This is a genomic window from Ruegeria lacuscaerulensis, assembly GCF_013034745.1.
Lineage (GTDB): Bacteria > Pseudomonadota > Alphaproteobacteria > Rhodobacterales > Rhodobacteraceae > Ruegeria > Ruegeria lacuscaerulensis_B.
The window spans coordinates 279,382-389,207 of sequence record NZ_WQGP01000004.1; the positions used below are offsets into that span (position 1 = coordinate 279,382).

General features: G+C 58.5%; 122 protein-coding genes and 1 pseudogene (2 of these 123 only partly in view). 71 read left to right on the top strand and 52 right to left on the bottom strand.

Annotated features, from left to right (window positions below; all coding sequences use genetic code 11):
* Window positions 1–880, bottom strand: partial view of an aspartate carbamoyltransferase catalytic subunit gene (locus GOV79_RS09930; protein ID WP_170772661.1) — the 5' portion only. Its footprint begins 56 nt before the window's first position; only the first 880 of its 936 coding nucleotides appear in the window; its start codon is at window positions 878–880; the stop codon falls past the left edge of the window.
* A gap of 509 nt (window positions 881–1,389) precedes the next feature.
* Here GOV79_RS09930 and GOV79_RS09935 point away from each other — a divergent pair.
* The 7 genes from GOV79_RS09935 (at window position 1,390) to GOV79_RS09965 (ending at window position 9,200) form a co-directional block, all read left to right on the top strand.
* Complete coding sequence (locus tag GOV79_RS09935; protein WP_170789666.1) at window positions 1,390–1,698, top strand: hypothetical protein; 309 nt, start codon at window positions 1,390–1,392, stop codon at window positions 1,696–1,698.
* A 10-nt stretch (window positions 1,699–1,708) separates the two neighbouring features.
* The gene (locus tag GOV79_RS09940; protein WP_170789667.1) at window positions 1,709–2,470 is read left to right on the top strand and encodes a uracil-DNA glycosylase; all 762 of its coding nucleotides are present in this window, start codon (window positions 1,709–1,711) and stop codon (window positions 2,468–2,470) included.
* Window positions 2,470–3,069 (top strand): metallophosphoesterase family protein, encoded by a 600-nt coding sequence (locus GOV79_RS09945; protein ID WP_170789815.1) that lies wholly within the window; start codon window positions 2,470–2,472, stop codon window positions 3,067–3,069. Before GOV79_RS09940 ends, GOV79_RS09945 begins: the two co-directional genes overlap by 1 nt.
* Entirely contained in the window at window positions 3,066–3,686 is a 621-nt protein-coding gene (locus GOV79_RS09950) for a LysE family translocator (protein ID WP_170789668.1), read from the top strand. Before GOV79_RS09945 ends, GOV79_RS09950 begins: the two co-directional genes overlap by 4 nt.
* Before the next feature lie 6 nt (window positions 3,687–3,692).
* Window positions 3,693–4,235: a molybdenum cofactor biosynthesis protein B gene (gene moaB / locus GOV79_RS09955; RefSeq protein WP_170772654.1), complete on the top strand. Its 543-nt coding sequence runs from the start codon at window positions 3,693–3,695 to the stop codon at window positions 4,233–4,235.
* Window positions 4,236–4,341: 106 nt separating this feature from the next.
* Window positions 4,342–5,796 carry an efflux RND transporter periplasmic adaptor subunit gene (locus tag GOV79_RS09960; protein ID WP_170789669.1) on the top strand — a complete coding sequence of 485 codons (1,455 nt, stop codon included), beginning with the start codon at window positions 4,342–4,344 and terminating at the stop codon, window positions 5,794–5,796.
* Window positions 5,797–5,801: 5 nt separating this feature from the next.
* On the top strand, window positions 5,802–9,200 hold the full coding sequence (locus GOV79_RS09965; protein WP_170789670.1) for an efflux RND transporter permease subunit: 3,399 nt from the start codon (window positions 5,802–5,804) through the stop codon (window positions 9,198–9,200).
* Here GOV79_RS09965 and GOV79_RS09970 read toward each other — a convergent pair.
* Window positions 9,197–9,616 (bottom strand): NUDIX hydrolase, encoded by a 420-nt coding sequence (locus tag GOV79_RS09970; protein ID WP_170789671.1) that lies wholly within the window; start codon window positions 9,614–9,616, stop codon window positions 9,197–9,199. The two genes, GOV79_RS09965 and GOV79_RS09970, sit on opposite strands and share 4 nt — an antisense overlap.
* A gap of 6 nt (window positions 9,617–9,622) precedes the next feature.
* Complete coding sequence (locus GOV79_RS09975; RefSeq protein ID WP_170789672.1) at window positions 9,623–10,423, bottom strand: protein-disulfide reductase DsbD domain-containing protein; 801 nt, start codon at window positions 10,421–10,423, stop codon at window positions 9,623–9,625.
* A 157-nt stretch (window positions 10,424–10,580) separates the two neighbouring features.
* Here GOV79_RS09975 and GOV79_RS09980 point away from each other — a divergent pair, with 157 nt between their 5' ends.
* A complete protein-coding gene (locus tag GOV79_RS09980; RefSeq protein WP_170772643.1) occupies window positions 10,581–11,135 on the top strand; it encodes a YqgE/AlgH family protein in 555 nt (184 codons plus the stop codon).
* Here the strand turns inward: GOV79_RS09980 and GOV79_RS09985 are convergent, their stop codons facing one another.
* Window positions 11,136–12,086: an L-threonylcarbamoyladenylate synthase gene (locus GOV79_RS09985; RefSeq protein ID WP_170789673.1), complete on the bottom strand. Its 951-nt coding sequence runs from the start codon at window positions 12,084–12,086 to the stop codon at window positions 11,136–11,138. It abuts the gene before it with no gap.
* Between the two features lie 136 nt (window positions 12,087–12,222).
* Between GOV79_RS09985 and GOV79_RS09990 the strand changes: the two genes are divergently transcribed.
* The 7 genes from GOV79_RS09990 to GOV79_RS10020 all read left to right on the top strand — a co-directional run bounded on the left by GOV79_RS09990 (window position 12,223) and on the right by GOV79_RS10020 (window position 18,732).
* Window positions 12,223–13,926 (top strand): acyl-CoA dehydrogenase family protein, encoded by a 1,704-nt coding sequence (locus GOV79_RS09990; protein WP_170789674.1) that lies wholly within the window; start codon window positions 12,223–12,225, stop codon window positions 13,924–13,926.
* Window positions 13,926–14,972, top strand: coding sequence for an MBL fold metallo-hydrolase (locus GOV79_RS09995; RefSeq protein WP_170789675.1), 1,047 nt, complete (start codon window positions 13,926–13,928; stop codon window positions 14,970–14,972). The genes GOV79_RS09990 and GOV79_RS09995 overlap by 1 nt, the downstream gene beginning before the upstream one ends.
* 4 nt (window positions 14,973–14,976) lie before the next feature.
* Entirely contained in the window at window positions 14,977–15,426 is a 450-nt protein-coding gene (locus GOV79_RS10000; protein WP_170789676.1) for a DUF6173 family protein, read from the top strand.
* A gap of 65 nt (window positions 15,427–15,491) precedes the next feature.
* The gene (locus tag GOV79_RS10005; RefSeq protein WP_170789677.1) at window positions 15,492–17,330 is read left to right on the top strand and encodes a glycerophosphodiester phosphodiesterase; all 1,839 of its coding nucleotides are present in this window, start codon (window positions 15,492–15,494) and stop codon (window positions 17,328–17,330) included.
* Complete coding sequence (locus GOV79_RS10010; protein WP_170789678.1) at window positions 17,317–17,877, top strand: hypothetical protein; 561 nt, start codon at window positions 17,317–17,319, stop codon at window positions 17,875–17,877. Before GOV79_RS10005 ends, GOV79_RS10010 begins: the two co-directional genes overlap by 14 nt.
* A 66-nt stretch (window positions 17,878–17,943) precedes the next feature.
* Entirely contained in the window at window positions 17,944–18,078 is a 135-nt protein-coding gene (locus GOV79_RS10015) for an aa3-type cytochrome c oxidase subunit IV (RefSeq protein WP_170772630.1), read from the top strand.
* Window positions 18,079–18,099: 21 nt separating this feature from the next.
* Window positions 18,100–18,732 carry a hypothetical protein gene (locus GOV79_RS10020; RefSeq protein WP_170772628.1) on the top strand — a complete coding sequence of 211 codons (633 nt, stop codon included), beginning with the start codon at window positions 18,100–18,102 and terminating at the stop codon, window positions 18,730–18,732.
* On the opposite strand, the gene GOV79_RS10025 is transcribed toward GOV79_RS10020, so the two are convergent.
* Both GOV79_RS10025 and GOV79_RS10030 read right to left on the bottom strand, forming a co-directional pair.
* On the bottom strand, window positions 18,721–19,053 hold the full coding sequence (locus GOV79_RS10025; RefSeq protein ID WP_170772626.1) for an AzlD domain-containing protein: 333 nt from the start codon (window positions 19,051–19,053) through the stop codon (window positions 18,721–18,723). The genes GOV79_RS10020 and GOV79_RS10025 overlap by 12 nt on opposite strands.
* Window positions 19,050–19,760 (bottom strand): AzlC family ABC transporter permease, encoded by a 711-nt coding sequence (locus GOV79_RS10030; RefSeq protein WP_170772624.1) that lies wholly within the window; start codon window positions 19,758–19,760, stop codon window positions 19,050–19,052. The genes GOV79_RS10025 and GOV79_RS10030 overlap by 4 nt, the downstream gene beginning before the upstream one ends.
* A 49-nt stretch (window positions 19,761–19,809) precedes the next feature.
* On the opposite strand from GOV79_RS10030, the gene GOV79_RS10035 reads away from it, so the two are divergent.
* From GOV79_RS10035 to GOV79_RS10055, 5 genes are read left to right on the top strand one after another with little or no spacing between them, the layout of a single operon-like run.
* On the top strand, window positions 19,810–20,697 hold the full coding sequence (locus tag GOV79_RS10035; protein WP_170789816.1) for a formate dehydrogenase accessory sulfurtransferase FdhD: 888 nt from the start codon (window positions 19,810–19,812) through the stop codon (window positions 20,695–20,697).
* Window positions 20,698–20,700: 3 nt separating this feature from the next.
* Window positions 20,701–21,252 (top strand): YcxB family protein, encoded by a 552-nt coding sequence (locus tag GOV79_RS10040; protein ID WP_170789679.1) that lies wholly within the window; start codon window positions 20,701–20,703, stop codon window positions 21,250–21,252.
* A complete protein-coding gene (mobA, locus tag GOV79_RS10045) occupies window positions 21,249–21,893 on the top strand; it encodes a molybdenum cofactor guanylyltransferase MobA (protein WP_170772619.1) in 645 nt (214 codons plus the stop codon). The genes GOV79_RS10040 and mobA overlap by 4 nt, the downstream gene beginning before the upstream one ends.
* Complete coding sequence (gene mobB, locus GOV79_RS10050; protein WP_170789680.1) at window positions 21,890–22,381, top strand: molybdopterin-guanine dinucleotide biosynthesis protein B; 492 nt, start codon at window positions 21,890–21,892, stop codon at window positions 22,379–22,381. Before mobA ends, mobB begins: the two co-directional genes overlap by 4 nt.
* On the top strand, window positions 22,378–23,643 hold the full coding sequence (locus GOV79_RS10055) for a molybdopterin-binding protein (RefSeq protein WP_170789681.1): 1,266 nt from the start codon (window positions 22,378–22,380) through the stop codon (window positions 23,641–23,643). The genes mobB and GOV79_RS10055 overlap by 4 nt, the downstream gene beginning before the upstream one ends.
* Here GOV79_RS10055 and GOV79_RS10060 read toward each other — a convergent pair.
* From GOV79_RS10060 to GOV79_RS10070, 3 genes are all read right to left on the bottom strand, one after another.
* A complete protein-coding gene (locus GOV79_RS10060; protein ID WP_170772613.1) occupies window positions 23,640–24,632 on the bottom strand; it encodes a hypothetical protein in 993 nt (330 codons plus the stop codon). The genes GOV79_RS10055 and GOV79_RS10060 overlap by 4 nt on opposite strands.
* Before the next feature lie 15 nt (window positions 24,633–24,647).
* Complete coding sequence (gene greA, locus GOV79_RS10065; protein WP_170772611.1) at window positions 24,648–25,118, bottom strand: transcription elongation factor GreA; 471 nt, start codon at window positions 25,116–25,118, stop codon at window positions 24,648–24,650.
* 139 nt (window positions 25,119–25,257) lie between these two features.
* On the bottom strand, window positions 25,258–25,638 hold the full coding sequence (locus GOV79_RS10070; RefSeq protein ID WP_170789682.1) for a VOC family protein: 381 nt from the start codon (window positions 25,636–25,638) through the stop codon (window positions 25,258–25,260).
* An 86-nt stretch (window positions 25,639–25,724) separates the two neighbouring features.
* Between GOV79_RS10070 and soxR the strand changes: the two genes are divergently transcribed.
* The 4 genes from soxR to GOV79_RS10090 all read left to right on the top strand — a co-directional run bounded on the left by soxR (window position 25,725) and on the right by GOV79_RS10090 (window position 30,590).
* Window positions 25,725–26,192: a redox-sensitive transcriptional activator SoxR gene (soxR, locus tag GOV79_RS10075; protein ID WP_170789683.1), complete on the top strand. Its 468-nt coding sequence runs from the start codon at window positions 25,725–25,727 to the stop codon at window positions 26,190–26,192.
* Between the two features lie 124 nt (window positions 26,193–26,316).
* On the top strand, window positions 26,317–27,963 hold the full coding sequence (locus GOV79_RS10080) for an electron transfer flavoprotein-ubiquinone oxidoreductase (RefSeq protein WP_170789684.1): 1,647 nt from the start codon (window positions 26,317–26,319) through the stop codon (window positions 27,961–27,963).
* A 103-nt stretch (window positions 27,964–28,066) separates the two neighbouring features.
* Entirely contained in the window at window positions 28,067–29,779 is a 1,713-nt protein-coding gene (locus tag GOV79_RS10085) for a tetratricopeptide repeat protein (RefSeq protein ID WP_170789685.1), read from the top strand.
* On the top strand, window positions 29,769–30,590 hold the full coding sequence (locus GOV79_RS10090) for a 4-(cytidine 5'-diphospho)-2-C-methyl-D-erythritol kinase (protein ID WP_170789686.1): 822 nt from the start codon (window positions 29,769–29,771) through the stop codon (window positions 30,588–30,590). Before GOV79_RS10085 ends, GOV79_RS10090 begins: the two co-directional genes overlap by 11 nt.
* On the opposite strand, the gene GOV79_RS10095 is transcribed toward GOV79_RS10090, so the two are convergent.
* Window positions 30,583–31,581 (bottom strand): polyprenyl synthetase family protein, encoded by a 999-nt coding sequence (locus GOV79_RS10095; protein ID WP_170784952.1) that lies wholly within the window; start codon window positions 31,579–31,581, stop codon window positions 30,583–30,585. The genes GOV79_RS10090 and GOV79_RS10095 overlap by 8 nt on opposite strands.
* Window positions 31,582–31,637: 56 nt before the next feature.
* On the opposite strand from GOV79_RS10095, the gene GOV79_RS10100 reads away from it, so the two are divergent.
* From GOV79_RS10100 to GOV79_RS10110, 3 genes are all read left to right on the top strand, one after another.
* Window positions 31,638–31,853, top strand: a complete 216-nt coding sequence (locus GOV79_RS10100; protein WP_170353555.1) for a putative signal transducing protein — start codon at window positions 31,638–31,640, stop codon at window positions 31,851–31,853.
* Window positions 31,850–32,620, top strand: a complete 771-nt coding sequence (locus GOV79_RS10105; RefSeq protein WP_170784950.1) for a tRNA1(Val) (adenine(37)-N6)-methyltransferase — start codon at window positions 31,850–31,852, stop codon at window positions 32,618–32,620. The genes GOV79_RS10100 and GOV79_RS10105 overlap by 4 nt, the downstream gene beginning before the upstream one ends.
* 124 nt (window positions 32,621–32,744) lie before the next feature.
* Window positions 32,745–32,909, top strand: coding sequence for a YdcH family protein (locus GOV79_RS10110; RefSeq protein WP_170772595.1), 165 nt, complete (start codon window positions 32,745–32,747; stop codon window positions 32,907–32,909).
* Here GOV79_RS10110 and yddG read toward each other — a convergent pair.
* The 4 genes from yddG to GOV79_RS10130 all read right to left on the bottom strand — a co-directional run bounded on the left by yddG (window position 32,906) and on the right by GOV79_RS10130 (window position 36,701).
* Window positions 32,906–33,772: an aromatic amino acid exporter YddG gene (gene yddG / locus GOV79_RS10115; RefSeq protein WP_170789687.1), complete on the bottom strand. Its 867-nt coding sequence runs from the start codon at window positions 33,770–33,772 to the stop codon at window positions 32,906–32,908. The genes GOV79_RS10110 and yddG overlap by 4 nt on opposite strands.
* Window positions 33,769–34,716, bottom strand: coding sequence for a transcriptional regulator GcvA (locus GOV79_RS10120; RefSeq protein WP_170789688.1), 948 nt, complete (start codon window positions 34,714–34,716; stop codon window positions 33,769–33,771). The genes yddG and GOV79_RS10120 overlap by 4 nt, the downstream gene beginning before the upstream one ends.
* A 385-nt stretch (window positions 34,717–35,101) precedes the next feature.
* Window positions 35,102–36,181 carry a tyrosine-type recombinase/integrase gene (locus GOV79_RS10125; protein WP_170789689.1) on the bottom strand — a complete coding sequence of 360 codons (1,080 nt, stop codon included), beginning with the start codon at window positions 36,179–36,181 and terminating at the stop codon, window positions 35,102–35,104.
* The gene (locus tag GOV79_RS10130) at window positions 36,174–36,701 is read right to left on the bottom strand and encodes a hypothetical protein (protein ID WP_170789690.1); all 528 of its coding nucleotides are present in this window, start codon (window positions 36,699–36,701) and stop codon (window positions 36,174–36,176) included. Before GOV79_RS10130 ends, GOV79_RS10125 begins: the two co-directional genes overlap by 8 nt.
* A 113-nt stretch (window positions 36,702–36,814) precedes the next feature.
* Between GOV79_RS10130 and GOV79_RS10135 the strand changes: the two genes are divergently transcribed.
* The 5 genes from GOV79_RS10135 (at window position 36,815) to GOV79_RS10155 (ending at window position 40,975) form a co-directional block, all read left to right on the top strand.
* Complete coding sequence (locus GOV79_RS10135; RefSeq protein WP_170789691.1) at window positions 36,815–37,048, top strand: hypothetical protein; 234 nt, start codon at window positions 36,815–36,817, stop codon at window positions 37,046–37,048.
* A complete protein-coding gene (locus GOV79_RS10140; RefSeq protein WP_214648127.1) occupies window positions 37,045–37,542 on the top strand; it encodes a DnaJ domain-containing protein in 498 nt (165 codons plus the stop codon). Before GOV79_RS10135 ends, GOV79_RS10140 begins: the two co-directional genes overlap by 4 nt.
* The gene (locus GOV79_RS10145; protein WP_170789692.1) at window positions 37,539–37,739 is read left to right on the top strand and encodes a hypothetical protein; all 201 of its coding nucleotides are present in this window, start codon (window positions 37,539–37,541) and stop codon (window positions 37,737–37,739) included. Before GOV79_RS10140 ends, GOV79_RS10145 begins: the two co-directional genes overlap by 4 nt.
* Window positions 37,740–38,121: 382 nt before the next feature.
* The gene (locus GOV79_RS10150; protein ID WP_170789693.1) at window positions 38,122–40,509 is read left to right on the top strand and encodes a DUF5906 domain-containing protein; all 2,388 of its coding nucleotides are present in this window, start codon (window positions 38,122–38,124) and stop codon (window positions 40,507–40,509) included.
* 289 nt (window positions 40,510–40,798) lie between these two features.
* Complete coding sequence (locus GOV79_RS10155) at window positions 40,799–40,975, top strand: hypothetical protein (protein WP_170789694.1); 177 nt, start codon at window positions 40,799–40,801, stop codon at window positions 40,973–40,975.
* A gap of 36 nt (window positions 40,976–41,011) precedes the next feature.
* On the opposite strand, the gene GOV79_RS10160 is transcribed toward GOV79_RS10155, so the two are convergent.
* Complete coding sequence (locus tag GOV79_RS10160; protein WP_170789695.1) at window positions 41,012–41,755, bottom strand: HNH endonuclease signature motif containing protein; 744 nt, start codon at window positions 41,753–41,755, stop codon at window positions 41,012–41,014.
* Window positions 41,756–41,957: 202 nt separating this feature from the next.
* A complete protein-coding gene (locus GOV79_RS10165; protein WP_170789696.1) occupies window positions 41,958–43,031 on the bottom strand; it encodes a hypothetical protein in 1,074 nt (357 codons plus the stop codon).
* Between the two features lie 121 nt (window positions 43,032–43,152).
* Here GOV79_RS10165 and GOV79_RS10170 point away from each other — a divergent pair, with 121 nt between their 5' ends.
* From GOV79_RS10170 to GOV79_RS10180, 3 genes are all read left to right on the top strand, one after another.
* Window positions 43,153–43,560, top strand: coding sequence for a hypothetical protein (locus GOV79_RS10170; RefSeq protein ID WP_170789697.1), 408 nt, complete (start codon window positions 43,153–43,155; stop codon window positions 43,558–43,560).
* A complete protein-coding gene (locus GOV79_RS10175; RefSeq protein WP_170789698.1) occupies window positions 43,557–45,233 on the top strand; it encodes a terminase large subunit domain-containing protein in 1,677 nt (558 codons plus the stop codon). The genes GOV79_RS10170 and GOV79_RS10175 overlap by 4 nt, the downstream gene beginning before the upstream one ends.
* Before the next feature lie 322 nt (window positions 45,234–45,555).
* Window positions 45,556–45,726: a hypothetical protein gene (locus tag GOV79_RS10180; RefSeq protein ID WP_170789699.1), complete on the top strand. Its 171-nt coding sequence runs from the start codon at window positions 45,556–45,558 to the stop codon at window positions 45,724–45,726.
* Window positions 45,727–45,730: 4 nt separating this feature from the next.
* Here the strand turns inward: GOV79_RS10180 and GOV79_RS10185 are convergent, their stop codons facing one another.
* Window positions 45,731–46,093, bottom strand: coding sequence for a hypothetical protein (locus GOV79_RS10185; RefSeq protein ID WP_170789700.1), 363 nt, complete (start codon window positions 46,091–46,093; stop codon window positions 45,731–45,733).
* A gap of 364 nt (window positions 46,094–46,457) precedes the next feature.
* On the opposite strand from GOV79_RS10185, the gene GOV79_RS10190 reads away from it, so the two are divergent.
* The 8 genes from GOV79_RS10190 (at window position 46,458) to GOV79_RS10225 (ending at window position 51,420) form a co-directional block, all read left to right on the top strand.
* Window positions 46,458–47,255, top strand: a complete 798-nt coding sequence (locus GOV79_RS10190; protein ID WP_170789701.1) for a hypothetical protein — start codon at window positions 46,458–46,460, stop codon at window positions 47,253–47,255.
* Window positions 47,252–47,641 carry a hypothetical protein gene (locus tag GOV79_RS10195; RefSeq protein ID WP_170789702.1) on the top strand — a complete coding sequence of 130 codons (390 nt, stop codon included), beginning with the start codon at window positions 47,252–47,254 and terminating at the stop codon, window positions 47,639–47,641. The genes GOV79_RS10190 and GOV79_RS10195 overlap by 4 nt, the downstream gene beginning before the upstream one ends.
* Window positions 47,638–48,270 (top strand): hypothetical protein, encoded by a 633-nt coding sequence (locus GOV79_RS10200; RefSeq protein ID WP_170789703.1) that lies wholly within the window; start codon window positions 47,638–47,640, stop codon window positions 48,268–48,270. Before GOV79_RS10195 ends, GOV79_RS10200 begins: the two co-directional genes overlap by 4 nt.
* Window positions 48,263–48,919: a hypothetical protein gene (locus tag GOV79_RS10205; protein WP_170789704.1), complete on the top strand. Its 657-nt coding sequence runs from the start codon at window positions 48,263–48,265 to the stop codon at window positions 48,917–48,919. Before GOV79_RS10200 ends, GOV79_RS10205 begins: the two co-directional genes overlap by 8 nt.
* A gap of 838 nt (window positions 48,920–49,757) precedes the next feature.
* Window positions 49,758–50,252: a helix-turn-helix domain-containing protein gene (locus GOV79_RS10210; RefSeq protein WP_170789705.1), complete on the top strand. Its 495-nt coding sequence runs from the start codon at window positions 49,758–49,760 to the stop codon at window positions 50,250–50,252.
* Window positions 50,253–50,287: 35 nt separating this feature from the next.
* On the top strand, window positions 50,288–50,479 hold the full coding sequence (locus GOV79_RS10215) for a hypothetical protein (protein ID WP_170789706.1): 192 nt from the start codon (window positions 50,288–50,290) through the stop codon (window positions 50,477–50,479).
* A gap of 116 nt (window positions 50,480–50,595) precedes the next feature.
* Window positions 50,596–50,949, top strand: a complete 354-nt coding sequence (locus GOV79_RS10220) for a hypothetical protein (protein WP_170789707.1) — start codon at window positions 50,596–50,598, stop codon at window positions 50,947–50,949.
* A gap of 216 nt (window positions 50,950–51,165) precedes the next feature.
* Window positions 51,166–51,420, top strand: a complete 255-nt coding sequence (locus tag GOV79_RS10225) for a hypothetical protein (protein WP_170789708.1) — start codon at window positions 51,166–51,168, stop codon at window positions 51,418–51,420.
* 132 nt (window positions 51,421–51,552) lie between these two features.
* Here GOV79_RS10225 and phbB read toward each other — a convergent pair whose 3' ends face one another.
* The 7 genes from phbB to GOV79_RS10260 form a co-directional block, all read right to left on the bottom strand.
* Window positions 51,553–52,275, bottom strand: a complete 723-nt coding sequence (gene phbB / locus GOV79_RS10230; protein WP_170789709.1) for an acetoacetyl-CoA reductase — start codon at window positions 52,273–52,275, stop codon at window positions 51,553–51,555.
* 185 nt (window positions 52,276–52,460) lie between these two features.
* Complete coding sequence (locus GOV79_RS10235; RefSeq protein WP_170772589.1) at window positions 52,461–53,636, bottom strand: acetyl-CoA C-acetyltransferase; 1,176 nt, start codon at window positions 53,634–53,636, stop codon at window positions 52,461–52,463.
* Window positions 53,637–53,819: 183 nt separating this feature from the next.
* A complete protein-coding gene (locus tag GOV79_RS10240) occupies window positions 53,820–54,653 on the bottom strand; it encodes an EAL domain-containing protein (protein ID WP_170789710.1) in 834 nt (277 codons plus the stop codon).
* Between the two features lie 87 nt (window positions 54,654–54,740).
* Window positions 54,741–54,929 carry a hypothetical protein gene (locus GOV79_RS10245; protein ID WP_170784944.1) on the bottom strand — a complete coding sequence of 63 codons (189 nt, stop codon included), beginning with the start codon at window positions 54,927–54,929 and terminating at the stop codon, window positions 54,741–54,743.
* Between the two features lie 91 nt (window positions 54,930–55,020).
* The gene (locus tag GOV79_RS10250) at window positions 55,021–55,992 is read right to left on the bottom strand and encodes a sterol desaturase family protein (RefSeq protein WP_170789711.1); all 972 of its coding nucleotides are present in this window, start codon (window positions 55,990–55,992) and stop codon (window positions 55,021–55,023) included.
* Entirely contained in the window at window positions 55,989–56,375 is a 387-nt protein-coding gene (locus tag GOV79_RS10255) for a hypothetical protein (RefSeq protein ID WP_170789712.1), read from the bottom strand. The genes GOV79_RS10250 and GOV79_RS10255 overlap by 4 nt, the downstream gene beginning before the upstream one ends.
* A gap of 132 nt (window positions 56,376–56,507) precedes the next feature.
* Window positions 56,508–57,074: a TlpA disulfide reductase family protein gene (locus GOV79_RS10260; RefSeq protein ID WP_170789713.1), complete on the bottom strand. Its 567-nt coding sequence runs from the start codon at window positions 57,072–57,074 to the stop codon at window positions 56,508–56,510.
* A gap of 21 nt (window positions 57,075–57,095) precedes the next feature.
* On the opposite strand from GOV79_RS10260, the gene argH reads away from it, so the two are divergent.
* From argH to GOV79_RS10285, 5 genes are all read left to right on the top strand, one after another.
* On the top strand, window positions 57,096–58,484 hold the full coding sequence (gene argH / locus GOV79_RS10265; RefSeq protein ID WP_170789714.1) for an argininosuccinate lyase: 1,389 nt from the start codon (window positions 57,096–57,098) through the stop codon (window positions 58,482–58,484).
* Entirely contained in the window at window positions 58,484–58,666 is a 183-nt protein-coding gene (locus tag GOV79_RS10270) for an argininosuccinate lyase (protein ID WP_170772579.1), read from the top strand. The genes argH and GOV79_RS10270 overlap by 1 nt, the downstream gene beginning before the upstream one ends.
* 76 nt (window positions 58,667–58,742) lie before the next feature.
* Window positions 58,743–58,892: a hypothetical protein gene (locus GOV79_RS10275; RefSeq protein ID WP_170772577.1), complete on the top strand. Its 150-nt coding sequence runs from the start codon at window positions 58,743–58,745 to the stop codon at window positions 58,890–58,892.
* A 65-nt stretch (window positions 58,893–58,957) separates the two neighbouring features.
* The gene (gene lysA, locus GOV79_RS10280) at window positions 58,958–60,223 is read left to right on the top strand and encodes a diaminopimelate decarboxylase (protein ID WP_170789715.1); all 1,266 of its coding nucleotides are present in this window, start codon (window positions 58,958–58,960) and stop codon (window positions 60,221–60,223) included.
* Between the two features lie 40 nt (window positions 60,224–60,263).
* Window positions 60,264–62,801, top strand: a complete 2,538-nt coding sequence (locus GOV79_RS10285; protein ID WP_170789716.1) for a TIGR02302 family protein — start codon at window positions 60,264–60,266, stop codon at window positions 62,799–62,801.
* 16 nt (window positions 62,802–62,817) lie between these two features.
* Here the strand turns inward: GOV79_RS10285 and GOV79_RS10290 are convergent, their stop codons facing one another.
* Window positions 62,818–63,759 (bottom strand): zinc-ribbon domain-containing protein, encoded by a 942-nt coding sequence (locus GOV79_RS10290; protein ID WP_170789717.1) that lies wholly within the window; start codon window positions 63,757–63,759, stop codon window positions 62,818–62,820.
* 183 nt (window positions 63,760–63,942) lie between these two features.
* On the opposite strand from GOV79_RS10290, the gene GOV79_RS10295 reads away from it, so the two are divergent.
* The 5 genes from GOV79_RS10295 to GOV79_RS10315 all read left to right on the top strand — a co-directional run bounded on the left by GOV79_RS10295 (window position 63,943) and on the right by GOV79_RS10315 (window position 67,972).
* On the top strand, window positions 63,943–64,620 hold the full coding sequence (locus tag GOV79_RS10295) for a cell division ATP-binding protein FtsE (RefSeq protein ID WP_170789818.1): 678 nt from the start codon (window positions 63,943–63,945) through the stop codon (window positions 64,618–64,620).
* A gap of 20 nt (window positions 64,621–64,640) precedes the next feature.
* Window positions 64,641–65,516 (top strand): cell division protein FtsX, encoded by an 876-nt coding sequence (locus GOV79_RS10300; protein ID WP_174819436.1) that lies wholly within the window; start codon window positions 64,641–64,643, stop codon window positions 65,514–65,516.
* The gene (locus GOV79_RS10305; protein WP_170789718.1) at window positions 65,513–66,253 is read left to right on the top strand and encodes a lysophospholipid acyltransferase family protein; all 741 of its coding nucleotides are present in this window, start codon (window positions 65,513–65,515) and stop codon (window positions 66,251–66,253) included. Before GOV79_RS10300 ends, GOV79_RS10305 begins: the two co-directional genes overlap by 4 nt.
* Window positions 66,240–66,845 (top strand): pyridoxamine 5'-phosphate oxidase family protein, encoded by a 606-nt coding sequence (locus tag GOV79_RS10310; protein ID WP_170785476.1) that lies wholly within the window; start codon window positions 66,240–66,242, stop codon window positions 66,843–66,845. Before GOV79_RS10305 ends, GOV79_RS10310 begins: the two co-directional genes overlap by 14 nt.
* Window positions 66,846–66,928: 83 nt before the next feature.
* A complete protein-coding gene (locus tag GOV79_RS10315; protein WP_170789719.1) occupies window positions 66,929–67,972 on the top strand; it encodes a sterol desaturase family protein in 1,044 nt (347 codons plus the stop codon).
* Between the two features lie 56 nt (window positions 67,973–68,028).
* Here the strand turns inward: GOV79_RS10315 and lpdA are convergent, their stop codons facing one another.
* The 12 genes from lpdA to mdh all read right to left on the bottom strand — a co-directional run bounded on the left by lpdA (window position 68,029) and on the right by mdh (window position 80,530).
* On the bottom strand, window positions 68,029–69,417 hold the full coding sequence (gene lpdA / locus GOV79_RS10320; protein WP_170772563.1) for a dihydrolipoyl dehydrogenase: 1,389 nt from the start codon (window positions 69,415–69,417) through the stop codon (window positions 68,029–68,031).
* A 79-nt stretch (window positions 69,418–69,496) separates the two neighbouring features.
* Complete coding sequence (locus tag GOV79_RS10325; RefSeq protein ID WP_170789720.1) at window positions 69,497–69,886, bottom strand: MAPEG family protein; 390 nt, start codon at window positions 69,884–69,886, stop codon at window positions 69,497–69,499.
* Between the two features lie 65 nt (window positions 69,887–69,951).
* Complete coding sequence (locus tag GOV79_RS10330) at window positions 69,952–70,344, bottom strand: MAPEG family protein (protein WP_170772559.1); 393 nt, start codon at window positions 70,342–70,344, stop codon at window positions 69,952–69,954.
* Between the two features lie 127 nt (window positions 70,345–70,471).
* The gene (locus GOV79_RS10335; protein ID WP_170789721.1) at window positions 70,472–70,741 is read right to left on the bottom strand and encodes a hypothetical protein; all 270 of its coding nucleotides are present in this window, start codon (window positions 70,739–70,741) and stop codon (window positions 70,472–70,474) included.
* 2 nt (window positions 70,742–70,743) lie between these two features.
* The gene (gene odhB, locus GOV79_RS10340; RefSeq protein ID WP_170789722.1) at window positions 70,744–72,252 is read right to left on the bottom strand and encodes a 2-oxoglutarate dehydrogenase complex dihydrolipoyllysine-residue succinyltransferase; all 1,509 of its coding nucleotides are present in this window, start codon (window positions 72,250–72,252) and stop codon (window positions 70,744–70,746) included.
* Between the two features lie 2 nt (window positions 72,253–72,254).
* Entirely contained in the window at window positions 72,255–75,212 is a 2,958-nt protein-coding gene (locus GOV79_RS10345) for a 2-oxoglutarate dehydrogenase E1 component (protein WP_170789723.1), read from the bottom strand.
* A complete protein-coding gene (locus GOV79_RS10350; RefSeq protein WP_170789724.1) occupies window positions 75,209–75,751 on the bottom strand; it encodes a DUF805 domain-containing protein in 543 nt (180 codons plus the stop codon). Before GOV79_RS10350 ends, GOV79_RS10345 begins: the two co-directional genes overlap by 4 nt.
* On the bottom strand, window positions 75,748–76,278 hold the full coding sequence (locus tag GOV79_RS22650; protein ID WP_170772549.1) for a DUF805 domain-containing protein: 531 nt from the start codon (window positions 76,276–76,278) through the stop codon (window positions 75,748–75,750). Before GOV79_RS22650 ends, GOV79_RS10350 begins: the two co-directional genes overlap by 4 nt.
* Window positions 76,279–76,399: 121 nt before the next feature.
* On the bottom strand, window positions 76,400–77,281 hold the full coding sequence (gene sucD, locus GOV79_RS10360; protein WP_170378979.1) for a succinate--CoA ligase subunit alpha: 882 nt from the start codon (window positions 77,279–77,281) through the stop codon (window positions 76,400–76,402).
* A gap of 78 nt (window positions 77,282–77,359) precedes the next feature.
* Entirely contained in the window at window positions 77,360–78,028 is a 669-nt protein-coding gene (locus tag GOV79_RS10365) for a class I SAM-dependent methyltransferase (protein ID WP_170789725.1), read from the bottom strand.
* A gap of 30 nt (window positions 78,029–78,058) precedes the next feature.
* A complete protein-coding gene (gene sucC, locus GOV79_RS10370; RefSeq protein ID WP_170789726.1) occupies window positions 78,059–79,252 on the bottom strand; it encodes an ADP-forming succinate--CoA ligase subunit beta in 1,194 nt (397 codons plus the stop codon).
* A gap of 315 nt (window positions 79,253–79,567) precedes the next feature.
* Complete coding sequence (gene mdh, locus GOV79_RS10375) at window positions 79,568–80,530, bottom strand: malate dehydrogenase (protein ID WP_170772546.1); 963 nt, start codon at window positions 80,528–80,530, stop codon at window positions 79,568–79,570.
* 158 nt (window positions 80,531–80,688) lie between these two features.
* On the opposite strand from mdh, the gene GOV79_RS10380 reads away from it, so the two are divergent.
* A complete protein-coding gene (locus tag GOV79_RS10380; protein WP_170772545.1) occupies window positions 80,689–81,444 on the top strand; it encodes a sulfite exporter TauE/SafE family protein in 756 nt (251 codons plus the stop codon).
* Here GOV79_RS10380 and GOV79_RS10385 read toward each other — a convergent pair.
* Window positions 81,441–81,740: a hypothetical protein gene (locus GOV79_RS10385; protein ID WP_170789727.1), complete on the bottom strand. Its 300-nt coding sequence runs from the start codon at window positions 81,738–81,740 to the stop codon at window positions 81,441–81,443. The two genes, GOV79_RS10380 and GOV79_RS10385, sit on opposite strands and share 4 nt — an antisense overlap.
* Window positions 81,741–81,911: 171 nt before the next feature.
* On the opposite strand from GOV79_RS10385, the gene GOV79_RS10390 reads away from it, so the two are divergent.
* From GOV79_RS10390 to sdhA, 8 genes are all read left to right on the top strand, one after another.
* On the top strand, window positions 81,912–82,769 hold the full coding sequence (locus GOV79_RS10390; protein ID WP_170789728.1) for an HpcH/HpaI aldolase/citrate lyase family protein: 858 nt from the start codon (window positions 81,912–81,914) through the stop codon (window positions 82,767–82,769).
* A 6-nt stretch (window positions 82,770–82,775) separates the two neighbouring features.
* Window positions 82,776–83,330, top strand: coding sequence for an NnrU family protein (locus tag GOV79_RS10395; RefSeq protein WP_170789729.1), 555 nt, complete (start codon window positions 82,776–82,778; stop codon window positions 83,328–83,330).
* Between the two features lie 10 nt (window positions 83,331–83,340).
* On the top strand, window positions 83,341–83,547 hold the full coding sequence (locus tag GOV79_RS10400; RefSeq protein ID WP_170751789.1) for a DUF1737 domain-containing protein: 207 nt from the start codon (window positions 83,341–83,343) through the stop codon (window positions 83,545–83,547).
* Entirely contained in the window at window positions 83,547–84,575 is a 1,029-nt protein-coding gene (locus tag GOV79_RS10405; protein WP_170789730.1) for a MaoC family dehydratase, read from the top strand. The genes GOV79_RS10400 and GOV79_RS10405 overlap by 1 nt, the downstream gene beginning before the upstream one ends.
* Window positions 84,576–84,630: 55 nt before the next feature.
* Window positions 84,631–85,290, top strand: a complete 660-nt coding sequence (locus GOV79_RS10410) for a DUF1194 domain-containing protein (protein WP_170789731.1) — start codon at window positions 84,631–84,633, stop codon at window positions 85,288–85,290.
* Between the two features lie 187 nt (window positions 85,291–85,477).
* A complete protein-coding gene (sdhC, locus tag GOV79_RS10415; RefSeq protein WP_170772535.1) occupies window positions 85,478–85,864 on the top strand; it encodes a succinate dehydrogenase, cytochrome b556 subunit in 387 nt (128 codons plus the stop codon).
* A 12-nt stretch (window positions 85,865–85,876) separates the two neighbouring features.
* Window positions 85,877–86,248 carry a succinate dehydrogenase, hydrophobic membrane anchor protein gene (gene sdhD / locus GOV79_RS10420; protein WP_170772533.1) on the top strand — a complete coding sequence of 124 codons (372 nt, stop codon included), beginning with the start codon at window positions 85,877–85,879 and terminating at the stop codon, window positions 86,246–86,248.
* A gap of 18 nt (window positions 86,249–86,266) precedes the next feature.
* Complete coding sequence (gene sdhA, locus GOV79_RS10425; RefSeq protein ID WP_170772531.1) at window positions 86,267–88,072, top strand: succinate dehydrogenase flavoprotein subunit; 1,806 nt, start codon at window positions 86,267–86,269, stop codon at window positions 88,070–88,072.
* A 62-nt stretch (window positions 88,073–88,134) separates the two neighbouring features.
* Here the strand turns inward: sdhA and GOV79_RS10430 are convergent, their stop codons facing one another.
* The gene (locus tag GOV79_RS10430) at window positions 88,135–88,950 is read right to left on the bottom strand and encodes a glycosyltransferase (protein WP_170789732.1); all 816 of its coding nucleotides are present in this window, start codon (window positions 88,948–88,950) and stop codon (window positions 88,135–88,137) included.
* A 412-nt stretch (window positions 88,951–89,362) separates the two neighbouring features.
* Between GOV79_RS10430 and GOV79_RS10435 the strand changes: the two genes are divergently transcribed.
* Both GOV79_RS10435 and GOV79_RS10440 read left to right on the top strand, forming a co-directional pair.
* Entirely contained in the window at window positions 89,363–90,142 is a 780-nt protein-coding gene (locus GOV79_RS10435; RefSeq protein WP_170772528.1) for a succinate dehydrogenase iron-sulfur subunit, read from the top strand.
* Window positions 90,143–90,274: 132 nt separating this feature from the next.
* Window positions 90,275–90,421: a hypothetical protein gene (locus tag GOV79_RS10440; RefSeq protein WP_170789733.1), complete on the top strand. Its 147-nt coding sequence runs from the start codon at window positions 90,275–90,277 to the stop codon at window positions 90,419–90,421.
* A gap of 240 nt (window positions 90,422–90,661) precedes the next feature.
* Here the strand turns inward: GOV79_RS10440 and deoD are convergent, their stop codons facing one another.
* The 3 genes and pseudogenes from deoD to GOV79_RS10455 form a co-directional block, all read right to left on the bottom strand.
* Window positions 90,662–91,372, bottom strand: coding sequence for a purine-nucleoside phosphorylase (deoD, locus tag GOV79_RS10445; protein WP_170789734.1), 711 nt, complete (start codon window positions 91,370–91,372; stop codon window positions 90,662–90,664).
* A 16-nt stretch (window positions 91,373–91,388) separates the two neighbouring features.
* Window positions 91,389–91,706 (bottom strand): H-NS histone family protein, encoded by a 318-nt coding sequence (locus tag GOV79_RS10450; protein WP_170784883.1) that lies wholly within the window; start codon window positions 91,704–91,706, stop codon window positions 91,389–91,391.
* 127 nt (window positions 91,707–91,833) lie between these two features.
* Window positions 91,834–93,801, bottom strand: a pseudogene (locus tag GOV79_RS10455) (methylmalonyl-CoA mutase family protein); the annotation flags it as partial.
* A gap of 141 nt (window positions 93,802–93,942) precedes the next feature.
* Between GOV79_RS10455 and GOV79_RS10460 the strand changes: the two are divergent.
* The 7 genes from GOV79_RS10460 (at window position 93,943) to GOV79_RS10490 (ending at window position 100,854) form a co-directional block, all read left to right on the top strand.
* A complete protein-coding gene (locus tag GOV79_RS10460) occupies window positions 93,943–95,331 on the top strand; it encodes a 1-acyl-sn-glycerol-3-phosphate acyltransferase (RefSeq protein WP_170789736.1) in 1,389 nt (462 codons plus the stop codon).
* Window positions 95,332–95,443: 112 nt separating this feature from the next.
* Entirely contained in the window at window positions 95,444–96,730 is a 1,287-nt protein-coding gene (ccrA, locus tag GOV79_RS10465; RefSeq protein ID WP_170772516.1) for a crotonyl-CoA carboxylase/reductase, read from the top strand.
* Window positions 96,731–96,937: 207 nt separating this feature from the next.
* On the top strand, window positions 96,938–97,156 hold the full coding sequence (locus GOV79_RS10470; protein ID WP_170784701.1) for a hypothetical protein: 219 nt from the start codon (window positions 96,938–96,940) through the stop codon (window positions 97,154–97,156).
* A complete protein-coding gene (locus tag GOV79_RS10475) occupies window positions 97,095–97,814 on the top strand; it encodes a helix-turn-helix transcriptional regulator (protein ID WP_170789737.1) in 720 nt (239 codons plus the stop codon). The genes GOV79_RS10470 and GOV79_RS10475 overlap by 62 nt, the downstream gene beginning before the upstream one ends.
* Before the next feature lie 83 nt (window positions 97,815–97,897).
* Window positions 97,898–98,536 carry an acyl-homoserine-lactone synthase gene (locus GOV79_RS10480; protein WP_170789738.1) on the top strand — a complete coding sequence of 213 codons (639 nt, stop codon included), beginning with the start codon at window positions 97,898–97,900 and terminating at the stop codon, window positions 98,534–98,536.
* A 60-nt stretch (window positions 98,537–98,596) separates the two neighbouring features.
* Window positions 98,597–100,129: an ATP-dependent DNA helicase gene (locus tag GOV79_RS10485; protein WP_170789739.1), complete on the top strand. Its 1,533-nt coding sequence runs from the start codon at window positions 98,597–98,599 to the stop codon at window positions 100,127–100,129.
* Window positions 100,126–100,854, top strand: a complete 729-nt coding sequence (locus GOV79_RS10490; RefSeq protein ID WP_170789740.1) for an SDR family oxidoreductase — start codon at window positions 100,126–100,128, stop codon at window positions 100,852–100,854. The genes GOV79_RS10485 and GOV79_RS10490 overlap by 4 nt, the downstream gene beginning before the upstream one ends.
* Before the next feature lies 1 nt (window position 100,855).
* Here GOV79_RS10490 and GOV79_RS10495 read toward each other — a convergent pair whose 3' ends face one another.
* The 10 genes from GOV79_RS10495 to GOV79_RS10540 form a co-directional block, all read right to left on the bottom strand.
* Window positions 100,856–101,623, bottom strand: coding sequence for a TIGR02186 family protein (locus GOV79_RS10495; RefSeq protein WP_170789741.1), 768 nt, complete (start codon window positions 101,621–101,623; stop codon window positions 100,856–100,858).
* A 2-nt stretch (window positions 101,624–101,625) separates the two neighbouring features.
* Window positions 101,626–102,546, bottom strand: coding sequence for a sulfite exporter TauE/SafE family protein (locus GOV79_RS10500; protein WP_170772506.1), 921 nt, complete (start codon window positions 102,544–102,546; stop codon window positions 101,626–101,628).
* A gap of 249 nt (window positions 102,547–102,795) precedes the next feature.
* Window positions 102,796–103,764, bottom strand: coding sequence for an ABC transporter permease (locus GOV79_RS10505; protein ID WP_170789742.1), 969 nt, complete (start codon window positions 103,762–103,764; stop codon window positions 102,796–102,798).
* Window positions 103,764–104,858 carry an ABC transporter permease gene (locus GOV79_RS10510; protein ID WP_170789743.1) on the bottom strand — a complete coding sequence of 365 codons (1,095 nt, stop codon included), beginning with the start codon at window positions 104,856–104,858 and terminating at the stop codon, window positions 103,764–103,766. Before GOV79_RS10510 ends, GOV79_RS10505 begins: the two co-directional genes overlap by 1 nt.
* A 3-nt stretch (window positions 104,859–104,861) precedes the next feature.
* Entirely contained in the window at window positions 104,862–106,391 is a 1,530-nt protein-coding gene (locus tag GOV79_RS10515) for an ABC transporter ATP-binding protein (protein ID WP_170789744.1), read from the bottom strand.
* An 87-nt stretch (window positions 106,392–106,478) separates the two neighbouring features.
* A complete protein-coding gene (locus GOV79_RS10520) occupies window positions 106,479–107,477 on the bottom strand; it encodes a BMP family lipoprotein (protein ID WP_170772498.1) in 999 nt (332 codons plus the stop codon).
* Window positions 107,478–107,635: 158 nt separating this feature from the next.
* Window positions 107,636–108,049 (bottom strand): GNAT family N-acetyltransferase, encoded by a 414-nt coding sequence (locus GOV79_RS10525; RefSeq protein WP_170789745.1) that lies wholly within the window; start codon window positions 108,047–108,049, stop codon window positions 107,636–107,638.
* Entirely contained in the window at window positions 108,046–108,633 is a 588-nt protein-coding gene (tsaB, locus tag GOV79_RS10530) for a tRNA (adenosine(37)-N6)-threonylcarbamoyltransferase complex dimerization subunit type 1 TsaB (protein ID WP_170789746.1), read from the bottom strand. The genes GOV79_RS10525 and tsaB overlap by 4 nt, the downstream gene beginning before the upstream one ends.
* The gene (locus GOV79_RS10535) at window positions 108,623–109,186 is read right to left on the bottom strand and encodes a NifU family protein (RefSeq protein WP_170772492.1); all 564 of its coding nucleotides are present in this window, start codon (window positions 109,184–109,186) and stop codon (window positions 108,623–108,625) included. Before GOV79_RS10535 ends, tsaB begins: the two co-directional genes overlap by 11 nt.
* 69 nt (window positions 109,187–109,255) lie before the next feature.
* A protein-coding gene (locus GOV79_RS10540; RefSeq protein WP_170789747.1) for a 2-hydroxychromene-2-carboxylate isomerase crosses the window boundary here: on the bottom strand, window positions 109,256–109,826 show its 3' portion. It continues 23 nt past the right edge of the window; the window shows 571 of its 594 coding nt (coding positions 24–594); its start codon lies off the right edge, out of view; its stop codon occupies window positions 109,256–109,258.

Genomic DNA, 109,826 nt, shown 5'->3' on the forward strand with positions numbered 1-109,826 from the left:
CGACGCCCATTTCGACCTGTTCCTGAATGACCGAGCGGTTGATATCATCGGCCAGCGTGCCGTCGATTTCCACGCCGCGATTCATCGGGCCGGGATGCATGACGATGGCGTCGGGTTTGGCCAGCGCCAGTTTTGCCGAATCCAGCCCGTAGCGGTGGTAATATTCGCGCTCCGAGGGGATAAAGCCGCCATCCATCCGCTCTTTCTGAAGGCGCAGCATCATCACGACGTCGACGTCCCTCAGACCTTCGTTCATGTCGTCGTAAATCTCGGCCCCGAACTCGGCAAAGGTCGAAGGCACCAACGTCGGCGGGCCGATCAGGCGGATACGGTTTTCCATCTTGCCCAGCAGGATCAGGTTCGACCGTGCCACACGCGAATGCGCGACGTCCCCGCAAATCGCGATGTTCAGACGGTGCAAACGACCCTTGGCGCGGCGGATGGTCAATGCGTCCAGCAGCGCCTGCGTCGGGTGTTCGTGCTTGCCGTCACCTGCATTCAGCACAGCGCAGTTCACCTTTTGCGCCAGCAGGTCCACAGCACCGGAATGCGGATGCCGCACCACCAGCAGATCGGGGTGCATCGCGTTCAGGGTCATAGCCGTGTCGATCAGAGTCTCGCCCTTTTTGATTGAGCTGGCCTGCATCGCCATGTTCATCACATCCGCGCCCAGCCGCTTGCCCGCCAGTTCGAAACTGGCCTGCGTTCGAGTCGAGTTTTCAAAGAACATGTTGATCTGCGTCAGCCCTGACAGCACGTCGGAATGCTTGGTCGACTGTCGGTTCATGTCGACATAGGTCTCGGCCAGATCAAGGATGGCGGTGATATCGGATTGTGACAGATGCTCGATGCCAAGAAGGTGACGATGGGCGAAACGCATGGGCGGGCTCCTGTCTGACAATCGAGCCGCTTATAGAAACCTGCGGGGGCTAAGGCAACCTATGGTTCCGACCCCTCGGGCAGTTTCTCGCACCCGCCTTCGGGCAAGCAACGCTCGCCGGGTCTGCACCATTTGGCATTGCCGCAATCAACGGCCTTGACCGGGACGCAGCCTTGATTGGCTGAGCATTTGAATCCTTGCCGACATTGCGAGCCGGTTTCTTCGCATAGGAACCAGCCCGGACGGGTGCAGCCGCCGCCCGGCAAGCAACTTGTACCGCTGGCGCAGGTGCTGCCGTCGTCACATCTGGCTTGTGGGCGGGGCAGGTTAAACTCCAGCTGGATCGCTTCGCATTCACCGCGCCCGTTGCACGAGGTGCCACTGGGACAATCCAGGCTTGTTCGGCACTTGTTCTCGCCTTTTGGGGCGCAGCGGCGACTGCCGATGCAACGCTCGAACGGACCGCAGGAAAACCCGCCGCCGCAATAGGTGCCGCCGGGTGGGATGCAATGTCCGTCAAAACCGCAGCGTTGCCCGACCGGACAGCAGTTGCGCCCGCACCGCAATTGCCCCGCGCGGCATTGGTTGACGCGGTCCTGAACCCGGTTGCGTTGCGACAGGCCGTTGCGGTTATGGATGCCTGGGGTTTGAATGCCGAGGCGGTCATTTATCTGCGCAAAGCTTGGGCTGCTGAAGGGGATCAGCAACACGGCAACCAGAAAGAATCGCAAAAGGGTCAACATGAATGCGACAATGGTCGGCGCGGCAGGGCGGGCGATCAAGTGCTATTCGCTTTCCCTCGGTCAAAAGCTGGTTAGATTGAGGGGCATGGAATCGGCTTTGGACTATTACACCGCGCGGGCGCTGCTGGATTGGCAGATCGAACTGGGCGCAACGGATGCAATTGGCGACGCGCCGGTTGACCGATATGCGCTGCCCGGTACCGCACCCAAAGCCAAAAAGCCGGAGGTGCAGGCCGCGCCTGCAAAGCCCAAACAGGTCGATCCTGTGGCGGTTGCCAAGGCCGCGGCCACAGCGGCGGGGTCGCTGGATCAGTTGCGCGCGGCGATGGACGGGTTTGATCATTGCGAGTTGAAGCGCGGCGCGCGACAGTTGGTTTTTGCTGATGGCACGCCGGGTGCGCCGGTGATGATCATCGGTGAGGCTCCGGGCCGGGACGAGGATCGTGAGGGCAAACCTTTCGTAGGCCGCGCGGGTCAGTTGTTGGACCGTATGCTGGCGGCGATTGATCTGGATCGGCGGGAAAACGTCTACATCACCAACGTGCTGCCATGGCGGCCGCCGCAGAACCGCGACCCCAAGCCCGAAGAGATCGGGATGATGAAGCCGTTTCTGGAACGTCACGTGGCACTGGCCAAGCCCGACGTGCTGGTGGTCATGGGCAATATAAGTTGTCAGGCAGTGCTGGGCAAACGAGGTATCACCCGGCTGCGCGGGCAATGGGCTCAGGCGCTGGATCTGCCGGTGATCCCCATGTTCCACCCTGCCTATCTGCTGCGCCAGCCGCAGGCCAAACGACAGGCCTGGGCCGATCTGCTGGAACTGAAAGCTCGGCTGGAGGGTAAGTGATGCGCATTCTGGCCTTTTCTGACTTGCATATGGCACGTCACCGCGCCTCCGAACTGGTTGCTGCGAGTACCGAGGCCGATCTGGTGATCGGCGCCGGGGACTATTGCAACATGCGGCAGGGTCTGGGTGAGGCGATGGACATGTTGTCCGGCATCACCGCTCCGCTGGTTCTTGTGCCCGGCAACGCCGAAAGCGCCGAGGAACTGACCGCTGCCGCGCCGCATGGCGTTCATGTCCTGCACGGGACAAGTATGACTGTGGACGGGTTGCGCCTGTTCGGTCTGGGCTATGGCGTGCCGCCGACGCCGTTCGGAGATTGGTCCTGTGACCTGTCCGAGGGCGAGGCCACTGAGTTGCTGGACCGGTGCGAAGGGGCGGAAGTTCTGATCACGCATTCGCCTCCCAAAGGCTATGGCGATGTGACCTCGACCGGTGATGCGGTTGGGTCGACCGCGGTGCGAGATGCGATCGAACGGTTGCAACCGCAGATGTCGCTACATGGGCACATCCACGACAGCTGGGGCTATCGCGGCACGCTAGGGCAGACACAGATCGCCAATCTTGGGCCGCGCGTGAATTGGTTCGAGGTTGAGATATGATCGAAACAGTCACTCTATTGGCTTTCATCCCGGCGGCAATGGCGCTGAACTTTACGCCCGGCGCGGACATGATGTTCTGTTTCGGGCAGGGTTTGAAATCTGGAGCAAAACCCGCGCTGGTCGCTAGTGCCGGAGTTTCGACGGGGCTGATGGTGCATGTGTTGTTGGCCGGGCTTGGGCTTGGGGCTGCGGTTTCTGCTCTGCCATGGTTGTTCGACGTGATCCGCTGGATGGGTGTGGCCTATCTGCTGTATCTGGCCTGGGGTGCGATCCGACATGGGGCTGTGTCTGCGGATGCGCCTGCTAAACCGGCGCGCTATGCGTTTCGGGACGGGATGGTGGTGAATCTGACCAATCCCAAAGTGATCCTGTTCGTGCTGGCCTTTATCCCGCAATTTGTGAACCCGGCCATCGGACCGATCCTGCCGCAATTCCTCATCCTGGGCGTGATCATCGCGCTGGGTGGGTTCGTGGTGAACGGACTGGTGGGGATTTTTGCTGGAGGCGCTGGGCGAGTGCTGATTTCGAACCCGCACGCCTCACGTATCATTGGTTGGGTGACGGGCGGGATTTTCACTGCTCTGGCGATCCGCCTTGCTATTCTGGAAAGGGCCTGACGCAAGATGTCACGCATTGATGAAACCATGGATTTCATTCCCGTTCGGATTGCGGTCCTGACCGTCTCGGACACCCGTTCACTGGATGAGGACCGTTCGGGCCAAACCTTGGTGGACCGGATCGAAAAGGCGGGCCATTCGGTGGCGGATCGCAAAATCATCCGCGATGAGCGCGCCCAGATCGCAGATCAGCTGCGCACTTGGATTGCCGACCCCGAGATCGACGTTGTGATCTCGACCGGCGGCACCGGGCTGACGGGGCGTGACGTGACGGTCGAGGCGCATCGGGACGTCTACGAAAAAGAGATTGAGGCCTTTGGCACCGTCTTCACGATTGTCTCGATGGAGAAGATCGGCACCTCGGCCGTTCAGTCCCGCGCAACGGGCGGCGTGGCAGGTGGCACCTATCTGTTTGCGCTGCCCGGCAGCCCCGGTGCTTGCAAGGACGCCTGGGATGCGATTCTGGAAAAGCAGTTCGATTATCGCCACCGTCCCTGCAATTTTGTAGAAATAATGCCCAGATTGGACGAACATCTGCGACGGAAGTAGACTGCTCGCACGTTCAACATTTTATAACCGCTTTGTGGCTTGGCATTTTTGACCGCCCGGCTACCTTTTGTAGGTGGCGGCTTGATGCAACCGGGGTAAGTGCAACATGCGATTTCTGAGGCAGAGCCTTGTCGGTGTGTTTCTGGCGTCCGTGACGCTGGCGCTGCTGTTTGTTGCGGCCCAGATGATCGCGGGGGCCGTGCAAGAAGTGCTGACCCGCGAAGATCGCCCGCCGAAGGCTCGTGAACGCATCTTTGCCGTATCCGTACGCCCGGCCGAGTTTGTAACCGTCACCCCTAATCTGGAAGCGTTCGGTGAGGTTCAAAGCCGTCGCCGGTTGGAACTGCGCGCGGCGCTGGGTGGGCGGGTCGTTGCCCTGTCTGAGGATTTCGAGGATGGCGGTGCGGTAACCGCAGGCGAAGTGCTGGTCGAGTTGGACCCGGCAAATGCGCAATCGGCCCTTGATCGCGCCAAATCGGATTTGCTGGATGCCCAGTTCGAAGAACGTGACGCCGAGCGTTCGCTTCTGTTGGCGCAGGATGAGTTGAAATCGTCAGAAACGCAGGTTGAATTGCGAAACCGCGCGATGAAACGGCAGCAGGACCTTCTGGCTCGGGGTGTTGGTTCTGTCGCGGCGGCGGATGATGCGGAACTTGCAGCAGCCGCGGCCGAGCAAGCAGTTCTGGCCAGGCGTATCGCATTGGCGCAGGCGGAATCGCGGGTGGATCAGGCGACGACACTGCTGTCTCGCGCCCGTATCGCGCTTGAAGCCGCCGAACGTGATCTGGGCGATATGACCATCCACGCCCGGTTTGGTGGAACGCTGACGGATGTCACGCTGGTCGAAGGGCGTTTGGTTGCGGCCAACGAAAAGCTGGCCGAACTTGTGGACCCCAACGCGCTGGAGGTCGCTTTTCGCGTCTCGACTGCGCAGTTCGTGCGTCTTTTGGATGCAAATGGCGATCTGATCTCGGCCCCGGTCACGGTCTCGCTTGAGGTCACGGGCGCGGATCTAACTGCACAGGGACAGATCAGCCGTGACAGTGGGTCTGCCGGGGAAGGGCAGACCGGGCGTCTGATCTATGCGCGGCTTGACGGGGCCTCGGGCTTCAAGCCGGGGGATTTCGTGACCGTCACTGTGCAGGAACAGCCGCTGGACAATGTGGTGCGCCTGCCTTCGTCTGCTTTGGATGCGGTGGGGACGGTTCTGGTACTGGGCCCCGATGACCGGCTTGAGGCGCTGCCTGTGCAACTGGTTCGCCGTCAGGGGGACGAGGTTCTGCTGCGCGGCGAAGGTTTGGAAGGGCGAGAGGTTGTCATTGGCCGCACGCCGTTGCTGGGCGCGGGGGTACGTGTGCGCCCGTTGCGGGTTGAGGCCAGTGCCGGGGCGGATGCGGGCTTGGTCGAACTGTCTGACGAACAGCGGGCGCAGCTTGTGGCGCAGGTCGAAGCCAGCGACCGGATGCCCAAGGACATGAAAGAGCGCATGCTGACTCAACTGGGTGAGCCTAAAGTCCCCGCCTCGCTGGTGCAGCGAATTGAAAACCGGGCCGGAGGATAGGCGCGATGATGCGCGAAATCCCCGGTGCGGCCAGCGGAATACTTAGCTATTTCACCCGCCATAGGACCGTCGCCAACCTACTGTTGCTGGTCATGGTGGTTCTGGGCATTGCGGCTGCCCCAAACATGCGGGCGCAGTTCTTTCCAGATGTGATCCTGGAACGGGTCGACGTGAATGTCGCGTGGGAAAGCGCGGGCCCCGAAGACGTGGATAACGGGATTGTTCAGGTGCTGGAGCCGGCTCTGTTGGCGGTTGAGGGCGTGGCCAGCACAGATGCGACGTCGCGCGAGGGCAATGCCCGCATTCGGCTGGAGTTCGAGCCTAACTGGGATATGTCGCGCGCGGTCGAAGAAGTCAGAACTGCCGTTGATGGCGTGACCAACCTGCCCGAAGATGCGGACGAACCGACTATTCGGCGCGGGGCTTGGCGCGATCGGGTGACCGATCTGGTTGTGACAGGGCCGGTCGCGCCGGATCAGTTGGCAAAGTTCACCGATGAATTGATCAACCGCCTGTTTGCCGTGGGCGTCACGCGGACCACGATCCGGGGCCTTGCTGCGCCGCGTATCGTGGTCGAGGTGCCCACCGCGCAACTGATCGCCAATGACATCACCCTGTCCGAGATTGCACAAGCTGTCGCTGCCGAGGTCACAGCAAACCCCGCAGGTGATGTGACCGGGGCCAATGCGCGCATCCGCACAGGTACCGAAAAACGGAGCCCCGAGCAGATTGAGGGCATCCCTCTGCGTAATTTCGACGATGGCTCGAAGCTGTTGATCGGCGATGTGGCGCAGATCCGGGTCGAGGGCGTGAACCGCGATCGTAGCTATTTCGTCGGCGAAAACCCGGCCATGTCGGTGCGGGTTGACCGCTCGAACCTGGGGGATGCAATTGAAATTCAGCACACGGTCGAAGACGTGGTCGCCGAAATGCAGGCCAGTCTGCCCGAAGGTGTCACGGTCGAGCTGATCCGAACCCGTGCGCAGGCCATCACCGACCGTCTGGATATTTTGATCGACAACGGGCTGGTTGGGTTGGGACTGGTCGTGTGCCTGCTGTTTCTATTCCTCAACGCGCGGATCGCCTTTTGGGTGGCGGCAGGCATTCCGGTGGCGATGTCTGCGGCGATTGCCTTCATGTATATCGGCGGGTTGTCGATCAACATGGTCTCGCTGTTTGGTCTGATCATCACGCTCGGTATTGTCGTGGATGACGCCATCGTGGTGGGCGAACACGCCGATTTCCGTGCCCGACGACTAGGCGAGCCGCCCATGGTCGCCGCCGAACGCGCCGCACGCCGGATGGCCATGCCGGTCTTTGCCGCGACGTTGACGACGGTGATTGCCTTTTTCGGCCTGACCGCGATTGGAGGTCGGTTTGGCGAGTTGATCCGCGATATCCCCTTCACGGTGATTGCGGTGCTGATCGCCTCGTTGATCGAATGCTTCTTAATCCTGCCGAACCACATGGCCCATGCTATCGCGCATTCGGCCAAGGAGCATTGGTACGATCTGCCCAACCGCGTGGTCAATCGCGGGTTCCGCTGGGTGCGGGATCATGTCTTCCGCAAGGTGATCGCCTGGGCCGTCGCCGGACGGTATGTGGTGGTGGCTGCCATGGTGATGGTGTTGGCCAGCCAGGTGGCTCTGTTCATCAAGGGCGACGTGAACTGGCGGTTCTTTAACGCGCCCGAACGTGGCTCGGTCACCGGTAATTTCATCATGGTCGAGGGTGCGACCCGCACGGACACGCTGGCGATGATGCGGCAGTTGCAGATCGCGGTCGAAGAGATGGGGCAGATCTACGAAGAGCGCCACGGCCGCAACCCCATCGAATACGTTTTGGCCGAGGTCGGCGGCACCGCCGGGTTCGGACTGGCTGCGGCGGACGGCAAGGATTCAGATCTGTTGGGCGGGATTTCGATCGAACTGATCGATGCCGACCTGCGCCCCTATTCCGGCTTTGAGTTCATCGGAGAACTTCAGGACTACGTCCCGCGCCATCCGAAGGTCGAATTGCTCAGCTTTAGGGGATGGCGGTCAGGACCGGGCGGCGATGCAATCGACGTGCAGTTTTCCGGAGCGGATGTGAACACGCTCAAGGCGGCGTCCGAGGACTTGCAACTTGAACTGTCGAAATACCCCGAAGTGTCCGCGCTGGAAGACAATCTGGCCTATGACAAGGAAGAATACATCCTCGATCTGACGGCACAGGGGCAGGCGTTGGGTTTCCGCATCGAAACACTGGGCCGTGTTCTGCGTGACCGTCTAAACGGGATCGAGGCCGCGACCTTCCCCGATGGCCCTCGCAGCGCTGAGATCAGGGTTGAACTGCCAGAGGGCGAGTTGACCGCAGATTTTCTTGAACGCACGCTGATGCGTACGCCGGATGGGGTTTACGTGCCGCTGGCCGATATCGTCTCGGTCCAGCGCAAGTCTGGCTTTTCCACCGTGCGGCGTGAGAATGGATTGCGGGTGATCTCGGTCAACGGAGATATATCGGAAGACGATCCGGCCCAAGCAGCCGAGATTGCGCGCGCCATGCAAGAAGAGATCCTGCCCAATATCGCCGCTGAACGGCAGGTGGAATGGACCATGGCTGGCCTCAGCGAACAAGAAGATGAATTCCTGACCGAGGCGCGCACCGGTCTGATCCTGTGCCTGACCGGTATCTATCTGGTTCTGGCCTGGGTCTTTGCCAGTTGGACGCGCCCACTGGTGGTCATGGCGATCATTCCGTTCGGTCTAGTTGGCACCATTTGGGGGCATTACATCTGGGATGTCCCGCTGAGCATGTTCACGGTTGTCGGTCTGTTGGGAATGACCGGAATCATCATCAACGACTCGATTGTTCTGGTTACGACCATTGATGCCTATCAGCAGGACAGGGGGCTTGTGCCCTCGATCATCGAAGGCACCGCCGACCGGTTGCGACCGGTAATGCTGACGACGCTGACCACGGTTCTGGGTTTGACACCCTTGCTGTATGAGGGCTCGCAACAGGCGCAGTTCCTGAAGCCGACTGTCATCACACTGGTCTATGGGCTGGCCTTCGGGATGCTGTTGGTGCTGCTGTTGGTTCCGGCGCTGCTGGCGATTCTGAACGACCTTTCGCGCCCGATGACCGCCATGCGCCGCGCCCTGCGTGCCCCGGATCGGGTCGTACAGGCGATGCTGACGGCAACGGGGTTTGTGTTGCTGGTCTGGTTCGGGCTGACCATGGTCTGGCCCGTGGCCACTGGGGCACCGATATCGATGTTGACTGGTCTTTACGGGGCCGAAGATGGAATCGCGGCGTTGAATATGGGGCTTGGGGCCTTTGTCGCAGGGGCTGCTATGATTTTAGTGATAAGTATTGCGCTGTCCGGCCTGCTCTATGCGCGGCTCAAGGGGCGCATGGCCTAGCCTCGGCGCAGGGCGGTTGCCAGAAGGTCGGGGACGCGGTCGCTCATCGGCAGGTCGCCGCGTTGGATCTGATCCAGCGGAAACCACCGCGCATCCCGCGCATCATCACCTGCGGCAGGCTGACCCGAGATATATTCACAGGCCACACCGACCAGCAGATAATGGTTTAGAACCGCACCTTGGGCATCCCGGCGCAGCAGGTCCAGATTGTCCAGATAGTGCAACGGGCGCGCGTTGACCGAGGTTTCCTCCAGCAATTCCCGCCGGGCGGCCTCCAGAACGGTTTCGCCCCATTCGACATGACCCCCGGGAAACCCCCACAGCCCGGCATCAGGCTGTTTGCCACGCTGGACCAGCAGAACCTGCCCGGCATGCACGACAACGGCCAGCGCACCGATTTTGGGGGTTTGGGTCATGCGGGGTCAGCCTGCGCTGCACCCCTGAATGTCGACGGCATGGTTTTCGCCCAGAACGGTGATCCGAATTGCAGACCGGTTCAGAGCAAAAGCAGCCCCATAGGCGCTGACGACTTCAGAGGTCGCAACCAGCGTATCGCCCTGACGCGAAGTGTAGGGCTGCGAAGCCCAGAGCGTTGGGTCGCCGGGCTCGATAACCGCGATCTCCTGCCCTCCGGCCGAGGGCATGGTCACGCGTGCTTCGATCTTGACGCCGTTCGAAGTGGGCGTCAGGCTGCAATGCGCACCGGACACCCGTGCCTCTTTCGCCGAATAAGGGCGCTGAGCCAGCGCTGCGGCGATAGTGGGGTTGCGCCCGGCATCAGCGTTCAGCGTATGGTCAAAGCCCAGCCGTTCGGGAATGCAGACATCCTTGCATATGCCCAAGTCCATTGTGCCTTTCAGATGCACGGGCTTTGCCGGGTTGGTAGGCGTGATCTCGACCGGCAGGACAAGTTGGTCCTCGTAGCCGATAGATTGAAGGCCGTTCTGGTCAAAGATATCCGGTGCGGGCCACGTGATCGACACATCCCCGACATTGTCCGAACTGGTCCAGTCGAACTGAGGCGGGATACCCGCATCACCTGGCGCGCGCCAATAGGTTTTCCATCCGTCCTGCAACGTCACTCGCACGGCGCCCAGATAGGTGCCCTTGGCGGTGCGTCCACCATCCAGAATGTCCAGTTCAGCCACAGGGCCATTGACCTCGGCCGTGGCCGCACCGGCCGCACCAAGGATGAGGGTCAAAGCGACCGCTGAAAATGTCATATGCGCGTTCATAATATATAAATGCGCGGTTGCAGCGCAGATTCCAAGTCACGTTCCGGTCACCTGAATGAAATCTGCGGAAAACTGCTGTGATCCCTTGCCAATGCCCGTCCGCAGGGGCCATTGTTGAAGGTGACTCAGCAAGAGATGTCGTTTTATGGACCTAACCGGAAAACTGTTGATTGCTATGCCTGGCATGGGCGATCCGCGTTTCGATCATTCGGTGGTGTTTATGTGCAGCCATGGCGATGACGGGGCGATGGGCCTGATTATCAACAAACCGGCAGACCTGCGGATCAAGACCCTGCTGAGCCAGCTCAATATCCCCTGCCGTATTCCGATTGTCGGCGAACGTCTGGTGCATTTCGGGGGTCCGGTTGAGATGTCGCGTGGCTTTGTCCTGCACAGTGCGGATTATGACGCCAATCTGCATTCGATGAAGATCTCGGATGATTTCAGTATGACGGCGACGCTGGATGTGCTCGAAGATCTGGCCTCGGGGCGTGGGCCGCTGAATTCGACCCTGGCGTTGGGTTATTCCGGCTGGGGTCCGGGTCAGCTTGAGGATGAGATCGCTATGAATGGCTGGCTGACCACGGATGCGACCTCGAAACTGGTGTTCGACGTGCCCGATGATGACAAATGGGAGGCCGCGCTGGCGACCCTTGGTGTTGATCCGCTGACGCTGTCGGCCAGCGCCGGGCGCGCCTGATCAGCTATCTCGCGGCGCGGCGGCGCGGCGCAGGCGGTCATTGATGGCTACACCCAGCCCGACAGAGGGGATCGGCGACACCGCAATCGGGCGTCCGGTATCGTTCAGCTTGTGCAGGGCGGCAAACAGGTTGGCGGCGGCCTCGGTCAGATTGCCAGTGGGCGACAGATTCAGATCGCAATCCAACGCGCCGAAACCCAGCAAAACCTCATCCCCCTGCGCCTGATCAGCCTCAAGGCGAACCGGGGAATCCGGCGCGTAATGCGATTGCAGCTGACCCGGCGCCGTCAAGATGCCACCGGGTTGATGGTGGTGAAGCTCAGTGCCCAAGACATGTTCTATCTGGTCCAGGGCCACGCCGCCAGGGCGCAGCAGGGTTGGCTCACCTGCAAGCCCGACAATTGTGGACTCCAGGCCTACGCCACAGGGACCATCATTCAAAATGGCCGCGATGCGCCCGTCGAGACCGGCGCGTACGTGGTCGGCGGTGGTTGGGCTGATCTGGCCCGAAGGGTTGGCAGATGGGGCGGCCACGGGGCCGTCAAACGCCGTCAAAATGGCGCGCGCTGTAGGATGGGCCGGAACCCGCACCGCCAACGTATCCAACCCGGCCGTGACCAGCGACGACACGCCATGATCTGCGCGCAGGGGCAGCACCAGCGTAAGCGGGCCGGGCCAGAAGGCATGCGCAAGTGCTTCGGCCTGATCCGACCACTGCACGAAGCGCTGTGCCGCCTCAACCGAGGCGACATGCGCGATCAGAGGATTGAAACTGGGCCGTCCCTTGGCCGCGTAGATGTTTGCGACCGCCTCACCGTTGCGAGCATCGCCACCCAACCCATAGACAGTCTCGGTCGGGAAGGCGACCAGCAGACCCTGCCGCAGCAGGTCCGCCGCCTGCGCAATTCCGGTCGGGTCGGCGGACAGTTCGAGGGTTCCGTTGGGGATCATGAGGGGTGACGCCGCGTTTCGATTGCTTGTATCATGGGGACAGGTACCTAATCGTCTAAATCCAGATGAATAACGGCGGGTGCCGGGTTTTCCAACCCTGCCGTTTGAGACCCATTGAAAGCCCCGAGGTGAAGCCATGCCCTATCGCGCTCCCGTTTCCGACTATGAGTTCCTGTTCCGCCACGGCGTCGCGTTCGATCAGATCGCGGCGACGGACCGGTTTTCGGAAGCCAGCGAAGATGTGGTGAGCGCAATTCTGACCGAAGCGGGCAAGATGTGCGAAGAGGTTATGGCCCCGCTACAACGCCCCGGCGATCTGGAGCCCGCGCGCTTGGAAAACGGCGTTCTGCGCACCTCGCCGGGCTATGGCGACGGTTGGAAAGCAATTGCCGAAGGCGGCTGGATCGGGATGAGCGCTGACCCGGAATATGGTGGTATGGGCCTGCCGATGACCCTGACCACGGCTGTTAACGAGATGATGTCGGCCGCCTGTCTGTCGCTGCAACTTGCCCCTTTGATGACCCAGGGCCAAATCGAGGCGTTGGAACATCACGCCAGCGACAGCTTGAAAGAACTGTATCTGCCCAAGATGATCGCAGGTGAATGGTCGGGCACAATGAACCTGACCGAACCGCAGGCCGGTTCAGATGTGGGTGCTCTGACCTCCAAAGCCGAGCCCAACGGTGATGGCACCTATGCGGTTTCGGGCCAAAAGATTTATATCTCGTGGGGCGATAACGATTTTGCCGAAAACATTTGCCATCTGGTGCTGGCGCGTCTGCCCGACGGTGTGCCCGGAACCAAAGGGATTTCGCTGTTCCTGGTGCCCAAGTACCTGCCGGATGAGAATGGGAACCCCGGCGTGGCTAATGACCTGAAAGTGGTTTCTTTGGAGCATAAAATGGGTCTGCACGGCTCGCCGACCTGTGTAATGCAGTATGACGGGGCCACCGGTTGGCTGGTGGGCAAGGAACATGGCGGTATGGCCGCGATGTTCACCATGATGAACAACGCTCGTCTGGGCGTCGGCGGGCAGGGCGTGGGTGCGGCCGAAGGGGCCTATCAGCACGCACTGGCCTATGCGCAGGAACGTAAGCAGGGCAAGACCCCCTCGGGCACCATCATCGACCATGCGGATGTGCGCCGGATGCTGATGGGTATGCGTGCCGATGTTTTTGCGGCGCGTGCAATCATGCTGGCCAACGCTGCGGCCATCGACATGGCCACAGCCACCGGGGATGCTGATTGGGTGGCGCGCGCAGCGCTGCTGACGCCAATCAGCAAGGTCTTTGGCACTGAAACCGGAATGCGGGTTTCGGAAACAGGGGTTCAGGTGCATGGCGGCATGGGCTTTATCGAGGAAACCGGCGCGGCGCAGTTCTATCGCGATGTGCGCGTGACCGCGATTTACGAAGGCACGAACGGCATTCAAGCGATGGACCTTGTCGCGCGCAAGATGATGGATGGCGGCGAGGCGGCGGGTCGCCTGCTGGACGAGATCGAAGATCACGCCGAAAAGGCCCGCGCAACCATGCCCGAACTTGCGGGCCCGGTTTGGGAAGCGACCGAAAGCTTGCGTGAAACCACCGAATGGCTGGTTTCGCAGAGCGATATGAACACCCGTTTTGCCGGTGCGGTACCCTATCTTCATGCGTTTGCGCGCGTGTTGGGCGGACATTTTCACCTCAAGGCGGCGCTGGCTGCGGCCGATGGACCTCGGTTCAAGCTGGCGCGTTATTATATCAACGCGCTGCTGCCTGAATGTGCCGGTTTGTTGGCGCAGGCGCAGAATGGCGCTGACGACATCTACGCAATGGACGTAGATGAACTGGTGGCCTGATGGATGGAGATACCGCGCTGACGATCCGCTATCCTTGGCCCGAGCCTCCGGCACCAGGTGAAGCGATCGAGATTGCCGAAGGCGTGTTGTGGATGCGTCTGCCTCTGCCTATGGCGCTGGATCACGTCAATGTCTATGCGCTGGATGACGGCGATGGGTGGACGGTGATTGACACGGGGCTGTCCTCGAAGAAGACCCGGCGCATCTGGACCGACCTGATGGTCGGTCCGCTGGCTGGCAAACCCGTCAAACGGGTGGTTGTCACACATCACCATCCTGATCACGTGGGCAACGCCGGGTGGTTTCAGTCCGAACACGGGGCCGAACTGGTCACGACCCGCACCGCCTGGCTGTTTTCCCGAATGCTGCAACTGGACGTCCAGGAAACTTGGCCGAACGAGACGCTGGATTATTACCGCAGCGCCGGCATGGATTCGGATTTCCTGGCCAAACGAATGACCGAACGGCCCTTTAACTTCTGCGACACGGTCTATCCGATGCCACTGGGCTTTACCCGGATCAAGCAGGGCAGCGTGATCCGCATGGGTGGGCGCGACTGGGACGTGCATATCGGCAATGGCCACGCGCCCGAACATGCCACCTTCTGGAGCCGCGACGACAATCTGGTGATCACCGGCGATCAGATCCTCAGCTCGATCAGCCCCAATCTGGGGGTCTACGTCACCGAGCCGCTGGCAGACCCGGTGGCCGAATGGCTGGACGCGTGCGAGCGTTTGCAGGGCCTCGCGCAGCCCGATCATCTGGCGCTGGGCGGGCACAAACTGCCCTTTACCGGGCTGCCGCTGCGGATGAAGCAATTGATCAACAATCATCACAGCGCGCTGGAACGTCTGACCGATTTTCTGAACACGCCGAAAACCGCCGCCGAGTGCTTTCCGCCCCTGTTCAAACGAGAGATCGGCAACGGCGAATATGGGCTGGCGCTGGTCGAGTCAGTTGCACATCTGAACCATCTCTATCACATTGGAGCGGTGACCCGGACGCGGCGCGCAGACGGGGCGTGGGAGTTTCAGCGCAAAGGGTAAAACCATGGACAAGATCGATACCTCGGCCGAGGCGGCAGAATCCGCAGCCCTTCCCCGATGCTACGAGTTCCATGCCAATCCTGACGCTCAATCCGGGGCACAGGAGTTGCCCAACACGCTGCAGAAACCGGTCGAGACCAAAAGCCCCGCGCAATGGGCTTACGAGCGGTTGATCCTCTATATCCAGAATTTCGAAAAGACGCTGGATGCCGACCACGAAGTTGCCATGGGCTTTACCGGTGGCGACGCTGGCGTGATGCGGATCGAAGGGATGGGCTATTTCGACCCGGATATGATCACGTTTTATGGATCGGATGCGACGGGCGCGCGGACGCAACTGGTGCAACACGTCAGTCAGTTGAACGTGATGCTGCGCGCCCTACCCAAATCGGTCGAGGATAAACCGGCCAACCGGATCGGGTTCAGGCTGGCGGCTGATCTGGAAGATAGCTGATTACCTGACTTGCAATTCACGTTTGCGCAGCCTTGAATGAGTGCACCATTCAGGAGGGGCGCGGCATGACGACTTTCGTTGACGTTACAAATGCCTACAGGGGGGCATGGGCGCGATGGCACGTTTTTGTGCCGGTATACATCGCCGTACGGCTGCTGCTGGTGGCCCTGATTGCGCCCGGCGTGGCGATTGCGGTGAACTTGGCGGTCTCGCTGTCCGATCAGACCGCCCTGACCGATCAGGATATCGCGGCTTTCATCCTGTCTCCGGTCGGCTTCGTGGTCGCGATCGCAGTTCTCAGCATCTTTCTGCTGGCTGAAGTGTTGGTGTTTTCCGTCATGGCCGGATCACTGCGGATGGGGGAAAGCGACGCGTGGCGGGCGGGCAGTTCCGCGATCCGTTTGATCCTGTCGCGCTTGCCTGCGCTCTTTAGTTTTGCCGCGCGGTTTATTTTGCGGGTTTTGCTGTTGATTCTGCCTTTCGCGGCCGTCTCGGCCCTGATCGCGTGGTGGACGCTGACGGAGTATGACATCAACTACTACCTGACCTTTCAGCCTCCGTCCTTCTGGATTGCGGTAGGGCTGATCGGGGCAGTTATGTTGGCGATGGCATGGGTGTTGATCCGCCGGCTGTCGGCCTGGGCGCTGGGTCTGCATCTGGTCCTGTTCGAAGGGGTTGCTCCGGCTAGCGCCTTTAACATCAGCGCCAACCGGATGGAGGGTAAACGCGGGCGGTTGAAAATTGAGCTGGCGATTTGGCTTGTCCTGCGCCTTGTCATTGCCGGTTTGATCGCAACTGTTGCAGGGCTTCTGTTCGATCTGGTTCCGTTGCAAGGAGCGGCGCATCTGCGGCTGGCACTGATCTATAGCCTGATCGTTGCGGGTCTGTGGTCGCTGGCCGGGCTGATCCTGGCGGCAACTGCACTGGGCGCTCTGGCCGTGTTGCTGGATGGGTTTTTCGAGATCAAGACCTCGGAACCGCCGCACCCAGAGCCGGGCAACCTGCGTGTGCCGCTTTTGGGCGCCGTCGGTGCGGCCGCTGTAGCGGTGCTGATCGGGCTATGGCTGGGGCAAGGCCTGCTTGAGAACATTCAGGCCCCAGACCGGGCCGAGGTTATTGGACACCGGGGCGCGGCGGCGTTGCGGCCCGAAAACACCATGGCTGCTGTTGAAAAAGCGATCGAGGATGGCGCGGATTGGGTCGAGATCGACGTGCAAGAATCGGCGGATGGTGTTGTAATTGTGGCCCATGACAGTGATTTCATGAAACTGGCCGGTGTGCCCACCAAGGTTTGGGATGCCACGATGGAAGACGTGGCCAAGATCGACATCGGCAGTTGGTTCGATCCTGAATACGCCGATGAACGCACCCCGACCCTGCGACAGGTTCTGGAGGCAGCCAAAGGCAGATCCAAGGTTATTATTGAGTTGAAATATTACGGCCACGACGTCGATCTGGAAAACCGCGTCACCGCGCTGGTGGAAGAGTTCGACATGCAAGACGACATCGCCACCATGTCGCTGAAATACCCCGCCGTGCAAAAGATGAAAAAGCTGCGCCCAGATTGGCGCGCTGGTGTTCTGGCGGCGACTGCCGTCGGCGATCTGTCCGGGTTGGAGGGTGAATTTGTCGCCGTTAACGCAGCGATGGCAACGCCGGGATTGGTTCGTAGCGTTCAGGCGGCAGGCAAGGATATCTATGTCTGGACTGTAAACGATCCACTGCAAATGTCTGCCATGGCCTCAATGGGTGTGGACGGGTTAATCACCGACCGCCCCGCCATGGCAAATGAGGTCCTGCGCGTTCGTGCCGAGATGGGTCCGGCTGAGCGCCTTTTGCTGTGGTTCGCCACCACCTTCGGAATGTCTGTTGATACCGAGACGATGCGCGATGAAAGCCCTTAAGTCAGCCATCCTTGTGATATTGATGGCGGAACCTGCGGCAGCACAGGACATCCTGCGCAATCTGGAAATGCCCGCCCACCGCGCGTTGATTGCAGCCGCGGCCGGTTCCCCTCTGACGCCATTTGAAACCGACGGCTGTTCTGGCGGTTTGTCATCAAGCTGGCGCTTCGTGGCCGAAACCTTTCCCAAGTTCCGCGCGCTTTATCAGACGCATCCGCCGTGGGAATATTGCTGCGTGACCCATGACCGCGCATATCACAATGCAGGAGCCGGGCTTTTTGCCGAGGACAGCTATACCGCGCGCTTGTCCGCCGATGATACGCTGCGCGCCTGCGTCAAGCAGCATGGCGCGGATCACGCGGAAGAATACGCTGTCCTCTACGATATGACACCCGACCAGATTCGCACTGCCCATTCAGTCACGGCCGAGGCGATGTATGCAGCGGTCCGGTTTGGGGGTGCGCCCTGCTCGGGGCTGCCCTGGCGTTGGGGGTTTGGGTATCCGGGATGTTCGGTGTTTCCGTCTCTTGCACCTGCGCGCGAATGACGTGGTGACAGCCCTTGGATTTTCGATTATCCAACATTTCAAATACGCGAATTGGGAATCTTTCAGATGGCTGAACACAAGCACGGCGAAATGGACATCAAAGTTCAGGAAAAAACCTTTGACGGCTTTATCAAGGCCACCACCTGGTGCGTGGTTGCGATTGCCTTCCTGTGCCTCTTCTTGGCGGTTTTCGCCTCTTAAATTCAAGAATCGGGGTCGGTTGTGATCAGGATTTTAATGGCCTGCCTGCTGGCAGTGACAGTGGCCGGCTGCACCGGATCGCAACGCCCGCAAGCCGAGCAGGCCGAGATCGTGTCGCGATCTTATCGTGATCCCGGGCCGTCGACCCTGACCCTTTATACGATGATCAGCACCCGGACGGGTTCGGGTGCCCACACGTCGCTGATGATCAGTGGCAGTGAAAGGGTGATCTTTGACCCTGCGGGATCATTCCGGGCGGATGTGGTGCCGATCAAGGACGACGTCCTGTACGGCATCACCCCCAACGTGGAACGCGCTTATCGCAGCAGCCATGCGCGTGAAACGCATTATGCGCGCATCCAAACCGTCGAAGTGACCCCCCAACAGGCCGAGATTGCCCTGCAGCTTGCCAAGCAGTCAGGGCCGGTTGCAGGTGCGTTTTGCGCCAATTCGACGGCTCAGTTGCTGCAGCAGGTGCCGGGGTTCGAGCAGATCGAAACCACCTTTTATCCCGTCAAGCTGTCGGACCAATTTGCCCAGCTACCGGGTGTTCAAACCGCCGAGTACCGGGAAAACGATGACGCCGATCTGCAAACCGGTCTCGCCTTCAACAATGCGCGTTTGAACCAGTTGGAGGCTAGCTCAGCCCAATAGGTAGAGCAGTCCGTAAAGCGTTGCGGCCCCGCTGAAGATGGCTGCGATCACGTTCTTGGTGACAATCCCGACGGCCAGCGTGACCGCAGCGGCGGTCATTCTTGGGACATCTGGCTGCCCTTCGGTCGCGGTGGGCCAGACCACCAAGGGCGCGATCAGGGCCGGTACTATAGCCACCGCCGTGTAACGCAGGTGCCGCAGCAGCCATGCGGGCATCGGGCGGTCGCCAACGATGCCGATAAAAGTAAAGCGCAGGGCAAAGCTGCCCACGGCCAACCCGAGGATGATGATCCAGATGGTGGTCGTGTCGATGTGGGTCATGATTTCCTACGCTCCAGAAACAGCTCGGCCTGCGCACCTGCGATCATGCCCGCCGTGCCAGCAATCAACAGACCCAGATTAAAGGGCACAGCCACGGTCAATAGCGCGACCACGATGGCAACCAGAGCGGCGATTACATGCGCTAGCGTGCGCATCATCGGGCCGATCATGGCCAGAAAGGTGATCGGTAGCGCAAAGTCCAGCGCCCAGCTTTCGGGAATTTGCGTGCCCAGAACCGCCCCCAGATAGGTCGCCAACAACCACAACGGGGTCAGCGGCGTTGCGGTGCCAAAGAAATAGACCATGCGTTGCGGGATGGTCATGTCCGGCTCTTTTTCGAACCGCATGATCGAGCAGGCATAGGTCTGGTCCACTGTCAGATAAGCCGCACAGGCCCGCTGCCACAGCGGTGCCGCCCCCAGATACGGCGTCAGCGAGGCGGAATACATCGCAACCCGCAAGTTCACCGCCAAAGCCGAGGCCAGCACGATCGCAGTGGGTGTATTGTCCTGCAAAAGCTGCAAGGCGGTGAACTGGGCGGCCCCGGCAAAGACGGTGGCGGAAAAAGCCAGCGTTTGTACGACGTTCAGCCCGGCTTCGGTCGAAAAGACGCCGAACAGGGTACCAAAGGGGATCGCAACAAAGATGAACGGCGTCCCGTCGCGAAAACCCTTCCAGAAGTATGACTTGGATGTGGTGTCTGCCATGGCTAAATCCTATGGTGTTATCCGCAGCAGTAGCGGTCTTGGGAAAGGGTTGCAATTGGCCACCGAACAGAACCTGTCAGACTATCTCATTGCCCCTGATCCGGGCGCTGCCCGCCTGACCCGCGCGGTCGAGGGCGTGGACCAGAATGGTGAGGTCAGCCACATCTCGGTGGTCGAGGAACGCCCGCTGACCATTTTCCTCAACTCGCAGGAAATCGTGACGGCGATGACAATTGGTGATTATCCCGAATATCTGGCACTGGGCTTCCTGCGCAATCAGGGGATGCTGCTGGCCGATGATGACATCACCCGCGTTGACTATGACGACGATCTGGAAACCGTGGTCGTGCGGACCGCGCGTGAGACATCCTATGAGGACAAGCTCAAGAAAAAGACCCGCACCAGTGGCTGCGCAGTGGGCACGGTCTTTGGCGATATGATGGAGGGGCTCGAGGGTGTGCGCCTGCCACAGGTTCAGGTTCGGACCTCGTGGCTGTATGATTTGGCCGCCAAGATCAACCGCACGCCGTCATTGTACCTTGAAGCCGGGGCGATTCACGGCACGGTGCTGTGCCACGAAAGTCGCCCTATGGTCTATATGGAAGACGTGGGTCGTCACAACGCTGTCGACAAAATCGCGGGCTGGATGCTGTCCGAGGGCGCGGTGGCCGAGGACAAGATCCTCTATACGACGGGCCGTCTGACCTCCGAGATGGTGATCAAAACGGCGATGATGGGCATTCCGGTGCTGGCGTCCCGGTCCGGGTTTACGGCGTGGGGCGTCGAGATCGCACGCGAGGTCGGCCTGACCCTGATCGGTCGAATGCGCGGCCAGCGGTTCGTGTGCCTTTCCGGCGAGGACCGCCTGCTGCGCGACATCGACCCGGCCAGCGTGGCGGTTGAGGATAAGAAAAACAGGCGGAAGAGTGCGGAGTAGACATTGACTTACAAATATCACTTGTCAGAACAAATTGACGACAAGATCCTCGTTAGAGCCATGGGTAAGTGCAGGCAAAGTAACACCGGAAAAGGCGCTTACTGGGGCTACGTGGCATTGGATTCAATAAGAGGAATTTTGGCTGTTGTTGGCGGAATTGTTGTCGCTTTCATAGCGTTTCGTGCGCTTGGCGCTCTCCCTCTGACACAAGGTCTTTTTGCACTTGTATCCGGAGGGATAATTGGAGCTGGCGTGCTTTTTTTTGCGGAACGTTTTTCCAGAAGGCTGAAAGTCAGGCAGATGATGGCATCGCCAATTTACAACGGCGGAACTGACTTTACATTCACACCAGACGGTTTGGATATGCGGTCGCCCTATGTAACTTGGAATGTTTCTTGGCGTGCTGTTGAGAAAGTTATCGAAGATAAGGCTGGGTTCTTCTTTTACGCTGGTGCTTTCGTCTATGTGCTGCCCAAGAAACTTCTGAGCACAGGGGACGCTCAGAACTTCCTTGGAACGGTTGAAAACTGGCGTTCTGCGGAGAGGGCAGCTTGACCCGCCCCCTCGGCATCATCCTCGCAGGCGGTCTGGCCACCAGGATGGGCGGCGGTGACAAGGGCCTGTTGCAAATCGGCGGACAAAGCCTGCTTGGTCATGTGATCGACCGCTTGTCCCCGCAGGTGGACAGTCTGGCGCTGAACGCCAATGGCGATCCCGCGCGGTTTTCCGACCTGAACCTGCCGGTGATCGCGGACACGGTCGAAGGGTTCGCGGGCCCTCTGGCCGGTGTTCTGGCTGGGCTGGACTGGGCCGCCGAAGAAGGGGCCGATTGCATCGTCACCGCCGCTGCCGACACGCCATTTTTTCCGCGCGATCTGGTGGCCAGACTGGTAGACGCCGCCGAAGGGCAGACCCGTCCGCTTGTGCTGGCCACCACGCCGCGCGCGGGAGATGAGGCGCTGAAATCCGGCGGTGGCAAACGTGTCAACCGGCACCCGACCTTTGGCCTCTGGCCCGTTGCGCTGCGCGAAGATCTGCGGGCGGCGTTGCAGGATGGGCTGCGCAAGGTGGTGATCTGGACCGACCAGCATGACGGGCGCGAGGCGCTGTTCCCCGCCGACCCGTTCGATCCGTTCTTCAACGTCAACACGCCCGACGATCTTGCGCGGGCCGAACAACTGTTGGAGCAGGCATGAGGGTTTACGGCGTCACCGGCTGGAAAAACGCTGGCAAAACCGGGTTGATGGAGCGTTTGGTTGCCGAGATCACCGGGCGGGGGTTCTCGGTCTCGACCCTTAAACATGCGCATCACAGCGTCGATGTGGATCAGCCCGGTACTGACAGCTATCGCCATCGTACCGCGGGCGCGTCCGAGGTGCTGCTGGCCTCGGGTCAGCGTATCGCGATCATGCAAGAACTGCGCGGCGCGTCTGAGCCTTCGATGGATGAACTGCTGGCGCGCCTCGCTCCGGTCGATCTGGTATTGATCGAGGGGTTCAAACGCGCGGGCCACCCCAAGGTTGAGGCCTTCCGGGCCGAGGCCGGGAACGCCCTGATGGCCCCTGAAAACCCGACGATCCGCGCCGTGGCCAGTGATATGCCGCTAGAGGTCGACCAACCGGTTTTTGACCTGAACGATACCGCCGCGATTGCCAATTTCATCCTCAACGAGGTGGGTCTATGACCAAACCCGACATCGCACCTCCGCCCTTGCGCAACGATTGTTTTGCTTTGCCAGCTGGGGTGAACTGGACCCCGGTGGATGAGGCTTTGGCCTTGTTGCGTGACCGTTTGACGGTGGTTGCCGGGGTGGAAACCGTGCCTTTGATGCGTGCAGCGGGGCGTATTCTGGCAGGCGACGTTATGTCCAAACGTGCGAACCCGCCGCAACCCAATACAGCCGTGGATGGTTATGGATTTGCAGGACCCGCCACAGAGGGGCCTCAGGTTCTGCCCTTGCAGGACGGGCGCGCGGCGGCCGGTATTCCTTACGAAGGGGCGCTTGCAGCAGGCCATGCCTTGCGTGTGCTAACCGGGGCGGCTTTGCCCGAGGGCGTGGATACTGTAATTTTGGAAGAGGACGTGACCGTTCAGGACGGCCATATCGCCTTTCATGGGCCGTTGAAGCGTGGCGCGAACACTCGCAAAGCGGGCGAGGATGTGTCGCAAGGCGATTTGGTTTTGCCGGAAGGGCGGCGTCTGACCCCAGCGGATTTGGCGCTTTTGTCGGCCACGGGGATGGCCGAGCTTACAGTCCGCAAACCGCTGCGCGTGGCAGTTCTGTCTACCGGGGATGAGTTGGTCGAACCCGGCGATTCAGCCGGGCCCGGTCAGATATACGACGCCAACCGTCCGATGTTGTTGTCCTTGTTGGAGGGGATGGGGTTTGGTGCAGTCGATATGGGCCGGGTTCCCGACGACCGCGAGGCGCTGCGGGCCCGTCTGAACCAAGCTGCTGAACAGGCGGAAGTGATCCTGACAAGTGGTGGCGCTTCGGCCGGAGATGAGGATCACGTCTCGGCCCTCTTGCGGCAGGCAGGGGCGATGCAGGAATGGCGGATTGCACTGAAACCGGGTCGGCCTCTGGCGCTTGGGATGTGGGACGGAACGCCTGTGTTCGGCCTGCCGGGAAACCCGGTGGCCGCGTTGGTTTGCACGTTGATCTTTGCACGTCCTGCCTTGGGTCTGTTGGCAGGCGAGGGTTGGCTGGAGCCGCAAGGATTCGACGTGCCCGCCGCCTTCGAGAAACGTAAGAAACCGGGCCGCCGCGAGTACCTGCGCGCCCGTGCGCGCGATGGACGGGTCGAGGTCTTTGCATCCGAAGGATCAGGCCGGATCAGCGGGCTGAGTTGGGCAGAGGGTCTGGTCGAAATCGAGGATGGCGCGCGCCATATCCAACCGGGCGACCCCGTCCGTTTCATCCCGTATGGCAGTTTTGGCCTTTAATCGAAGGTCCCGGCAACCCGTCCCAGCAGCATGAACGCCCGCGCGGTGCGTGTATCGCCCAAGGCGGTCAGATCAGCATCACTGGCTTCGGGTTCAAACTCGATAATCATATGGTCGAACCGGCGCAGGAAATGGTGGGCAGCGTCCCGGAAAATCGGGTCTTGCTTCATCCGGGCCGAGGTCAGCGCCAGAGAGGAGCGGTCCCGGATGCCGCCCAAAGCCGCCACGGATCGGCCCCGCGCGCCTTGCGCAAATTGCCGCCAAATCTCGGGGCGCGCCATGTCGGGGCGCAGGTCATCCATGTAGATGCCTTCCTGGCTAAGCAAGGTCAGAACATCCTGAGACGCCTGTACCAGTTGCGCCGCCTTGCGATCCTTCAGCGCCAGCCGCAGGGCGTTGAACCCTTCGGTATCTTCCTGGGTTTCCGGGAAATTCAGTGCGCGAATAAACACATCATTGCTGAGCGGGGGCGCGATATCTTCGGCCTGCGTACCCAGTTCTAGCGTGGTCTGATCCCCGTTTGCGTTGGGCGATTTCCCTCGCACCGGCTCAGTACGTTGGGTCGAGAATGTGGCCAACGCGGTTTCGGTCTTCTTCGCGGTCTCGGCAATCTGGTCCAGCTTTTGCGTGACCGCAGGCTCATACCCGCTGGAGCTGCGCTGTTGCTGGGCGATGAACGTATTGCGCAACGCATCGATCGAGGTTTGCAGCCGCGTGCTTTCCTCGCGCATGATACGGCTGGCCCGCATCGCAGTCGCTGCAACCCAGATCATCGCAACGGGCATGAACACCGCCAGCAATGTCACCACAAAGCCGCCACCTTCGACCTTGTCGGGCAGCACCAGAAACACGACCGAAACGATCAGCCAGATCACGCTGAGCGCGATGGCCGCGATCTCGATCTCGGTCAGGGCAGGCAAGGCGGGCTTGTCATAGATACCTAGCGAAGTTGGCTGCTCGGCTTCCTGCTCTGTCGTGGGGTCGGACATGCGTGCGCTCCGGGGTCAGGCGTATTCGATAGTCAAGATCTCATACGAGCGCACGCCGCCGGGGGTGCGCACTTCGACGCTGTCGCCTTCATCCTTGCCGATCAGCGCGCGGGCGATAGGGGATTTGATGTTCAGCAGACCCGCTTCGATATTGGCCTCATACTCGCCCACGATCTGCCAGGTCTTTTCTTCGTCGGTATCTTCATCAACCAACGTGACCTTGGCGCCGAATTTCACAGCACCGGACAGCTTTGCCGGGTCGATCACGTCGGCCAGCGACAGGATGCCTTCAAGCTCTTTGATCCGGCCTTCGATAAAGCCCTGTTTTTCGCGGGCCGAGTGGTATTCGGCGTTTTCTTTCAGATCGCCCAACTCTCGGGCCGAGGCGATGGCCTCGATGATCGCAGGGCGCTCGACGGATTTGAGGTTTTTGAGCTCGGCTGCGAGCGCGGCATTGCCCGCAGGCGTCATTGGAATTTTTTCCATATTCTTGTCGTCCACGCGTAAAGTGATTAGCCCCGCCGCACGAAATAGGCGCCGGGGCGAATGAATGGGTCGTCAATTACCTGACCCAAATGGCGTGGAAAATGCAAGGGGGCTAAATCGCCCCGATGCGGATTACAGCCTAGGCGTAGCTGATCACCTCGAATTCGATGCCATTGTCATCGTCGAAATAGAATCGTTTGCCCGGTTCGTAATCCGCGTGGGATTTTGGCGTGAATCCGGCCTTGACGACTTTGGCCTCGGTTTCGTCGATATCTTCGACCAGAACACCCACATGGTTCAGCCCGCCCACGATGTCATAGCTGCTTTCGGGCGACGGTTTCGGATCGCTGGGCGCATAAAGCGCCAGATAGGTGTGCGCGCTGCCAACATGGACGGTGTATCCTCCGGCAATGGCCGGACCCTCCCACCGGGTTTTCCAGCCAAAGACGTCGTGCATCCACTTGGCCGAAGCCTGCGGGTCGCGGACGGTAAAGTTGGTGTGTTCAAGCGTCGCCATCATGGGATCTCCTTTGCGAATTGAGGCTTGTCCCGACTCACCGTAATTTCTAAACCTAACTTTAGGTCAAGAGATTTATAGAGGTTGAAATGGCGGTATCCGAAGGACTGGCAATTGGAGCTTTGGCCCGGCGCACAGGATTAGCGGTGTCGGCCATTCGCTACTATGAGGCGCAGGGGCTGATCACACCGTGGCGCAATGCGGGCGGGCAAAGGCGCTATCAGCGTGCCGATATCCGGCGGTTAAGTTTTGTTATGATCGCCCAGCAATTCGGTCTGTCCCTGCCGGAAATTCGTCAGGTGCTGTCGGGCCTGCCCGGAAACCGCACTCCCACGCCGCAGGATTGGAAAGAGATCAGCGTCGGGCTGCGCGCGCACCTGGATCAGCGAATCGACACGTTGACCCGGCTGCGGGACAATCTGGATGGCTGCATCGGCTGTGGCTGTCTGAGCTTGCCCAAATGCGCGCTCTACAATCCCGATGACCGGGCAAAATCCAAAGGAAGCGGCCCCAGATACCTCATGGGGGACACTCCTGAGGGCCGAAGTGTCGAATAGCGGCATTGTTACGCCGTGTTTCGATTGACCTATGTCTTTCTCAGCATGTAATCAGCCGTGAAACAAAATTGCGCCAGCCAAGCTGAAACAGCGCCAATTCGGAAAGTTAGCTAAGGAGCCCACGATGGCCGATATTGAACGCGAAGCGATGGAATATGATGTGGTGATCGTGGGCGCAGGTCCTGCGGGCCTGTCGGCGGCCATCCGTCTGAAACAACTGGATGCCGATCTGAACGTCGTGGTGCTTGAGAAAGGCTCGGAAGTGGGCGCGCACATCCTGTCGGGCGCGGTGCTGGACCCGTGCGGCCTGGATGCCTTGATCCCGGACTGGAAAGAAAAGGGCGCGCCGCTGAACGTGCCGGTGCATGAAGACAATTTCTATATGCTGGGTGAAGCCGGTCAGATACGTATCCCAAACTTCCCCATGCCGCCGCTGATGAACAACCACGGTAACTACATCGTCTCGATGGGCAATGTCTGTCGCTGGATGGCCGAACAGGCCGAAGAGCTAGGCGTGGAAATCTTCCCTGGCATGGCCTGCTCGGAGCTGGTCTATGGTGAGAATGGCGTAGTCAAAGGCGTGGTCGCCGGTGTCTTCGGTCTGGAAGCGGATGGTTCCTATGGCCCCAACACCGAACCGGGGATGGAACTGTACGGCAAATACGTCTTCCTGTCGGAAGGCGTCCGTGGCTCGCTGTCCAAGGAAGTGATCGCCAAATACGACCTGCAAGCTGGGAAAGAGCCGCAGAAATACGGCGTCGGCATGAAAGAGATCTGGGAGATCGACCCGGCCAAGCACAAGGAAGGCACCGTGACCCACACCATGGGCTGGCCCTTGGGCAGCAATGCGGGTGGCGGATCGTTCATTTATCACCTGGAAAACAATCAGGTCTATGTCGGTTTCGTGGTGCACTTGAACTACAAAAACCCGCACCTGTATCCCTACATGGAGTTCCAGCGCTTCAAGCATCACCCGATGGTGGCCGAACTGCTGAAAGGCGGCAAGCGCGTGGCCTACGGTGCCCGTGCGATCACCGAGGGCGGCTATCAGTCGATGCCTAAGCTGGTGGCACCGGGCGTGGCGCTGCTGGGCTGTTCGGCGGGCATGGTCAACGTGCCGCGCATCAAGGGCAACCACAACGCGATGCTGTCGGGCAAGGCCGCAGCCGAGGCCGCCTTTGACGCCATCAAAGCCGACCGCTCGGGTGACGAACTGACCGCTTATGAGACTGACGTACGCGACGGCGCTATCGGTGCAGACCTGAAGAAGGTGCGCAACGTCAAACCGATCTGGTCGAAATGGGGCCTGACCGCATCGCTGATGCTGGGTGGTCTGGACATGTGGACCAATACGCTGGGCTTTTCGCTGTTCGGCACCGTGGGCCATGGCAAGAACGACGCCGAGGCGACTGAGGACGCCAGCAAACACAATCCCATCGACTATCCCAAACCCGATGGTGTGCTGTCTTTCGACCGTCTGACTAACGTCTCCTTCGCGGCCACCAACCACGAAGAAAGCCAACCCTGCCACCTGAAGCTGGCAGACCCGGCGATCCCAGTCAGCGTCAACCTGCCCAAGTTCGATGAACCGGCACAGCGCTACTGCCCGGCGGGTGTCTACGAAATGGTCGAAGACGAGAACGGCCCGCGATTCGTCATCAACTTCCAGAACTGTGTTCACTGCAAGACCTGCGATATCAAGGATCCCAGCCAGAACATCACCTGGACCACGCCGCAGGGCGGTGACGGGCCGAATTATCCCAACATGTAAGCAAAAAACAGGCAATGGCGGCGTCGTGAAGGCGTGGCCATTGCCTCTTTCCGGCCGAAGCCCTAGCTTGTGTGGCAGTCAACAATAGCAAGGCAGGATTTCGGTGGCATCCCGTTTACGTCGCGCAGCACTGGCTGTGCTGTTTACTTCTACCTTTGCCATTCCGTCACTCGCAGACACGGGGTCCGGGGCGTATCTTGCCGGGCGTCAGGCAATTTTCCAAAGCGATTACGCGGCGGCCGAGCAGTATTATTCCGAAGCGCTGCAGGCTGATCCCGAAAACAATCAACTTCTTGAAAGCGTGGTCGTGGCCCGCTTGTCGCTGGGCGAGATCAAGCGTGCCCTGCCTGTCGCTGAGGCGATAGAGGAGCGTGGCATGCCAAGCCAGGCGGCGCGCATGGTGATCGCTGCCAATATGGTCGCAGATGGCGCGTTGGACGAATTCCTGGAGCGCGACTCGGAAACGCAGGGTGTTGGGCCGCTGGTCGATGGTCTGATGATGGGTTGGGCCCATATGGGTCAGGGCGCGATGACCAACGCGATGGAACAGTTCGACCGGGTCTCGACCCAGGAAGGCCTGCGCGAATTCGCGATGTACCACAAGGCACTGGCGCTGGCTTCAGTCGGGGACTTCGAAGGGGCCGAGGCGATCTTTTCGGCGGATAACGATGCGGTAGCGCGGTTCACCCGCCGTGCCGCGTTGGCCCGAACCGAAGTATTGTCGCAATTGGACCGCAACGAAGATGCGTTGCTTTTCCTCAGCACAGTGTTTGCCGCCGGAAGCGATCCGTCCATCGAAGGGTATGAGGCGCGATTGGCCGCGGGCGAGACCTTGCCATTTACCCATGTCCGTACCCCGCAGGATGGCATGGCCGAGGTGTTCTTTTCCGTCGGTGCCGCGCTTAGCAGCGAAGCCGCCCAAACCTATGTACTGCTATATGCGCAGGTCGCCGCGTTCCTGCGCACAGACCATGTCGACGCGATCTTGCTGACGGCTGAACTGCTGGATGCGTTGGAGCAATATGATCTGGCGGTTCAAGCTTATCGCCGGGTTCCTGCTGACAGCAGCGACTACCATGCCGCCGAACTGGGTCGGGCCGAGGTTCTAAGCCGGGCAGGCAAAACCGATGCCGCGGCCGAAGTGTTGCAATCCCTCGCCGCGCAAAGCCCGGATTTGCCCAGCGTGCATGTGGCATTGGCTGATTTGCAGCGGCGGCAAGAGGATTACGCTGAGGCCGTTCAGACATATGACAAGGCCATCGAACTGATCGAGGAAGGTGCGGGCAGCAATTGGTTCCTGCACTACGCCCGAGGCATCTCGCATGAGCGTCTCAAGCAATGGGATCAGGCCGAGGCCGACTTCCGCCGCGCGTTGGAACTGAACCCGGACCAGCCGCAGGTGCTGAACTATCTGGGCTATTCGCTGGTCGAGCGGCAGGAAAAGCTGGATGAGGCGCTGGACATGATCGAACGCGCCGTGGCAGCCCGCCCGGACAGTGGCTATATCGTTGACAGCCTGGGCTGGGTTCTGTTCCGTCTAGGCCGCTATGACGAAGCCGTGGGCCATATGGAACGCGCGGTCGAGCTGATGCCGGTTGATCCGGTGGTCAACGACCATTTGGGCGATGTTTACTGGGCTGTTGGCCGCGCGCGCGAGGCTGAGTTCCAGTGGAAACGCGCCCTGTCCTTCATCGACCCCGAAGACACCGATGGCGAGGCTGACCCGGATCGCATACGCCGCAAGCTGGAAATCGGGCTGGACGCGGTTCTTGTCGAAGAAGGGGCCGAGCCGCTGAAGGTCGCCAATGAAGGCTGAGGCATTTGCCCCTGCCAAGATCAACCTGACCCTGCATGTGACTGGCCGCCGAGCGGATGGTTATCACCTGCTGGATTCGCTGGTGGTCTTTGCCGATGTGGGCGACAGGCTGCAGTTCACCCCGGGCAACGATTTGTCGATTGCTGTGACGGGTGAACACGCCGATGGCGTTCCCACGGACAACCGCAATCTGGTCTGGAAGGCCGCACAGGCAGCGGGCTGGACCGGGCATATCGACCTGAACAAGGTGCTGCCGCATGGAGGCGGCATTGGGGGCGGGTCCTCGGACGCGGCGGCGACGCTTCGGATGGCGGCAAAGCAGGGCAGGACAGTCTCGCCCGACGTGGCCTTGTCGCTGGGGGCCGATATCCCGGTCTGCGTCGCGGCTCAGGCCATGCGGATGCGGGGCATTGGGGACGATCTGACACCCGCTTCGATGCCTTCTCTGCCAGCCCTGTTGGTTAACCCTTGCGTCGAAGTCCCCACCGGGCGCGTGTTCGCGGCATTGGAAAGCCGCGACAACCTGCCGATGCCCGCAGAGATCCCCGAATTTGAGACTGTCGAGCTCTGCGCCGATTGGTTGCGGGATCAACGCAACGACCTTGAACCGCCAACAACGGGCTTGGCTCCCGAAGTCGCCCGCGTTTTGGATGAACTTGATGGCACCAAAGCGGCCCTTATGGCCCGCATGTCAGGGTCGGGTTCGACCTGTTTTGCGCTTTACCCCACGATGAAAGACGCGCATTTCGCCGCTTATGAGATTGGCGCAGCCCATCCAAATTGGTGGTGCCGCGCGACTCAGCTTAATTGAGGCGCGAAACCACGTAGTCGGCCAAATCACGCAACAGCGTGCGGATCTCGTGGTCGGGCAGGGCGTCCAGCGATTCTTTGGCCTTGTTCGCCCAGCCAAAGGCATCCGCTCGCGTCGCTTCAAGCGTACTGTACTTGGCCATTAGGCCAAGGGCATGGTCCAGATCGCCCTCTTCCTGACGACCGCGCCCAATGGTGCGCTCCCAGAAGGCGTGTTCGTCGGGCGTGGCCTGTGCCACAGCTTTGATCACTGGCAGGGTCAGCTTACGCTCGCGGAAATCATCGCCCACATTCTTACCTGTGGCTGCGCTGTCGCCTTGGTAATCCAGCAGATCATCCGCAATCTGGAACGCAATCCCCAGCGCGTCGCCATAGTCATAAAGCGCCTTGACCTGTTCCTCGGTTGCGCCGGAAATTACGCCACCCACCTCGGTCGCGGCCGAGAACAGCGCCGCCGTCTTGCCGCGCACAACCTGTAAGTAAATCGCCTCGGTCGTGCCCAGATCGGTCGCAGCGGTCATTTGCAGCACTTCGCCTTCGGCAATCGTGGCCGAGGCATTGGCCAGAATATCCAGGACCCGCAGCGATCCTGTCTCAACCATCAACTGAAAGCTGCGAGAGAACAGGTAGTCGCCGACCAGAACGCTGGATTTGTTGTCCCACAGCAGGTTCGCTGTAGGCCGCCCGCGCCGCTGGGCACTTTCGTCGACCACATCATCATGCAGCAGGGTTGCGGTGTGAATAAACTCGACCGTCGCGGCCAGACGAACGTGGTGATCTCCGGCATAACCAAACAGCCGCGCCGCCGCCAAGGTCAGCATCGGGCGCAGGCGTTTGCCGCCTGCTTCGACCAGATGCGCGGTGACTTCGGGAATGCGCGGCGCGTGTTCTGACGCCATGCGCGTGCGGATCAACTCGTTGACCGCGCCCATTTCGCCCGTCAGGATTTCCGCCAAACGCTCATGCGGTTTTGTGACCGTGTCGATATTCATCACACCCTTGATACAAGGCTCGACATCGCGGCCGCCTTGCCCTTACATCCATCCCCATGAAAGAACTTTTGCGCAGCACTGATCCGACGATTCTGGCCTTTGCATCCGCTCTTCTTGAGGGCGAGGATATAGACTGCTTTCAGATGGACGTAAATATGAGCATCCTCGAAGGTGGCATCGGAATCTTCCCCCGCCGCTTGATGGTGCGCGCCGATGACCTGACCCGCGCCGAACGTGTCATGCACGACAATGATATCCCTTTGGGTCGATGACACTGTTTGCTGACGCCGACCTGACCCGAAATGACTTTTTGGGAGGACGTGTGCGCCTGCGGCAACCCCGTAAGGGGTATCGCGCAGGCGTGGACCCTGTTTTATTGGCCGCATCTGTACCCTCAATGCCCGGCCAGACGGTTCTGGAATTGGGGTGTGGTGCTGGGGCCGCCGTTTTATGTCTGCTGGCGCGGGTGCCAGACCTGCAGGCTGTGGGGGTCGAATTGCAGCCTGCTTATGCTGATCTGGCGCGTCGGAATGCCGCTGAGAACGGCACCACGCTTGAGGTTTTTGAGGCTGATCTGACCGCTTTGCCGTCCGATCTCAAACAGCGCCAGTTCGATCACGTTATTGCGAACCCGCCCTATTATCGGGCCGGAGCGCACAGCCCTGCGGCGGATGAAGGCCGTAGCGCCGCATTGGGTGAAAACACGCCGTTGAACCTTTGGATCGAGACTGCGGCCAAACGCCTTGCCCCCCGGGGGTATCTGCACATGATTCAGAAAGCGGACCGGTTACCAGATATGCTGGCCGCCTGCGAGGGGTGCTTGGGGTCTGTCGAAGTATTGCCATTATCCGCCCGTGTTGGTCGACGTGCTGAACTGGTTATTCTGAGGGCTAGAAAGGGCGGAAAAGCCGCGTTTCAACTGCATGCCCCGCTGGTTCTCCATTCAGGTGAGCGCCATGAGGTAGACGGTGACAGTTACACTCCGCCAGTTTCGGCCGTATTGCGCGAAGGGGCTGGCTTGCCCGGATTTTCCAGCTGACAGGCATTAACCAGCCGATTTTGTCGGATTTGTTATATTTTCTATGCACCCGCAGCGTGACAGGGTGGAAACGATGTGCTCAACTTCTTACGTGAAACTCAGACATCAACAGAGGAGTACCGCCATGAGCGTGAGCGCACACCTGACCGAACTGAAGAAAAAGCACGAAAACCTCGGTCTTGAAGTTGAACAAGCACAACGCTCGCCTGGTATCGACGACCTTCACATTGCTCAGCTCAAAAAACAGAAACTAAAGCTCAAGGAAGAGATTGAGCGATTGTCGAGTTAATGGCGCATACTGGCCCGGGCGGCGATTGTAGCGCCGCCAGTGATTAAAACGGCCGCGATCGCCAGACCCCAGCTTGGGGCGGCGATCCCGGCGACCACCAGAACAAGCGTAGACAGAAGCGGGGCCGCGTAAGATGACGTGCCCAGAATTTGAATGTCTCCCTGCTTGACCCCGATATCCCAGACATAAAACGCCAAGCCAACGGGCCCCAGCCCAAGAGCTATGACCGATCCCCAGCTCAGAATGGTTTCTGGCCAGACTGTCTCTTCAATGGCGATGTGCAAAAGGCCCGAGGCAACGGCCGTGGCCACACAGAACACAGCGACCGAACTGGTTGGCGTGTCGCCCAGACGACGCGACAGCACGGAATAGCCCGACCATGTCAGCGCGCACAGCAGTGCCAGTGCATAGCCAGGCAAATGTTCGGCCTGGAAACCGCTGCTACCCCCACCCGCGATGATCACGGCGGCCCCGGCGAAACCCAGACAGGCTCCGATCAAATGGCCGATCCGCAGATGTTCTCCGGGCAAGAGCCCCGAGAGCAGAACAATCAGCAGAGGCCACAGATAGGCGATCAGCCCGGCCTCTGCGGCAGGGGTCATTCGCAAAGCCGAGAAATACAGCGCATGATAGCCAAAAAGACCGATTGTCCCGAACAGATAGGTGGTCCAGGGGATTTCTCGAAGCTGACTCAACCCGCCTGTGGCCCATGTCCAAACCAATCCCAGCGTCCCCCCGATGGAAAAGCATAGGGCGTTCAGCAGCAAAGGCGGCGTGGGCGCGGACCCAACCGTAAAGAGGGCCAGTAGGGCCCAAAGCAGGACGGCGACAAAACCGATTCCTGTTGCGTGCGTTCTTGTCACGGTGCGGGTACCTCTTCCACAGGAATGATTTCGAACTCATCCGATAAGTGCGCAGTCTTTTCAATCTCGGACATGAACCAATCGCGGAATGCCGCAATCTGAGGTCTGCTTTCGGCCCCTTTCAGACACAGGAACCGGAATCGTCCCATGGTCTCGATTGCGACCTTGAAGGGGGCGACCAAACGGCCTTCCGCCAGGTCCTTGATAATCATAGCCCTTCGACCGAGCACGACGCCCACTCCGGCAACTGCCGCGTCAATCGCATGATCCGCGTTGGAAAAATGCGCGCCGTGCTGTGGGTTGAAGTCTACCCCGACGGCCCGAAACCAGGTGGGCCAGTCAGACGGGGGCCGCAGAAACGCAATCGAGTCGTCAAAGATCAATGGCGCCTCCCGCAGGCTTTCAGGCGTTGGGAATTGTTCGGCCAAATCCGGGGTCATCACCGGGGTCAGCCATTCCTTGCGGACGGGCACGGAATACAGGCCCTCATCCCCGCCATAGCCAAAGCGGATCGCCACATCCACATCGTCCCGTTCGAGGTCCATGTTACGTAATGTGGCCGAGAACTTCAGGTCGATCTCAGGATGCGCTCGGGCAAAGTCATATAGTCGGGGAGCTAGCCATTTGGCCGTCAACGCCGGGCCCGCCGTAACGGTCAGACTGGTATCATTCCCTTGCCGCCGGGCGGCCTGCCACGCGGCTTGCAATGTGGCGAACCCGTCTGCCGCGCCAGGGGCTAAGGCGCGCCCAGCCTCTGTCAATTCCACCGCCCGATTGAGGCGACGAAACAGGGGGCGTCCCAGATGTTCCTCCAACGACTTAATCTGAAAGGACAAGGCCGCGGGCGTGACATGCAGTTCCTCAGCAGCCTTGGCAAAGGACATGTGACGGGCGGCGGCATCAAAGGCGCGCAAGGCGGTCAGCGGCGGAAGGTAGTCGCTCATAGGGCAAGAAATTCTTAATTGAGATCAGAAAAAAGCTCGTTTGTCGCTCTAGAAAATAAGCCTCATATTGATCTCAAGTCAAACAAAGCTGAACTGAAAGGATACTTGTCATGATCGAGGCTACCTCCAGCCCCTCTGTCGCCCGCGCCTTTCGGCGTGCCCATTTCGAACGGTCCCGCGCGATCGGTGACTTGGTGAAGTGGCTATTTGGTTCCCGCTGAGCGCAGCGCGCGCGTTCTTACGGGATAATACGCGGCTCCAGTATTGCTTTGCGGTACTGGGGCTGCTTCTTATTTGGTAACAATACTGTTGTATTCGCTAAGTATTGCTCCTTACGGTAAAGGCTCCTAAAAACTACGCCTTTCCCCGCCGTTTCCCCGCCGTTTTACAGCAAGCCATCCATAGCGTTCATCGCTTGAGCGCGATCATCGTCGTCCGGTTTCTGGTAACTCATCGTTTGTTCCGGCGATGCGTGGCCCATAATACCTTGAAGCACTCGAATGTCCGTCCCGTTGCGCAGCATCATCGTGGCAAAAAAGTTGCGCATCCCGTGCGCCGGACTGAATGCTTGTGGCAACCCCAAGTTCCGCTTAACCCGGCGACCCGCATCTGACGCCGCACCCATTGACCGTGGACCACCGGTCTTACCGGGGAACACGAAGTCACTGCCCCCCGCCTTAAGTTTCGCCCTGCGCAGCACGTGGAGAGCGTCAGAGACAAGCGGAACGGTTCTTTCGCTTGTACGCGTCTTGGGCGGTCCTAACACCCACTCTCCGGCCTTGTCCCGCGTTAGGTTCCGGCGCACGTGCAGTTGCTTGCCGTCAAGGTCAACATTGTCCCAAAGCAGTCCACCTGCCTCGCCGCGTCTAAGTCCGGTCAACGCGCATAGCCGATACAGCAACCCGTGTTCGGTGAGGTCAAGTGCGTCCAGAAACCGTCTAACATCCTCAAGTGGCGGCACCACTCGTTCTCCGTGGCGTGGCGTCTTGGGCAACCGGGCAGCGGAACACGGATTGTAGACTATCTTGCGGGACTTCACCGCGTCATTCAGCGCACTGCTCAAGATTGCCTTGAAGTTGACCAGTGAACTTGCCCCCACTCCGCGGTCACGCATTGCCGACAACCAGAATTCGATTTCATCGACCGACAGTTTCGCCAATGGCACCGAGCCTATGTGTGCGTTCACGTCGTCAATCACTGACCTATAACCCGCAGCCGTGCTCGGTCGAATAAGGTTCATGCGTTCCCGGTAGTCGACCCAGGAGCTAAGATATGCGGCCAGTGACCCCTTGCCGAAGGTTCCGCCGACCAATTCTCGCTTGGCAGCTTCTGCCTTGGCTTCGGCGTAAGTTTTGAATGTGGCTGAGGGCGCGTGAACACGTTCGCCGTTGGGCAAGGTGCGTTCTGATTTCACCCGCCAACGCGGTTCGCCTTTCTTGGTCTTTGTGCGCTCAATGCTAGCCATCTCGGTTCCTCCTGTACTGTGCGCCAGACTTACAGCTTGGGCCGCACCAAGCAGCCGACGACCGCTTGGGGACGATGTGGCGGTGGCAATACCCGCAACGGATGATGCTCTTGCCTTCGATGATTGTGTGAACCCCAGATACAGCGACTGCGGTTAGTGGGTCGCGTGCATTGGGGAAGAAGTTATGCTTGGCCGTGAATTCCCAGACCAGATGTGGACCGAGTATTTCAGCCACTTTCCCCATTCTGGCCGCATTTGGCACCGGATAGAGGGCGCTCTCGTTGCCCTCACCGGTTACATAGGCCAGCTTTAACAGCTTACACGCCTCTACAACGCTCTCCAGCGGCCCGAGGTCCGTGGCTCCGGTCAATTCGGCCAGTGCTGCGGCCAACGCACCCATCTGCGCTTCGGTTCGCGGCACGTACTCCGCAATCAGGTAATGCACAGCCCTGAACCGCAGTTCGTTGTCCTGTGCGTCCGCTATCTCACGGAGCAAGGCTTGTTGTCGCTTGTCGATCATCTGTATTCCTGTCTGTACGCTAACTCTTATCTTTTTTAGTATAGGACTTTACCGGGGAAGTAAAGTTATAGTATAGGGAGCTATACCGTTATAGACCTATATTGGAGTATAGTATGAATATGGAGGTGAAAACTCCGGCGGTAGACCCGAACCGGGAATACACGCCCAAGGAAGCGGCTGCGGCCTTGAATTTAAATGTGAGCTTTGTGCTGTTTCTGATGCGCCAGCGCCACTTGGAGTTCGTCGAATACGGTCCGCGCACCAAGCGCATCCGTGGGCAGGTAATCATTGATTATCGGGACCGAAACACCAAGCACGTGGTCGGTGGCGAGGGTGACGCTGCATGACCGTCACTATTCACTTCAAGATGCGACCAGCCAAGAGGCGGAAACCAACAAGGACTGAATGGGTCACCGTTGAGGCCGAACAATCCAAGCCGCCACACAACAATCGACTGCGGTTTTCACACCCCGCAATCGACCGGAAGCAATTCAACATTCACGACTTCCAGATGCAGCCTGGTGCTAACGGTAAATGGCTACGCGACCACAGAGGCTATTCTTATGAATATGCGGCACTCGGTGACGAAGGCAAAGCCGCGTTGCTGCAACATCTGAGGCAAGAACGCTTGGGTGGCACTGCCCCCAAGGCTGCTCCTGTGAAGTCCGATTGCTGGGGCATCCTCGGTGTTGAGCCGAACGCAACCCACGCTGAAGCCAAGGCCGCTTATCGCCGGTTGGTGAAGCTGACCCACCCAGACGCTGGTGGAACGGCTGGCCTGTTGTCCGTTGTTCGCGGTGCGTGGGCGGAAGCCGAGGCGAAATTGAAGGTGGTGGCATGAAACCAATGACCCTGCGCGACGAAGAACTGATCGGTGCGATCAAACACGCTGCCGCCAATGGCTATGGCGTCAAAGTTGAAACCAAAGCCGAACTGCGCACCGCCGAAGCCATCGTGAACGCCTTAAACGCCGATGTGCGGCTGTTGATCTACAACCCGGCCACCGAAGCCTATGACAACGCCGAACCCAAAACCTAGCCCGAGCCAATAAATCGCGATAAGGTTGTGGCGTTCGAAAATAAATTGACCCCCGCATCTTGGCAGACCGAGGGTCAATACAACAAGGAACAGAACTAACGGAAAATGTCCCAAGCTTGCCAGAAATATACCCCTGATAAGCGTCTGTTTAAAGGCGAATATTTGGCGTGTGTTTTATGCACGAACGCAGCTGATTACAGAGCTACAGGATTAAAGAAAAGAACCCACGACCGGATGAGGGGTCGTGGGCCAATGTTTTCCGTAATTCTGTGGCGGTGTAAAGCCGACCACAACGGTACCAAACACGGCTTTACAACCCTGAGTTTAGCTGCGAGGACCCAGCGAGTAAAGCCCCCAACCGAAATCTTTAAGGGGGTTTACAATGAATCTGACAACTCAACGCGAACGCGCAGTAGAAGAAGCACGAGACAACGACAAACAGTCCAACAACTGCTTCTGCCCAGCCCATAATGACCGCAACAACCCAAACCTTGTAATTCGTCCCGGCAGCGAACCGAACACTGTTCATGTTTTGTGTACGGCTGGGTGTAAAAGGGCCGACATTCAAGCGGCGATGATTGCCGAAGGATCTGCTGTTGAAACGGACTTTACCGAAGCAGCCCATAAGAACCACGAGTTCATCCGTTCAAACCCTGTGCCTCAGTTCAAGGGTGTGGGCTACCCGAAAGAAGCCTCTGAACCCGGAACCAAGATTTATGAGTATATCAACCAAGATGACCGGCTTGTGGCTCTGGTGCTGAGGCGCGACCCAGAAGGCGAACCAAAGTGGATCAGGCCGTTTTACTATGGCCACAACGTCAACACCAAAGGCCATCGCTGGTATATGGGCTGGGCTCCGGATTTAAACAAAAACACAACCAAGCCCGTTTACGGAATTCACCGTCTGGGCAAGAACGACACCCCAATGATCCACGAAGGCGAGGGGTGTGTTGACGCCGCAAACGACCCCAACCACGCTTGGCACAACAAACTAAAAGAGTTCACACACCTATCGCTGATGGGCGGCGCGAACGCGGTGCACCAAGCGGACCTCAGCTGGGCGCGGGGCAAAGAAGTCTGGATCAGCGCCGACAACGACGAACCCGGCAAAGAATTTGCGCTGACTTTAGTAAGAGCGTTGATGCAGGTTGGGGTGCGTTCGGTGTACGTTTCTAAGCCCTCGGAACTTAACTTGCCCAACAAATGGGACATTGCTGATCCGGTTGGCAACGTGACTGCCGACAGTTTCCTCGCGTCTTTCTACCTTAGTGACTGGCCGTGGAAAGTGGATTTTAGACCAGACCAACACGGCAACCTAAAACCCCACTACACCTATCGGGATGACTTCGCCCGCAAGTTCGCTTTCCTGAACAGCACTGACCAACTGGTGGAAATTCGTCTTGCTACAGAAACCCATGCGTTCAAATCTGAGCAATTCCCGCTGCGCTACCCGCAACCCGGCACAGAAAAGAATGCCTTCAAGCTGACAGCAGGTAGCCCCCACGTTGAGAGAATAACGGCGCTGGGCGTTCACCCAGGAAAGCCGCACGGCGAAATATTCGGCCACAACAACGCGCGATATTTGAATGTGTATTGGCCTTCTAAAGTCAAAGCCAAACGTGGTGACGTAAGGCCGTTCTTGAGGTTCATTCGCTATCTGATCCCAGACCGCAGAGAACAGAAACTGGTGATGCGCTGGCTGGCAATGGTCGCTGGCAACCAAACAGCGGACCGTGGCTTCCTGTATGCAATGATGCTGATTTCGGAAACACCCGGCGTGGGCAAATCAACACTGTCTGAAATGCTCATTCACATGGTGGGTTCGCACAACGTCGCTGAACCATCGTCCAAAGGCGTACAGTCCGACTATACCGGGTTTGCCCTAAACAAACGCCTGATCGTGCTGGAAGAAGCCAAAGAAGTCTCGGGTTTCAAGATGTACGAAATACTGAAACGGTTCATAACCAACCCAACCGTTTCTATCCGCGAAATGTACAAACCCGAATTCACCACCCAAAACCACGCCTATTGGTTGCTCAATTCCAACCATATGTCGGCGCTGAATATCGCCGGGCAAGACCGCAGGTTCTTTACCCCCAAAACACAGGAAGTCAAAAAAGACCCGGCGGATCACGAACAGATGTTTGAGGACCTTCGCTCGTGGTTCTTCGGCGGAGGCGACGAAGCCCTGATGTGGTGGGCGCAGTGGTACGCTGAACGCTTGCTTAAACGACTAGGAACCAAAGAAGGCGTGAAACGGGGAATAACTCGTGAAGCCCCGGCCACCAAACGCAGAGCAGAAATCCAAGCTCGGGGGCAGGATGAAGTTGAAGAACAGTTCGGTGCAATCGCGCAAACCATCCCCGAAACCGTAATCCTAACCCGGCAAGACGTATCAAACTGGATCACCGAACGCAGGCGTGACCTTGGTATTATCACCTCTAAACTCTCAGCCAAGAACCAAGCCTATGATCTGTTGCGTCGCCACGGGTATGAAAGCTTGATGCCTGCGGGAAAAGTGTTTCCGGTTAGACCCGGCGAAAACCAGAGCCCACGCAACGTATCTCCGTACGCGAAACCCGGAACGGTCGTCGGGAAATTAGAAGGCGACGTGTACCGGGAACGGGCAGAATTCCTTAATCATTCGTTGGCCTCGGCGTTCGGCAAAAAGCTGTATTCTGGGGGTCCATTGGTGGTGGCTGACAACGTAGGTAATAACGAAAATACGCCAGAGCTACGTGACGGTGAAACCGGAGCTACGGATGAATAATTCCGAGCTACGTCGGGGGACGAGCTACGGTCCGAACTACGGTCCGAGCTACGGTAAAGACCGTGTAAAAACAATACCAAATCCACGTTTCGTAGCTCGTAGCTCTTCTCTTTTATAACTTCTAGGGGGAAAGGTTAAAAGTAGTAAAAGAGAGGGCCGGAGGAAGGCGGAGGGGCCGGAGCGTACCGGGGAGAAAACTTTCCAGCTTTTTCCGAGCTACGGAGCTACGCTGGTTTTTAGCCGATACTTTGACCTTGCCGGACTGCAGGAACAAACCTAGAACATCTGTATGAAACGCTGGCCAATGACCATTCCTTATGACCTGAGGTGTAAGCTTAAATCTGCGCGCGAGATGCGGTGTACGCGCGGCCCACAGGATGATTGGTTGGTGGTAAAGGAGTGGCTTGAGGCTCATGGCATTGAACCGCCAGACTATGTGTTGCCGCAGGAACCAGAACGGATTTGAGTGTTGAATGACTGAATGGTCAGACTGGGGTGATGGTCATTCAGCGTTGCGCGGGTCAACGTAATACCAGATTCCCGTGGTTGCTTCCCAGTAGCAATCATCCACACCCTTGCGTTTTCCAGTCCAGGCTACGTCCTCGGGAACGGTGTAATATCGTTTGAGAACTTCCTCGGTCGATGGGACCCTTTTGTTCACAAAGTAACTTAAGTGTTGCTTTGATCTGTACGTTCCGGTGGGCCCATCATTCTGTTCTGGCACACGCTGTTCTGGTACACGTGCAAATGCCTCTATTGGGGAATCCGGCGACAGTATTGACGGCTTTGGTTTTCGTGCGGACTTTTTCGTGGCTTTCTTCTCAACCTTGGGTATTTCGCTGACCCACTTATTCGCTTTGGTAAGGTCGGTGACTTTCTTGAGCGGTGCGCGACGAACCTCGTTGTTGTACCTCCGAGTGACCAACTCTAGGTTTGTCGGCCTGTTATCATCAGGCTTGTTGTTGATGTGATGAACGTCCAAATCTCTTGGTGGCCACTTACCAAGGGCCACCGCGACGATGAACCGGTGCACAAGAATTCGTTTGTCGCTGTCTGGAAAGCACTGGTAGCTAATCCCGTCTCGGTTGATGGCGCGGTTGTCTCGTTGGCCTGCTACCTGACCTGTCGGGAAATCAAAGTCCGTACGAGCAATCAGTTCCTCCAAGTCTGGGTAAGGATTTTCACCGGGAAGATGCGTCCTGTAATCCGACTTTAGTAGTTCGATTACGAAATCAATGTCCTGCATCTAACCAAGTACCCCTCAAAAATTCCGACAAACACCGGATGGTCTCACCATGATATTAACATGGTTGCTCTTTGCACAGGTTAAAAGAAGCGCTAGTGCCGGGCGGGCAACACGAGGGCGGGGGGGTATGTGTAAAATAAACGTGGCGGGGGCGGTAAGCGCGCGGGGGGCTTGGTTTAACTTTAAAATTATTCTGCTTTGCTCACAGGAACCCTGCCAACGTCGCCAGAAGCGGTCCAAACACCCCTACGTGATCTGAGGCAGTCGACATGAAGCTCGTGTACTTGTCTTTGAACGACGGTGTCCCGTGGGCACTTTCCATTTCGTCAATCGAAGTCCGGATAGCTTCAATCGTTGTTGCGTCAGCGTCCAAATCGGAGAGCCGTTCGCGGAGATCATTGTAGATTTGGGTCTGTATGTTCTGGTGATACACGTTGACCGAGTTGTCTGTGGAGTCGATGTTGACCCGTGAGTTGGGCCCGTGAAAATTGTTCACTATCGAGTTCAGACTCTGTGCAGGTGCATCTTTCCTATGAACTTTCGCCTGAAAATGTGCGTCAATCCCCATTGCCGCCGCTTGGTACCCTGGATCGTCCACGACGAACTGTTCTTCCAAACCGGATGGAAGGCGACGAAGAAACAGGTCGCCGGGTTCAATGGGCAAGGAGTCATCGAAGGTGACAAGAGTTCCGTTGGTGACACGGCCCTTGATACTTGTTTTTGTCACCTCGCCATCACTTTTCACCAATGTGAGATCATCTGTCATAAGTTCTTTCATAGAACGGCTTCCTTCTACTGTGAGTGCAAAGCAGGTGTCCGGCACCCACCTAATCAGTCCGGATTTAACTGCATAGTTGAGAAGATCGTGAACACGTTCACCATCTCTAGCGCCAACAATTGTTGCCAATCGCTCGTAATCGGGAATTTCAATTGGTGCCAAGAAGTCATCTTCCACCTGATCAAGCATCCACCGGACCAAGTTTGAAAGCTGTTCGTCGACAGGAGGAAGTCGTGCGTTGATAAGGTTGTCGAGGTGCTCCGTCATTATCAGCGGCCAAGCTTCATACCGCTGCAACTGGTGAATTGCGTGACTTAGGCGCGCTTGTCCCATGGATCCAGCATCTTCCAGGCGACCCGGAAGTAATACAGCGGCGGTGCCCGAGATTTCAAACTGGCCGCACTTGTCACAGTCATATAGTCGGCTGTCTCTTCCGCCTGAACGACCTCGATCGGCAGCACGTTGACAAACCGGGCAACGCTCTCTTTGGGTGTTCATCAGAAGCCTCCAGTTCTAAGTCTTTGGTATAAATAGCCACTGCTTTTTGATTATACCAGATGCGAAAAGGCTTATATTTTCTAGGGATTTATCGGGAGCATATCCGCGCTATAGTTTCTACATGACCGACAAAGTCGTGCCTATTTCGGATGGCAAACCGAAAGCAGAAAATCTTTCAGCCTGTCCCCCTGATTTGACGGGTAGATGGGCTGAGGCGTTTCAGGAACTTGCCGACGTTGTTGCCGTGCAAACTGGAATGCTGCCAGCCGATGTGGAGATGATTGCGACGGTGGTTCGCGCCCAAAGACGCGCTGCCTTGCACGAAGCTTTGGCAATCGAGGCTCTAAAGAACAAAAACTACGCAGAATTTGCAGCCCAGTCTAAGCTGGCGAACTCTGCTGCAAGTTCTGTAAGGTCTGGTTTAACCCAATTGAAAGCCCACCCAGCTGTTCGGGCTGGTCGTATGTCTAAAGCCCAGAACGGCAAGACCGCCTTGGCGAAGGATGAACGGTGGGGAGACCTCTTGTGACGGAGCAGCAACCCACCATCGACCCGGCGGATTTACCCGCCACAGCAACGCTGGATTGGGCCGAAAGACTGCAGCGCAAAGAGATGCCGATCACGCTTGAGCGTTTGCCACTGGATACAGACCGCGCCAAGAAGTTCTCGGCCATTGTGAATATGTTGCGGGTGCCGAACCTACCGGGCCAACCGCATTTTGGCGACCTGCCAACTTCTGATTGGTTGCGGAACTTCGGGATGGCTGTTTTCGGCGATGACGTGATCCGTGAGGCATTCGCCTGTACCCCGAAGAAGTGCTGCAAATCTTCTGGCGGTGCTTTGCTGTTTCTGGCCGCATTGATTATGAATGAAATCCCGCAGAATTCATTCACCATATTGTCGCCGACCATTCAGATCAGCCAGTTGACCTTCGGAATCATTTCCGGTGCGATTAGGGCCGACCCTGCGCTTGAGCAGACGTTTATCATCCGCGAGACGACCAAAGAAATTGAAGACCGCCGCAACGGCAGCAAATTGAACGTCCGTGCTTTTGACACCGGAGCGGTTACGGGCATCCGCGGACATATTTTGGTGGACGAGTTGCACGAGATTGGTAAGTCTCCGCAGTCTGACAAGTTGAGAGCGCAAATGCGGGGTGCGTTGGCGACCGATAAATCCGCAAAGATCATCTATATTTCCACCGTTTCCGACGATATGCCGCGCGGATTATTCAAGCAGCTTTATGAATACGGGATGGCGGTGCGGGACGGTGAGATTGTAGACCCCGCGTTTTTGTACTGTGGTTTCCAGCCTTGGCCTGACATGCCGGACCCGATGCGCGATGAAAGCGTGTGGCCGTGCCTGATCCCGGTGTACCCGAACGTTGGCGACGAGGAGTTTTACCGGGGTACCGTGCGGGAAGCACTTGAAGCCGGACCAGCGGCGATTGCTATTGCTCGCAGTCAGTTTTGGAACCAGCAGCCCACGAACGCATTGCGCGACAAAGGTTGGTACGTGGCCCAGCATTGGGAAGCGATTGCCCCCGAACCGTTGCCGCTGGATAGGCTGATTGACGAGGCTACTCACATTGCGATTGGCATTGATATTGGTGGGGCCAGCGACTTTTCGTCTTTGGCCTGCATCGGTGTGATGCCGGACAAGATTTGGGCTTGCTGGCAACAGGCTTGGTTGTTTGAATCTGCTTACAATCTTTACCCGAAAGAGAAGTCCGCTTTTGACGTGTTCCTGCGCGCCGGTGATCTGAGGCTGGTGGACCCAGGAGCCGATATTTACGAGATGCTGGACTTGTGCGACCGGGTGCGTGACGGGGGTAAGCTGTTCGGCATCGGGGCAGACCCGGCAGGGACTTCGGCGTTTGTGGAAGAGGCCGACACGCGCGGTTACACGATTGAGGGTTCGTTGCCGGATTTGATCGGAGTTAGACAAAGTGCGATCGGATTGAACGACCCAATTCGGCGTTTAGAGCGCATGGCATTGGAAGACCGTTTGCGCGCCGACAGTGGACCTTGTTTTGGCTACGCGATGAACAACGTTACCACCCGTGAGGCCGGTGCTGCGCTGGTTTTGGAACGTGTTGAAGCTCCTAAGAAAATCGACCCGGTTGCGGCCTTATTGTGTGCGGCTGGCGTTTTGATTTTGCGCCGGGATCAGGTCGTCGATGTCGGGTCAATGATAGGGTAGCTGTAAAATGCCTAAACACCCTTCCTCCGGCGCTCTCCGCCGCCCTCTGAAGGCGCAAGACCGAACCCGGTTGCGTATGGCTGGGGAAAGGTTGCGGTCAGCCACTTCTAAGATTGAACCGCAATGTAGAGCAGAAGCATATGACGGTGTGCGGCAGGAGTGGTATTTGTCTGACCGGTGGAAGGCTGTGCGGACTGAAATCCTGGGGTCTGGTAACGGGTGTTGTGCGCTTTGTGGTTTCCGACCGAAGCATTGGAACCTGTTGCACCTTGACCACCTTGTTGGTCACCGGGACGACATTGCGCAGGATGCTGCTTTCTGTATGCAGATGACGATCAAGCCGACTTGGCAGGAACGCTTTTATGAAGGTCCGTTTCTGCCGTTGTGCGAGATTTGCCACAACGCGAAGACGGGCAAGGAAGCTGCGGGCAAACTGCTCGATTGGATGCAGGCCAATTGGGACGTGCTTAAGACGCTTAGACCGACTGTTTAGGGATTTATTCAATCCCTAAAACCGGGCGCGGCGGCAATTCCCACCCGTAAGTGTCCAGTAAGGCGTTGCCAGCAAAATTGGCTATGAACACGGCCCACATCGCAAAGCTGAATTCTTCGCGCATCGCTTTCAGCAGCAGGGCGCGGTCGCCGGTTTTGTACCAATCCGCCGGAACGGTTTCAAAGGTGTGTTCCTGCCAATCGGTGATTTCAAAGGTGAAATCCAGCGGCACGTTAAAGGCGTCCAGCTTCTGAATGTCATGGGCCAGTTCAGTGTCGGCTAGGAACGCGATCACAACGTCTTTCAGGAAGTCGCGTTTTTCTTCGTTGCCGTCAACAATGTTGAGCAGTTTTTCAAGGCGGGTCATAGCTGTTTTCCTGTATTACCTATACAACTTTAGATAGTATTGCCGGGCAAAAGTAAAACCCCCATAACGTAAATTTTTATAATAAAATCTTAGACTTAAGGGGGCTTTACGCGCGCCCGTCCCACACGCTAAGGTTGTAGAGCCTTCCTGGCGTTTTGCTTCGGTGGCTCGGCGAACCGGTTTTTTCCTAGCGGCGACTGGTTCGCCCCCTCGCCGCTGTTATCAAGAAAAACCCGGAAGGTTTGGTCCGCCCGGTTTTATATCGCTTGCCGGAGGGACCGGTTGCGAAACTGCGGAAAAGGGTTGTGGCGAAGCCCACGTATTTGTCCCGGTTTTAGGTTCTGCGGCGCGGTTGCGCCTAGCGATGGAGGTTAAGACAGTGTTGGTCCGCAAACTACCAGACGCAAAAGTGGAAACTGGAAACGGTTTCACGTTTACGCTCTCCCGAAAAATTGGTTCCGTTTTGGCGAAGTCCGCAACTGATTACGTTGTGGCTCACAAGCCGAAAGTTTTGAAGGCGGACGACCTTGACGGAGTGTTAACGCTTCTGGCGGAGGCCCACGACACGCTTAAAACCCTTGACGACCTTATTGCGGCAGTTGCGGAAGAAATTGCCCAACTTGCGGCAGCAGAGAAGGTTTTTGAGGGGGGCGAAGTTACGGGCACCGGACCTGTGGTTGAGGCGGCTGTTTGCGCACGTCAGTACATTGAAGCTATAGCGGCTAAAGACCCCACACTTGAACCCCCGGAAGAACTTGAGCAGGCGACAAAGGCCCTGCGTAAGACAATTTTTGAGCTTAGGACGCAGAAAGCACAACTAACAGCCAAGCGAGAGAAACTGGACGCGCGTTTGCGGCAGCTTACGCTTTTGGGTGCGGCCCACAAGGAGGTTGGTCGCCCGAAAGAGGAGTTTAGCCCAGACGGGGTTTTGACGGTGCGGACGACGAAGGGTGTCGGCTATATTACCAACCACTTCCCGTTACCGCCGGACGTGGAAGCTGACCTTGACGCTATACCGCGCACAGAGCGTGCCGGGTACGTGAAGACCCTCGTTGCCACGCAGCTTACCCACGCCAACCGGCACAAGACGCAGGACCGTGACCGCAAGCGCAAGGCTTCGGCAGACCGCGCGAAGTCCCGGCTTAAGGAGGCGTGGAAGTGAAACCGACGACTAAGCAAGAAGACAAGGCTGCGCGCGATTGGGTCGCCCGGAAAATTCGGGAGCAGAACCCTCCGCAGCCGCAGAGCGACAAGACTTTGGCCAAGGCCACTGGCGTAGCAGTGGGGCGGTTGCTGAAGGCAGAGCGCAAGGAAATTGACGCCAACCTTGACGCTGCCACTGACCAGCTTCGTGCGGAGCTTGTTGCGCAACGGGAAGAGTTAGACGCACAAATTGCGGCGCTAGACGGCAACCTCGTCCTAGGGGCGACAGCCGCCTTAGCCAAGCAGCACCTTAACGCTATAACCCGGCACTGTGAGGATATTTTGACGCGCAAGTCCGTTGTGGTGGAGGGTAAACCTCCGGCCTTTGCGGAGGGTTTGTGGTGACCGACGTTTTACTACACGAAACGCACCACGCAGTCGCCGCCGCTATAGGGGCGCACGCTTTGGGGTTGACCCCGGCACAATACGCGGAAGCCGAGGTGTTTTTCGAGGCCAAGACGACGAGCGGGTTCTTTTACGCGCACCTACACAACCCACACGAACAGAGAAGCATACAGCAGCTTAACGACCAGCTAATACAGCTTTGTGCGTTTGGGCCTATAGCGCGGGTTGGCGTTAAGGAGGCCACGCGCCTTATGCGCAAGGGCGACACGGCAGCGTTAACGGAAGCCGGAGACCTTAGCGACACGGACGTGGAAATTGCGGAAAGTTGGGCCGGTCCACCGCTTGCCCCGGCGCGGGTGGTTATAGGCACGGCACTGCTGGAGGCCCACAAGGGGCGGGAATTGTTCCGGAATTTTGCCCACAAGTTGCGGGGGGCCGTTTTGGTGTGTGCGCAGAACGCCCAGCCCCTTTACCTAGGGGACGTTGTGCCGTGGGCGGTTAGTAACGAGTTCCACGACCGCGCAAAAGACTACCTTGCCCAGCAGCTTAAGCCGAAGTTTTACAACCCACGCACCAAGGCAAACAGCGCGAGAGCGTTAGTAACAGAACTGGAGAACCGCCTTGCCTGACCGTTTGCCGTTGAAGTTGATTGCGCACGAACTCGGTCATGCTATTTCCGCCGCCCGGTTGGGGGCTGCGTTTTCAAGAATTAGCGCCGGGACGGACGAGCGTGGTCCTTTTGGTGAGGTTCGGGTTTTTAGTATTCAAAAGTCTGGGCCTGAGCGTGACCTTGAAATTGAAAACCACCCGGAATTTCTGACAGCTGGGGCTGCGTTTAGTTTGGTGTGTGACCCGAATTTCCGTTTGCCAGAAACCAAGGTTTTGCAGGTTAGCTCTTTTGCCCTTCAGTTGGGGGCTGAGGCCGGTGTTGCGGAAGACGACTTTGCGGACGCGGGGGGTAAGGTAACACCCCAAATTGCGGAGGCCGGAAGGTTTTACACGGCTTTGGCCTTGCGGTTTAAGGACCGTATTGGCCAGCACTGCGTTACTATACAAGGCGAGCTTGAGAGCGGCCCGGTGCCGTTGATTTGCCAGCACTTGCGCGTGGTATACCTCGCGGACCCACACGCCGGAAATATCGCTGGGGTGTTGCCGTATTTTATAGACGAGCCAGACCAGATAGCCGAGATTTTGAAGACGCTTACCGAAACGCCTCGGATAGAGGACCACGGCCCCGAAGCTATGCGGGCACCGTTGATAGGTGGGAGGCACGTTTGAGGGGTTTAGGTGAATGCACTTCGGTTTGAACCAACGCCTTATGGTGGACAGTCGGGCCACGAGACTGGAGTACCGGAAGTTGACCCCGGAGTTTTTGGGTGAGAGAGAACGGGAGTGTCGCGCAGCCGGGTTGTTGGTTGCGGCGGACTATATTAGGAGGCAAATAGCCCGGAAAGAGGGACGCCCACCGCAGCCGTTGGAGTGGAACCGCCGTAGTGAAGCTTGGGCCGCTGATTGACCGTGTCACCCACGCTCTGGAGACTGCGGAGCCGGGCAGTTCCCGCAAGCTAGGACGGTGCGCAGACTGGGCGGGTCACACTGCAGTGGTTTTGCGGAACGCGGGTTACGAGCCGAAGTTGGTCGTGGGCGCTGCGGTAATAGTACCGCGTGGAGAACCCGAGGGAATTGTTTTTGGTCCTAGGGGTCGTGGTTTCAGTGAGGGCCACGTGTAGGTTGAATACGGCGCGCAAACGGTCGTGGACTTGTCGCTGGTTAACCTTCCGGCCTTGTGGGTTGCCCAGTTTGACCGGGTTATAGGCCCACCGTCTGTGGTGTGGAGCCGGACGGGGCCGGTGCCGGAGTATTTCGCGAGGTTGGAATATACACCGTTTCCCGCTGGTCGTGCCGAAGGCCAGATAGCAGAGGTGCATCACCGTGCTCAGCGTATAGCGCGAGATTGGCGGTAATTGGCTTGTCACCCAGGATGAGCAACGTTACCCAACGTAAACCCTAAAAATATCAAGTGTATTCATGCACTTGGGGGTTTACTTGCCGGGTCTCCGCCTTATCTCGACGTCGTTGGGGTAACTGATTACCCCAACTTACAGGAGATACAGATATGAGACTGACTGACAATGAAATGACCGTCCTGACCGCCATTTGCCCAATCAACCAAGCGCAGATGGTTAAAGGCGATTTGGGCCAAACCTACACGGACGTTGACGAATTGGCCGAAGCAACCGGCAAGACCAAACGTTCGGTAAAAGGCATCCTGGCCTCGCTGAGTAAGAAGGGACTGGTCGATGCTGCTGGCGAAGGCGGCGAACGCGGAGAACTGACCCTTCAAAGCCTGAGCGATGAGGGGTGTGATTTCCTTATGTCGCTGGACGATGAACCCCGCACCTTTGGCACCCAAAAGCAACTGGCCAACTACCTGTATTCCCGCAAGGGGGCTGTGTTTGCCTCAATGCCCATTGTCGGTGGGTCGGTAACACTGAAAGTGGTCAAACTGGAACTGTGGAACCAATTGATCGCCAACCCCGACGCTTCGACGTCAATCCGGGTAGACGATTGCGAGAACGGTGACTTCTTGCTCTATTCACCGGTGAACTGAGGGCAACGCTGTCTAGAAAATAGGAGAATACAGTGATGGATCTTTACGTATTTCAGAACATTTTGACGGTGTTGTATGTGCAGACAGGGCTGCTCTTTGGCCTGCTGATTATCGGCATTGTGTTTTTGAGCCGCCAGAATAACGGGAACACCTCTGGTGGTTCGGGGCACCCCCCACAGGGCAACGTCAAATCTGACGACCCTGCCTACAAATATGTGCCCCGGTAACGTGCCGACACAAATTTGGAAATTGGCCAACAAACCGACAACTGACTGAGTTCCTGGCGAAATCTCACAAGTCAGTTTGACCCGGCCTGACTATATGGCCGCTAGGAGTTACGGAAATGAAAAAACTGATCTTACCCGCGTTAGTGGGTTCTCTGTTGACGTCTGCATGTGCCCAGAAGGCCGAAAAGGTCACTGCGTCCTACGTGCCGACCACGTTGTACAGCGGCGAAAGCTGCAAAGACTTGAGGCTGGAACAGGCGCGCATTGTCGCGCAGGTGAACTATCTCGCCGGTGAGCAGGACAAGAAGGCGCAGAATGACGCCGTGGCAATGGGCGTTGGGCTGGTGCTGTTCTGGCCTGCGCTGTTCCTGATGGCCGCTGACAAAGACGAAAGCGCACAGTTGTCGCAAATGAAGGGTCAATACGACGCCATTCAAGCGGCTGGCGCACAGAAGGGTTGCTGGACCTAACAAGACAGCCCAATCACTCACATTGACTTTGCCCCGCCTCTCTTAACTGAGGGAGCGGGGTTTTTTACGGCCTCTCAGCCCCGGAGCAACCGCTCTCGCGCTTGTGGTGAGTTCGGGGTGGACGCTTACGCCTTCGGGCTGTTATACCAGCCTCCACGGTTCGTAGTTCGACGTTCACGCATACAGGAAAATCCGGTAAACTGACGGAGGCCTGCTATGCCCGTTATACCCAACACCGACAATTTGAATTTAGAGATGACACGCAACAAGCGTGCTATCACTGTGGACATAACAAACTCAGACAACGAAGAAGTATTCTGGGTGGTGCTCAATGAGGCCGCTGTCGATGATTTCACAGAACTTCTTATGGACGTTGCCCGAATTGTGAACAAACGTCGCGGCACCAAGTGTCAGATTGATATCTATGCTGCGTTGTTGGCTGAGTACCGAGGCCTGACGGCTCAAACGTAGGTTCCCCGCCGTTTCCCCGCCGTTAAAATAGCTAACCCCCTGCGTTTACAAGGGGTTTCGCTTGCAGCTTGCTTACGGGATAAAAAAGGGCCGGTCATAGTGACCAGCCCTTTTTTGATTCTGAATTTGGGATCAGACGAAGAACTGCGCACCGTTGGCCGAAATGGTCGAGCCATTGATGAATTGCGAATCGTCCGATGCCAGGAAGGCCACGCAGCGTGCGATTTCTTCGGGCTCACCCAGACGTCCCGTCGGGATTTGGCCGATGATCGACTCGCGTACCTTTTCAGGCACAGCCATGACCATCTCGGTTGCGATGTAGCCGGGGCAGATGGCGTTTGCGGTGATACCAGCCCGCGCGCCTTCCTGTGCCAGCGACTTCACGATGCCCAGATCACCGGCCTTGGTCGCGGCATAGTTCACCTGTGCGAACTGACCTTTCTGACCATTGATCGAGCTGATGACGATGATGCGGCCGAACTTGCGCTCGCGCATGCCGGGCCAGACGGGGTGGACGGTGTTGAACACGCCGGTCAGGTTGGTGTCGATCACCTGATGCCACTGTTCCGGGGTCATCTTGTGGAACGGAGCGTCGCGGGTGATGCCCGCGTTGGCGACCACGATGTCGATGGGGCCAAGCTCGGCCTCAACCTTTTCGATACCCGCTTTGGATTCGTCATAATCAGCCACGTTCCACTTGTATGTGGCGATGCCGGTTTCCTCGGTGAATTTTGCGGCCGCTTCGTCGTTTCCGGCATAGGTGGCTGCAACATTGTACCCTTCGGCTTTCAGCGCCTTGGAAATTGCTGCGCCGATGCCGCGGGAACCGCCGGTGACGAGTGCTGTACGTGCCATTTAGGCTTCCTCCAATTTAAGTCGTCTTGGTAATGCTGTTACTTTGATAGGTGATCTTGCGCAATATTGTTTCGTCGAGAATCATCGAAACCCATAGAGCAATATCGTCGCATCTTTGGGTCAGCCCCAATGTAACAAAAAAGGGCGCCTGCGGGGCGCCCTTTCTATTTTCAGTGCTTAATAGCTTAGTCGCGCTCCACGCAGAGGGCGACGCCCATGCCGCCGCCGATGCAAAGGGTCGCCAGACCTTTCTTCGCGTCGCGGCGTTTCATTTCGAACAGAAGCGTGTTCAGAACGCGGCAGCCCGAGGCGCCGATCGGGTGGCCGATGGCAATTGCGCCTCCGTTCACGTTTACGATCGACGGGTCCCAACCCATGTCCTTGTTCACGGCGCAAGCTTGCGCAGCGAAGGCTTCGTTGGCCTCAATCAAATCCAGGTCGTCGACTGACCAGCCCGCTTTTTCCAGCGCTTTGCGCGAGGCGTAGATCGGGCCAACGCCCATGATCGACGGGTCCAGGCCCGCCGTCGCATAGGAGGCGATCCGGGCCAGAGGTTCAATCCCACGCTTCTCGGCGTTTTCTGCCGACATCAACAGGGTCGCCGCTGCGCCATCATTCAGGCCGGATGCGTTGGCCGCCGTGACCGAGCCATCCTTGGTGAAAGCGGGGCGCAGCTTGGCCATCGCCTCCATCGTTGCGCCGTGCCGGATATATTCGTCGCTGTCCATCACGATGTCGCCCTTGCGGGTTTTGATGGTGAAGGGCGTGATCTCATCTGCGAACTTACCAGCTTTTTGTGCGGCTTCGGCCTTGTTTTGGCTGGCGACGGCAAATTCATCCTGCATATCGCGGCTGATCTGCCATTTCTCGGCTACGTTCTCGGCTGTCTGACCCATGTGGTAGCCGTTGAACGCATCCCACAAACCATCGCGGATCATGGTGTCGATATATTTCATGTCACCCATCTTGTGACCGGCGCGCAGCGCGGCAGCGTGAGGAGACATGGTCATGTTTTCCTGACCACCAGCAGCGACGATTTCCGCATCGCCCAGTTGGATATGCTGCGCACCCAGTGCAACCGCGCGCAGGCCCGAACCGCAGACTTGGTTGATCCCCCAGGCCGCGCTTTCCTGTGGAAGACCCGCATTGATATGCGCCTGACGCGCTGGGTTCTGACCCTGTGCCGCAGTCAGAACCTGGCCCATGATGGTCTCGCTGACCTCACCCTTTTCGATCCCAGCGCGTTCGACGACGGCTTCGAGAACGGCGGTACCCAAATCATGCGCGGGTGTGTTTGCGAACGAGCCACCAAAACTGCCGACGCCTGTGCGTGCTGCGGATGCGATTACTACGTTGGTCATTAAGACAATCCTTTACCGTCAAGGTTCTGTGGGAAACGTGACGGCGCAGGCGATAGGGAAAGGCCCTTATCGGTTCAGAGCGCCTCATGATCCCCCGCTCCAACTGTCCATGGAATAGCGCAATGCTGCACATGCAGCAACGGTCAGCTTGTCTCAGGCCGAAGTTGGGTAATGCCGCGCGGGTCAACCCGCTGATTGTTCAATGTTCTTTGCTGTCCATGGCGCCGATACGCTGGGTGCGCCGAACAAGAAACCCTGAAGGCAATCGACGCCATTTGCGACAAGAAACTCTGCGTCTTCTTTCCTTTCGACCGATTCGGCAGTGACAAGAATCTCAAATTCGCGGGCGACGGCGATCAGGGCGCGGACCAGGGCCTGATTGTCCCGGTTGGCGGCAATGCCGCGTACGAACTGGCCGTCGATCTTGGCGGCATCGAACAGAAACTCTCGGAAATGGCGGAAACTGAAATTGCTGGCGCCGAAGTCGTCCAGCGCAAAGGCAATACCGCGCGGTTGCATCCGATCCATGAAATCCATCACCAGATCGGGCAGGGTCATCGCCGAGCTTTCCGAAATCTCAAGGATCAGGCGGTCGCCGATGCTGGTGTCTTTCTTCAAGAACCGCTCCAGCATGCGGGACCATCGCGCGAAGCCGATCGAGCGCGCGGACATGTTGATGGACAGGCGGATATCGGGGTGTCGGGCCAGTGTGCGCAACCCCATCTCTAAGGCAATACAGTCCAGTTCCCGACCGATAGGCGTGTTTTCCAACTGTGGCATGAAATCTCGCGCGGGAATTACCCGGCCGGTTTCGTCCAGTACCCGGATGAACCCTTCGTAGAAGGCGACGCCGTGCGGCGCGTTGGCCTGCATCACCGGCTGAAAGGCCAGCTTGCATTGTCTGTGCTTCACGGCGTCCGAGGCCATTTGAACCGTTGAGGCATCGCGCGATGTCACAGCCGCATCCAAAGGGCTGTCCGACCCTTCGGGCAAATCTGCCAGGTGTTTGTCCGCCATGATTGCCTTGCCTTTTGTCGCTTTAGGTCAAGGTTGGATTTCAGACGAAACCTGTGAATTTGAGGTTAATGAGGGTGCGATTGCCGACTAACGGGCAACCTCCCAGGCACGACCGACCGTAATCGCCGCCCCGATGACTGCGCCTGCAAATCCCAGAGCCATCATAATGAAACCAAACGCGATAAGAGGCGCTGCACCGCCGCTGAGCGCGGACAACATGGCCACGACCAGACCCGCCAATCCCAGAAAGGTCGAAAGGGTCGTGATGCGGGTCATATCAGATCTCCGGGTTAAGCGGCTGCGTATCAATGTGATATGGAACGCTCGGATCGGTATTCAAGAAACGAAACCGTGTGGATCGGCGGATTTAAGCCTGTTCTGCCTGCGATTTGGGCAGGTCGGCCCGGAAATGCTCGAATCCGGGCGTTCCGCGATCTTCGGGGTGCAGGGCGATGTGCTTGGCTTTGATCTGTTGGGAGTTGTCCCGGCTTCCATCGTGGCTATACCCCGGTGGGGCAAAGCAATAGGCCAGACGCTGGCGTAGGGTCAGGCCCGGTTGCGAGGCATCGCGCCAGATCCCGACCCATTCGTGAAACGCCACGCGCAACGGATTGAATGTGCCGATATTGTGGACCAGTCCGAAATCTACGCGGTCATCCTCCTGCTCGGGGACGAAGGTCCCGAACATCTTGTCCCAGATGATAAAGACACCGGCATAGTTGCAGTCTAAGTAGCGCGCATTGCGGCCATGATGGGCGCGGTGGTGGCTGGGGGTGTTCATCACCGCCTCGAACCACCGGGGCATCTTGCCGATGGCTTCGGTGTGGATCCAGAACTGATAGATCAGGTTCAGACCGCCCACGAACAGAACCATGGCCGGGTGGAACCCCAACAATATCAAGGGTGCGCGCACGACCATCATGAAAGTGAAGGTATAGGTCCAGGTCTGTCGCAGCGCGGTCGTCAGGTTGTAATGCTGCGAGCTGTGGTGGTTCACATGGCTGGCCCAGACCCAGCGGATGCGATGGCCGAACCGATGCACCCAGTAATACCGCAGGTCATCCAACACAAAACACAGGACGATGACGGCGATCGAGGTGCCCAGATCCAACGGAGTGATCTGCCACAGCCACATGAAGAACGCATAGGCGATGAACCCCAGCAGCAGGCCCGAAGCGATATTCCCCGCGCCCATGATCAACGAGGTTACAGCATCGCGTGTCTCGTACCGGCCACCTTTGCCTTTGACGGCTATCCAAAGAAACTCGGCCAGAATCGCAGCGATGAAAAAGGGGACGGCCCACTGAACGGCATCCGGAAAGGTGACTTGGTCGGTCATGCGGGCTCCATCTGGTTGTGCCAGTGCTGGCGCTCGGTGTCATCGAGGTGGATCAGGACGCGGGGCGTGCCGAAGTCGTGAAAGCGGACCTCGAACCCTTTGGGGTGGTCCAGCCAATCGAAATCCTGAAGGTGTCGCGCGACCGTGTCGGCGCCGAAAGACCAAACAAGACCGTTGCCCGCAGGTGTGCGGATCAAAGCCGTATGGCCGTCATTGGTGATTGTTACATCAACAACCTCGTCGCCGGGTACATGTCGCAACCAAGCGGCTTTTGCGACGTCCGGGGTTAGCTGCGTGACACGAGACTTGCCCGCAAGATGCATCATCAAGGTGATCCCCGCGATCCCCCCGATCACCAGAACCAGCAATATTCCAAGCGGCATGACCATCCTCCCGCAGGACAGAGTGCAAGTCGGCTGCGGCAGTGTCAAAGGTGGCGTTGCGTAAGCCTTTCGCAGAAAACGACCGGCCCGCGAGGCACGGACCGGTTACTGCATTTTTAAAGTCGACTGCGATCAGCTTTCGCCGCCCACCAATGCGCCGACAATCGCCTTGGCACTGTCCGAGTTCCATTCGGCATCGCCGATCAGACGGGCAATCTCGTCTCCGTTGGGATCAAGGATCACAGTAATCGGCAGGGCAATCACGCCGAATTCCCGCGCCACAGCCGAACCGGGATCCTGATGGCGGGGCAAGTTGTCGATACCGGTTTCGTCGAAGAACTTCTTGATACCGGCAGGTGAGTTACGGCCAGTGGCAAGTGTCACAACCTCGAACTTGTCGCCGCCGAACTCTTCCTGAAGCTCAGCGATCTGGGGCATTTCCTTTCGGCAAGGCGCACACCACGTGGCCCAGAAGTTCACCAGAACATATTTGCCTTTGTAGTCGGCCAGTGTCGCTGTACCGCCGTCATCTTCCAACTGAAACTCAACAGTGGCCTTGGGCTTGGGCTCTTTGTGCAGGATCAGCCGTTTCAACGTGCCTTCGCGCAATGGCTTAAGAGTTTCTATATCTGCGGCCAAAGCCGCATTTGCACCCAGCGCAAGGGCCATATAAAGGGGGATCAGACGAAATAGGCGCATATCAACTCCGGGTTTTCTTACATGACCGATCAATCCTCGAACCAGATGTGGGGCGGCCGCTTTGCCGCCGGTCCAGACGCGATCATGGAGGCAATCAATGCCTCGATCGGGTTCGATCAGCGGATGGCAGCCCAGGACATCGTAGGCTCGCGCGCCCATGCCGCCATGTTAGCGGCCACAGGCGTCATAAGTGATAGTGATGCGCAGGCTATTCGGGAAGGGCTGCTCACAGTCTTGTCAGAAATCCAGTCCGGTTCGTTTCAGTTTTCGACCGCGCTGGAAGATATTCACATGAATGTCGAGGCGCGCCTGAAAGAAGTCATCGGAGAACCTGCGGGGCGTCTGCACACCGGGCGCAGCCGCAACGACCAAGTCGCGACCGATTTCAAACTGTGGGTGCGTGATCAGTTCGATGCTGCGGAAACCGGCCTTCTGGCCCTGATCCGGGCGCTGTTGACACAGGCCGAGGCTGGGGCCGATTGGGTCATGCCCGGTTTCACCCACTTACAAACGGCGCAGCCCGTCACATGGGGTCATCACATGATGGCCTATGTCGAGATGTTTGGCCGCGATCTGTCCCGCGTCCGCGACGCGCGCGCCCGGATGAACGAATCCCCACTGGGTGCGGCGGCGCTGGCAGGCACATCTTTCCCGATCGACCGCCAGATGACGGCTGAGGCATTGGGCTTTGACCGTCCCGCCGCAAACTCGTTGGATGCAGTCAGCGACCGGGATTTTGCGCTGGAATTCCTGTCGACGGCCTCGATCTGCGCGGTCCACTTGTCGCGCTTCGCAGAAGAGCTGGTGATCTGGTCGTCGGCCCAGTTCCGGTTTGTGACGCTGTCGGATCGGTTCTCGACCGGCTCTTCAATTATGCCGCAGAAGAAAAACCCCGACGCTGCCGAACTGATCCGCGCCAAGGTCGGCCGGATCTACGGCGCGAACACCGCGCTGATGATGGTGATGAAGGGCTTGCCGCTGGCCTATTCCAAGGACATGCAGGAAGACAAGGAACAAGTCTTTGACGCCGCCGACAACTGGATGCTGGCGCTGGCCGCGATGGAGGGCATGGTCAAGGACATGACCGCCAACCGCGACAGTTTGGCGGCTGCGGCAGGGTCAGGTTTCTCGACGGCGACCGATCTGGCTGACTGGCTGGTACGGGTGCTGGGCCTGCCGTTCCGCGATGCGCATCACGTCACCGGATCGCTTGTTGCCATGGCCGAAGCCAAGGGCTGCGACCTGCCTGATCTGACCCTTGAGGACATGCAATCGGTTCACGCTGATATCACCGATGATGTCTATTCTGTCCTTACGGTCGAAAATTCGGTAAACTCGCGTCAATCCTTTGGCGGCACGGCACCCGATCAGGTGCGTGCCCAGATCAAGCGGTGGAAGGCGCTGGTGTGATGCGGATTTTACGTGTGGTGCTTTTGGTCTCGGCTGGTGCGGTACTGGCCGGGTGCGGTGCGGACGGCGAGCCGATCCAACCCACCATGAGTGCCAATATCGGCGTCGGCAGCAGCGGCACCTATGGCGGCGTTGGTGTCGGGTTGCGTAAAGGCGGTCTGGGCGTGTTCTTGGGGCTGTAACTGATCGTCAATTCAAATTCTGAACTTTCGAACCTGACCCGATCTGAAGGACTGGATCGAAATACATGAGACAAATATGAAATTCATCGCACTGTTTCTGCCCGTTCTCTTCCTGGCCGCCTGTGATCCGTCCTACACACCGCGCCCCGAGCCTGAAGCGCAAACCAGCGGGTCTGGCATTTCGATTTCAGGCTATGGTCGGGTCGGGGTCGGCGTTCGCAAGTAACGGCCCGCGCCGCCGTGCACGGAATCCATTGATCCGCAGACCTCTTTTGGTCTAAGCGCGCTTGTATGGATCACTTTCTCTACCGCGACGGCGCGCTTTACGCCGAGGATGTCCCAATCTCCGAGATCGCAGCCGCGGTCGGAACCCCGTTCTATGTCTATTCGACGGCGACCTTGCTGCGGCATTTCAAGCTGTTCGATGACGCGCTGGACGGGATGGATCACCTTGTCTGCTACGCGATGAAGGCGGCCAGCAATCAGGCGATTCTGAAGACGTTGGCGCAGGCGGGCGCGGGGATGGACGTGGTTTCGGGCGGGGAATACCTGCGGGCAAAGGCCGCGGGCGTGCCTGGCGAAAAGATCGTATTCTCGGGCGTTGGCAAGACAGCGGACGAAATCCGCACTGCGCTTGCCGGCGGCATCCGCCAGTTCAACGTGGAATCCGAACCTGAGATGGAGGTGATCAACGCGGTTGCACTGGACTTGGGCGTGATTGCGCCGATCACCGTGCGGGTGAACCCGGATGTAGACGCGAAAACCCACGCCAAGATCGCTACCGGCAAGTCGGAAAACAAATTCGGCATCCCAATCGCGCGCGCGTCCGAGGTGTATGCCCATGCCACCACCCTGCCGGGACTGGATGTGATTGGCATCGACGTTCATATCGGCTCACAACTGACCAATCTTGAGCCGTTCGAGCTGGCCTATACCAAGGTTGCCGAGCTGACCGAGCAGCTTCGCAGCGAAGGCCATAATATCCGCCGCCTTGATCTGGGGGGCGGTCTCGGCATTCCCTATACACGTGCCAATGACGCGCCGCCGCTACCTGTGGAATATGGAGCTTTGATCCAGAAAACGCTGGGCCATCTGGGCTGCGAGATTGAAATCGAACCGGGCCGTCTGATCGCGGGCAATGCGGGTTTGATGGTCAGTAAGGTGATCTATGTGAAATCGGGCGAGGGACGCGATTTCCTGATCCTGGATGGGGCCATGAACGACCTGATCCGCCCTGCGATGTACGAGGCGCATCATGATATCGTCGCCGTGACCGAGCCCGCGCCGGGCGTGGAACAGCAGCCCTATGACATTGTGGGCCCCGTGTGCGAAACCGGCGACACCTTTGCCAAACAGCGCAACATGCCGCCGCTTGCAGCCGGTGAACTGGTCGCCTTCCGCAGCGCCGGGGCCTATGGTGCGGTGATGGCCAGTGAGTACAATACGCGCCCATTGATCCCCGAGGTTCTGGTGCACGAAGATCAATTCGCCGTAATTCGTGAACGCCCGAGCTTTGACGAAATCATAAACCGCGATACCATACCCGAATGGCTCTGACGCGATAGGCGCGCGGGCCTGCTGACGGAGGCCCGCCTTAATGGCTAAACAGACCCTGCCGATCCCTAGACTGTCCCTGTGGCTGACCCACGCAGGGATGTTGGCCGAGCAGGTCTGGCGGGCTTTCTGGCCGTTTTTCTCGATCCTGATGGCGATTCTGGCGGCTTTGATGCTGGGATTGCAGGATTTCGTACGGGTTGAAACCGTCTGGATCGTCGGCGCACTGGCTTTACTGAGTCTGTTGGGCGCGCTGGTCATTGGCGCAAGGCGATTCCATATCCCCAGCCGGGCCGAGGCGCTGATGCGGTTGGATGAGACGCTGCCAGGGCGACCGATTCAGGCTCTGATGGATGATCAGGCCATTGGTGCGATGGATGCAGATTCTGTGGCGTTGTGGCAGGCGCACCAATCCCGCATGGCCGCACGTGCCGCGCAGGCTGAGCCGGTGAAGCCCAACCTGCGGCTTGCGGATCGTGATCCCTATGCCCTGCGCTATTCGGCCCTGTTGGCGCTGGTGATTGCAACGCTCTTCGGGTCGTTTTGGCGTATTGGTACGGTGGCCGAGATGACCCCCGGCGCCGCTGTCGCAGGACAGGGGCCGAGTTGGGAAGGCTGGGTCGAGCCTCCGCGTTATACCGGTCTGCCGACATTGTATCTGGCCGATCAGTCCGACCCGACCTTGTCGATTCCTCAGGGAAGCCGAATTACTTTGCGGTTTTACGGAGAAGTCGGCGCGCATAGCCTGACTGAAACCACCACGCCTCTGGGCACCGAAGGCGCGACCGATCCGGAACAAGAAATCGTTGTCGATAAATCGGGTGTTCTGAAAATCGACGGCCCCTCGGGCCGGGATTGGGCGCTGGATATCATCGCAGACGCACCGCCCCATATCGCGGTGGCAGATATCGCCGAGTCCGAGGCGGGTGGGCGGATGAAGCTGCCTTTCGCAGCGGGGGATGATTATGGGGTCGAATCCGGCTCGGCCCTGATTGAACTTGATCTGGCCTCGGTCGATCGCCGCTATGGCCTGACGCTTGAACCCGAACCGCGCGAGGCGATTGCGGTGGAGCTACCGATGCCGATCACCGGCGACCGGTCTGATTTCATCGAAGACCTGATCGAGGACTTCTCGGAGCACCCTTGGGCGCATCTGCCGGTCAAGATTACCCTGACCGCGCGCGATGCGGCTGATCAGGAAACGCAGTCTGAGCCCTACATGACCGCTTTGCCCGCGCGCAGGTTCTTTGACCCGCTGGCGGCGGCAATCATCGAACAACGTCGCGATCTGCTTTGGACGCGGGACAACGCAACGCGAGTCTCCCAGCTGTTGCGCGCGGTGTCGCACCTTCCTGAAGGCTTCTTCCGCTCGGATACCGCATACTTGCGGCTGCGCGTGACATTGCGGCGGCTTGAGACCTTCAATGAATACGGTCTGAAACCTCAGCAGCAGGCCGAGATTGCGCAGGCCCTTTGGGATCTGGCAGTGCAGATCGAAGATGGAACGCTGGCCGATGCGCTGGAACGGATGCGGCGCGCGCAAGAACGCCTGACCGAAGCGATGCAGAATGGTGCGACAGATGAGGAAATCGCGGAGTTGATGCAAGAGCTGCGCGAGGCCACGGACGAGTACATGCGTCAGCTTCAGCGCCTTGCACAGGAAGGGGACAGCGAAGAGCGTCAGTCCGGCCAGAATGGCGAAAGCATGCAGATGACGCAGGACGACCTGCAACGCATGATGGACCGTATTCAGGAGCTGATGGAACAGGGCCGGATGGCCGAAGCCCAACAGGCGCTGGAGGAATTCCAGCAGATGATGGAAAACATGCGCGTCACCCAAGGACAGGGTCAGGGCCAACAATCTGAAGGCCAACAGGCCATGGAAGGACTGGCCGAGACGCTGCGCGAACAGCAGGGACTAAGCGATCAGGCGTTCCGGGATTTGCAGGAACAGTTCAATCCGGGCGCGCAGGCTGGTGAAAACCAAGGCAATGAAGGCCGCAACGGTGGTCAGGGGCGCGGCGAAAGCCATGAAGGGCAAGGCGGCCAGGGTCAGGGCTCGGATCAGGCGGGCGAGGGCCAGCAGGGTCAGGGATCGCTGGCGGACCGTCAACAGGCTCTGCGCGATGAATTAGGCCGCCAACAGCAGAACCTGCCGGGTGGCGGAACGCCCGAAGGGGATGCCGCACGTGACGCATTGGACCGCGCGGGTCGTGCCATGGATGATGCAGAACAGGCCCTGCGCGGCGATGATCTGGCCGAGGCGATTGACCGTCAATCCGAGGCGATGGAGGCGCTGCGCGAAGGGATGCGCTCATTGGGCGAGGCATTGGCGCAAAACCAGCAGAACCAACCGGGTCAAGGCACGCAGGACGGTGATATGCAGGCCAATAACCGCGATCCGCTGGGGCGCAGTCCGGGGTCGTCTGGGTCAATCTCGACCGATGAAGGCATGCTTCAAGGCGAGGACGTCTATCGCCGCGCGCGCGAGCTTCTGGATGAAATCCGCCGCCGGACCGGTGAATCAGACCGCCCGCAGCTTGAGCTTGAATACCTCAAACGTCTGCTCGAACGGTTCTGATTTCTCAAGGTCTGATTTACTGCGCGCCTGAACTGGTCTGCGCTTGTAGCCACAGCCGCGCCTGATCAACTAACGAGACATAGCTGTCCAGCACCGGATCGGCTTGAGGGACAGCTTCGGAAATCTGTTGCGCGTTGCCGTAGATCAGAAACAGGATCACGCCAATGACGACCATCAGCAGGAATCCCCGGCGGAACCCGCCGCTGGGGGCCTTGCGGGGCAATGGCTGAACCTGTTCTTTCTTCTTTTTCTTGGGCTTCTTTTTCGCAACAGGTTCGTCGCTGCGCAGACTTGAATTTATGGCCTCCACGTCCGGCAAATCTTCTTTTTTCGCAGGGTCTTTGGCGGCCTCGGTGGCGGTCAGTTCGCGGATCGCCTGCTCCGGATCGGGTTCAGGTTCAGGCTCCGGCGTAGGTTTGGGTTCTGGCGGGGTCAGGGCCAGATCGGTCTGCGTTTCAAGGCTTTCTGCCTCTTGCGCCCGCAGATCGGCCTCGCGCGCGGCCTCTTCTTTGAGGATGCTGGAGACCGATGGGTCGACATGGCTGCCTGTGGGGGTATCCGCAGGTACGGGCGCCGCCTGAGGTGTGGGTTGGGGTTCCGGTTCCGGCTGAGGCGGCGGCGCGGGCTTTGGTTCTGGCTGTGGTGGCGCTGCCTCGGGCTCCGGCTGCGGCGCAGGTTGTTGTGCAGGCTGCGGCTCGGGTTCTGGTTGCGGCGCAGGTTGTTGTGCAGACTGCGGCTCGGGTTCTGGCTGCGGCGCGGGTCGCGAAGCCGGTTGAGGCTCGGGCGCTTGTTCGCTTGCCTCTACCTCGGGTACAACCGGGTCAGGTTCGGGTGCGGTGGTCTTGGCCTGAAACCAGGTCTTTTCGCAGTTCGAACATTGCACATCGCGGCCTTCTGCCGGGATCACCTCGTCCGGAACCTCATACTGGGCACTGCAATTCGGACATGTAAGACGCATACTGCCTCCTGGCCACAATATTGGCCCGATAATAGTTTTTTCAGGAATGATATTCCGTTAAGACCTGACCGCAAAGGGTGTTTTCGGTTTCACACGACAAGTGTCGCCAATTCGACCCGGTGCAGAGATTGAAACATAAACCGCGCTCCGGCAAGAAGGGCGGTGAACAACCTGGGGGCCCCTGTGATCGAGCTGGAAAATGTCAGCTATACCTATGGTGGTGACGCATTGCTGAGCGATGTGTCCCTGCATCTGCAACCGGGGTCCTTCCACTTTCTGACCGGCCCGTCTGGCGCGGGCAAAACCACGTTACTAAAGCTCTGCTATGGCGCATTGTTGCCAACTTCGGGACGGTTGGCTGCCTGCGATCAGAATGTTGCGGAATTGGATCGGGATCAGATGGCTCTGTTACGGAGGCGGATTGGGGTCGTCCACCAAGATTGCCGGTTTCTGGATCACCTGACATTGGCGGAAAACATTGCTCTGCCACTGATGGTGTCCGGCAAAGGTGAAAACGCGCAGAAAGAGGATATGGACGAGTTGCTGAACTGGGTCGGGCTGGGCGCACGGCAGGATGCATTGCCCCCTGAGCTGTCCGGCGGCGAACGGCAACGCGCCGCCCTGGCACGGGCGGTTATCCTGTCGCCAGATGTGGTTCTGGCCGACGAACCCACCGGAAATGTCGATTGGGACATGTCGCAGCGCCTGTTGCGGCTGCTGGTCGAGTTGAACAAGATGGGTAAAACTGTGCTGATCGCGACCCATGATCTTAGCCTGATCCGGGCGGCCAAAAGCCAGGTGCAGGCACGGGTTCTGCGGATTTCGCAACGCAACGTGCAACTGGCGGGGGCTGATCTGTGACGCAAGACAGTCTTCGCAACATGCTGTTGCCCGATAGCAGGGCCGACCGGGTGGTGCCCCCGACCGGGTATACGGCGCATCTGACCCTGTTCGTGTCCGGCGCGATGGCCTTTCTGGCGGTGTTTGCACTGGCACTGTCGCTTGCATCTGACCGATTGGCCGAACGATGGGCCACGGAACTGGCTGGTGCGGCCACCCTGCGTATCAATGCCCCGGCAGATCAGATGGCGGCCCAGACTAAGGCCGCGTTGGATGTGTTGTCACAAACACCGGGTGTGGCTTCGGCGCGCGCGTTGACTGCCGAGGAACAGATCGCGTTGTTGTCCCCCTGGTTCGGGTCCGACCTGCCACTGGACACGCTGCCCGTACCGCAATTGATCGAGATTATCGAGGGCGAGCCCGGCATGGATGTGGCCGGTCTGCGCCTGCGTCTGGGGGCCGAGGCACCGGGCGCCGTTCTGGACGACCACACCCGCTGGCGCGCACCGCTGGTCGATGCGGCCATGTCACTGCGGCGTTTGGGTTGGATCTCGATCCTGCTGATCGGAGGGGCAACGGCGGCAATGATTACTCTGGCGGCTAATGCGTCGCTTGCGGCCAATGCCCAGATTATCGAGGTTCTGCGGCTTGTCGGTGCCCGCGACCGGTTCATCGCTCATGCTTTTGTGCGCCGTTTCACCTATCGCGCTTTCTTTGGGGCTGTGGTCGGTGTTCTGTTCGGTATGATCGGGGTCTTGCTATTGCCCGAAGCCTCGGATGAGGGAGGGTTTCTGACCGGTCTGGGATTTCGCGGTTTGGGCTGGTTGTTGCCGGCGCTGATCCCGATCCTCGGTGCAGCCGTGGCTTTTCTGGCGACCTGGACGGCGGCAACGCGCAAATTGAAGGAGCTTTCGTGATGGCGGCAGTTCAATGGGTTCGGTCACTGATCTTCATGATCGTGATCTATGTGTGGATGCTGATTCTTGGGATCGTGTTCGCCCCCTATGCAATCTTTGCCAAACAAGGTGCGCGACGGGCGTGCAAGACCTATGCGCGCAGCACCATGTGGCTGGCTGGCTGGATGGTCGGTATCCGCTGTGAAGTGCGTGGCACGCCACCGGTTGATGAAGTGGTTGTTGGGGCAAAACACCAGTCGTTTCTTGATATTATGATGATCTTCAATGCCATGCCGCAGGCCAAGTTCATCATGAAACGCGAGCTTATGTGGACACCGATCATCGGGATATATGCGCGTCGGCTGGGCTGTATCCCGGTGGATCGTGGCAAGCGTGGCGCGGCGGTGGCCAAGATGGTCAAGGATGTGGCCAAAGAGTTTTCCGAACCCGGCCAGTTGGTGATCTACCCGCAAGGAACGCGCGTCGCGCCCGGCGCGCGCAAACCCTATAAGGTTGGAACCGCCGTGCTGTATGAGGGGCTTAACTTTCCGTGCATTCCTGTGGCGACCAATGCGGGTGTCTTCTGGCCCCGCACGGGCATTATGCGCAAGCCGGGCCTTGCGATCGTCGATTTCCTTGACCAGATCGAGCCCGGCGTTGACCGCGATCCGTTTCTGGCCCGCCTAGAAGAGGTGATCGAGACGCGCTCGAACGCGTTGATGCAGGAAGTGGGGTTTGACCTGGATGCAGTACATTGACGATATCGAAACGCTCGAGGCACTCTATGGCACGCCAGCGGCACCATCTTTGCGCAAAGTTGCGCCTCGTCTGACTCCGCTTTACCGGCAATGGATCATGGCTTCGCGGCTGTGCATCCTCAGCACGGTTGGGCCGGAAGGTGTGGATGGCAGCCCGCGTGGCGACGATGGTCCGGTGGTTCTGGAGCTGGACGACAGGACACTTGCCCTGCCGGATTGGCGTGGAAACAACCGGTTGGACAGCCTGCGTAATATCGTCCGTGACCCGCGCGTGGCGCTGATGTTCATAGTGCCCGGTTCCAACAACGTGGTGCGCGTGAACGGAACGGCCCGCGTGACTGCGGATCCCTGCTTGACCGCCCGGTTTGACAAAAAGGGCAAGCACCCCGCCACGGTGATCGTTATCGACATCGCTGAGGTCTACACCCAATGCGCCCGTGCGTTGATGCGGGCCCGTACTTGGCGCAGTGGTGACGAAAGCGCCACCCTTCCGACGATGGGGGAGATCCTGGCCGAAGCTTCGAACGGAGACGAAGGCGGCGCGCGCTATGACGCCGAATGGGGCGCGCGCGCCGAGAAAACGATGTGGTGATCAGCCCACAATATTTCACGGTATCGCCACACGGGTGGACAAATACGGACGCAAAAATAGGATGAGCGAAACCGGAGGCTTAGATGCAGCAGTTGCAAACATATTGGCAAGAGTTCCTGATCCACGCAAAAGGCGTGTTGTTGTATCCGCTTAACCCAGATAACCGAGTTTATGTCCTGTATCTGGCAACTTCTTTCCTCATCGCGTTCTGGATCTATGCCCGGAAAAGGCGTGTGTCTTCAGAGGTTGACGGAGAAACGACGTTCTTCGGGTTTCTGTTTCCAAAGAAAGTTTGGCGACATCCGTCAGCGTGGCTGGACGTAAGATATTTCTTCTTCCACATGCTGATTGGGCATTTCCTATTGCTAGGTCTTCTGGCCGGCTCTGCGGCGGTATCCTATTATTGGGCCAGTGGTGGGTTTGATCCTTCCACCGTTGAGGATGGCAAACACCTCACAGGTTGGGTGGGGGCCACTATCACCATAGTCTATATGTTTGTGCTCTTTCTGGTTTTGGATTTCATTGGCTTTTACTGCCACTATCTACAGCACAAAATTCCACTGTTGTGGCAGTTTCATAAAGTTCATCACAGTGCTGAGGTCATGCATCCGATCTCGAACTTCCGCGAACATCCCGTTGACAACCTGTTCTATCACCTGGCGATTGGCCTAGGCAGCGGCGCGGTAACGGGTTTTACCTTTCGCATACTGGGGTATCATCCAAATATTCCCGTTATTCTAGGTGTGCCGCTGTTGATGTTCTTGTTCAATGCCGTGGGCTACAATCTGCGGCATTCTCATATTTGGCTGCGTTGGCCTGGTGTTTGGTCCAAGGTCTTCCCATCTCCGGCTCATCATCATGTGCATCACAGTTGTCACCCGGATCATCTGGACAAGAACTTTGCCTTCATGTTTCCGGTCTGGGACGTGTTGTTTGGCACATATGTCATGCCGGACGACAATCGAGATGTGAAATTTGGTGTGACCGAGAAAGACAAAGGCCAGGAACTGAATACTTGTATGAGACTGTATTTCGTGCCCTTCAAGGACGCATGGACCCTTATGCGACGCAAACTTCGGGCCAAACATAATGCGCAGCAACCTCACAGCAGTGAACCTGCCGAGTAATTCGCCAAGTTAAGGTGCGGCGCGATGTACCCGGAGCATCGCGCCGCTTTTCCGTATCAGCTGTGGATTGGCCCGTCGCCGCAGGCCAGAGCCGCTTCGCGCACTGCTTCGGAATAGGTCGGGTGCGCGTGGCAGGTCAGGGCCAGATCTTCGGCCGAGGCGCCGAATTCCATTGCAACGCAGACCTCGTGGATCAGGTCACCAGCTGCTGGGCCGATGATGTGGGCGCCCAGAATGCGGTCAGTGTCCTTGTCGGCGAGGATTTTTACAAACCCGTCGGCGGCAAAGTTTGCCTTGGCGCGGCCATTGCCCATGAACATAAACTTGCCAACTTTGTAGGCACGCCCTGCTTCCTTCAGCGTGGCTTCGGTTTCGCCCACATTCGCGACTTCGGGCCAAGTATAAATCACGCCCGGAATGACACCATAGTTCACATGGCCGTGCTTGCCTGCGACCTGCTCGGCTGCGGCCATGCCTTCATCCTCGGCCTTATGGGCCAGCATCGGGCCTTCGGTCACGTCACCGATGGCGTAGACGCCAGGCACGTTGGTTTGCCAGTCACTGCCGACCTTGATCTGACCGCGCGGTGTCATCTCAACCCCCAACGCGTCCAGCCCCAGCCCGTCCGAGAAGGGTTTGCGCCCGGTGGCGACCAGCACGGTGTCGGCCTCGATCATATGCTCGCTGTCATCTTTCAACAGCTTATAGGTAACTTTGGCCTTGGTCTTGGTGGCTTCGGTCTTTTGAACCGCAGCCCCCATGACAAAATTCAGGCCCTGTTTCTTGAGGATACGCTGGAAGGTTTTCTGAACCTCGGGGTCCATGCCCGGCGTGATCTCCTTGAGGAATTCGATCACTGTCACCTCGGCCCCTAAACGGCTGTAGACCGAGCCCAGTTCCAGCCCGATCACGCCCGCGCCGATTACAACCATCTTTTTTGGAATCTTGCCCAGCGACAGCGCGCCGGTCGATGTCACGACGACCTTTTCGTCCACCTCGACACCGGGCAGCGAGGACGGCTCGGACCCTGATGCGATTATGATGTTTTTGGCGGTGTGAACCTCGTCACCCACCTTCACCTGGCCGGCAGCTGGGATCGAGCCCCAGCCTTTCAGCCAGTCGATTTTGTTCTTCTTGAACAGGAACTCGATGCCCTTGGTGTTGCCGTCGATCACCTCGTCCTTGTAGGCCTGCATCTGTTTCCAGTCGACCGAGGGGCTTTTACCCTTGAGGCCCATCTTGGCAAAGTTATGTTCTGCCTCGTGTAGCTGGTGACTGGCATGCAGCAGCGCCTTGGACGGGATGCAGCCCACATTCAGGCAAGTGCCGCCCAGCGTTTCACGCCCTTCGACAACGGCGGTTTTCAGGCCCAGCTGGGCGCAACGGATGGCGCAGACATAGCCGCCGGGGCCGGCTCCGATTACGATGACGTCATAGTTTGCCATTCAAATGGTCCTTTGTTGTTCTCGGGGGAGGGCATGCGCCCGGGTCCGTAGGCTTCTTATACCAGCGTGAGATGCAAGATTAAAACAGCGCCGCAAGCAGCATTGCGACAGTTGCGAAAAAGCTGACAAGCCAGACGATTGTACGCCATGGTGTCCAACCCAGCGCATAAGCGGGGACATAGATGACGCGTGCAACCAGAAAAATCCAGGCAGCAGCGGCGGTGAATGAGGTCGATTGTCCTGTCACGGTAATCACGAGGGCGGCGATGGCAAACAGGGTCAGCCCTTCGGTCAGGTTGCTGAGCGCACGATGCATCCGCCCCGAGGCTCCGGGCCGGTCAATTTCCGTGTCGCGGGGCCCGATCGCCTTGTTCACATCCATTTTGCCGTGGCTGACGGCCAGATAGGCAATGAACTGAACGGCCCAAAGCAAGGCGGCCAGGGTCAGAACTGTGATTTCGGGGGTCATTTGGTTATCCGATTTTAGCAGGGCCTGAGAGTGGCCGCGTCGCCAAAGCCGCGGCCGAAAACGCCTCAAAGCGCCTGGAGGTATAGATAGGCCGTTGCGAAAAATCCGGCCAGCCAGACGGTTGTGCGCAGGAACGGTACGGGAATGGCAAACGCGTAGATCGGAACAAAAACGATCCGCGCGATCAGGAATATCTGCGCGGCAAACAACGTACCGCCGGTAAAAGCGTCCTTGGCGGACAGGATCAGAATGGCAGGTGCAAACAGTGCCATAGCGACGACTGAATTGGCCAAAGCGCGCTCCACCCGACCTGCGACGCCGGTCAGCGGCGGCATGTCATCGCGTGCGCCGCCCAGCGTCATCAACCCGACCTGAGACATTGCAGTCAGGATATTCAGCAAAACCACAATAATGACCACCAGGCCATAGAGGGCAAGAATCGAAAGCTCGGAAGACATGATAGGTATCCTTTTGTCAATCTCAGTCCGGTCTTGCGACTACCATTCACCGGGCGCGAAGGCAGGCTGGGTTCACGGGTATTTGCGTGCCCGTGTGCGAGTTGACCCCGCACACGGTTTTTTCAGATCAGACTGGTTTCAGCAGTTTCACTTGAATATGGGCCACGCCGCCACGTTCGTGGTGCATCGCCAGTTCCTGCGAATCCAGAAAAGCACGGGCCTTGTCCAGATCGCGCACCTCAAACATGGCGATGGCGTGATCGCGCTGATCAGGATCGCGCCAGACGTGCAGGTCATGGATACCTGCCGCCTTGCGCATTGGCTGATCTTCGCGGAACACGGTCAGCCAGGCGTCAAAATCGGCCACATCGGCCTGCCACAGAACATGTGTTGCCATGATTACAGATCCATCAGCAGGCGGCGCGGATCTTCCAGCGCTTCTTTCACGCGCACCAGGAAGGTCACCGCGCCTTTGCCGTCGACGATCCGGTGGTCATAGGACAGCGCCAGATACATCATCGGACGGATCACAACCTGACCATTGATCGCCATCGGGCGGTCCTGAATCTTGTGCATGCCCAGAATACCCGATTGCGGGGGGTTCAGGATCGGCGAGGACATCAGAGAGCCGTAAACACCACCGTTCGAGATGGTGAAGGTGCCGCCCTGCATTTCCGCCATCGACAACTTGCCGTCACGGGCGCGCTTACCTTTTTCGGCAATGGCTTTCTCGATCGCAGCAAAAGACATGCTGTCAGCATCGCGGATGACCGGAACCACCAGACCGGTCGGCGTGCCGGCGGCCACGCCCATATGAACGAAGTTCTTGTAGACAATGTCGGTGCCGTCGATCTCGGCGTTCACCTCGGGCACTTCTTTCAGCGCGTGGCAGCAGGCCTTGGTGAAGAAGGACATAAAGCCCAGACGCACGCCGTGCTTCTTCTCGAACTGGTCCTTATACTGGCTGCGAAGTGCCATCACTTCAGTCATGTCCACCTCGTTGTAGGTGGTCAGCATGGCGGCGGTGTTCTGGCTGTCTTTCAGTCGCTTGGCGATGGTCTGGCGCAGGCGAGTCATCTTGACCCGTTCCTCGCGCGCGGCGTCATCGGCGGCCACAGGCGCGCGCGGCGCAGGGGCAGGTGCCGGAGAGGCAGCAGGCGCGGGTGCGGCAGCCGTTGCCACGGCGCGGGCCACGTCCTCTTTCATGATGCGACCGTCGCGGCCGGTGCCGGTGACCTGATCAGCCGACAGACCGGCTTGTGCCATCGCTTTCTCAGCCGAAGGTGCGTTGGACACGTCCTTGCCCGTGGCCGCAGCTGCAGGGGCCGCCGCTGCCGGAGCAGCCGCCGGAGCCGCAACAGCACCTGCGCCCGAGATCACGGCCAGTTTCGCCGATGCGTCAACGGTCGTGCCCTCCGGCGCGGTGATTTCCGCAAGAACACCTGCGGCGGGGGCTGGAACTTCGACTGAAACCTTGTCGGTTTCCAGCTCACACAGCATTTCATCCTGCGCGACGGCGTCGCCGACCTGTTTGAACCATGTGGACACGGTCGCCTCGGTCACGGATTCACCCAGCGTGGGAACCATTACGTCAACGCTGCCACCCGATGCGGCCGGAGCCTCAGCTGCCGGGGCCGCCGCCGCCGGTGCCGGAGCAGCGGCTGCGCCCTCTCCTGCGGTGATAGTGGCCAACAAGGCATCAACGCCAACGGTTTCACCCTCGGCGGCGACGATCTCGCCCATCACGCCGGCTGCGGGGGCGGGCACTTCGACTGTAACTTTGTCAGTCTCCAACTCGCACAGCATTTCATCCACGGCCACTGCGTCACCCGGCTTCTTGAACCAGGTTGCAACTGTGGCCTCGGTGACCGACTCGCCCAGCGTGGGAACACGAACTTCAATGGACATCATTATTTTCCTTCAATGCTCAGCGCTTCGTTAACCAGCGCTTCTTGTTGGGCTTTGTGTTGGCTGGCCAGACCCGTCGCGGGCGAGGCCGAAGTAGCGCGGCCGACATAGCGGGGCCGTGTATGTTTTGCTTTAATCCGGGTCAGAACCCATTCGATGTTGGGTTCGATAAAGGACCAGGCACCCTGGTTCTTGGGCTCTTCCTGACACCAGACGATCTCGGCCCCTTTGAAGCGCTCAAGCTCATTGATCAGCGAATGCGCCGGGAACGGATAATATTGCTCGATCCGCATCAGGTAGACGTCGTCGATCCCGCGCGCGTCGCGTTCTTCGAGCAAGTCATAGTAGACCTTGCCTGAACACAGAACGACCCGCTTGACCTTGTCATCTGCGACCAGCTTGGTGTCCGAGTTGCCATGCTGCGCGTCATCCCACAGCACCCGGTGGAAGCTGGATCCGGTGGTGAATTGATCCGCGGTGCTGACGGCCAATTTGTGACGCAGCAGTGATTTTGGCGTCACCATGATCAGCGGTTTTCGGAAAGTCCTGTGCAGCTGGCGGCGCAGGATGTGGAAATAGTTCGCCGGCGTCGTGCAGTTCGCCACGATCCAGTTGTCCTGCCCGCACATCTGCAGGAAGCGTTCCAGACGCGCGGACGAGTGTTCAGGCCCCTGACCTTCAAACCCGTGCGGCAACAGACAGACCAAACCGGACATACGCAGCCATTTGCTTTCACCCGAGCTGATGAACTGGTCAAACATGATCTGCGCGCCGTTGGCAAAGTCGCCGAACTGCGCCTCCCATAAGGTCAGGGCATTGGGTTCGGCCAGCGAATAGCCGTATTCAAAACCCAGCACCGCATATTCCGACAGCATCGAGTCGATCACTTCATAGTGCGACTGTCCGGCCCGGATGTTGTTGAGCGGATAGTATCGTGCCTCGGTCTCCTGATGCACAAAGCCCGAGTGGCGTTGGCTGAATGTCCCTCGCGTTGCATCCTGACCGGACAAGCGGACCGGATAGCCCTCGGTTAGAAGCGAGCCAAACGCCAGCGCTTCGCCGGTTGCCCAGTCGAACCCCTTGCCGCTTTCGAACATCTTTTTCTTGTGGTCCAAAAGTCGGCCGACGGTTTTGTGCAGCGCGATATCTTCGGGCACATGGGTCAGAGCCTTGCCGACCTCGGCCATGGTTTCCGGCGAGATCGCCGTGTCGCCCCGGACATACTCTTCTTTGTTTTTGTCCAGATGTGACCAGCGCCCGTCCAGCCAGTCGGCCTTGTTGGGTTTGTAATCTTTCCCGGCCTCGAACTCGTCATTCAGGTGGGCCTGGAAAGCGGCTTTCATATCCTCGATTTCGCCTTCGGGGATCAGGCCATCCTTGACCAAGCGTTCCGTATAGAGCGACAGCGTGGTCTTATGCGTCTTGATCTTCTTGTACATAATCGGGTTGGTGAACATTGGCTCATCGCCCTCGTTGTGACCAAACCGGCGATAGCAGAAGATGTCGATAACCACGTCCTTGTGGAACTTCTGGCGGAATTCGGTCGCCACTTTTGCGGCGTGAACCACCGCCTCGGGATCGTCACCGTTCACGTGGAAAATCGGCGCTTCAACCATCAGCGCGATATCGGTGGGATAGGGGCTGGAGCGGCTGAAATGAGGCGCCGTGGTGAAACCGATCTGGTTGTTCACCACGATATGCATGGTGCCACCGGTCTTATGCCCCCGCAGGCCGGACAGACCGAACCCTTCGGCCACAACGCCCTGACCTGCAAAGGCCGCGTCGCCGTGCAGCAGAATGCCCATCACCGCCGTACGCTCGTCATCCTTCAGCTGGTCCTGCTTGGCGCGGACCTTGCCCAGAACTACCGGGTTCACGGCCTCAAGGTGGCTGGGGTTGGCGGTCAGCGACAGGTGGACATTGTTGCCGTCAAATTCCCGGTCGCTGGACGCACCCAGGTGGTATTTTACATCGCCTGAGCCATCCACATCCTCGGGCTTGAAGCTGCCGCCCTGGAATTCGTTGAAGATCGCGCGATAGGGTTTGCGCATCACGTTGGCCAGAATGTTAAGACGGCCTCGGTGCGGCATCCCGATAACAATGTCACGTACACCCAGCGCGCCGCCGCGCTTGATGATCTGTTCCATCGCGGGGATCAGAGCCTCACCGCCGTCCAGACCGAACCGCTTGGTGCCCATGTATTTGACGTGCAGGAATTTCTCGAAACCCTCGGCCTCGACCATCTTGTTCAGGATCGCCTTGCGGCCTTCCTTGGTGAACGCGATTTCCTTGCCATAGCCTTCGATCCGCTCTTTCAGCCACGCGGCCTGTTCGGGATCTGAAATATGCATGTATTGCAGCGCGAAGGTGCCGCAATAGGTCCGCTTCACGATATCGACGATCTGCCGCATCGAGGCCATCTGCAGGCCCAGCACGTTGTCGATAAAGATCGGCCGGTCCATGTCGGCCTCGGTAAAGCCATAGGTCTTGGGGTCCAATTCGGGGTGGTTGGTCGCAGCACGCATCCCCAACGGGTCCAGATTGGCGGCCAGATGACCCCGGATACGATAGGCCCGGATCAGCATCAGTGCGCGCAGGCTGTCCAGAACCGCGCGCTTGATCTGATCTTCGCTGACCGCAACGCCCTTGTCCGCTGCTTTGTCCTTGATCTTTTTGCCCGCCGCCTTGGCGTCGATCTCGACCCACTCACCGGTAAGCGCGCCCGTCAGGTCATCCGCAGGCATCGGCGGCCAGTCAGTGCGCGCCCAGGACGGGCCCTCGGCCTCGCGCTGCACATCCGGCGAAGCATCGCCCATGGCGCGAAAGAACTCGACCCAGGCCGCATCTACTGCATTCGGGTCCCGCGTGTATTGAGCGTATAGCTGTTCCAGATATTCGGCATTGTGCCCCTGCATGAAGCTTGAGGCATGAAAGGCGGAGTTGGGCGAGTGCTCGGTCATTGGGTTACCTCATATGGGTTGGGACCGTATTGGTTGGTGCCTGGCTGGCTGGGGCGGGTCAGCCACCACAGCACCAGGAGGGGCGAGATCATCAGGACGAGAAGTGTGGGTATAACAATCAGTAAAGTCGCGCGGGTGAACAAGATATCCAGATTGCCGCCATGCTGGAAGCTGGACGCCATTCCAATGCCGAACACCAGCACCGCAACGGCCCCGGCCATCAGCAGCAGCGGAAACAGGGCATAAAGCCCGCTGCGTCCGGTATCATGCATCCGCCGCCATGCGACCGCGAGATGTGGGAAGAAGACGATTAGGCTGACAATGCTCTGCACCGGTTGACTCGATGTGGCAGCGACGGATCTCGTGGTTTCGGTCTCGGTCGTGGCGACTTGCGTGAAAAACTGAAGGTCAATGAAACCTGCGATGAGGCTCCAGATCACGATGAACAGGAAAAAGAACCAGTATTCAGGCCGCGAGGCGCGACCCGAGAAGGTGAAGAACTTGGAGAAACAGGTGCGGATGGCGTCAGAGAAGGTCATGGGATCGCTCCAACAGGGTTCAAACCATATCGATTCGAGCTGTTCTCAGGTTTTACAAACCCAATCCAGAAACACCACAATACGCTTCCGTAGGGGATGAAGCCCAATAGCATGGCGGGAACAAGGATTTGCACGGCAGTTTCTGCACGCCCAGCCAGGAAAAGCATCGCGCAAATCGTGAGGGCAGCACCTGAAACGCCGTTTATCCATGCAGCAATGTAGAACCAGCCTCCTCGCCAGCCATGGTCTTTGAACCTTCGGGATACCGTCGGGAGCATTAGAAAACAAAAGAGAAAAACGGAAGCTGAGACCATCAAGCCAAGCGGAAGGTTTTCCGCCGTTATCGGACCGGATGCCAAAGCGCTTGACCCCAGTGACGCGACTATGAGGCTTGCCGAGAAAATCTGGAAGATCAGAGTGACGACCAAACTCGCGAGAAACATCCACCAGAATTCGGATCGAGAGGCGCGTCCCGAAAAATCAAAGACCTTTCGAAAACCCAACGATATAGCGCATTTTGGTCCCATCAGCACCCACCCGCCCGGCGGCAACGCCGGGCAGTGCCCGACCCTCCCCCCGGGAGGGCGCTTGCAGCACCCACCCAAGGTCGGGCGCTACCCTCAGCGCCTGTGGAGAGTCGGTTTGTCATCAGCCAATCGCTTCCAGCACGGCCTCACCCAGCGTCGCGGGGCTTTCTGCCACAACGATACCGGCCGAGCGCATGGCTTCGATCTTGTCCTCGGCACCGCCTTTGCCGCCGGCGACGATCGCGCCCGCGTGGCCCATGCGGCGGCCCGGAGGGGCGGTGCGGCCTGCGATGAAGCCTGCGACGGGCTTTTTGCGGCCCTTCTTGGCCTCATCCGCCAGGAACTGTGCGGCTTCTTCCTCGGCCGAGCCACCGATCTCACCGATCATGATGATCGAGTGGGTCTCGTCATCCGCCAGGAACCATTCCAGCACGTCGATATGCTCGGTTCCTTTGATCGGGTCGCCGCCGATGCCGACGCAGGTGGACTGGCCCAGACCCACATCGGTGGTCTGTTTGACGGCCTCATAGGTCAGGGTGCCTGAACGCGACACAACGCCGACCGAACCGCGCTTGTGGATGTGGCCGGGCATGATGCCGATTTTGCAGGCGTCGGGCGTGATGACACCGGGGCAGTTCGGGCCGATCAGGCGCGATTTCGAGCCTTCCAGCGCGCGTTTCACCTTCATCATGTCCAGAACCGGGATGCCTTCGGTGATGCAGACGATCACTTCCATTTCGGCATCAATCGCTTCGAGGATTGAGTCAGCCGCGAAGGGCGGCGGAACATAGATCACGCTGGCATTGGCTTCGGTCACATGCTTGGCTTCGTGGACCGAGTTGAACACGGGCAGGCCCAGATGCTCCATCCCGCCTTTGCCGGGGGTCACGCCGCCGACCATTTTTGTGCCATAGGCGATGGCCTGTTCGCTGTGGAATGTGCCCTGCGAGCCGGTAAAGCCCTGACAGATCACTTTGGTGTTTTCGTCGATGAGGACTGCCATTTTTAGGCCTCCATATTGATTTGAGGAAGCGCGCCGATGGACGATGTCATCGCCGTCGCAATTCGAGTTTTCTGGGCGTCAGGTTCCATTGCTGCGCCGTTCCAATGCGTTCATCACCTGCGCGCGGGACCAGATACCAAGCGAGCGCTGGTCTCTTCCTTCGCGAGTTTGCAGAAAGTCAGGGTCCAGATTGATTTCACCCGTCTCCAGAATTTCCTCGATAGGATCATCGAAGTTAAAAGGTTCGACCCGGGGGTTGAAACGTTTGAAACCGGCGTTGTTCCTGAGGCGTTCGTTGACCTCTACATGATGCATCGTGGTCAGTAGGTACGGTATCCCACTTTGCACGAAGTTTTCGAAGAACGCCCATCTCAGCCACCATTTGAGGTGAAACAAGCAATCCCGGCATAGAATCATGTCTGCCTTGGGCAACGGGTCCGACGTGATGTCCAGATGGATGAACTCGCGGCCCGGCCCAGCGTGCATCTGTTGCACCGACTGAACGACCTCCAGCGAGATATCTCCGCCGATATAGTTAATGCCGGTCAGGTCGACCTCTTGCATCCAGGTCCAGTCACCACAGGGCGCATCAAGGAGGGTCTTGACCTTGTATCTTTCAAAAACCTCTGGAAGTGCTTTGCGTAGCGGCGCCGTTGCTATCAGTGTCGAGCCAACGCCTGAGCGCGGACCGCCTTGGCGTCCGGACCAGTCTTTGCTTTCGAAGGCATTTCTAACACCGCTACGCATTACACTGTCCTACAACCCCTGCGATGGGGATTAACCCTTAACCGCCTTCACGATCTTCTCGGCACCGTCTTTCAGGTTGTCCGCCGCGATCACGTCCAGGCCAGAGGTGTTAATGATCTCTTTGCCTTTCTCGACATTGGTGCCTTCCAGACGCACGACCAGCGGAACCTGCAGGCCGACCTCTTTCACGGCCGCCACAACGCCCTCGGCGATCACATCACAGCGCATGATGCCGCCGAAGATGTTGACCAGAATGCCTTTGACGTTCGGGTCCGAGGTGATGATCTTGAACGCCTCGGTCACTTTCTCTTTAGTGGCACCGCCACCCACGTCGAGGAAGTTGGCAGGCTCGGCCCCGTACAGTTTGATGATGTCCATCGTGGCCATCGCCAGACCGGCACCGTTCACCATGCACCCGATCTCACCATCCAGCGCGATGTAGTTCAGGTCGTATTTCGAGGCTTCGAGTTCCTTGGGGTCTTCTTCGGTCTCGTCGCGCAGTTCAGCGATATCGGGGTGGCGGTAGACCGCGTTGCCGTCGAAACCAACCTTGGCGTCCAACACTTTCAGATCACCCTTGTCCGAGACAATCAGCGGGTTGATCTCCAGCATCTCCATGTCCTTCTCGACGAAGGCGGAGTAAAGCTGGCTCATCAGTTTGACGCATTGTTTGACCTGTGCGCCTTGCAGACCCAGCGAAAATGCGATGCGGCGGCCGTGATAAGGTTGATAGCCGGTGGCCGGATCAACCGAGAAGGACAGGATTTTCTCGGGCGTGGCTGCAGCCACCTCTTCGATATCCATGCCGCCTTCGGTCGAGCAGACGAAGGAAATACGGCTGGTCTGGCGATCCACCAGTAGGGCAAGATACATCTCGGTCTCGATGCCGGAACCGGCCTCGATATAGATGCGGTTGACCTGTTTGCCCGCAGGGCCGGTCTGATGCGTGACCAGCGTGCGGCCCAACATTTTTTTGGCCTCTTCGGCGGCTTCTTCGACCGATTTGGTCAGACGGACACCGCCCTTTTCACCGGCGTCGGCCTCTTTGAAGCTGCCCTTGCCGCGCCCACCTGCGTGGATCTGTGCTTTGACAACCCAAAGGGGGCCATCCAGTTCACCGGCTGCGGTTTTGGCTTCCTCGGCGCGCAGAACCGCGCGACCGTCGGAGACCGGGGCGCCATAGCTGCGAAGAAGCGCCTTGGCTTGGTATTCGTGAATGTTCATCGAAATTGTCCCGTCTGACTACGATTGACCTTTTATAGGGGTGTGTAGGGGACAAGTTTAAAGGCTTTTTTGATAGCAAAGCGGTATTTCACGAAGATTTTCACTATTTGTGATCACAGTATTTTCAGGTGTGATCACAAAAATAAACTGATGTGGAAAGTGATTCGAGCACGCCATCTTCGCGATAGGTAACGCATTCAGAAACCGGTATTTACTCTGTTTGCGCCAACATGTGCGACCGATATGCGACGACACGCGACCAAAAGAAAACCGGCCCAGAATTGGACCGGTTTCAATTTGGATTGGGTCCGCAGCTTACGCCAGAGAGTTGTCGATGCCCTTACATGCTTCGATCAGGCCTTTCACGGCGTTGACCGAGTTGTCAAAGCCAGCTTGCTCTTCTTCGTTGAGCTTGATGTTGACGATCCGTTCAATGCCGCCGGCACCGATCACGGTGGGAACGCCCACATACATGCCGTCAACACCCAGCTCGCCATTGCAAAAGGCGGCGCAAGGCAGAACGCGCTTCTGGTCTTTCAGATAAGCTTCGGCCATTTCGATAGCCGAGGTGGCCGGAGCGTAGAAGGCCGAACCAGTTTTCAGCAGGCCAACGATTTCGGCGCCTCCGTCACGGGTACGCTGAACGATGGCGTCCAGTTTCTCCTGCGTGGTCCAGCCCATCTCGACCAGATCCGGCAAAGGAATACCGGCGACGGTTGAATAGCGCACCGACGGCACCATCGTGTCGCCGTGGCCGCCCAGCACAAATGCGGTCACATCGCGCATGGAGACGTTGAACTCTTCCGACAGGAAGTGAGCAAAACGGCCCGAGTCCAGAACGCCTGCCATACCGCAGACTTTGTTGTGGGGCAGGCCCGAGAATTCGCGCAGCGCCCAGACCATTGCGTCCAGCGGGTTGGTGATGCAGATGACGAACGCATCGGGCGCGTTGGCGGCGATGCCTTCACCCACGGATTTCATGACCTTCAGGTTGATGCCCAGCAGGTCGTCCCGGCTCATACCCGGTTTGCGTGGGACACCAGCCGTCACGATGCAGACGTCCGCGCCTGCGATGTCTTCGTAGGACTGGGTGCCCTTAAGCTTGGCGTCAAACCCTTCGGAGGGGCCGGATTCTGCGATGTCCAGCGCCTTGCCTTCGGGGGTGCCTTCGGCGATGTCGAACAGGACGACGTCACCCAGTTCTTTCATTGCAGCGAGGTGGGCGAGCGTGCCGCCGATCTGACCTGCGCCGATCAGCGCGATCTTGGGTCTGGCCATGTGGAATATCTCCGATGGATTTTGAAATCGCGGTTGTGCTAGTCGCTAAAGCGGCAATACGCAAGGGTTTCACGACGTGGCATACAACCGCATACCGTTGCTGGGTCGCTTTGGTTGCGCTAAACGGCCTTTGAGATACGCTTTTTCGGAACCGCCGCATGTTTGAGTTAAATTTTTTGTTTTTTGCGGTGGCGATCCCTGCGGTGATCTTTGCGGGCATTTCCAAGGGCGGGTTTGGGTCGGGCGTCGCCTTTGCTTCCTCGTCGATTCTGGCGCTGATCTTGACGCCGGGACAGGCGCTGGCGCTGATGTTGCCCATCCTGATGGTGATCGATGTTGCCACGTTAAAGCCTTATTGGAAGCGCTGGAGCTGGCCGGATTCGCGCCTGTTAATCCTTGGCGCTGTGCCCGGCATCGCGCTGGGCGCGTGGCTGTACCGCGTGACAGATGACGATTTGTTGCGCCTGCTGATCGGAGGGATCTCGGTTGGGTTCGTGATCTGGCATATGGCGCAAAGCAAGGGCTGGATTCGCGGATTTGCCAACCGGTTGCCGCCCTCGGCCGGGCTGTTTGCGGGGCTGGTGGCCGGGTTCACCAGCTTTGTCAGCCATGCTGGCGGCCCACCCGCCGCCGTCTACCTGCTGTCGCAGCGCCTGTCGAAGACCGAGTTTCAGGCCAGCACCGTGCTGGTCTTCTGGGTGATCAACGCGGCGAAATTTGTGCCCTTCGCCTATCTGGGCCTGTTCACCTGGCACACCGCGCTGGCGGATTTACTACTGACCCCTTTCGCCATTCTTGGCGCGTGGTTGGGCGTCCGGGCACATTTCATGATGTCCGAGCGCCTGTTCTTTGGCATCGCTTACGTCCTGCTGACCCTGACAGGCGGCAAACTGATCTGGGACGCGCTGACCTAGATGTTGGGCGGCAGCGCCTCGGCCATATCCTCATAGGACTGACCGGACGCGATCAGGCAGGTTACCCCGTCCGGCAGTGTGACAGTGATCGTCCAACTGCCGCTTGCGGCAGAGGCGTAGACCTCCATCACCGCACCCTGACGCGCGATGCCGATAACCTGCCGGGTCTCGCCATAGGTTTCGGTTAGCCGTTTGACCAAGTCTTCGCGCGGGGCGCAGGTTCGAGCCTGTACCTGCTGGGCGGCCAGAACCATGATTCCTAGCCCAATTGTCATCGTGAACAGCGTCTTCTTCATCCTTGTACCCTTTCGATTCCATCTGTCTTAAAGGGTGCGGGCCAGGCACCGAAATCCGGTTAAACCAACGCACGTTGCGTCGCGAATGCTGCGATGCGGCGATTTTGCTCTTGAACTTTCCGAAAATAAATGCCCCATTCTGCGCAACTTTATTTCTTTTTGGAGAGGCCAATGGACCCCCGTCAGCGCCCCTATCGCTCTGTACTGTATATCCCCGGCTCGCGTGATCGGGCGCTGGACAAGGCACGCACCTTGCCGGTCGACGCGATCATCTTTGATCTGGAGGATGCAGTTGCAGCGGATGAAAAAGAGAACGCGCGTGAAACGCTCAAGGCTGCTCTGGCCGCAGGCGGGTACGGCGCGCGGGTCAAGATCGTGCGCATAAACGGGCTGGAAACCGAATGGGGTCGCGCCGATGCCGAGGCCGTGCGGGACATGGATGCCGACGTGGTTTTGCTGCCTAAGGTGAACTCGGCCGCTGATGTAGACGCGCTGGCTGCGATCACCGGCGATATCCCGATCTGGGCGATGATGGAGACCCCGCGTGGGATGCTGAACGCGGCCGATATCGCCGCACATCCGCTGATGGCGGGTTTCGTGATGGGCACCAACGACTTGGCCAAGGAGTTGCAGACCCGGTTCCGCCCCGACCGCTTGCCGCTTATGACCTCGCTGGGCCTGTGCCTGTTGGCCGCCAAGGCCGAGGGGCTGATCATCGTGGATGGTGTCTACAATGCCTTTAAGGATGACGAAGGTCTGGCCGCAGAATGCACGCAAGGCCGCGATATGGGCTTTGACGGCAAGACGCTGATCCACCCCGCTCAGGTCGAGATCACGAACGCCGCCTATGCGCCTTCGGACAGCGAAATTGATCTGGCGCAACGTCAGATCGCGGCCTTTGAAGCGGTCGAAGCGCAGGGGCAGGGCGTTGCTGTCGTGGATGGCAAGATCGTTGAAAACCTGCACGTTGCAACCGCCCGCGAAATTCTGGCAAAAGCAGAGGCGATTTCAGCTTTGCAAGCGGGGTAAGCCAGCATGGGCTTCGTTCTTCTGATCCTTGGTGTGGCGCTTTGGTGGGCCGCACATCTGTTCAAACGCGTCGCGCCCGCACGGCGGGCGGCCATGGGCGATGGCGGCAAAGGTGCGGTGGCACTGGCGCTGGTGGTGGCGATTTTGCTGATGATCTTCGGCTATCGCATGACCGATTTCATCTATGTCTGGGCGCCGCCCACATTCCTGATCCACGTCAACAACCTGCTGGTGCTGATTGCCATCTTCCTGATGAGCCCCGCACCCAAGAAAGGCCGCCTGCTGAACAAGCTGCGCCATCCGATGCTAGGCGGGTTCAAGCTGTGGGCCTTTGCGCATCTGCTGGTGAATGGCGATCTGGCCTCGATCATCCTGTTCGGCGGATTGCTGGCCTGGGCCGTGGTCGAAGTGATCGTGATCAACAAGTCCGAACTTGACTGGACCCCCGGCGAACCCGGGACTTACGGCAAAGACGCGATGTTCTTTGTGGCCTCGATCGTTCTGCTGGGTTTCATCGGCTATATCCATGGGCTGGTCGGCCCATCGCCGTTCGGATCGTGAGGGGAACAAGATGGCAAAACTCTATCGTCTGCTGACCGAAGAGGACACCTCGGCCTTTTGCCACAAAGTGTCCGACGCGCTGGCCAAAGGGTGGGAGCTGTATGGCGACCCGTCTTATGCCTTTGACGCCGCCAATAACGTGATGCGCTGTGCGCAGGCTGTAACCAAAGAGGTCGCGGCCGACTATTCACCCGATATGAAACTGGGACAACAATAATGGCAAAAACCAACTCAGGCCGCTTTTTCGAGGACTATTCCGTCGGGCAGGTGCTGCAGCATGCGGTGCCGCGCACCGTAACCGATGGTGAGCGCGCGATGTATCACGCGCTCTATCCAGCGCGTCATGCGCTGTATTCTTCGGATGAGTTTGCCCGAGCCTCTGGCCTGCCGCAAAGCCCGCTGGATGATCTGGCGGCCTTCCACGTGGTGTTCGGCAAGACAGTGCCGGATGTATCGCTGAATGCGGTGGCCAATCTGGGCTATGCCGAGGGGCGCTGGCTGAAGCCGGTCTATGCCGGTGACACGTTGCGGTCGGAATCCGAAGTGATTGGGATCAAGCAGAATTCGAACGGGAAGACCGGGGTGGTTTACGTACGCACCCGTGGCCTGAACCAGCGCGACGAGGCAGTCATGGAGTATGTCCGCTGGGTTATGGTGCGCAAATCAGACCTGTCCGCCCCCGCGCCCGAAGCGGTTGTGCCGCAGTTGAAAAAGGCGTTGGAGCCAAGTGATCTGGTCATTCCGCAGGGTTTGAATTTCTCGAACTACGATTTTGCCCAAGCCGGTGAGGCGCATCGCTGGGGCGATTATGAGATCGGCGAAAAGATCAACCACGTGGACGGTGTCACCATAGAAGAGGCCGAGCATATGCTCGCCACCCGCCTTTGGCAGAACACCGCCAAAGTGCATTTCGACCTGACCTTCCGCCCCGAGGGGCGACTGATCTATGGCGGGCACGTGATCTCGATGGCGCGGGCGTTGTCGTTCAATGGCCTGGCCAACGCGCAGATGATCGTGGGTCTGAACGGCGGTGCGCACGCCAACCCGTGTTTCGCGGGTGACACGATCAAGGCCTGGTCCGAGGTTCTGGACAAGGCCGAAACCGGTGTGCCGGGTGTAGGTGCCATCCGCCTGCGTTTGGTTTCTACGAAAGGCGGCGAACCATTTGAATTGAAAAATGAGGACGGCCGATACATGCCGGGCGTGCTTTTAGACCTCGATTATTGGGCGCTGATGCCAATCTGATCTGTGCGCACATTCATGTGATCGCAGCTCGGCACAATCGTGCTAGGCTGCGCGCATGTTGCTTCGATCCTTAGCTGCCTGCATTCTGCTTTCGCCGCCCGCCTGGGCGTGTGATTTGGCATTGGCGCTTGCGGTGGATGTCTCGGGTTCGGTCGATTCGTCGGAATACCGAATCCAGATGGACGGGCTGGCGGAAGGATTGCGGGATCCCATCGTCTCAGAAGCTTTGGTGCGCGGAAACGCGCGCCTGATGCTGGTTCAGTGGACCGGCGCGTCGCGGCAAAGAATAACCATCCCCTGGACCAAAATCGACAGTTTCGAAACCCTCGACCGGTTTGCTGATCAGGTGGGTGCTGATCCTCGGGTCTGGCGCAACTTCTCGACAGCTATCGGAGAAGCACTTGAGATGACTCTGGTGAATTTTGACGAGGTTGCCACCTGCAAGCGGCATTTGATCGACATCTCGGGTGATGGAATTTCCAATGAAGGGGTTGAGCCGACCGAAATTCACGAGACCCTGCGCCGCCGCGGCGTCACTGTGAATGCCATTGCCATCGAAGAAAGCGAACCCGACCTTACGGCATATTTCTTCGAAAACGTCATCGTGGGTGAAGGTGCCTTTGTGGTGTCGGCCGCCGGGTTCGAAGATTACCCCGAGCGCATCCGCAAAAAACTGCTGCGCGAGGTGACGCAGCAAACCGCTGGATTGGAATAGATTCGAGGCTCGGGCGCTAACATTCCGAGCGCGTGATTAATTTTGTGATCACGTCATTATTTTGCGTGATCACAACTTGCCGATATCTGCCATATTGCGTCAATTTGCGGCTTTTTTGCATGTGCAGCACGTGACAGTGTCGCAAAAACCAGTAAAACGTTCGGTAGCCAACCGAAAAGGAGCCGCCATGGCCGATGTTAATCGGGGCAATCGCCCGCTTTCTCCGCATCTGTCGATCTATCGTCCGCAATTGACCTCGGTCACATCCATCCTGACACGCATCACCGGGAACGCCATGATCGTGGCTGCTTTGCTGATCGTCTGGTGGTTTCTGGCCGCTGCGACCTCGCCCGAGGCATTCGAGCGCGCGAACTGGTGGCTGACGTCGGTTTTGGGCGATCTGGTCATGGCGCTGTCTTTGTGGGGGCTGTGGTATCACACGCTGGCCGGTATTCGGCATCTGATTTGGGACAACGCGATGGGCCTGGATATTCCCACTGCTACTAAATTGGGTTGGGCTGTAGTTGGCGGATCGGTTGTCCTGACCCTTCTGACCCTGATTATCGTTGCTTAAAGGAGGCCAACCATGCGTTATTTGACAGACCGCAAACGCGCAACTGGCCTGGGATCGGCCAAAGCGGGCACAGCCCATTTCTGGCGGATGAAGGTCAGCTCGGTGGCTTTGCTGATCCTTGTTCCGCTGTTCATCTTCACCTTTGGTCCCGTGTTGGGGCAGCCCTACGATGTGGTCCTGGACTATTATTCGCGCCCGTTCCCGGCGATTGTTGCGGCGCTGACATTGGTGATCGGTATGAAACACTTCGCCGAAGGCGCACAGGTGATGCTTGAGGATTATGCCCACGGCACGACCGAGAAGGTCCTGATCATCCTGACAACCTGCCTGTCCTATGGCGCGGCTGCGGCGGGCCTGTTCGCCATCGCCCGCATTGCCCTCTAATTCCCGGAGCTGAAAGAAATGGCTGCATACGAATACGAAACGCATGAATATGACGTGGTCGTTGTCGGCGCCGGTGGGGCGGGTCTGCGGGCCACGCTGGGCATGGCCGAACAAGGGCTGCGCACCGCCTGCGTGACCAAGGTTTTCCCGACCCGCTCGCACACGGTTGCGGCGCAGGGTGGCATCGCAGCATCACTGTCGAACATGGGGCCGGACCATTGGCAGTGGCACATGTATGACACCGTCAAAGGCTCTGACTGGTTGGGCGATACCGACGCGATGGAATACTTGGCGCGTGAGGCCCCCAAGGCAGTATACGAGCTGGAACATTATGGTGTGCCGTTCAGCCGGACCGAAGAAGGCAAGATCTATCAGCGTCCCTTCGGCGGCCACACCACTGAATTCGGCGAAGGACCCGCAGTACAGCGTACCTGTGCGGCTGCTGACCGGACCGGCCACGCGATCCTGCATACACTGTACGGGCAATCGCTGAAGAACAACGCCGAGTTCTACATCGAATATTTCGCCATCGACTTGATCATGTCCGAGGACGGGCAGTGTCAGGGCGTCGTCTGCTGGAAGCTGGACGACGGTACGATGCATGTCTTCAACGCCAAGATGGTTGTACTGGCGACCGGCGGCTATGGGCGCGCCTATTTCAGCGCCACATCAGCCCATACCTGCACCGGTGACGGCGGTGGCATGGTCGCCCGCGCGGGCCTGGCCCTGCAGGATATGGAATTCGTGCAGTTCCACCCGACCGGTATCTACGGCTCGGGCTGCCTGATCACCGAAGGTGCTCGGGGCGAGGGCGGATACCTGACCAACTCGGAAGGTGAGCGGTTCATGGAGCGCTACGCGCCCCAGTACAAAGACCTTGCGCCTCGTGACTATGTCAGCCGGTCGATGACCATGGAAATCCGCGAAGGGCGCGGAGTGGGTGGAGAAGGGGATCACATCCACCTGAACCTGTCGCACCTGCCTGCCGAGGCACTGGCAGAACGCCTGCCGGGCATCTCAGAGTCGGCCAAGATTTTCGCCGGTGTCGACGTGACCAAGGAACCGATTCCGGTTCTGCCAACGGTTCACTACAACATGGGTGGCATTCCAACGAACTACTGGGGTGAGGTTCTGAACCCCACTGCCGATAACCCAACCGCCGTGGTTCCCGGTCTGATGGCTGTCGGCGAGGCCGGATGTGCCTCGGTTCATGGGGCAAACCGCTTGGGCTCGAACTCTTTGATCGACCTTGTGGTCTTTGGCCGCGCGGCCGCGATCCGGGCCGGTAAGGTTGTAGATGCCGAGGCTGCGAATCCGGTACTGAATCAGGCGTCGGTCGATAAGGCGTTTGACCGGTTCGATGCGGCACGCAACGCCAATGGTTCGATCCCGACCGCCGACCTGCGACTTGAGATGCAGAAAACCATGCAGGCTGACGCGGCAGTATTCCGTACCGCCAAGACCATGGCTGAAGGCGTCGAAAAGATGACGGCCATTGCAGCCAAGATGGACGATCTGAAAGTCACCGACCGCTCGCTGGTCTGGAACAGCGACCTGATGGAGACGCTGGAACTGGGCAACCTGATGCCGAGCGCATTGGCGACGATCGTCGGAGCCGAAGCGCGTAAGGAATCTCGTGGTGCCCACGCCCATGAGGACTTTGCCGAGCGCGATGATGAGAACTGGCGCGTTCACACCGTTAGCCGGGTCGAGGGCAACAAGGTCGAGCTCAGCTATCGCCCTGTGATTGCGGACCCGCTGACGACCGAAGCCGAAGGCGGCATCAGCCTTAAGAAAATCGCTCCGAAGGCGCGGACCTTCTGATCGGTTGATCTGTCAAAGCCATCCCGGATTGGGGTGGCTTTTTTGTTTGGCGCGTGTGCGGATCAAACAAGTTCTGACAACGCATTCTTTAACAATCCCGAGACACGCATCGGATCGCGTTGGACGGCGAATTCGAAACAGGCAAGCCGTTTCTCATTCAGTTCCGCGTCAGACATCTCCATCATACGCATCATCATACGGATCAACCCGCGGGGGTTTTGCGCAGGGTAAAGCAGATCGTGGCAGGCTTCGGGTGTGGTTTGTTTATGCGCTTCTATATCTGGTCCGATTATCGGCAAGCCGAAGGTTTGCGCCAACATCGCCGTGCCCGAGGTGAAGGTGGTCGTCGATGGCAGCACATAGACATGGGCCTGCGAAAATAGCTGAGGTATTTCGCTGTCGGGTATGCGATCGGCAATGACCGAAACATTGGCGATGCCATCCAGCCGACGCGCCAATCGGCGGCCCTTTCGAAATACACGCCCGGCGATCGAGACGTGAAACGCGTGCCCTCGATTGGTGAGTTTACGGGCCGCGAGGTGAAGCCGTTCCAACTCACGATTGCCGCGCATGGCGCCGAAGGTCAGAAATCGCGTGATCTGGCGGGGTGCGAGGGGACGGGCCATTGAGACTTCGGCATGTTCATAAACTCCCAGATAGCTGGGATGCGGGATCAGGCGCAGTTTTTCAGACTCGGCCCCGTATTCGGATATCATATAGGCCCATGCATGAGGCGTGTGCACGTGGATCAAATCCGCCATTTTCGTCAGGGCACGGCGGTTTTCGGAAAATAGGTCGTTGGCGTCACCATGGCTGTGGGCCTGTTGGTTGTGGATGGTCCAGATCAAGCGGCCACCGTTTTGCTTGAACCGGTCCAAGTGCGCGCGCACCTGTTGGAATTTTAGCGCATCATCCTCGCCTGATTCTCGAAACAGCCTATCATCCCAATGTAGGTGGAGAATCCTGTTTTCTTCCTGAAAATCAGGGTGTGCAAATTCTGAAAACTCCACGTTCTTAGATGTGGTCAGATTGAATTCCGGCCCGCAGGCGGAATACATCATTTTCTGATACGGGTTCTTTGTCCCGAAAGGAATATTTGCGACGTTTGTCGGCATTTTTCGGGTTTGCACCTGCTGGAATTCCAAGCCATTTCACTTCTTGCACGTTTCCCGCGCAAAATCAGTTTGTAAAGGCGAAAATGCCTAATTTTATTGACTGTTTTCAAGGCGAAAAGGTTGGCTTTCCGCCTCTCAAAGTGTATCAACAGGCAGGAATTTAGCGAGGTCGGAAATGGTACAACTCACCCTGCCAAAGAATTCCCGGATCACCACCGGTAAAACCTGGCCCAAGCCGGATGGCGCGACCAATGTGCGCAAGTTTCAGATCTATCGCTGGAACCCGGATGATGGTCAGAACCCTCGGGTGGATACCTATTTCGTCGATATGGACAGCTGCGGCCCGATGGTTTTGGACGCGCTGATCAAGATCAAGAATGAGATTGATCCGACGCTGACCTTCCGCCGGTCCTGCCGCGAAGGTATTTGCGGATCCTGCGCGATGAATATCGACGGGATCAACACACTGGCCTGTATCTATGGCATGGATGAGATCAAGGGAGACGTGAAGATTTACCCGCTGCCCCATATGCCCGTGGTCAAGGACCTGATCCCTGATCTGACGCATTTCTATGCTCAGCATGCCAGCATTATGCCGTGGCTGGAAACCAAGACCAATCGCCCGGCGAAGGAATGGAAGCAGTCCATCGAAGATCGCAAAAAACTGGATGGCCTGTATGAATGCGTGATGTGCGCAAGCTGCTCGACCTCGTGCCCCAGCTACTGGTGGAATGGTGACCGTTATCTTGGACCCGCCGCGTTGCTGCACGCATATCGCTGGATCATCGACAGCCGCGATGAGGCAACGGGTGAGCGCTTGGATGAGTTGGAAGATCCGTTCAAGCTGTATCGTTGCCACACGATCATGAACTGTGCCAAGACCTGTCCTAAGGGTCTGAACCCGGCCAAAGCGATTGCCGAAATCAAAAAGATGATGGTCGAACGCGCGGTTTGACCCGCGCTGCCATGCTTTGCCGCCTTGCGGTAAGCGCATGGCAAGATTGCAAAATCATGCACTGCGAAGGGTGCTGATCGGGCTTATAGTCTGGTCAGGGAGGAGCGATTGAACCAATTAGGGATCGCTCCGATGGAAAAAAACCCCTCAGAAAAACAAGCCGCTGCGGCAAAAGCACTGGAGTTGCTGGATCAGGCGTGGGCCTACTACATGCCCGAGCCGAACTCGACCCAAGAGCAGCATGAACCAGAGTTATTTGAATACGCAAACGCGGCTTGATCCGCCGATCGGAATGGGCGATGGAAGGCCATGCCCATTCTGTTGCTTTTGCTTGCTGCCGGAGTCTTCGCCTATCTGTTCTGGCGATCCCGCACAACGACTCTGACGCGTGATTGCCGTTGGCGTCAGCACCGCAAAGAAGGGATTTGGACTTGCGCTTTTTGCGGCGCGCGGCAGGAGGGCGAGACCTCTCCTACCGCATGCTTCAAGGGACGAGAGTGACGGTAGGTCCGTCTGGATTCAGGTCTCAGGAAACGCGGCCTGCAAGGCAATTTCGACCATGTCGCCAAAGCTGCTTTCCCGCTCGGACGAGGGGAGCGCCTCACCGGTCAACAAGTGATCAGAAACCGTCAGCACCGCCAGCGCGCGGCATTTATGGCGCGCGGCCAGAATATAAAGCTCGGCGGCTTCCATCTCGACGCCCAGAATGCCGTGGCGCACCATCTGTTCGTTCAGATCGGGCCGTTCGTCATAGAACACGTCCGACGAATAGATGCCGCCCACATGGGTCGGCGTGCCTTTGGCAGCCGCAGCCTGCGCCGCTGCTTGCAACAGGCCCCAATCGGCACAGGGGGCAAAATTCAGCTCTTTCATGATGCCCCGCGAAGGCGTGCTGAGTGTGGTCGACGTCATCGCCAAAATCACGTCGCGGATATTGACGCTGTCCTGCATTCCGCCGCACGAACCGATGCGGATCAGAGTTTTTGCGTCGTAGTCACGGATCAATTCGTTCACGTAGATCGACAGTGAGGGCATGCCCATGCCGCTGCCCTGAATCGTAACCGGGTTACCTTTCCACGTGCCGGTGAAACCCAACATGCCGCGCACATTGTTGACCTGTTTTGCGTTGTCTAAAAAGGTCTCGGCGGCCCATTTTGCCCGATAGGGATCGCCGGGCAACAATACCGTTTCTGCGATTTCGCCTTTTTCAGCGCCAATATGAATTGTCATGTCAGGTCAATTCCAATCAGATTTCCAAATCAGCCATATTGGCGCCGGAATTCAGCGCATCATGCACCCATTGCGGTTTTCGGCCGCGCCCGGACCAGGTTTGATCGGGCGAAGAAGGATTGCGATATTTCGCTTTGGATTTGGCTTGTTTTCCAGTCACAGAACCGCCATCTGACAATTCGGCCAGCGAAAACCCGTATTCCGCAGCCGCTTTTTCAGCAGCCTTCAGAGCTTCTTGCCGCTCTCTTTTCTCTGCTTTTTTCAACGCCTTATCAACATTTTCGCGCAGAGCGATCAGTTCTTTGCGCGACATGTTTTCCAGATTGGTTCCCATCTGATTTCCCCTGTATTCGAATCGAATTCCGGATGGTGTCAAACCCAAACCGAAATTCTAATGACAGGCATTATCTATCCCTTTTTTCAAGGAATAGAAATTGAGAATGCAGAAAGAAACGGAACTGTTATTGTGCCGCCAGATTTTGTGGATCGACCAGAGTCACGATGTCACCCATAATCGCATTCAGTTCGAAATTTTTGGGTGTGTAGATTTCGGAAACACCCATCGCTTTCAATTTCTCGGCGTCGTCATCCGGGATGATGCCGCCTACGATCACAGGCACGTCCAATCCGGCCGCGTTCAGGCGCGTCATGACGTCCTCGACCAGCGGAATATGGCTGCCCGACAGGATTGATAGACCGATCACATGTGCCTTGTCTTCGATAGCGGCGTTGACGATTTCCTCGGGCGTCAGGCGGATGCCTTCATAGCTGATGTCCATGCCGCAATCGCGCGCGCGGAAGGCGATCTGTTCTGCGCCGTTGGAATGGCCGTCCAGCCCCGGCTTGCCGACCAGGAATTTCAGACGACGCCCCAGCTTGTCGCTGACCGCATCCACAGCGGCGCGCAATTCGTCCAGCCCTTCGGTTTTGTTCGAGACCGACCCTGACACACCAGTGGGTCCGCGGTAGGTGCCGTAGACCTTGCGCATCTCTTCGGCCCATTCACCAGTGGTGACGCCCGCCTTGGCGGCTGCGATCGAAGGCTCCATGACATTGGCACCGGTCTGCGCCGCTTCGCGCAAAGCTGCGAGCGCTGCGGAGACTGCGGCGTCGTCACGCTCGGACCGCCACTCGTTCAGGCGGTTGATCTGTTCCTGCTCGACAGCCGGATCAACTACCATGATGCCGCCATCTTCGGTTTGCAGCGGCGAGGGCTCGCCCTCGGTCCATTTGTTCACGCCGACCACGACGGTCTCATTTCGTTCGATCCGGTTCAAGCGTTCGGCATTTGAATCCACCAAGCGGGATTTCATGTATTCGATCGAGGCGACCGCACCGCCCATCGAATCCAGGTTGGCCAGTTCTGCGCGTGCACCTTCCTTTAGGTCTTCAACCTTGGCATCGACAGCAGGGTTGCCGTCGAACAAGTCGCCATATTCCAGCAGGTCGGTCTCATAGGCCAGAATCTGTTGCATCCGCATGGACCATTGCTGATCCCAGGGGCGCGGCAGGCCCAACGCCTCGTTCCACGCAGGCAGCTGAACTGCGCGGGCGCGGGCTTTCTTCGACAGGGTCACGGCCAGCATCTCGATCAGGATGCGATAGACGTTGTTTTCCGGCTGTTGCTCGGTCAGGCCAAGCGAGTTCACCTGCACGCCATAGCGGAAGCGGCGGAATTTGGGGTCTTCTACACCGTAACGGTCCTTCAGAATCTCATCCCAAAGATCCACAAAGGCCCGCATCTTGCACATCTCGGTGACAAAACGGATGCCCGCGTTCACAAAGAACGATATTCGACCGCACAGCGCGGGGAAGTCTTCGGCCGGTACGCGCGGGCGCAGCTCGTCCAGAACAGCGATTGCTGTTGCCAACGCATAGGCCAGTTCCTGTTCGGGTGTCGCGCCAGCCTCTTGCAGGTGGTAGGAACACACGTTCATGGGGTTCCATTTCGGCACGTTGGTATAGCAGTACTCGGCCACATCCGCGATCATCTTCAGCGACGGTTTCGGCGGGCACACATAGGTGCCGCGGCTCAGGTATTCCTTGATCAGATCGTTCTGAACCGTGCCCTGCAACTTGGACACATCCGCGCCTTGTTCTTCGGCCACGGCGATATACAGCGCCAGCAACCATGGTGCGGTCGCGTTGATGGTCATCGAGGTATTCATCTGTTCCAACGGAATCTGTTCGAACAGTACCCGCATGTCGCCCAAGTGACTGATCGGCACGCCGACCTTGCCGACTTCGCCGCGCGCCAAAGTGTGGTCGCTGTCATACCCCGTCTGAGTCGGCAGATCGAAAGCGACCGAAAGGCCAGTCTGACCTTTGGCCAGGTTGCCGCGATACAGCGCGTTTGACGCCTGGGCGGTGGAATGACCGGCATAGGTTCGGATGAGCCAGGGGCGATCTTTCTGCATCTGCGTCATAGCTGGGCCTCGTGTCTTTTCTGGGCAATAAAATTACTCACGAAGCCTCTAAAGCGCAATTTTTGGGATATGTCAATTCGCTGCGTTGCGGCATATGTGGTTCTTGTGATTGTAGGACGCAACGTTTGCTGTCAGGGTGCGCGCATGACTGAGACCGTGGAGCTTCCGCTTTGGCTGTTTTTGCTGATCCTGGTATTTGCCGCGGTCACATTTGCTTCGCATTTCCTGTTCCCTTCGGTGCGGTGGTTCTTTCGCCGTCGTCTTGAACGCGCAGTCAAACGCCTGAACACCCGCCTGCAACGCCCGATCCAACCGTTCAAGTTGGCCGAGCGGCACGACATGATCCAACGTCTGATCTATGACCCGCAGGTGGGGCAGGCTGTGCAAGACCATGCCCGCGAAACCGGGGTGCCCGAGGCGGTGGCCTTCGAAATGGCCCGCCGCTATGCGCGTGAAATCGTGCCCTCCTTTTCAGCCGTCGCCTATTTCAGCATCGCCATAAGGTTGGCGCGGATGCTGAGTAATGCGTTTTATGACGTGCGGCTCAGCTATCAGGATGAAGAGGCAATCAAGACTATCGACCCGGATGCGACCGTTGTGTTCGTGATGAACCACCGCAGCAACATGGATTACGTGCTGGTCACATATCTGGCCGCGCAACATTCAGCGCTGTCTTACGCGGTGGGGGAATGGGCACGAGTTTGGCCACTCAGCCGCTTGATCCGGGCCATGGGGGCCTACTTTATCCGGCGCAGATCGGGCAGTGAGCTGTACCGGCAGGTACTGGCATGTTACGTGCGACACGCGACCGAAGCGGGGGTGACGCAGGCCATGTTCCCTGAAGGGGGGCTTAGTCTGACCGGTGCCTTAGGGCGCCCCAAGCTTGGTCTGTTGAAATACATACTGGACGGAACCAAGCCGGGCGGCAAGGACGTGGTGTTTGTTCCTGTTGCGCTGAATTATGACCGGGTGCTTGAGGACACAATCTTGACCAAGGCTGCACTTGGGAGTGAGAGGCGGTTTCGGGCTCGGATCGGAGTGATCACCGGGTGGATTCTGAAGCAGATCGGCCGCCGACTGATCGGGCGCTATACGCGCTTTGGTCTGGCGTCGGTGCGCTATGGCCGGCCCATTTCGTTGCAGGACTTCCGGGCCGAACATGAACAAGACGTCATGACTGACCTCGCTCGTGCTTTGATGGGACGTATCAAGGATGCAATCCCGTTGGTGCCGCTGCCTGCGATCTGCAAGCTGATCCAAGACCGAACTGAGTTGCTGGAGGATGATGTGCGCAGCCTTGTCGCGCAGGCCATGCGACGTGACGGAACTTTGACCGACCCGAGTGAGGCTGCAATCACCCAAGCTTTGGATCAACTTGTCCAAAGGCGGATTCTGAAACAAGTGGACGGGAAAATATCTCAATCTGGTCAAAGGGTTGACCTGCTGGAGTATTATGCGGCTTCGGCTCCGGGTGATGTGGAGTTCGGAGATGCTGCGCTCGCAAAGAGAGTTTCTGCATCCGCTGGGTCATAAAATTACAAAATAGATACAAAATTGGTTGCAATATTTCTCAAGGCCCAATATTTCATCTGGTAAGGCCTGCGATTCTGCATCGCGGCAAACATTGAGATGGAAGGAGGCCAACATGGCTTTGGACACCGAAAGCGGTATCGCGACCTACGACGCGCCGGAAAAAGACCTCTATGAAATGGGTGAGATCCCTCCGATGGGGTTTGTACCCAAGAAGATGTACGCGTGGGCAATCCGCAAGGAGCGCCATGGCGAGCCGGACACGGCCATGCAGCTGGAAGTGGTCGATGTGCCCAAGCTGGACAGCCACGAGGTGCTGGTTCTGGTGATGGCGGCAGGTGTGAATTATAACGGCGTTTGGGCGTCGTTGGGCAAACCGATCAGCCCGTTTGACGGTCACGGTCAACCGTTCCATATCGCGGGTTCGGATGCTTCGGGCATCGTCTGGGCCGTGGGCGACAAAGTGCGCCGCTGGAAAGTGGGTGATGAGGTCGTGATCCATTGCAATCAGGATGACGGCGACGACGAAGCCTGCAATGGCGGCGATCCGATGTACTCCGACAGCCAGCGTATCTGGGGCTATGAGACACCGGACGGGTCTTTTGCCCAGTTCACCAATGTCCAAGCGCAGCAGTTGATGCCGCGCCCGAAGCACCTGACCTGGGAAGAAAGCGCCTGCTATACGCTGACACTGGCCACCGCCTACCGGATGCTTTTCGGTCACGAGCCGCATGATCTGAAACCCGGTCAGAACGTTTTGGTTTGGGGCGCTTCGGGTGGTCTGGGGTCTTATGCGATCCAGTTGATCAATACGGCGGGCGCAAATGCTATCGGTGTGATCTCGGATGAAAGCAAGCGTGATTTCGTGATGGGTCTGGGCGCAAAGGGCGTTCTGAATCGCAAAGATTTCAACTGCTGGGGTCAGCTGCCTACCGTCAACACGCCGGAATATGCCGAGTGGTTCAAAGAGGCCCGCAAATTCGGCAAGGCCATTTGGGACATCACCGGTAAGGGTGTGAATGTCGACATGGTGTTCGAACACCCCGGCGAAAGCACCTTCCCTGTCTCGACCTTCGTTGTGAAAAAGGGCGGTATGGTCGTGATCTGCGCCGGAACAACCGGCTATAACCTGACCTTCGACGTGCGTTACATGTGGATGCACCAGAAGCGCCTGCAAGGTTCGCACTTCGCGCACCTGAAACAGGCGTCCGCTGCAAACCAGTTGATGGTCGAACGTCGTCTGGACCCTTGCATGTCTGAAGTCTTTGCGTGGAACGAGCTGCCCGAAGCCCACATGAAAATGATGCGCAACGAACATAAACCGGGCAACATGTCGGTTCTGGTTCAGGCACCGCGCACTGGCATGCGGACTCTGGAAGAGGTTCTGGACGCACGCGGATAACCGACCTGCTCTATCAGAAATCGCGCCCGCGAATCGTTAGTCAGGTTCGCGGGCGCGCTGCGTTTTATGCGCAGGTGATCCTTTTCAACGACTTGCAGAACCCAGCCCCGCTATTTTTGGGGAGTAGAAACCAGTGAATAGCCTAAAAAACACTGCACATGTTATGGTTGTGTTAACCCTTCGTTAACCGTTTCGGAGCGACTCTAGATGGCGAAAAATGAGTGGATACTGGACGTTTTGTCGGATCTCAACGCCTTTGCGGTTGAGAACGGTTTGACCGCCCTTGCCGAGCAGTTGGATGACACCAAGCTGATCGCAGCGGCCGAGATTGCGTCCTTGAAGGATGAGGCTCGGACGCCCGCGAATGGGAACAGATCTGGATATGGCTCAGGTCCTGGAGGACTTGGAAAACACCAGCACGCTTGATGAATTGGGTGCGGTCGCCCTTGGATTACGCGACCGATTGCACATCGAGCATCTGATCTATCATTGGGTCGACGGGGCCGGGGACCAGTACGGGTATACGACCTATCCCGACGCCTGGGCCGAAAGATATCTCGAGCGGAATTACCACCGTATTGACCCCGTCATCCTGGGATGCTTTCAGCGCTTTCATCCTGTGGATTGGAAATCTCTGGACTGGTCCGGCAAGGTGGCGAAGAATTTCCTACAGGACGCGTTGGAGCACGGGGTAGGCAACCAGGGCTATTCGATCCCGATCCGGGGCCCGAACGGCCAGTTTGCGCTGTTCACCGTAAACCACACCTGCGACGATGCCAGTTGGAAAGCTTTCATCGATACCCATGGGCGTGAGCTGATCCTGATTGCGCATTATTTCAATCGAAAGGCGCTGGAGTTTGAACGCGACCGTCAACCGGATGCGCCGCGCGGGCTGTCCCCACGCGAGGTGGATGCCATGACCCTTCTGGCGCTGGGCTATAGCCGAGCGCAAGTGGCGCATTCCTTGTCTATCTCTGAACACACGCTGCGTGTTTATATCGAAAGCGCCCGCGCCAAGCTTGGGGCGCAGAATACCACCCACGCGATCGCAACGGCGCTCAGTCGGGGATTAATAGTCGTTTAACGACCGCGCGCCCCTCGAACCGGAAATTAACCACGACTTTGTACCCCCTTCGTTCCTGCACAGGACGACAAGGGGAAAAAGTCATGCTGCGCTATTTGTTTGCCGACGAACTTCACAAGTTTCCGGATCTCGCCGACGGAATGTTCCGCGACCGGGCCGATCAATTCAAAACCCGGCTGGGTTGGGACGTGCGTATAAACGAAAAGGGGGAAGAGAGGGATCAGTATGACGATCTGAACCCGCTCTACGTTATCTGGGAAGAAGAGGATGGTAGTCACGGCGGGTCCATGCGTGTGTTGCCTACCACTGGGCGCGTTATGGTGAACGAAGTATTCGGGCATCTGACCGGGGGTGAACCGATCAACAGCCCCCTGATCTGGGAGGTGACACGCTTTTGCCTGTCCCGAACGGCCAGCCCACATACCGCCGGTGCCATTATGCTAAGCGGGGGTGAAATCATGGAAGGGTTCGGCCTGACTCATATCGCGGGTGTGTTTGATGCGCGCATGATTCGGATTTACCGGCTGATAGGGTCGTCTCCGGTCGTTCTTGGCTCGGAAGGGAATGGGCGTGATCAGATTTCCGTCGGGTTGTGTCCTTATTCTTCCGACGATTGCAACCGTGTGGCCGAGCGTGCCGGTATCCCGCGTGAACTGTCACGCCTTTGGTTCAAGACCGCGTTTGGCACCGGTCGGCAGCATCGGTTTGCTCTGTCGGCATAAGCTGTTGAAAACCGGAAACCGCATCTGGTGATGGCGGGCGCGGCCTTGTAGGGTCGCGCCATGTCTACGCCCTTAGTGACCTTCTCGGACGACCAAGCCGCTGCTTATGACAACATCGCCGAGATGTTGAGGTCGGCAGGCGTTGATCTGGATGACGATGCCCTTCTGAAACTGCCGGGCAATGGCAAATCCGGTGTGATGGCGGTGATCGGAAAGGCTGGGTCGGGCAAGACGCTGCTGTTGGCCGAGCTTTACAAGGCGCTGGCTGAAACTGGCGTTCAGATCGTCTCGGGCGATTTTGAAAGCCGCAAGGCGCGGGACAAACGCAGCCTTGCTATTCTAGCGCCCACCAACAAGGCGGCCAGTGTGTTGCGGTTGCGCGGCGTTCCTGCGACCACGATCCACCGTATTCTCTACACGCCGGTCTATGACCCCGAATATGAGCGGATTGCCGAGTGGCTGGCCGGAAACGACGAACGCCCCGAAATCGAAGGGTTGACGGACGAGGCATTGGACCGTGCCGCCGCGTTTTATGAAAACAACAAATCCATTCCGGGTGCTTTGGCTGCTGCTGGGCTGCGCGGGTCGGATTTCATTACTGGCTGGAAACGTCGGGAAGAACCTTTGGATATCGGGTTCGTAGACGAAGCCTCGATGTTGGACGACCGGCAGTTCGAGGACCTGCAGGAGATTTTCCCGACACTGTTGCTGTTTGGCGATCCGGCGCAGTTGGCTCCGGTCAATCAATCGGGCAGCATGGTGTTTGACGGCCTGCCCGAGCCGCGAAAACAAATCCTGCATCGCGTGCATCGTCAGACGGCAGACAACCCCATTCTGGATCTGGCCCATGCGCTGGCGGACCCTGCCATGGGGTTTGAAGATTTCGAGCGTCTGGTTGAACAAACGGCCCGGCAGGATGACCGCGTTCTGTGGGGGCAGCGGGTCGAGGTTGATCTGATGGCCCGCAGCCCGGTTCTGGTGTGGCGCAATGCGACCCGCATTCGTTTGATTCAGGCGTTTCGGCAGGTGCATGGTGCCCCGGATACTGAATTGCTGGAAGGCGAGCCGCTGATCTGTGATGGGATCGAACTGCCCTTGAAGCATCGCAAGAAGCGTCTGGACCTTGAGGCGCGCGGGCTGATCAAAGGGGCGCAGGTTGTTTATCTGGGGCCGGGTCGCAAGCCGGGTTTTTCGCGCCTGCATGTCATGGGGGCCGAAGACCCGCAGGTCAGCGCGGCCTCGATCGTCAAAATCGAAATGCCGGATGAGGAAGAGCCGTTCATCCCCTATGCCGCCCGCATGGGCGCGACTTTTCTGCATGGGGCGGCCGTGACTATCCACAAGGCGCAGGGGTCGCAATGGGACACAGTGCAGGTCTTTGCACCGGATATCTATGCCGCCGCTCGGATGGGCCGGACCGAGGCCGGGCAGCCTTTGTGGAAACGTCTGGCTTATGTGGCGATCACGCGCGCGCAGGAGCGGTTGATCTGGGTCGTGCGCAATCGTCTGGCAAAGCCGACCTATCCGTTACGCATTGATGACTTGCGGGCGGTTCCGGCGGCCTCGCTGACATTGGAGGCGGAAGAGACATGAAGGCGATCATCGTAACCGGCGCAAGCTCGGGCATAGGGCGCGCCACAGCCGAGCTGTTTCTGAACAACGGCTGGACCGTCGGCCTGTTGGCCCGTAGCGCCGAAAAGCTGAATGAAATAGCGCAACAACATTCCAAGGCGATCGCGCTGGCGGCAGATGTGACGGATCCGGTCGCGGTCGCGCGGGCCTTTCGGACGTTTTCGAACCGGGCAGACAGGCTGGATGTCTTGTTCAACAACGCGGGCATCTTTGCCCCCGGTGGTACAATTGATGAGATCGCGTTGGACGACTGGTACCAAAGCGTCAACGTGAACTTGAACGGCATGTTCCTGTGCGCGCGCGAAGCCTTTCGGATCATGCGACACCAGTCGCCGCAAGGCGGCCGGATCATCAACAACGGGTCGATTGCCGCTTATGTCCCCAGGGCGAATTCGGTGCATTATTCGGCGACCAAACACGCGATCACGGGGCTGACACGCAGCCTGTCGCTGGATGGGCGCGACTTTGGCATTGCCTGCGGTCAAATCGACATCGGCAACGCGCGAACGCAGATGGTGCAGGGACTGGTCGACAGCGCCGTTGCTGCGGGGCAGCAGCCGGATCCCACGATGGATGTTGAGGATGCAGCCCGGTCCGTGCTGCACATGGCGTCTTTGCCGCCCGAAGCGAATGTGCAGTTCATGACGGTAATGGCCACGACGATGCCCTATATCGGGCGCGGCTAGATCAGTTTTCGCGCAGCAGGCGGAAGGCCGTGGAGGCGCCCCAACCAGCGGCAATAGCGATGACCAGCGACATAAGCCCGTACCACACCGGTTGTTGGCGGGACATGTTGTAGAGGAACCGCTCTAACCCAACCTTGCGCACGTTAATCGTTGTTTCGAACTCAGAGATCACTTCGCGACCTCGGGTCAGGAAGATTCGCGCGGCATAGTCGCCCTCAGTCAGGTCAGCGGGCATGGCGATCGAGGTTCTGAACAAGGTTTGCTCATCCACCGCCACGGTGTTTTCGCGGATCGAATAGAGGCCTTCATCCTCGCGAATACGCACTACGGCATCCGCAAAATCCTGCGCGCCCTTGATGTGCATCGCGGCTCCGACCGAGCGGATGGCTCGTTCGATCGAGACGCGGTATCTCAGATCCTCGGTATCCGATAGGATTTCCTTCAGTGGCCCGCTTGTGGCCACGGCGTAAAAGCTGGGGGCGAGGTCGACCAGAACGCTGTCGGTGTTGACCCAGATGCCCAGCTTGCGCTCTTTCCGCCGGACAGTTACGGCGCTGGACGGCCCGGCCACGGCGACGATCACCTCAAGCGGAGGGCCGTCCGGGATCGGTGTTTCGCGTTTGACGGCGCCAAAAATCAGTATCTCGGACCCGTCGAAGGTTGCAGTGATTGCAACGCGGTCCTGGCTGAGGCCAAGCACTACGGATTCTTCTTCGGCCAAAGCCGGAGTGGTGCAGAGGGCAAGTAACAGGATCAGCCGTTTCAGCATGATTAATGCCCCCCTTCCGCGCCAAGCGAATACAGCTCGGACGGTTCCAGTAGCAGGTCCAGCGCCAGTTTACCGCACACCACCAAAACCAGCGCGGCCAGCAGAACCCGAAGCTGCTCAGCCGGCATACGCGCGCCAATCACGGTCCCGATCTGCGCCCCGACAACACCGCCCACTAGCAGTAGGACAGCCAGCACGATATCGACCGTGTAGTTCGTGGTTGCGTGCAACATCGTGGTGAAGGCCGTGACGAAGATGATTTGGAACAGCGAGGTCCCAACAACCACCTTTGTCGGCATTCCCAGCAGATAGATCATCGCGGGCACCATGATGAACCCGCCGCCCACGCCCATGATGGCGGACAAAACGCCCACGCACAGGCCGACCAGAACCGGCGGAATAACCGAGATATAAAGGCCGGACGTGCGAAAGCGCATCTTGAACGGCATCGCGTGGACCCAGCCGCGCTGACGGCGCGCTGCGGGCGCGGCCCCGCCTTTTTTAGACTTGCGCAGCGCATTCAGGCTTTCGATAAACATCAGGCTGCCGACTACGCCCAGAAATACGACGTAGCACAGTGTGACCAGCAGATCGACCTGACCGAGGCTTTTGAGGTAGTTGAATACCACCACCCCAAGGGCCGCGCCCATTAAGCCCCCCGTCAGCAAAACAGTCCCCATTTTGAGGTCGACGGTCTTTCGCCTGAAATGAGCCAACACCCCGGAAAAGGACGAGGCGACGATCTGGTTTGCTTCGGTCGCCACTGCGACAGCTGGGGGGATGCCTATGAAGAACAGCAGCGGCGTCATCAGAAACCCGCCACCGACACCGAACATGCCGGATAGAATCCCGACCATGCCCCCGAGTCCCAGCAGCAGAAAGGCGTTGACGGAAACTTCGGCAATGGGAAGGTAAATCTGCATGATAAACTAGTACTTGAGGCCAGATGCGCCGTTCAACGCCGCAAAGCTCGTTTCAACAGAAAATGACGGAAGCCGGTTGTGACCCGCTAAGGCAATCCGCGGAAACCCGGCCACAGTGGGCTTTTTTCCAAGGACAGCTATCACAGGAAACACTCGCATACCTCTTTAGAGCGGGTGCGGCATGTAAAATCAACTCTACATGCCGCTCTGCAGCAAAAAGGACTGAAAGGAATCCTGAAACTGGACCTATCAGCGCTCTTTCACGTAGGGTTCGCCACCCGCGCGGGGCGGTACAGCCTTGCCGACGAACCCGGCCAGAATGACCACGGTCAGGATATAAGGCAGCGCGTCCATGACCTGTACAGGGATGATGACACCGCCAAGGTCGATATTCTGGAACCGCAGCGCAATTGCCTGAAGCAGGCCGAATAGCAGACAGGCACCCATCGCGTGCCAGGGCCGCCACTTGGCAAAGATCAGCGCGGCTAGTGCGATGAACCCGCGACCGGCGGTCATTTCTTTGACGAAGCCGGCTTGCAGGGCGGTCGCCAGATAGGCGCCCGCGATCCCGCACAGAACACCGCAAATGGCCACGGCAGCAAAGCGCAGTCCCACGACCGAGACCCCGGCCGTATCAACGGCGGCCGGGTTTTCGCCCACGGCCCGCAAACGCAGGCCAAAACGGGTGCGGTACAGAATCCACCACGTCAGCGGCACCATCAGGAAAGCGACGTAGACGAGGATCGAGTGCCCTGAAAGTAACTCGGAATATATTGGCCCAATGATAGGCACACTGCTCAACGCGTCGGCAAAGGGGAAGTTGATCGGCTCGAACCGGCCCCCGCCGAAAAGGGACGGGGTTCGCCCGCCCTGCTGGAACCAACTTTGTGCGACCAGAACGGTCATCCCCGAGGCTAGGAAGTTGATGGCCACGCCCGAGATCAGCTGATTGCCCCGGAACGTGATCGAAGCAACGCCATGCAGGGCCGACAGGATCAGTGAAGCCCCGATCCCAGCCAGAAGGCCCAGCCAGACCGAGCCGGTCACAGCGGCCACGGCGGCCGAGAAGAAGGCGGACATGAGCATCTTGCCCTCAAGCCCGATGTCAAAGATGCCCGCGCGTTCCGAATAGAGCCCCGCCAGACAGGCCAGCAGCAGCGGCGTTGCCAGTCGGATGGTCGAATCGAGGACTTGGATTAGAGTTACGAAGGCCTCCATCACTGCGCTCCTTTCCGCAGTCTCAGGAACAGCTTTTCAAGCGGCATCCGTACCATGTTGTCCAATGCTCCGGTGAACAGGATAACAAGCGCCTGAATCACCACGATCAGCTCACGCGGGATCGAGGTCCACAGCGCAAGTTCTGCGCCACCCTGATAAAGGAACCCGAACAAGATCGCGGCAAGGAACACCCCGAACGGGTGCGACCGCCCCATCAGCGCCACGGCGATGCCGATGAACCCTGCGCCCTCGGTCGAGTTCAGGACCAGACGCTCTGCCTCGCCCATGACGTTGTTGATGGCCATCATTCCGGCCAATCCGCCCGAGATCAGCATGGCGACAATGGTTATGCGCACCGGGGAAATCCCGGCATAGACGGCCCCGGTTTCCGAATGGCCGTAGGCGCGGATTTCATAGCCCAGCCGCGTGCGCCAGATCAGCGCCCAGACCGCGACACAGGCCAGCAAGGCCACAAAAAACGAGATATTCGCGGGCGCGCCCCGGAACAGAGCATTCTCGGCGGTTGAGAACATGGACTGGAATGTTGGCAGATGCACCGCTTCGGGGAAGCGTGCGGTTGCCGGGTCTTGCGAGCCCTGCGGGCGCATCACGTTGACCAGCATATAGTTCAGGAAAGCTGCCGCGATGAAGTTGAACATGATCGTGGTGATTACGATGTGGCTGCCGCGCTTGGCTTGCAGGTAGGCGGGAATTGCCGCCCACATGGCACCGAACAGGGCCGATCCGACACAGGCGGCCAGCAGGGCAATGCTCCAGTGTGGCCAGTCGATATAGAGGCACACCATGGCGACGCCCAGACCGCCCAGCATGGCCTGACCTTCACCGCCGATGTTGAACAGGCGCGCGTGGAAGGCCACGGCTACGGCCAGACCGGTGAACATGAAATTGGTCGCGTAATACAGCGTATAGCCCCAGCCATAGGTCGACCCCAGCGCGCCGGTGACCATCAGGTTCACGGCCTCGATAGGGTTTTCTCCGATGGCGAGGATCACCAGCGCCGAGAGGATTGCGGCCAGTACCAGACTGATCAGCGGGATCAGAACGACATCGGCCCATTTGGGCATTTTATCCATGCTTCACGCGGCCTTTCCCGCAACACCGGCCATCAGCAGGCCCAGCTCTTTTTCATCCGTCTCATGGGGCAGGCGTTCGCCCATGATATGTCCGTCAAACATCACCGCAATCCGGTCAGACAGCGAGAAGATCTCTTCCAACTCGACCGAAACCAGCAAGATCGCCTTGCCCTGATCGCGCAGGGCGACGATCTGTTTGTGAATGAACTCGATCGCGCCAATATCCACGCCGCGTGTTGGCTGACCGACGAGCAACAGATCGGGGTTCCGCTCGATCTCGCGCGCTACGACAATTTTTTGTTGGTTCCCGCCCGAGAAGTTCTTGGCCGCAAGCCAGCCATCGGGCGGGCGGACGTCAAACTTTTCCATCTTGGCCTCGGTATCAGCGCGCAGGGCGGCGTTGTCCATGAACAGGCCCCGCTTGTAGGCCGGGTCGCGGTGATAGCCGAAGGCCACGTTCTCCCACGCGTGAAAGTCCATGATCAGGCCTTCGCGCTGGCGGTCCTCGGGTACATGCGCAATCCCTTGCGCTCGGCGTGTCTGACCATCCGAGCCCGCCCCGCTCAGCGCCAAAGGTGCGCCGTTCAGGCGGATCGTGCCTTGACCCGGACGCATCCCGCCCAAAACCTCAAGCAATTCGGACTGGCCATTTCCGGCAACCCCAGCGATCCCCACGATTTCACCCGCGCGGACGGTCAGGTCGATGCCCTTGACCCGCTCAACACCCGCACCATCGGTGACACTCAGATTTTCGATCTCAAGCACGGGTTGGCCCGGTTTTGCGGGCAGTTTATCCACCTGCAACAGCACTTTGCGCCCAACCATAAGCTCGGCCAGTTCCTGCGGGTTGGTATCGGCGGTTTTGACTGTGGCCGTCATCTCACCACGCCGCATGACCGAGACGGTGTCGGTGTTTTCCATGATCTCGCGCAGCTTGTGGGTGATCACGATGATCGTCTTGCCCTCGGACCGCAGCCGGTCGAGGATGCGGAACAGCTGATCGGCCTCGGCCGGGGTCAGAACCCCGGTGGGTTCGTCCAGAATCAGAATTTCGGCCTTGCGATACAGTGCTTTGAGAATTTCGACACGCTGCTGCATGCCCACGCCGATCTCGTCGATACGCTTGTCGGGGTCGACGAACAGCTCGTATTCTTCTTCCAGCGCTTTCAGTTCTTTACGCGCTTTGGACAGCGAGGGGGCCAGCAGCCCTCCGTCCTCGGCGCCCAGAACGATGTTTTCCAGAACGGTGAAGTTTTCCACTAGCTTGAAATGCTGGAACACCATCCCGATGCCCGCTGCAATCGCGGCTTGGCTGTCAGGGATGTCGGTCTTGGTACCGTTAATCCAGATCTCGCCCTTATCGGCCTTGTAAAAGCCGTAGAGGATGCTCATCAGCGTGGACTTGCCCGCGCCGTTTTCACCGATGATCCCATGGATCGTACCGGGAGTGACGCTGATCGAGATGTCTTTGTTGGCCTGAACCGGCCCAAAGGCTTTGGAAATGCCCTTAAGCTCAATGGCGGGGACGCTCATGTCTTGTCCTCAGATTGCCGAAAAGGCCGCATGGCGCGCGGCAGGATAGGAGGCCGGGCGGAGGCTAAAACCCCCGCCCGCGCGATATCAGAACTGCAGTGCGGGGCAGCTGTCGTTCTCGTAATAGCTGGTCACCGTGACATTGCCGTCAATGATGTCCTGACGCGCCTTGTCGACCGCGCCTTTCATCTCGTCCGAGACCAGCGACGCGTTGTTGTCGTCCATGGCAACGCCTACGCCTTCTTCGGCCAGACCCATGGCGAAGACGCCGGTTTCAAGGTTCTCACCCGCTTTCATCGCGTCATAAACGGCGACGTCCACGCGTTTCAGCATCGAAGTCAGTACCTTACCCGGATGCAGGTGGTTCTGGTTGCTGTCCACGCCGATCGACAGAATGCCTTCGTCGGCAGCGGTTTGCAGAACACCCACGCCGGTGCCGCCTGCGGCTGCATAGATCACGTCAGCACCCTGGCTGATCTGCGCCTTGGTCAGCTCCGATCCCTTCACCGGGTCGTTCCATGCGGCCGGAGTGGTGCCGGTCATGTTGGCAACAACTTCGATGTCAGGGTTCACAGCTTTGGCACCCTGGGCATAGCCACAGCCAAAGTGACGGATCAGCGGGATGTCCATGCCACCAATGAAACCAACGGTGCCAGATTCAGACGCCATCGCTGCCATCATGCCAACCAAATACGAGCCCTCATGCTCGGCAAAGCCGATCTGACGCACGTTGGGCGCGTCCAGCCAGTTCACGTCAACTGCGACGAATTTGGTGTCGGGATAGTCGCCCGCAACCGCCGACAGCGGATCTGCCATGGCAAAGCCCATGGTGATGATCGGGTTCAGACCAGCCTCGGCAAAGCGACGCAAAGCCTGCTCGCGCTGGGCTTCGGATTGCAGTTCGATTTCGCGATAGCTGCCGCCGGTTTCATCGGCCCAACGCTGCGCGCCATTATGGGCGGCCTCGTTGAACGATTTGTCAAACTTACCACCCAGGTCGAAGATCAGGGCCGGTTCAGCAAGGGCCGCACCTGCGGTAAGTGCGACGGCTGCGGCGGCGCCCATCAAGGATTTCATCAGGGTCATTTGTTACTCCCGTTGTTATTGTCGGTCGGGGCCAAGATAGCCCCGTTCACCCACTAAGAGCGAGCATATCTGTTGTGATGGCGGGAATTAAGGCCGTTTGCAACAGCCGGGGTCAACTGATTTTTGACCAACTGGTCGAAAAAAATTTGATACGTCGTTCAGGTCAAGTCACATTCCATCACAACGGCGTCAATTTTCTGATTGTTTTCGCGCACATAGTAGCCCCGTCGCAATCCGCAGGGGCGATAGCCGCAGGTTTCATACAGGGAAATTGCCGCAGCATTGTCTTGCGCCACTTCCAGAAAAGCTCGCCTCGCGCCCAAAGTTTTAGCCAAAGCGTGCCATTCTTCCATCCGCGCCCGCGCCAACCCCTGACGCTGCATCTGGGGGCAGGTCGCTATTGTCAGCAGTTCGGCCTCGTCTGCGATGACCTGAATCAGTGCGAAAGAGTGTTCGTTTCCAACCACATGGGTAAAGTGATTCTGTAGAAGGTCGTTGAATTCGGCCTCGGTCCACGGTCGCGACTGCGTGAAGGCCGCCGCGTGGGTGCCGGCCAACGCGCGGGGGGTCATTCGTCCAGCAGGACCGGAGGCAGGTCCTTGGACGGAGCGGCGTCCGCAGCCCGCGCATAAAGCGGGGCCGGAGGGCCGTCATTGCTCTGCCATCTCTGTCGGGTCACATGCGCGATGCCGCGGACCTGCAATTCAGCGTCGTCATTGAAGATCAACGGGCCGAGTGATTCTGCCTGATCAAGCGGGATCAGAGCGGGCGAGTGACCAGCAGGCGCAACATAGACTTGATCGCGGGGAGCGCGAATGGCGGGAACCGCGTCTTCTGCGCCATCGGCAAGCGCATCGAACCCCGAGACTCCGACCGCAGGGATGCCCAAACCCAATACAAGGCCACGTGCGGCGGATATCGATATGCGGATGCCAGTGAAATTGCCAGGGCCGATGCCGACGCCGATGGCCGACAGATCCTGCCATGTGCAGTCTGCCTCAGCTAGCAATTCCTCAAGCAGGGGCATCAGACGTTCGGCCTGGCCACGTGTCATCTGTTCAACGCGGGTTGCGACGATCTGGTCCCCGTCTAACAAAGCGGCCGCGCAATGCGCGGCCGATGTGTCAAACGCCAGAATGATCGGATCAGACGGCAACAGGGCGTACCTCGGTCACTTCGGGGATGTAGTGACGCAGCAGGTTCTCGATCCCCATTTTCAGTGTCAGGGTCGAGGACGGGCAGTTCGCGCAAGCCCCTTGCATGTGCAGATAGACAACGCCGCGGTCAAATCCGTGGAAGGTGATGTCACCACCATCCTGAGCGACCGCAGGGCGCACACGACTGTCCAGCAGGTCCTTGATCTGGTTGACCACCTCGGCGTCTTCGCCGGTATGTTCTGCGTGGCCCGACTCCGTCGTGGCATCTGCCGCCATGACCGGCTGGCCGGATTGGTAGTGCTCCATCACCGCGCCAAGGATAGCGGGTTTGATATGGTCCCACTGCACGTCTTCCGATTTGGTGACGGTTACGAAATCATTGCCAAAGAACACGCCAGTTACACCGCTGACGGTGAAAATCCGGTTGGCCAGAGGTGATTTCTCTGCCGCGTCTGCCGATGGAAAGTCTGCAGTTCCTGCCTCCAGCACGGTCTGGCCGGGCAGGAATTTCAGGGTGGCGGGGTTCGGCGTGGATTCGGTCTGGATGAACATGGCGCGGCTCCGTTTCAGTTGTTCCTGATATGCGGGTCCATGCGCGGGAAGTCAAGATTTGGAACGGTTCTAAATTTCAGCCGCCAACTTTATCGCATCGTCCAGACGGTCATCGCCCCAGAACAACTCATCCCCAACCAGAAAGCTGGGCGCACCGAATAGCCCCTTGGCCTGCGCGGTTTTGGACTGTTCGATCAGGGCCGCCTTGATCGCCGGGTCCTGTGCTTGGTCTATGAAACCCGCAGACAACCCAACCGCGCTCAAGCAACCGGCAAGTACGTCATCGTCGGCGATATTCTGACCGTCCGCAAACTCTGCGGAATAGACCGCCCGCACAAACTTGGCCTTTGGGGCCGCATCCTTGATCGCCAGTGTCAACCGCGCTGCTTTCAAACCGTTCTGAGGAAATATGCCGGGACGCTGGAACGGCAGCCCGCGTTGCGTTGTCAGCCGCTCCATATCACGCCACATGTAGTCACCTTTGGCGGGATAGAGGTTGAAAGGCGAGTCGTTCCAACCTTGCGCAGCAAATATCGGCCCCAGCAGAAAGGGTTGCCAATCGACCTTAACGCCATGGCGACCTGCGGCGTCTTCGATCCGCATCGCGCTGAGGTAGGAATAGGTTGAGGCGAACTCGAAC

Excerpts from the sequence above, each read along its gene's own strand:
- GOV79_RS09935 (WP_170789666.1), top strand. The coding sequence starts at position 1,390 with ATGTCCGTCAAAACCGCAGCGTTGCCCGACCGGACAGCAGTTGCGCCC.
- GOV79_RS09940 (WP_170789667.1), top strand. The coding sequence starts at position 1,709 with ATGGAATCGGCTTTGGACTATTACACCGCGCGGGCGCTGCTGGATTGG.
- GOV79_RS09945 (WP_170789815.1), top strand. The coding sequence starts at position 2,470 with ATGCGCATTCTGGCCTTTTCTGACTTGCATATGGCACGTCACCGCGCC.
- GOV79_RS09950 (WP_170789668.1), top strand. The coding sequence starts at position 3,066 with ATGATCGAAACAGTCACTCTATTGGCTTTCATCCCGGCGGCAATGGCG.
- moaB (WP_170772654.1), top strand. The coding sequence starts at position 3,693 with ATGTCACGCATTGATGAAACCATGGATTTCATTCCCGTTCGGATTGCG.
- GOV79_RS09960 (WP_170789669.1), top strand. The coding sequence starts at position 4,342 with ATGCGATTTCTGAGGCAGAGCCTTGTCGGTGTGTTTCTGGCGTCCGTG.
- GOV79_RS09965 (WP_170789670.1), top strand. The coding sequence starts at position 5,802 with ATGATGCGCGAAATCCCCGGTGCGGCCAGCGGAATACTTAGCTATTTC.
- GOV79_RS09970 (WP_170789671.1), bottom strand. The coding sequence starts at position 9,616 with ATGACCCAAACCCCCAAAATCGGTGCGCTGGCCGTTGTCGTGCATGCC.
- GOV79_RS09975 (WP_170789672.1), bottom strand. The coding sequence starts at position 10,423 with ATGACATTTTCAGCGGTCGCTTTGACCCTCATCCTTGGTGCGGCCGGT.
- GOV79_RS09980 (WP_170772643.1), top strand. The coding sequence starts at position 10,581 with ATGGACCTAACCGGAAAACTGTTGATTGCTATGCCTGGCATGGGCGAT.
- GOV79_RS09985 (WP_170789673.1), bottom strand. The coding sequence starts at position 12,086 with ATGATCCCCAACGGAACCCTCGAACTGTCCGCCGACCCGACCGGAATT.
- GOV79_RS09990 (WP_170789674.1), top strand. The coding sequence starts at position 12,223 with ATGCCCTATCGCGCTCCCGTTTCCGACTATGAGTTCCTGTTCCGCCAC.
- GOV79_RS09995 (WP_170789675.1), top strand. The coding sequence starts at position 13,926 with ATGGATGGAGATACCGCGCTGACGATCCGCTATCCTTGGCCCGAGCCT.
- GOV79_RS10000 (WP_170789676.1), top strand. The coding sequence starts at position 14,977 with ATGGACAAGATCGATACCTCGGCCGAGGCGGCAGAATCCGCAGCCCTT.
- GOV79_RS10005 (WP_170789677.1), top strand. The coding sequence starts at position 15,492 with ATGACGACTTTCGTTGACGTTACAAATGCCTACAGGGGGGCATGGGCG.
- GOV79_RS10010 (WP_170789678.1), top strand. The coding sequence starts at position 17,317 with ATGAAAGCCCTTAAGTCAGCCATCCTTGTGATATTGATGGCGGAACCT.
- GOV79_RS10015 (WP_170772630.1), top strand. The coding sequence starts at position 17,944 with ATGGCTGAACACAAGCACGGCGAAATGGACATCAAAGTTCAGGAAAAA.
- GOV79_RS10025 (WP_170772626.1), bottom strand. The coding sequence starts at position 19,053 with ATGACCCACATCGACACGACCACCATCTGGATCATCATCCTCGGGTTG.
- GOV79_RS10030 (WP_170772624.1), bottom strand. The coding sequence starts at position 19,760 with ATGGCAGACACCACATCCAAGTCATACTTCTGGAAGGGTTTTCGCGAC.
- mobB (WP_170789680.1), top strand. The coding sequence starts at position 21,890 with ATGAGGGTTTACGGCGTCACCGGCTGGAAAAACGCTGGCAAAACCGGG.
- GOV79_RS10055 (WP_170789681.1), top strand. The coding sequence starts at position 22,378 with ATGACCAAACCCGACATCGCACCTCCGCCCTTGCGCAACGATTGTTTT.
- GOV79_RS10060 (WP_170772613.1), bottom strand. The coding sequence starts at position 24,632 with ATGTCCGACCCCACGACAGAGCAGGAAGCCGAGCAGCCAACTTCGCTA.
- greA (WP_170772611.1), bottom strand. The coding sequence starts at position 25,118 with ATGGAAAAAATTCCAATGACGCCTGCGGGCAATGCCGCGCTCGCAGCC.
- GOV79_RS10070 (WP_170789682.1), bottom strand. The coding sequence starts at position 25,638 with ATGATGGCGACGCTTGAACACACCAACTTTACCGTCCGCGACCCGCAG.
- soxR (WP_170789683.1), top strand. The coding sequence starts at position 25,725 with ATGGCGGTATCCGAAGGACTGGCAATTGGAGCTTTGGCCCGGCGCACA.
- GOV79_RS10080 (WP_170789684.1), top strand. The coding sequence starts at position 26,317 with ATGGCCGATATTGAACGCGAAGCGATGGAATATGATGTGGTGATCGTG.
- GOV79_RS10090 (WP_170789686.1), top strand. The coding sequence starts at position 29,769 with ATGAAGGCTGAGGCATTTGCCCCTGCCAAGATCAACCTGACCCTGCAT.
- GOV79_RS10095 (WP_170784952.1), bottom strand. The coding sequence starts at position 31,581 with ATGAATATCGACACGGTCACAAAACCGCATGAGCGTTTGGCGGAAATC.
- GOV79_RS10100 (WP_170353555.1), top strand. The coding sequence starts at position 31,638 with ATGAAAGAACTTTTGCGCAGCACTGATCCGACGATTCTGGCCTTTGCA.
- GOV79_RS10105 (WP_170784950.1), top strand. The coding sequence starts at position 31,850 with ATGACACTGTTTGCTGACGCCGACCTGACCCGAAATGACTTTTTGGGA.
- GOV79_RS10110 (WP_170772595.1), top strand. The coding sequence starts at position 32,745 with ATGAGCGTGAGCGCACACCTGACCGAACTGAAGAAAAAGCACGAAAAC.
- GOV79_RS10120 (WP_170789688.1), bottom strand. The coding sequence starts at position 34,716 with ATGAGCGACTACCTTCCGCCGCTGACCGCCTTGCGCGCCTTTGATGCC.
- GOV79_RS10125 (WP_170789689.1), bottom strand. The coding sequence starts at position 36,181 with ATGGCTAGCATTGAGCGCACAAAGACCAAGAAAGGCGAACCGCGTTGG.
- GOV79_RS10130 (WP_170789690.1), bottom strand. The coding sequence starts at position 36,701 with ATGATCGACAAGCGACAACAAGCCTTGCTCCGTGAGATAGCGGACGCA.
- GOV79_RS10135 (WP_170789691.1), top strand. The coding sequence starts at position 36,815 with ATGAATATGGAGGTGAAAACTCCGGCGGTAGACCCGAACCGGGAATAC.
- GOV79_RS10140 (WP_214648127.1), top strand. The coding sequence starts at position 37,045 with ATGACCGTCACTATTCACTTCAAGATGCGACCAGCCAAGAGGCGGAAA.
- GOV79_RS10145 (WP_170789692.1), top strand. The coding sequence starts at position 37,539 with ATGAAACCAATGACCCTGCGCGACGAAGAACTGATCGGTGCGATCAAA.
- GOV79_RS10150 (WP_170789693.1), top strand. The coding sequence starts at position 38,122 with ATGAATCTGACAACTCAACGCGAACGCGCAGTAGAAGAAGCACGAGAC.
- GOV79_RS10155 (WP_170789694.1), top strand. The coding sequence starts at position 40,799 with ATGAAACGCTGGCCAATGACCATTCCTTATGACCTGAGGTGTAAGCTT.
- GOV79_RS10160 (WP_170789695.1), bottom strand. The coding sequence starts at position 41,755 with ATGCAGGACATTGATTTCGTAATCGAACTACTAAAGTCGGATTACAGG.
- GOV79_RS10165 (WP_170789696.1), bottom strand. The coding sequence starts at position 43,031 with ATGAACACCCAAAGAGAGCGTTGCCCGGTTTGTCAACGTGCTGCCGAT.
- GOV79_RS10170 (WP_170789697.1), top strand. The coding sequence starts at position 43,153 with ATGACCGACAAAGTCGTGCCTATTTCGGATGGCAAACCGAAAGCAGAA.
- GOV79_RS10180 (WP_170789699.1), top strand. The coding sequence starts at position 45,556 with ATGCAGATGACGATCAAGCCGACTTGGCAGGAACGCTTTTATGAAGGT.
- GOV79_RS10185 (WP_170789700.1), bottom strand. The coding sequence starts at position 46,093 with ATGACCCGCCTTGAAAAACTGCTCAACATTGTTGACGGCAACGAAGAA.
- GOV79_RS10190 (WP_170789701.1), top strand. The coding sequence starts at position 46,458 with ATGGAGGTTAAGACAGTGTTGGTCCGCAAACTACCAGACGCAAAAGTG.
- GOV79_RS10210 (WP_170789705.1), top strand. The coding sequence starts at position 49,758 with ATGAGACTGACTGACAATGAAATGACCGTCCTGACCGCCATTTGCCCA.
- GOV79_RS10215 (WP_170789706.1), top strand. The coding sequence starts at position 50,288 with ATGGATCTTTACGTATTTCAGAACATTTTGACGGTGTTGTATGTGCAG.
- GOV79_RS10220 (WP_170789707.1), top strand. The coding sequence starts at position 50,596 with ATGAAAAAACTGATCTTACCCGCGTTAGTGGGTTCTCTGTTGACGTCT.
- GOV79_RS10225 (WP_170789708.1), top strand. The coding sequence starts at position 51,166 with ATGCCCGTTATACCCAACACCGACAATTTGAATTTAGAGATGACACGC.
- phbB (WP_170789709.1), bottom strand. The coding sequence starts at position 52,275 with ATGGCACGTACAGCACTCGTCACCGGCGGTTCCCGCGGCATCGGCGCA.
- GOV79_RS10235 (WP_170772589.1), bottom strand. The coding sequence starts at position 53,636 with ATGACCAACGTAGTAATCGCATCCGCAGCACGCACAGGCGTCGGCAGT.
- GOV79_RS10240 (WP_170789710.1), bottom strand. The coding sequence starts at position 54,653 with ATGGCGGACAAACACCTGGCAGATTTGCCCGAAGGGTCGGACAGCCCT.
- GOV79_RS10245 (WP_170784944.1), bottom strand. The coding sequence starts at position 54,929 with ATGACCCGCATCACGACCCTTTCGACCTTTCTGGGATTGGCGGGTCTG.
- GOV79_RS10250 (WP_170789711.1), bottom strand. The coding sequence starts at position 55,992 with ATGACCGACCAAGTCACCTTTCCGGATGCCGTTCAGTGGGCCGTCCCC.
- GOV79_RS10255 (WP_170789712.1), bottom strand. The coding sequence starts at position 56,375 with ATGCCGCTTGGAATATTGCTGGTTCTGGTGATCGGGGGGATCGCGGGG.
- GOV79_RS10260 (WP_170789713.1), bottom strand. The coding sequence starts at position 57,074 with ATGCGCCTATTTCGTCTGATCCCCCTTTATATGGCCCTTGCGCTGGGT.
- argH (WP_170789714.1), top strand. The coding sequence starts at position 57,096 with ATGACCGATCAATCCTCGAACCAGATGTGGGGCGGCCGCTTTGCCGCC.
- GOV79_RS10270 (WP_170772579.1), top strand. The coding sequence starts at position 58,484 with ATGCGGATTTTACGTGTGGTGCTTTTGGTCTCGGCTGGTGCGGTACTG.
- GOV79_RS10275 (WP_170772577.1), top strand. The coding sequence starts at position 58,743 with ATGAAATTCATCGCACTGTTTCTGCCCGTTCTCTTCCTGGCCGCCTGT.
- lysA (WP_170789715.1), top strand. The coding sequence starts at position 58,958 with ATGGATCACTTTCTCTACCGCGACGGCGCGCTTTACGCCGAGGATGTC.
- GOV79_RS10285 (WP_170789716.1), top strand. The coding sequence starts at position 60,264 with ATGGCTAAACAGACCCTGCCGATCCCTAGACTGTCCCTGTGGCTGACC.
- GOV79_RS10290 (WP_170789717.1), bottom strand. The coding sequence starts at position 63,759 with ATGCGTCTTACATGTCCGAATTGCAGTGCCCAGTATGAGGTTCCGGAC.
- GOV79_RS10300 (WP_174819436.1), top strand. The coding sequence starts at position 64,641 with ATGCTGTTGCCCGATAGCAGGGCCGACCGGGTGGTGCCCCCGACCGGG.
- GOV79_RS10310 (WP_170785476.1), top strand. The coding sequence starts at position 66,240 with ATGCAGTACATTGACGATATCGAAACGCTCGAGGCACTCTATGGCACG.
- GOV79_RS10315 (WP_170789719.1), top strand. The coding sequence starts at position 66,929 with ATGCAGCAGTTGCAAACATATTGGCAAGAGTTCCTGATCCACGCAAAA.
- lpdA (WP_170772563.1), bottom strand. The coding sequence starts at position 69,417 with ATGGCAAACTATGACGTCATCGTAATCGGAGCCGGCCCCGGCGGCTAT.
- GOV79_RS10325 (WP_170789720.1), bottom strand. The coding sequence starts at position 69,886 with ATGACCCCCGAAATCACAGTTCTGACCCTGGCCGCCTTGCTTTGGGCC.
- GOV79_RS10330 (WP_170772559.1), bottom strand. The coding sequence starts at position 70,344 with ATGTCTTCCGAGCTTTCGATTCTTGCCCTCTATGGCCTGGTGGTCATT.
- GOV79_RS10335 (WP_170789721.1), bottom strand. The coding sequence starts at position 70,741 with ATGGCAACACATGTTCTGTGGCAGGCCGATGTGGCCGATTTTGACGCC.
- odhB (WP_170789722.1), bottom strand. The coding sequence starts at position 72,252 with ATGTCCATTGAAGTTCGTGTTCCCACGCTGGGCGAGTCGGTCACCGAG.
- GOV79_RS10345 (WP_170789723.1), bottom strand. The coding sequence starts at position 75,212 with ATGACCGAGCACTCGCCCAACTCCGCCTTTCATGCCTCAAGCTTCATG.
- GOV79_RS10350 (WP_170789724.1), bottom strand. The coding sequence starts at position 75,751 with ATGACCTTCTCTGACGCCATCCGCACCTGTTTCTCCAAGTTCTTCACC.
- GOV79_RS22650 (WP_170772549.1), bottom strand. The coding sequence starts at position 76,278 with ATGGGACCAAAATGCGCTATATCGTTGGGTTTTCGAAAGGTCTTTGAT.
- sucD (WP_170378979.1), bottom strand. The coding sequence starts at position 77,281 with ATGGCAGTCCTCATCGACGAAAACACCAAAGTGATCTGTCAGGGCTTT.
- GOV79_RS10365 (WP_170789725.1), bottom strand. The coding sequence starts at position 78,028 with ATGCGTAGCGGTGTTAGAAATGCCTTCGAAAGCAAAGACTGGTCCGGA.
- sucC (WP_170789726.1), bottom strand. The coding sequence starts at position 79,252 with ATGAACATTCACGAATACCAAGCCAAGGCGCTTCTTCGCAGCTATGGC.
- mdh (WP_170772546.1), bottom strand. The coding sequence starts at position 80,530 with ATGGCCAGACCCAAGATCGCGCTGATCGGCGCAGGTCAGATCGGCGGC.
- GOV79_RS10380 (WP_170772545.1), top strand. The coding sequence starts at position 80,689 with ATGTTTGAGTTAAATTTTTTGTTTTTTGCGGTGGCGATCCCTGCGGTG.
- GOV79_RS10385 (WP_170789727.1), bottom strand. The coding sequence starts at position 81,740 with ATGAAGAAGACGCTGTTCACGATGACAATTGGGCTAGGAATCATGGTT.
- GOV79_RS10390 (WP_170789728.1), top strand. The coding sequence starts at position 81,912 with ATGGACCCCCGTCAGCGCCCCTATCGCTCTGTACTGTATATCCCCGGC.
- GOV79_RS10395 (WP_170789729.1), top strand. The coding sequence starts at position 82,776 with ATGGGCTTCGTTCTTCTGATCCTTGGTGTGGCGCTTTGGTGGGCCGCA.
- GOV79_RS10400 (WP_170751789.1), top strand. The coding sequence starts at position 83,341 with ATGGCAAAACTCTATCGTCTGCTGACCGAAGAGGACACCTCGGCCTTT.
- GOV79_RS10405 (WP_170789730.1), top strand. The coding sequence starts at position 83,547 with ATGGCAAAAACCAACTCAGGCCGCTTTTTCGAGGACTATTCCGTCGGG.
- GOV79_RS10410 (WP_170789731.1), top strand. The coding sequence starts at position 84,631 with ATGTTGCTTCGATCCTTAGCTGCCTGCATTCTGCTTTCGCCGCCCGCC.
- sdhC (WP_170772535.1), top strand. The coding sequence starts at position 85,478 with ATGGCCGATGTTAATCGGGGCAATCGCCCGCTTTCTCCGCATCTGTCG.
- sdhD (WP_170772533.1), top strand. The coding sequence starts at position 85,877 with ATGCGTTATTTGACAGACCGCAAACGCGCAACTGGCCTGGGATCGGCC.
- sdhA (WP_170772531.1), top strand. The coding sequence starts at position 86,267 with ATGGCTGCATACGAATACGAAACGCATGAATATGACGTGGTCGTTGTC.
- GOV79_RS10435 (WP_170772528.1), top strand. The coding sequence starts at position 89,363 with ATGGTACAACTCACCCTGCCAAAGAATTCCCGGATCACCACCGGTAAA.
- GOV79_RS10440 (WP_170789733.1), top strand. The coding sequence starts at position 90,275 with ATGGAAAAAAACCCCTCAGAAAAACAAGCCGCTGCGGCAAAAGCACTG.
- deoD (WP_170789734.1), bottom strand. The coding sequence starts at position 91,372 with ATGACAATTCATATTGGCGCTGAAAAAGGCGAAATCGCAGAAACGGTA.
- GOV79_RS10450 (WP_170784883.1), bottom strand. The coding sequence starts at position 91,706 with ATGGGAACCAATCTGGAAAACATGTCGCGCAAAGAACTGATCGCTCTG.
- GOV79_RS10460 (WP_170789736.1), top strand. The coding sequence starts at position 93,943 with ATGACTGAGACCGTGGAGCTTCCGCTTTGGCTGTTTTTGCTGATCCTG.
- ccrA (WP_170772516.1), top strand. The coding sequence starts at position 95,444 with ATGGCTTTGGACACCGAAAGCGGTATCGCGACCTACGACGCGCCGGAA.
- GOV79_RS10470 (WP_170784701.1), top strand. The coding sequence starts at position 96,938 with ATGGCGAAAAATGAGTGGATACTGGACGTTTTGTCGGATCTCAACGCC.
- GOV79_RS10475 (WP_170789737.1), top strand. The coding sequence starts at position 97,095 with ATGGGAACAGATCTGGATATGGCTCAGGTCCTGGAGGACTTGGAAAAC.
- GOV79_RS10480 (WP_170789738.1), top strand. The coding sequence starts at position 97,898 with ATGCTGCGCTATTTGTTTGCCGACGAACTTCACAAGTTTCCGGATCTC.
- GOV79_RS10485 (WP_170789739.1), top strand. The coding sequence starts at position 98,597 with ATGTCTACGCCCTTAGTGACCTTCTCGGACGACCAAGCCGCTGCTTAT.
- GOV79_RS10490 (WP_170789740.1), top strand. The coding sequence starts at position 100,126 with ATGAAGGCGATCATCGTAACCGGCGCAAGCTCGGGCATAGGGCGCGCC.
- GOV79_RS10495 (WP_170789741.1), bottom strand. The coding sequence starts at position 101,623 with ATGCTGAAACGGCTGATCCTGTTACTTGCCCTCTGCACCACTCCGGCT.
- GOV79_RS10500 (WP_170772506.1), bottom strand. The coding sequence starts at position 102,546 with ATGCAGATTTACCTTCCCATTGCCGAAGTTTCCGTCAACGCCTTTCTG.
- GOV79_RS10505 (WP_170789742.1), bottom strand. The coding sequence starts at position 103,764 with ATGGAGGCCTTCGTAACTCTAATCCAAGTCCTCGATTCGACCATCCGA.
- GOV79_RS10510 (WP_170789743.1), bottom strand. The coding sequence starts at position 104,858 with ATGGATAAAATGCCCAAATGGGCCGATGTCGTTCTGATCCCGCTGATC.
- GOV79_RS10515 (WP_170789744.1), bottom strand. The coding sequence starts at position 106,391 with ATGAGCGTCCCCGCCATTGAGCTTAAGGGCATTTCCAAAGCCTTTGGG.
- GOV79_RS10520 (WP_170772498.1), bottom strand. The coding sequence starts at position 107,477 with ATGACCCTGATGAAATCCTTGATGGGCGCCGCCGCAGCCGTCGCACTT.
- GOV79_RS10525 (WP_170789745.1), bottom strand. The coding sequence starts at position 108,049 with ATGACCCCCCGCGCGTTGGCCGGCACCCACGCGGCGGCCTTCACGCAG.
- GOV79_RS10535 (WP_170772492.1), bottom strand. The coding sequence starts at position 109,186 with ATGTTCATCCAGACCGAATCCACGCCGAACCCCGCCACCCTGAAATTC.